93 protein-coding genes and 16 pseudogenes (2 of these 109 cut by a window edge) are annotated in these 115,343 nt (G+C 63.0%); 72 read left to right on the top strand and 37 right to left on the bottom strand.

Annotated features, from left to right (window positions below):
- The 4 genes in view from K307_RS36565 to K307_RS36550 are tightly spaced (at most 57 nt apart) and all read right to left on the bottom strand, a layout consistent with a single transcriptional unit that may run on beyond the window.
- On the bottom strand, positions 1-156 hold the beginning of the coding sequence (locus tag K307_RS36565; RefSeq protein ID WP_051975334.1) for a cbb3-type cytochrome c oxidase subunit I. 1,275 nt of this gene lie to the left of the window's left edge; 156 of the gene's 1,431 nt are visible here — the first part of the coding sequence; the start codon lies at positions 154-156; the stop codon falls past the left edge of the window.
- Positions 157-196: 40 nt separating this feature from the next.
- Entirely contained in the window at positions 197-655 is a 459-nt protein-coding gene (locus K307_RS36560; RefSeq protein ID WP_042885970.1) for a hypothetical protein, read from the bottom strand.
- 48 nt (positions 656-703) lie between these two features.
- Entirely contained in the window at positions 704-1,831 is a 1,128-nt protein-coding gene (locus tag K307_RS36555) for a metallophosphoesterase family protein (protein WP_042885968.1), read from the bottom strand.
- Between the two features lie 57 nt (positions 1,832-1,888).
- Entirely contained in the window at positions 1,889-2,566 is a 678-nt protein-coding gene (locus K307_RS36550; RefSeq protein ID WP_230626298.1) for a carboxypeptidase regulatory-like domain-containing protein, read from the bottom strand.
- A 372-nt stretch (positions 2,567-2,938) separates the two neighbouring features.
- Between K307_RS36550 and panE the strand changes: the two genes are divergently transcribed.
- Positions 2,939-3,868, top strand: a complete 930-nt coding sequence (panE, locus tag K307_RS36545) for a 2-dehydropantoate 2-reductase (protein ID WP_042887876.1) — start codon at positions 2,939-2,941, stop codon at positions 3,866-3,868.
- A 15-nt stretch (positions 3,869-3,883) separates the two neighbouring features.
- Here panE and K307_RS36540 read toward each other — a convergent pair whose 3' ends face one another.
- Positions 3,884-4,711 carry a ferritin-like domain-containing protein gene (locus K307_RS36540; protein ID WP_042885967.1) on the bottom strand — a complete coding sequence of 276 codons (828 nt, stop codon included), beginning with the start codon at positions 4,709-4,711 and terminating at the stop codon, positions 3,884-3,886.
- Positions 4,712-5,179: 468 nt separating this feature from the next.
- Between K307_RS36540 and smc the strand changes: the two genes are divergently transcribed.
- Genes smc through def form a run of 4 tightly spaced genes read left to right on the top strand, consistent with a single transcriptional unit; the run spans position 5,180 to position 12,729 of the window.
- Complete coding sequence (gene smc, locus K307_RS36535; RefSeq protein ID WP_042885966.1) at positions 5,180-8,695, top strand: chromosome segregation protein SMC; 3,516 nt, start codon at positions 5,180-5,182, stop codon at positions 8,693-8,695.
- A complete protein-coding gene (locus tag K307_RS36530) occupies positions 8,692-10,038 on the top strand; it encodes a cell division protein ZipA C-terminal FtsZ-binding domain-containing protein (RefSeq protein ID WP_042885964.1) in 1,347 nt (448 codons plus the stop codon). The genes smc and K307_RS36530 overlap by 4 nt, the downstream gene beginning before the upstream one ends.
- A 12-nt stretch (positions 10,039-10,050) precedes the next feature.
- A complete protein-coding gene (gene ligA, locus K307_RS36525; RefSeq protein ID WP_042885963.1) occupies positions 10,051-12,180 on the top strand; it encodes an NAD-dependent DNA ligase LigA in 2,130 nt (709 codons plus the stop codon).
- A 15-nt stretch (positions 12,181-12,195) separates the two neighbouring features.
- Positions 12,196-12,729, top strand: a complete 534-nt coding sequence (gene def / locus K307_RS36520) for a peptide deformylase (protein WP_042885962.1) — start codon at positions 12,196-12,198, stop codon at positions 12,727-12,729.
- Between the two features lie 80 nt (positions 12,730-12,809).
- Here the strand turns inward: def and K307_RS36515 are convergent, their stop codons facing one another.
- The 3 genes from K307_RS36515 to map form a co-directional block, all read right to left on the bottom strand.
- Positions 12,810-14,798, bottom strand: a complete 1,989-nt coding sequence (locus K307_RS36515; protein ID WP_042885961.1) for a pseudouridine synthase — start codon at positions 14,796-14,798, stop codon at positions 12,810-12,812.
- A 23-nt stretch (positions 14,799-14,821) separates the two neighbouring features.
- Entirely contained in the window at positions 14,822-17,404 is a 2,583-nt protein-coding gene (locus K307_RS36510; RefSeq protein ID WP_042885960.1) for a [protein-PII] uridylyltransferase, read from the bottom strand.
- Positions 17,405-17,478: 74 nt separating this feature from the next.
- Positions 17,479-18,297, bottom strand: coding sequence for a type I methionyl aminopeptidase (map, locus tag K307_RS36505; RefSeq protein WP_042885959.1), 819 nt, complete (start codon positions 18,295-18,297; stop codon positions 17,479-17,481).
- A gap of 348 nt (positions 18,298-18,645) precedes the next feature.
- On the opposite strand from map, the gene rpsB reads away from it, so the two are divergent.
- The 16 genes from rpsB (at position 18,646) to K307_RS36425 (ending at position 34,878) form a co-directional block, all read left to right on the top strand.
- Complete coding sequence (gene rpsB, locus K307_RS36500; protein ID WP_042885958.1) at positions 18,646-19,389, top strand: 30S ribosomal protein S2; 744 nt, start codon at positions 18,646-18,648, stop codon at positions 19,387-19,389.
- 284 nt (positions 19,390-19,673) lie between these two features.
- Positions 19,674-20,552, top strand: a complete 879-nt coding sequence (gene tsf / locus K307_RS36495; RefSeq protein WP_042885957.1) for a translation elongation factor Ts — start codon at positions 19,674-19,676, stop codon at positions 20,550-20,552.
- Positions 20,553-20,843: 291 nt separating this feature from the next.
- A complete protein-coding gene (pyrH, locus tag K307_RS36490) occupies positions 20,844-21,554 on the top strand; it encodes a UMP kinase (RefSeq protein WP_010809599.1) in 711 nt (236 codons plus the stop codon).
- A gap of 109 nt (positions 21,555-21,663) precedes the next feature.
- Positions 21,664-22,224, top strand: coding sequence for a ribosome recycling factor (gene frr / locus K307_RS36485; RefSeq protein WP_042885956.1), 561 nt, complete (start codon positions 21,664-21,666; stop codon positions 22,222-22,224).
- Positions 22,225-22,270: 46 nt separating this feature from the next.
- Positions 22,271-23,041, top strand: coding sequence for an isoprenyl transferase (locus K307_RS36480; protein WP_042885955.1), 771 nt, complete (start codon positions 22,271-22,273; stop codon positions 23,039-23,041).
- Between the two features lie 33 nt (positions 23,042-23,074).
- The gene (locus tag K307_RS36475; RefSeq protein ID WP_042885953.1) at positions 23,075-23,896 is read left to right on the top strand and encodes a phosphatidate cytidylyltransferase; all 822 of its coding nucleotides are present in this window, start codon (positions 23,075-23,077) and stop codon (positions 23,894-23,896) included.
- A 23-nt stretch (positions 23,897-23,919) separates the two neighbouring features.
- Positions 23,920-25,101, top strand: coding sequence for a 1-deoxy-D-xylulose-5-phosphate reductoisomerase (gene ispC, locus K307_RS36470; protein WP_042885952.1), 1,182 nt, complete (start codon positions 23,920-23,922; stop codon positions 25,099-25,101).
- Between the two features lie 106 nt (positions 25,102-25,207).
- The gene (gene rseP, locus K307_RS36465) at positions 25,208-26,611 is read left to right on the top strand and encodes an RIP metalloprotease RseP (protein WP_042885950.1); all 1,404 of its coding nucleotides are present in this window, start codon (positions 25,208-25,210) and stop codon (positions 26,609-26,611) included.
- A gap of 98 nt (positions 26,612-26,709) precedes the next feature.
- Entirely contained in the window at positions 26,710-29,043 is a 2,334-nt protein-coding gene (gene bamA / locus K307_RS36460) for an outer membrane protein assembly factor BamA (protein WP_230626296.1), read from the top strand.
- Between the two features lie 21 nt (positions 29,044-29,064).
- Positions 29,065-29,592 carry an OmpH family outer membrane protein gene (locus K307_RS36455; protein ID WP_042885948.1) on the top strand — a complete coding sequence of 176 codons (528 nt, stop codon included), beginning with the start codon at positions 29,065-29,067 and terminating at the stop codon, positions 29,590-29,592.
- A gap of 55 nt (positions 29,593-29,647) precedes the next feature.
- Complete coding sequence (lpxD, locus tag K307_RS36450; RefSeq protein WP_042885947.1) at positions 29,648-30,739, top strand: UDP-3-O-(3-hydroxymyristoyl)glucosamine N-acyltransferase; 1,092 nt, start codon at positions 29,648-29,650, stop codon at positions 30,737-30,739.
- Positions 30,740-30,750: 11 nt separating this feature from the next.
- Complete coding sequence (gene fabZ, locus K307_RS36445; protein ID WP_042885945.1) at positions 30,751-31,200, top strand: 3-hydroxyacyl-ACP dehydratase FabZ; 450 nt, start codon at positions 30,751-30,753, stop codon at positions 31,198-31,200.
- A gap of 134 nt (positions 31,201-31,334) precedes the next feature.
- Complete coding sequence (gene lpxA / locus K307_RS36440) at positions 31,335-32,138, top strand: acyl-ACP--UDP-N-acetylglucosamine O-acyltransferase (RefSeq protein WP_042885944.1); 804 nt, start codon at positions 31,335-31,337, stop codon at positions 32,136-32,138.
- Positions 32,139-32,151: 13 nt separating this feature from the next.
- Positions 32,152-33,360 (top strand): lipid-A-disaccharide synthase, encoded by a 1,209-nt coding sequence (gene lpxB, locus K307_RS36435; protein WP_042885942.1) that lies wholly within the window; start codon positions 32,152-32,154, stop codon positions 33,358-33,360.
- On the top strand, positions 33,360-34,076 hold the full coding sequence (gene rnhB, locus K307_RS36430; RefSeq protein WP_042885941.1) for a ribonuclease HII: 717 nt from the start codon (positions 33,360-33,362) through the stop codon (positions 34,074-34,076). Before lpxB ends, rnhB begins: the two co-directional genes overlap by 1 nt.
- Positions 34,077-34,101: 25 nt before the next feature.
- Positions 34,102-34,878, top strand: a complete 777-nt coding sequence (locus K307_RS36425; RefSeq protein WP_042885940.1) for a TrmH family RNA methyltransferase — start codon at positions 34,102-34,104, stop codon at positions 34,876-34,878.
- Positions 34,879-34,922: 44 nt separating this feature from the next.
- On the opposite strand, the gene K307_RS36420 is transcribed toward K307_RS36425, so the two are convergent.
- Positions 34,923-35,726 (bottom strand): pyruvate, water dikinase regulatory protein, encoded by an 804-nt coding sequence (locus tag K307_RS36420; protein WP_010809585.1) that lies wholly within the window; start codon positions 35,724-35,726, stop codon positions 34,923-34,925.
- A 453-nt stretch (positions 35,727-36,179) separates the two neighbouring features.
- Here K307_RS36420 and ppsA point away from each other — a divergent pair, with 453 nt between their 5' ends.
- From ppsA to K307_RS36405, 3 genes are all read left to right on the top strand, one after another.
- Positions 36,180-38,564, top strand: coding sequence for a phosphoenolpyruvate synthase (gene ppsA / locus K307_RS36415; protein WP_042885939.1), 2,385 nt, complete (start codon positions 36,180-36,182; stop codon positions 38,562-38,564).
- 150 nt (positions 38,565-38,714) lie between these two features.
- Positions 38,715-39,137 (top strand): NfeD family protein, encoded by a 423-nt coding sequence (locus K307_RS36410; RefSeq protein WP_042885938.1) that lies wholly within the window; start codon positions 38,715-38,717, stop codon positions 39,135-39,137.
- Between the two features lie 100 nt (positions 39,138-39,237).
- Complete coding sequence (locus K307_RS36405) at positions 39,238-40,167, top strand: SPFH domain-containing protein (RefSeq protein WP_042885936.1); 930 nt, start codon at positions 39,238-39,240, stop codon at positions 40,165-40,167.
- 31 nt (positions 40,168-40,198) lie between these two features.
- On the opposite strand, the gene smpB is transcribed toward K307_RS36405, so the two are convergent.
- Entirely contained in the window at positions 40,199-40,651 is a 453-nt protein-coding gene (smpB, locus tag K307_RS36400) for an SsrA-binding protein SmpB (RefSeq protein ID WP_042885935.1), read from the bottom strand.
- Between the two features lie 177 nt (positions 40,652-40,828).
- Between smpB and K307_RS36395 the strand changes: the two genes are divergently transcribed.
- Both K307_RS36395 and K307_RS36390 read left to right on the top strand, forming a co-directional pair.
- Positions 40,829-41,266 carry a type II toxin-antitoxin system RatA family toxin gene (locus K307_RS36395; RefSeq protein ID WP_042887875.1) on the top strand — a complete coding sequence of 146 codons (438 nt, stop codon included), beginning with the start codon at positions 40,829-40,831 and terminating at the stop codon, positions 41,264-41,266.
- Positions 41,253-41,600, top strand: a complete 348-nt coding sequence (locus K307_RS36390) for an RnfH family protein (protein WP_080745358.1) — start codon at positions 41,253-41,255, stop codon at positions 41,598-41,600. The genes K307_RS36395 and K307_RS36390 overlap by 14 nt, the downstream gene beginning before the upstream one ends.
- A 64-nt stretch (positions 41,601-41,664) precedes the next feature.
- Here K307_RS36390 and K307_RS36385 read toward each other — a convergent pair whose 3' ends face one another.
- Both K307_RS36385 and K307_RS36380 read right to left on the bottom strand, forming a co-directional pair.
- Entirely contained in the window at positions 41,665-42,192 is a 528-nt protein-coding gene (locus K307_RS36385) for a DUF4124 domain-containing protein (protein WP_042885930.1), read from the bottom strand.
- A 225-nt stretch (positions 42,193-42,417) separates the two neighbouring features.
- Complete coding sequence (locus K307_RS36380) at positions 42,418-43,377, bottom strand: DMT family transporter (RefSeq protein ID WP_042885928.1); 960 nt, start codon at positions 43,375-43,377, stop codon at positions 42,418-42,420.
- 114 nt (positions 43,378-43,491) lie between these two features.
- On the opposite strand from K307_RS36380, the gene guaB reads away from it, so the two are divergent.
- The 3 genes from guaB to guaA all read left to right on the top strand — a co-directional run bounded on the left by guaB (position 43,492) and on the right by guaA (position 47,311).
- Positions 43,492-44,955 carry an IMP dehydrogenase gene (gene guaB, locus K307_RS36375; RefSeq protein ID WP_042885927.1) on the top strand — a complete coding sequence of 488 codons (1,464 nt, stop codon included), beginning with the start codon at positions 43,492-43,494 and terminating at the stop codon, positions 44,953-44,955.
- A gap of 150 nt (positions 44,956-45,105) precedes the next feature.
- On the top strand, positions 45,106-45,717 hold the full coding sequence (locus K307_RS36370; protein ID WP_042885926.1) for a hypothetical protein: 612 nt from the start codon (positions 45,106-45,108) through the stop codon (positions 45,715-45,717).
- Positions 45,692-47,311, top strand: a complete 1,620-nt coding sequence (gene guaA / locus K307_RS36365) for a glutamine-hydrolyzing GMP synthase (protein WP_042885925.1) — start codon at positions 45,692-45,694, stop codon at positions 47,309-47,311. The genes K307_RS36370 and guaA overlap by 26 nt, the downstream gene beginning before the upstream one ends.
- 155 nt (positions 47,312-47,466) lie before the next feature.
- Here the strand turns inward: guaA and K307_RS36360 are convergent, their stop codons facing one another.
- Positions 47,467-48,501, bottom strand: a complete 1,035-nt coding sequence (locus tag K307_RS36360; RefSeq protein WP_042876773.1) for an IS630 family transposase — start codon at positions 48,499-48,501, stop codon at positions 47,467-47,469.
- Between the two features lie 214 nt (positions 48,502-48,715).
- On the opposite strand from K307_RS36360, the gene K307_RS36355 reads away from it, so the two are divergent.
- The 3 genes and pseudogenes from K307_RS36355 to K307_RS50085 form a co-directional block, all read left to right on the top strand.
- On the top strand, positions 48,716-49,972 hold the full coding sequence (locus K307_RS36355; RefSeq protein ID WP_042885923.1) for a tyrosine-type recombinase/integrase: 1,257 nt from the start codon (positions 48,716-48,718) through the stop codon (positions 49,970-49,972).
- Between the two features lie 155 nt (positions 49,973-50,127).
- Positions 50,128-50,939, top strand: a pseudogene (locus tag K307_RS36350) (type IV toxin-antitoxin system AbiEi family antitoxin domain-containing protein).
- Positions 50,821-51,609: pseudogene (locus K307_RS50085) on the top strand (LysR substrate-binding domain-containing protein); the annotation flags it as partial. The pseudogenes K307_RS36350 and K307_RS50085, both read left to right, overlap by 119 nt.
- Before the next feature lie 93 nt (positions 51,610-51,702).
- On the opposite strand, the pseudogene K307_RS50080 reads toward K307_RS50085, so the two are convergent.
- Positions 51,703-51,942, bottom strand: a pseudogene (locus K307_RS50080) (porin); the annotation flags it as partial.
- Positions 51,943-53,200: 1,258 nt separating this feature from the next.
- Here K307_RS50080 and K307_RS36340 point away from each other — a divergent pair.
- Positions 53,201-55,528, top strand: a complete 2,328-nt coding sequence (locus K307_RS36340) for a DNA/RNA non-specific endonuclease (RefSeq protein WP_042885921.1) — start codon at positions 53,201-53,203, stop codon at positions 55,526-55,528.
- 119 nt (positions 55,529-55,647) lie between these two features.
- Here K307_RS36340 and K307_RS48250 read toward each other — a convergent pair whose 3' ends face one another.
- The 4 genes from K307_RS48250 to K307_RS36325 are packed head-to-tail and all read right to left on the bottom strand — an operon-like array spanning position 55,648 to position 59,897.
- Positions 55,648-55,977 (bottom strand): hypothetical protein, encoded by a 330-nt coding sequence (locus K307_RS48250; protein WP_155301331.1) that lies wholly within the window; start codon positions 55,975-55,977, stop codon positions 55,648-55,650.
- Positions 55,978-55,996: 19 nt separating this feature from the next.
- Positions 55,997-57,235: an MFS transporter gene (locus K307_RS36335; RefSeq protein WP_042885920.1), complete on the bottom strand. Its 1,239-nt coding sequence runs from the start codon at positions 57,233-57,235 to the stop codon at positions 55,997-55,999.
- On the bottom strand, positions 57,232-58,833 hold the full coding sequence (locus tag K307_RS36330; protein WP_042885919.1) for a carbamoyltransferase C-terminal domain-containing protein: 1,602 nt from the start codon (positions 58,831-58,833) through the stop codon (positions 57,232-57,234). Before K307_RS36330 ends, K307_RS36335 begins: the two co-directional genes overlap by 4 nt.
- On the bottom strand, positions 58,833-59,897 hold the full coding sequence (locus tag K307_RS36325) for a SagB family peptide dehydrogenase (RefSeq protein WP_042885916.1): 1,065 nt from the start codon (positions 59,895-59,897) through the stop codon (positions 58,833-58,835). Before K307_RS36325 ends, K307_RS36330 begins: the two co-directional genes overlap by 1 nt.
- Positions 59,898-61,764: 1,867 nt before the next feature.
- Here K307_RS36325 and K307_RS36320 point away from each other — a divergent pair.
- A complete protein-coding gene (locus K307_RS36320) occupies positions 61,765-62,076 on the top strand; it encodes a DUF736 domain-containing protein (RefSeq protein WP_042885915.1) in 312 nt (103 codons plus the stop codon).
- Between the two features lie 650 nt (positions 62,077-62,726).
- Here K307_RS36320 and K307_RS36315 read toward each other — a convergent pair.
- Positions 62,727-62,969 carry a helix-turn-helix domain-containing protein gene (locus K307_RS36315; protein ID WP_042885914.1) on the bottom strand — a complete coding sequence of 81 codons (243 nt, stop codon included), beginning with the start codon at positions 62,967-62,969 and terminating at the stop codon, positions 62,727-62,729.
- A gap of 257 nt (positions 62,970-63,226) precedes the next feature.
- Between K307_RS36315 and K307_RS36310 the strand changes: the two are divergent.
- From K307_RS36310 to K307_RS36290, 5 genes and pseudogenes are all read left to right on the top strand, one after another.
- A pseudogene (locus K307_RS36310) lies at positions 63,227-63,572 on the top strand (DUF2958 domain-containing protein).
- Between the two features lie 162 nt (positions 63,573-63,734).
- Entirely contained in the window at positions 63,735-65,126 is a 1,392-nt protein-coding gene (gene gabP / locus K307_RS36305) for a GABA permease (RefSeq protein WP_042885913.1), read from the top strand.
- Positions 65,127-65,537: 411 nt separating this feature from the next.
- Positions 65,538-65,966 carry a helix-turn-helix domain-containing protein gene (locus K307_RS36300; protein WP_230626292.1) on the top strand — a complete coding sequence of 143 codons (429 nt, stop codon included), beginning with the start codon at positions 65,538-65,540 and terminating at the stop codon, positions 65,964-65,966.
- Positions 65,967-66,526: 560 nt separating this feature from the next.
- A complete protein-coding gene (locus K307_RS36295) occupies positions 66,527-67,282 on the top strand; it encodes a DUF7011 domain-containing protein (protein ID WP_042885912.1) in 756 nt (251 codons plus the stop codon).
- A 57-nt stretch (positions 67,283-67,339) separates the two neighbouring features.
- Positions 67,340-68,142 (top strand): annotated as a pseudogene (locus tag K307_RS36290) (DUF3363 domain-containing protein); the annotation flags it as partial.
- Between the two features lie 35 nt (positions 68,143-68,177).
- Here the strand turns inward: K307_RS36290 and K307_RS36285 are convergent.
- The gene (locus K307_RS36285) at positions 68,178-68,966 is read right to left on the bottom strand and encodes a nucleotidyltransferase domain-containing protein (protein ID WP_042885911.1); all 789 of its coding nucleotides are present in this window, start codon (positions 68,964-68,966) and stop codon (positions 68,178-68,180) included.
- 84 nt (positions 68,967-69,050) lie between these two features.
- Here K307_RS36285 and K307_RS48240 point away from each other — a divergent pair.
- Positions 69,051-69,215: pseudogene (locus K307_RS48240) on the top strand (DUF3363 domain-containing protein); the annotation flags it as partial.
- A gap of 100 nt (positions 69,216-69,315) precedes the next feature.
- Here K307_RS48240 and K307_RS36280 read toward each other — a convergent pair.
- The 4 genes from K307_RS36280 to K307_RS48675 all read right to left on the bottom strand — a co-directional run bounded on the left by K307_RS36280 (position 69,316) and on the right by K307_RS48675 (position 72,658).
- Entirely contained in the window at positions 69,316-70,158 is an 843-nt protein-coding gene (locus K307_RS36280; protein WP_051975332.1) for a hypothetical protein, read from the bottom strand.
- Between the two features lie 145 nt (positions 70,159-70,303).
- Positions 70,304-70,669: an NUDIX hydrolase gene (locus K307_RS36275; RefSeq protein WP_042885910.1), complete on the bottom strand. Its 366-nt coding sequence runs from the start codon at positions 70,667-70,669 to the stop codon at positions 70,304-70,306.
- 6 nt (positions 70,670-70,675) lie between these two features.
- Complete coding sequence (locus K307_RS46965; RefSeq protein ID WP_080745356.1) at positions 70,676-71,515, bottom strand: phytanoyl-CoA dioxygenase family protein; 840 nt, start codon at positions 71,513-71,515, stop codon at positions 70,676-70,678.
- Positions 71,516-72,067: 552 nt separating this feature from the next.
- The gene (locus K307_RS48675) at positions 72,068-72,658 is read right to left on the bottom strand and encodes a hypothetical protein (RefSeq protein ID WP_196251638.1); all 591 of its coding nucleotides are present in this window, start codon (positions 72,656-72,658) and stop codon (positions 72,068-72,070) included.
- Between the two features lie 652 nt (positions 72,659-73,310).
- On the opposite strand from K307_RS48675, the gene K307_RS36260 reads away from it, so the two are divergent.
- The 8 genes and pseudogenes from K307_RS36260 to K307_RS36240 all read left to right on the top strand — a co-directional run bounded on the left by K307_RS36260 (position 73,311) and on the right by K307_RS36240 (position 80,023).
- Positions 73,311-74,255 carry a LysR family transcriptional regulator gene (locus tag K307_RS36260; protein WP_042885906.1) on the top strand — a complete coding sequence of 315 codons (945 nt, stop codon included), beginning with the start codon at positions 73,311-73,313 and terminating at the stop codon, positions 74,253-74,255.
- On the top strand, positions 74,252-74,500 hold the full coding sequence (locus K307_RS50075; RefSeq protein ID WP_080745355.1) for an entry exclusion lipoprotein TrbK: 249 nt from the start codon (positions 74,252-74,254) through the stop codon (positions 74,498-74,500). The genes K307_RS36260 and K307_RS50075 overlap by 4 nt, the downstream gene beginning before the upstream one ends.
- A gap of 237 nt (positions 74,501-74,737) precedes the next feature.
- Positions 74,738-76,713 (top strand): annotated as a pseudogene (locus K307_RS36255) (conjugal transfer protein TraG).
- Positions 76,710-76,913, top strand: a pseudogene (locus tag K307_RS46945) (CopG family transcriptional regulator); the annotation flags it as partial. The pseudogenes K307_RS36255 and K307_RS46945, both read left to right, overlap by 4 nt.
- Positions 76,909-77,073 (top strand): annotated as a pseudogene (locus tag K307_RS46940) (TrbI/VirB10 family protein); the annotation flags it as partial. The pseudogenes K307_RS46945 and K307_RS46940, both read left to right, overlap by 5 nt.
- Positions 77,070-77,336 carry a DUF2274 domain-containing protein gene (locus K307_RS36250; protein WP_051975331.1) on the top strand — a complete coding sequence of 89 codons (267 nt, stop codon included), beginning with the start codon at positions 77,070-77,072 and terminating at the stop codon, positions 77,334-77,336. The pseudogene K307_RS46940 and the gene K307_RS36250, both read left to right, overlap by 4 nt.
- Before the next feature lie 127 nt (positions 77,337-77,463).
- Positions 77,464-78,738, top strand: coding sequence for a thioredoxin family protein (locus K307_RS44910; protein WP_063771729.1), 1,275 nt, complete (start codon positions 77,464-77,466; stop codon positions 78,736-78,738).
- 655 nt (positions 78,739-79,393) lie between these two features.
- On the top strand, positions 79,394-80,023 hold the full coding sequence (locus tag K307_RS36240; RefSeq protein WP_063771728.1) for an acyl-homoserine-lactone synthase: 630 nt from the start codon (positions 79,394-79,396) through the stop codon (positions 80,021-80,023).
- A gap of 262 nt (positions 80,024-80,285) precedes the next feature.
- Here the strand turns inward: K307_RS36240 and K307_RS46935 are convergent.
- Positions 80,286-80,606, bottom strand: a pseudogene (locus tag K307_RS46935) (IS6 family transposase); the annotation flags it as partial.
- A gap of 168 nt (positions 80,607-80,774) precedes the next feature.
- Between K307_RS46935 and K307_RS36235 the strand changes: the two are divergent.
- The 5 genes and pseudogenes from K307_RS36235 to K307_RS46930 form a co-directional block, all read left to right on the top strand.
- A pseudogene (locus K307_RS36235) lies at positions 80,775-81,701 on the top strand (transposase); the annotation flags it as partial.
- Positions 81,702-81,892: 191 nt separating this feature from the next.
- Positions 81,893-82,546: a YdcF family protein gene (locus K307_RS36230; protein ID WP_051975329.1), complete on the top strand. Its 654-nt coding sequence runs from the start codon at positions 81,893-81,895 to the stop codon at positions 82,544-82,546.
- Positions 82,543-83,619: an NAD/NADP octopine/nopaline dehydrogenase family protein gene (locus K307_RS36225; protein WP_042885904.1), complete on the top strand. Its 1,077-nt coding sequence runs from the start codon at positions 82,543-82,545 to the stop codon at positions 83,617-83,619. The genes K307_RS36230 and K307_RS36225 overlap by 4 nt, the downstream gene beginning before the upstream one ends.
- 20 nt (positions 83,620-83,639) lie before the next feature.
- Positions 83,640-84,404, top strand: a complete 765-nt coding sequence (locus tag K307_RS36220) for a Cof-type HAD-IIB family hydrolase (protein ID WP_042885902.1) — start codon at positions 83,640-83,642, stop codon at positions 84,402-84,404.
- Positions 84,405-84,423: 19 nt separating this feature from the next.
- Positions 84,424-85,857 (top strand): MFS transporter, encoded by a 1,434-nt coding sequence (locus K307_RS46930; RefSeq protein ID WP_196251637.1) that lies wholly within the window; start codon positions 84,424-84,426, stop codon positions 85,855-85,857.
- Between the two features lie 103 nt (positions 85,858-85,960).
- On the opposite strand, the pseudogene K307_RS46925 reads toward K307_RS46930, so the two are convergent.
- A pseudogene (locus K307_RS46925) lies at positions 85,961-86,764 on the bottom strand (IS5 family transposase).
- A 755-nt stretch (positions 86,765-87,519) separates the two neighbouring features.
- On the opposite strand from K307_RS46925, the gene K307_RS48235 reads away from it, so the two are divergent.
- The 8 genes from K307_RS48235 to K307_RS50065 all read left to right on the top strand — a co-directional run bounded on the left by K307_RS48235 (position 87,520) and on the right by K307_RS50065 (position 91,512).
- Complete coding sequence (locus K307_RS48235) at positions 87,520-87,888, top strand: hypothetical protein (RefSeq protein WP_155301330.1); 369 nt, start codon at positions 87,520-87,522, stop codon at positions 87,886-87,888.
- Between the two features lie 165 nt (positions 87,889-88,053).
- The gene (locus K307_RS36205; RefSeq protein WP_080745351.1) at positions 88,054-88,611 is read left to right on the top strand and encodes an acyl-homoserine-lactone synthase; all 558 of its coding nucleotides are present in this window, start codon (positions 88,054-88,056) and stop codon (positions 88,609-88,611) included.
- Positions 88,612-88,953: 342 nt separating this feature from the next.
- On the top strand, positions 88,954-89,175 hold the full coding sequence (locus K307_RS36200; RefSeq protein WP_042885897.1) for a hypothetical protein: 222 nt from the start codon (positions 88,954-88,956) through the stop codon (positions 89,173-89,175).
- A 323-nt stretch (positions 89,176-89,498) separates the two neighbouring features.
- Complete coding sequence (locus tag K307_RS36195) at positions 89,499-90,125, top strand: DUF7011 domain-containing protein (RefSeq protein WP_419187195.1); 627 nt, start codon at positions 89,499-89,501, stop codon at positions 90,123-90,125.
- A complete protein-coding gene (locus K307_RS51265) occupies positions 90,052-90,243 on the top strand; it encodes a DNA -binding domain-containing protein (protein WP_419187194.1) in 192 nt (63 codons plus the stop codon). The genes K307_RS36195 and K307_RS51265 overlap by 74 nt, the downstream gene beginning before the upstream one ends.
- Before the next feature lie 192 nt (positions 90,244-90,435).
- Entirely contained in the window at positions 90,436-90,795 is a 360-nt protein-coding gene (locus K307_RS50070) for a hypothetical protein (RefSeq protein WP_268989270.1), read from the top strand.
- Positions 90,747-90,950 carry a chorismate-binding protein gene (locus tag K307_RS50490; RefSeq protein WP_268989267.1) on the top strand — a complete coding sequence of 68 codons (204 nt, stop codon included), beginning with the start codon at positions 90,747-90,749 and terminating at the stop codon, positions 90,948-90,950. Before K307_RS50070 ends, K307_RS50490 begins: the two co-directional genes overlap by 49 nt.
- A 43-nt stretch (positions 90,951-90,993) precedes the next feature.
- Positions 90,994-91,512, top strand: a complete 519-nt coding sequence (locus tag K307_RS50065) for a chorismate-binding protein (protein WP_051975326.1) — start codon at positions 90,994-90,996, stop codon at positions 91,510-91,512.
- Between the two features lie 201 nt (positions 91,513-91,713).
- On the opposite strand, the gene K307_RS50060 is transcribed toward K307_RS50065, so the two are convergent.
- Positions 91,714-92,181: a hypothetical protein gene (locus tag K307_RS50060; protein WP_230626290.1), complete on the bottom strand. Its 468-nt coding sequence runs from the start codon at positions 92,179-92,181 to the stop codon at positions 91,714-91,716.
- Positions 92,159-92,878, bottom strand: a complete 720-nt coding sequence (locus K307_RS36180; RefSeq protein WP_051975325.1) for a YdcF family protein — start codon at positions 92,876-92,878, stop codon at positions 92,159-92,161. Before K307_RS36180 ends, K307_RS50060 begins: the two co-directional genes overlap by 23 nt.
- A 411-nt stretch (positions 92,879-93,289) precedes the next feature.
- Between K307_RS36180 and K307_RS36175 the strand changes: the two genes are divergently transcribed.
- From K307_RS36175 to K307_RS36165, 3 genes and pseudogenes are all read left to right on the top strand, one after another.
- On the top strand, positions 93,290-94,003 hold the full coding sequence (locus K307_RS36175) for an autoinducer binding domain-containing protein (RefSeq protein ID WP_042885894.1): 714 nt from the start codon (positions 93,290-93,292) through the stop codon (positions 94,001-94,003).
- Positions 94,004-94,514: 511 nt separating this feature from the next.
- A pseudogene (gene mgtA / locus K307_RS48670) lies at positions 94,515-95,795 on the top strand (magnesium-translocating P-type ATPase); the annotation flags it as partial.
- A 26-nt stretch (positions 95,796-95,821) separates the two neighbouring features.
- The gene (locus tag K307_RS36165; RefSeq protein ID WP_042885893.1) at positions 95,822-96,523 is read left to right on the top strand and encodes a hypothetical protein; all 702 of its coding nucleotides are present in this window, start codon (positions 95,822-95,824) and stop codon (positions 96,521-96,523) included.
- A gap of 499 nt (positions 96,524-97,022) precedes the next feature.
- Here the strand turns inward: K307_RS36165 and K307_RS48215 are convergent.
- Positions 97,023-97,570 (bottom strand): annotated as a pseudogene (locus K307_RS48215) (IS5 family transposase); the annotation flags it as partial.
- A gap of 354 nt (positions 97,571-97,924) precedes the next feature.
- On the opposite strand from K307_RS48215, the gene K307_RS36155 reads away from it, so the two are divergent.
- From K307_RS36155 to K307_RS36145, 3 genes are read left to right on the top strand one after another with little or no spacing between them, the layout of a single operon-like run.
- On the top strand, positions 97,925-99,109 hold the full coding sequence (locus K307_RS36155) for an efflux RND transporter periplasmic adaptor subunit (RefSeq protein WP_419187209.1): 1,185 nt from the start codon (positions 97,925-97,927) through the stop codon (positions 99,107-99,109).
- Positions 99,106-101,103 carry a MacB family efflux pump subunit gene (locus K307_RS36150; RefSeq protein ID WP_042885890.1) on the top strand — a complete coding sequence of 666 codons (1,998 nt, stop codon included), beginning with the start codon at positions 99,106-99,108 and terminating at the stop codon, positions 101,101-101,103. Before K307_RS36155 ends, K307_RS36150 begins: the two co-directional genes overlap by 4 nt.
- A 51-nt stretch (positions 101,104-101,154) precedes the next feature.
- The gene (locus tag K307_RS36145; RefSeq protein ID WP_329955947.1) at positions 101,155-102,636 is read left to right on the top strand and encodes an efflux transporter outer membrane subunit; all 1,482 of its coding nucleotides are present in this window, start codon (positions 101,155-101,157) and stop codon (positions 102,634-102,636) included.
- Between the two features lie 839 nt (positions 102,637-103,475).
- Here K307_RS36145 and K307_RS36140 read toward each other — a convergent pair.
- The 4 genes and pseudogenes from K307_RS36140 to K307_RS36125 all read right to left on the bottom strand — a co-directional run bounded on the left by K307_RS36140 (position 103,476) and on the right by K307_RS36125 (position 107,840).
- Positions 103,476-104,888: an alginate export family protein gene (locus K307_RS36140; RefSeq protein ID WP_042885889.1), complete on the bottom strand. Its 1,413-nt coding sequence runs from the start codon at positions 104,886-104,888 to the stop codon at positions 103,476-103,478.
- A gap of 113 nt (positions 104,889-105,001) precedes the next feature.
- Positions 105,002-105,679 (bottom strand): hydrolase, encoded by a 678-nt coding sequence (locus tag K307_RS36135; RefSeq protein WP_042885888.1) that lies wholly within the window; start codon positions 105,677-105,679, stop codon positions 105,002-105,004.
- 71 nt (positions 105,680-105,750) lie between these two features.
- Positions 105,751-106,613: pseudogene (locus K307_RS36130) on the bottom strand (pirin family protein).
- Positions 106,614-107,102: 489 nt separating this feature from the next.
- Positions 107,103-107,840 (bottom strand): type IV toxin-antitoxin system AbiEi family antitoxin domain-containing protein, encoded by a 738-nt coding sequence (locus K307_RS36125; RefSeq protein ID WP_042885887.1) that lies wholly within the window; start codon positions 107,838-107,840, stop codon positions 107,103-107,105.
- Positions 107,841-107,919: 79 nt separating this feature from the next.
- Between K307_RS36125 and K307_RS36120 the strand changes: the two genes are divergently transcribed.
- Positions 107,920-108,540: a DUF2239 family protein gene (locus tag K307_RS36120; protein ID WP_042885886.1), complete on the top strand. Its 621-nt coding sequence runs from the start codon at positions 107,920-107,922 to the stop codon at positions 108,538-108,540.
- A gap of 16 nt (positions 108,541-108,556) precedes the next feature.
- On the opposite strand, the gene K307_RS36115 is transcribed toward K307_RS36120, so the two are convergent.
- A complete protein-coding gene (locus K307_RS36115) occupies positions 108,557-108,958 on the bottom strand; it encodes a hypothetical protein (RefSeq protein WP_042885885.1) in 402 nt (133 codons plus the stop codon).
- A gap of 101 nt (positions 108,959-109,059) precedes the next feature.
- Positions 109,060-110,161: pseudogene (locus K307_RS36110) on the bottom strand (N-acyl-D-amino-acid deacylase family protein); the annotation flags it as partial.
- 108 nt (positions 110,162-110,269) lie between these two features.
- On the opposite strand from K307_RS36110, the gene K307_RS36105 reads away from it, so the two are divergent.
- Both K307_RS36105 and K307_RS36100 read left to right on the top strand, forming a co-directional pair.
- A complete protein-coding gene (locus tag K307_RS36105) occupies positions 110,270-111,016 on the top strand; it encodes a LysR substrate-binding domain-containing protein (RefSeq protein WP_051975321.1) in 747 nt (248 codons plus the stop codon).
- Positions 111,017-111,118: 102 nt separating this feature from the next.
- Complete coding sequence (locus K307_RS36100) at positions 111,119-111,622, top strand: DUF1993 domain-containing protein (RefSeq protein ID WP_042885883.1); 504 nt, start codon at positions 111,119-111,121, stop codon at positions 111,620-111,622.
- An 81-nt stretch (positions 111,623-111,703) separates the two neighbouring features.
- Here the strand turns inward: K307_RS36100 and dkgB are convergent, their stop codons facing one another.
- Positions 111,704-112,504 (bottom strand): 2,5-didehydrogluconate reductase DkgB, encoded by an 801-nt coding sequence (dkgB, locus tag K307_RS36095; protein ID WP_042885881.1) that lies wholly within the window; start codon positions 112,502-112,504, stop codon positions 111,704-111,706.
- Positions 112,505-112,560: 56 nt separating this feature from the next.
- Positions 112,561-113,766, bottom strand: a complete 1,206-nt coding sequence (locus tag K307_RS36090) for an MFS transporter (RefSeq protein ID WP_042885879.1) — start codon at positions 113,764-113,766, stop codon at positions 112,561-112,563.
- Between the two features lie 105 nt (positions 113,767-113,871).
- Between K307_RS36090 and K307_RS36085 the strand changes: the two genes are divergently transcribed.
- Together K307_RS36085 and queE are read left to right on the top strand one after the other, a co-directional pair.
- A complete protein-coding gene (locus K307_RS36085) occupies positions 113,872-114,798 on the top strand; it encodes a LysR family transcriptional regulator (protein WP_042885877.1) in 927 nt (308 codons plus the stop codon).
- Positions 114,799-115,100: 302 nt separating this feature from the next.
- Positions 115,101-115,343: the beginning of a 7-carboxy-7-deazaguanine synthase gene (gene queE / locus K307_RS36080; protein ID WP_042885875.1), read on the top strand. Its footprint extends 393 nt past the window's final position; only the first 243 of its 636 coding nucleotides appear in the window; its start codon is at positions 115,101-115,103; the stop codon falls past the right edge of the window.

The following is a 115,343-nucleotide window of genomic DNA, read 5'->3' as shown; positions in this document are numbered from 1 at the left end:
GTTGAACAGGCTGGAGATGGTCACGCCGATGCTGGGCGTGAACATCAGCCAGAACAATCCCCAGTAGAGCCACTTGAGAATAAGCCCGCGGTCGATCAGCGAATCCAGGTCGGGAAATGCTTCGGATGGGTCCGATGTCGCGCGGGCGGCAGTCATATGATCTTCTCTCCCTTGGTTTTCACAGCCGGCCAATCGCTCAGTGCCTGCCAGGATCGAGCTTGCTGTTGCGGTTCGAGTAGTAGATGTAGGCCTCGAGCGCTTTCATCGCCGGCCCGTTGGGGTCGATCTTCTCGCCTTCATTGGGCTTCTCGATGCACCAGTTGATCATGTCGCGCAGCGTGGCGAACTCGTTCATCTGCTCCTGGAACTTGGGAAACTCGTGCGGGTGGGTGTCGGACGCATACGGGTGGCACATGGCGCAGGCCACGCCGGTGTTCGAGAGCTTGACATTCAGCTGCTTCTGCGCGCCGGGATCGCCGTGGAACAGCTGGTCGCCGACCTTCACCTGTTCCATGAACACCTCTTCAAACGCTTTCAGCTGGTCCGCCGTGTGGGGTTCCTTGTGTGCCATCGGCTGGTCGCTGTCGTAGCCGAGCAGCAGCAACACGGCTACCCCCGCCGTCAGGGCCCGGGCATGCCATTTGTCTTTCTTCATCATTCGCTCCTCACGCATTGCTGCGCCGGATCAGGGGTGCTGGCCGGTCTAGATCCGGTCGGCGATGCGCGGGCTGAGGACCTGGTTGCGGTTGTCCTCAGTGCCGGAATCCGCCGGCTGATCGGCGAAGACCGTCTTGCGCCACATCTTGTATTCGTTCTCCACCCGTCCCTGCGGGGTCATGGTCAGCGTGCTCCAGCCCACGCCGTCGAAGTGATCGCCCGGATCGGCGCGAATCATCGGCTTGGTCAGCAGCGGCACGCCTTCCGGCGCGTAGGGCCATGGCCACGACGTGGCCAGCATGCCGATCGAGCGCACCTTGCCGATCTCGTTGTAGAGCACCTGGTGCGTATGGCCGTGGACGTTGGTGACGTTGGCGTAGGGCTTGAGGATTTCATGCGCTTCGCGCCAGTCGCGGATCCAGAAATTCCACGGCGGGTAGTACTCGTACAGCGGCGTATGCGTGAACAGGATGACCGGGTTGCTCTTGGGCCAGTTCGACAGCGTGCTGTTGAGCCAGCGCAATTGCTTTTCGCCGATCGCCGACCAGGCACCACCCAGCGTGCCGTCGAGCGTGGCCATATGTCCCATGCGCTCTTTCGGCGTCATCTTGCGTGCCGTCCAGAAGTCCGGTGCGGCGGCGACCGTGTTCAGGCCGATCACGCGCACGCCTTTGTGGTCGAAGGTCCAGGGCGTGTTGCCGAAGGTCTTGTTCCAGGTCGAGCCCATGTCGAGGTACCAGTCATGCTCGCCCGGGATGAAGACCTTGCGGACCTTCACTTCCTTCAGCAGTTCGGCGCCGAGTTGAAGCTCGACGGGGTCGCCCAGTTGCGCCAGGTCGCCGCCGAAAATCATGAAGTCGGCAGGCGGATTCATCGCCTGCACTTCCTTGAAGGCGCGAACCGTCTTTTCCACGAAGCGGGAGTTGAGCTCCCTGGGATAGAGGTGCGTGTCGGAGACCCAGGCAAAGCGGAAGTTCTGGCCAGTCTGCCCGTAGGCCACGTCGAGGGTATTGAGGAGCGGGAAGAACCCGCATGCGGCGGCGCCCGCAACGCCTTTGAGCAGCGCCTGGTGCAGGAAAGTGCGGCGCGTCCATACTGCTGCGCCTTCCGGGCGATCGCCCGGACCGGTCAGGGTCCGGTGCAACTCGCGTCGTTCGAGTTCGAATGAGTTCATCTGGCGGTCCTCCGCCCCCGGGGGGATGATGAAAATGCAGCGGCAAAACTGAACGTTCTATTTCTTTTTAAGTTCGATCGAGAGTTTCGCGGTCTGGCCGCCGGTTACCGTGACTGGCGTCTCGGTGTCGCCGGTGTAGTGCTGCGTGGCGACCAGGGTGTAATTGCCGGGTGGAATGTCGTCGATGCGGAAGCTGCCGTCTTCGCCGGTGAGCGCGTAGTACGGGCTGTCGGCGACATAGATGTGGGCCAGCATCCAGCCGTGCGCGTCGCACTCGACCCGGACCAGCCCGGGCCGCGGCAGTTCGCGCGTGATCCTGACCCCTTTCTCCGGCAGCGCAAGATTGAATGCCGTGCGCTGTCCGTAGAAGCCGTGGGTATTGTGCAGCACCGGATCAGAACTGGTGACTTCAAGCTTGCCGGGCCGGATCACCTGCACGGCAGGCTTGAAAATGCAGTGCTCCTGGTCGAGCACCGGTACCTTGTCGGGTGCACCCCAGGCTTTGCCCTTGGGCACTTCCTTCAGGTACACGACGGCATCCTGGACCCCCTTGCCGGCACCCACGCGGACCTGTGGTTCGTCGCGCGGGCTGCCGCAGACTTCGCGGTCCTTGGTGGGGATGATCTTGCGGATTGGGACGGTGCCCTGGAAGGTGACCTTGCCTTCGATCGTGCCGCCGCCGCTGACCGGGGCGACTTCGTAGGCAAAGGTGGGAACGCTGAGCAGGCCGAGCACTGCCAGTTGCATGCAGCAAGCTTTGCGAAGAAAGAAACACATGATGTTTCCCGCCCCGAGCGCGCCGTGCGGAGCGCTCTCTCTTGTAGTCCCCCCGGACATTGAAGGCGCAGCAGGGCACTATTAGTTGTCGCTGAAGCATAGTACGCAGGCTGCGCAATGCAAAGCGCAACGGACATTTTGTGCGGGAGCACGTGATGCCGCGGACGCAGCCGGCTGATGATGCGTACTACCGTGCATGCGTTGAGCATCCGGCGCGAACTGGCGGCGAGGTTCGATGCCGGGCAAGGATTCTTGCTAGAGTCCGTCCATATCGCGCCATCGGTGCGCGCACGATGCATCGGCGGCGCCATGCCATTACAGGGAGAAATCATGCGAATTCTGATCGTCGGCGCAGGGGCGGTGGGCGGTTATTTCGGCGGGCGGCTTGCCGCAGCCGGGCGCGACGTGACCTTTCTGGTCAGGCCGCATCGGGCGCAGGCGCTGCAGAGCAAGGGACTGGTCATCAGGAGTCCCCGCGGCGACCTCACCCTGAAGGAGGTCAGGACTGTCCTTACCAATGCGATTGCGCAACCCTTCGACCTGGTCCTGCTGAGCTGCAAGGCCTACAGCCTGGACGATGCCATTGCATCGCTGGCGCCCGCCGTCGGCCCGTCGACAGCGATCGTCCCGCTACTGAACGGCATGCGCCACATCGATGTGCTGAGGCAACGGTTTGGTAACGACAAGGTGATGGGCGGCCTGTGCATGATCGCTGCCACGCTGAATCCCGAAGGCGAGATCGTCCATCTCAACGACACGCACGGCCTGACCTTTGGTGAGCTGGAGGGCGGCTTGTCGCCGCGTATGCAGGCGATTGCGGTGGCGCTTGGCAATGCCGGCTTCGATGCGTCGACCAGCATCCAGATCATGCCGCGCATGTGGGAGAAGTGGATCTTCCTGGCCACGCTGGCAGCCAGCACCTGCCTGATGCGCGCGGCCATCGGCGACATCCTTGGCACGCCGGACGGCAGGCGCGTCATTGAGGGCATGTTGGCCGACTGCCGTGCCGTGGCGCAGTACAACGGCTTCCCGACGTCGCCGGATTTCGACGCGCGCGCCGGCCAGATGCTGCTGACGCCGTCGCCGCTGACCGCCTCGATGCTGCGCGACGTCGAAAACCGCTCCCGCACCGAAGCCGACCACATCCTCGGCGACCTGATCGCGCGCGGGGCGCCGCGGCAGGGCGGCCCGCTGTCTCTGCTGCAGGTCGCGTACAGCCACCTGAAAGCCTATGAGGCCCGGCAGGCGCGCGGCGGCTGACCGCGGAACGTCCGCTCAGTGCAGCATCACCCGCGACACCACCGCCACCAGCGGCTTGCGCACCGCCCGCTCCACGCCGCGGTGCAGGTGTAGCGGACGCAGCAGCATCTTCACGGTCATCTCGATCGGCAGGTTCTTGCGGATCACGGCGCTGACGCGGGAGTTCAGCGCCTTCACTTCCCGGTCGGCCACGTCTTCGACGCCGCGTTCCATGCGCAGCACGTTGCGCAGTGCGATGGCGGCATCCTCGTTCTTGATCTCCAGCAGCCGGCGCGCCAGGGCGCCGAACACACGCAGCTTGCCCAGCCGCTCGGCTTCCACGAAGCGGTTGAAAAACTGATAAAAGTGCTTGTAGTGCCGAACTTCGTCGTTGGAGATGCGCCGCGTCAGGTCGCGCAGCACCGGCTCGTCGCTGGCCTGCTCCAGCGCGCGGTAGTAGGCGGCGGTACCGGTTTCCACCACGCAGCGGGCCGCCATCTCCAGCGCCTCGGTCGGCTCGAACTGGTCGATCGAGCAGGTCTTGCTGTACTCGGCGAAGAAGCGTGCGTAGCCGCGCTCCCAGTCGAATTCCGGCCAGACATGCTCGACATAGCGGCGCAGGGCCAGCCCGTGCTGAAGTTCCTCGGCTTCCCAGTGCTCGGAAAGCCAGCTGGCGGCGTCGGGAACGCGGGCGTAGTAAATGGCGAGATTGCCGGCATACGTGTCGGAGCCACTTTCGATAAACGAGGCCGACACCAGCAGATAGAACAGGTCGCGGTCGCCGCGCACACGTTCCACTTCGATTGCGTGGTAGTTGATGTCATTGACAGACCACGGCCGGGCGGCCGTCGACGGTTCACTCATGCTTGGTCCTCCTGGATTGCCCGGGGGTTGCCGGGTGGGGCAGGGCTTTCGGGGGCACTTTCATGGGTGCGCGGTTCGCGGGGGCGTATCCGGAATCACGCGAACAGTTCAGAGACTGGTAGTAACCCTAATAAGTTTCCTAACGGCCGCGCCCGCGCTGCGGCTGACACGGGCACGTGCGGCTGCCAAAGTGCTTGCGGAAACGCTTGTAAGGGACGGAAAAGCAAAGGAAATCCACCGGGGCATATGACGCCGGAGCGACCGCCAAACGGGCCGGCGAAGGCATTTGCGATGGTATGATTAGCCCCAATTCTCGGGCCCGAGGGGTAATTTGAGGTGCTGGCGTCACGCCGCGCCGGCACCCGCGCAGCCCGGCTTTCTGAACAGTGCAATAGCCCCGATACCAGGCCGATACCGGTTGCGATACCTATACCGTTACCGAGTGCGGCCGATACCACACGAGAAACCGTGCGACTATCCTCGATCAAGCTGGCGGGCTTCAAGTCATTTGTCGATCCCACCAATTTCCAGGTGCCGGGCCAACTGGTCGGCATCGTCGGTCCCAACGGCTGCGGCAAATCCAACATCATCGATGCGGTGCGCTGGGTGCTGGGCGAGTCACGCGCCTCGGAACTGCGCGGCGAGTCCATGCAGGACGTCATCTTCAATGGCTCGACCGCGCGCAAGCAGGCCGGCCGGGCCAGCGTGGAACTGGTCTTCGACAACGCCGAGGGCCGCGCCGCCGGCCAGTGGAGCCAGTACGCCGAAGTGGCGGTCAAGCGCGTGCTGACCCGCGACGGCACCTCGTCCTACTACATCAACAACCAGCCGGTGCGCCGGCGCGACATCCAGGACATCTTCCTGGGCACGGGCCTGGGCCCACGCGCCTACGCCATCATCGGGCAGGGCATGATCTCGCGCATCATCGAGGCCAAGCCCGATGACATGCGCATCTTCCTGGAAGAAGCCGCGGGCGTGTCCAAGTACAAGGAACGCCGCCGCGAAACCGAGAACCGGCTGTCCGACACGCGCGAGAACCTGACCCGCGTGGAGGACATCCTGCGCGAACTCGGCTCCAACCTTGAAAAGCTGGAAGGCCAGGCCGAAGTCGCGCAGCGCTTCAAGACGCTGCAGGCCGACGGCGAAGAGAAGCAGCACCTGCTGTGGCTGCTGCGCAAGCGCGAGGCACAGGCCGAGCAGGAACGCCACCAGCGCGCCATCGAGCAGGCCCAGATCGACCTGGAAGCGCAGACCGCACAACTGCGCCACGTCGAGGCCGAACTCGAAACCATGCGCGCCGCGCATTACGCGGCCTCCGACGGCATGCACGCGGCGCAGGGTGCGCTGTACGAGGCCAATGCCGAGGTCAGCAAGCTCGAGGCCGAGATCCGCTACGTGGTGGAATCGCGCAACCGCGTGCAGGCCCAGATCGCCGCGCTGACCGCGCAGCGCGAGCAGTGGCAGGGCAAGGCTGAGCAGGCCACCGACGAACTGGCGCAGGCCGAGGAAAACCTGGCCGTGGCCGAGGGCCGCACGGTCGAGGCCCAGGAGGCCGTGGCCCACAAGAACGACGAGCTGCCGACGCTGGAAGCACAGTGGCGCGATGCGCAGCAACTCCTCAACGAGCAGCGCGCCGGCATCATGCAGGCCGAGCAGGCGCTCAAGCTGGAGGCCGCGCAGCAGCGCAGCGCCGACCAGATGCTGCAGCAGCTCGAGCAGCGCCGCGAACGCCTGTCGGCCGAAGAAAAAGGCCTGGACCGCCCGGACGAAACCCGCCTGGAGCAGGCCCGCGCCGAACTGGCCGAGCAGGAAGCGCTGGTTGAGGAAGCGCAGGCAGTGCTGGCCGACGCCGAAGAAAGCGTGCCGCGCCTGGACGAAGAGCGCCGCGCCGGGCAGGCGCGCGTGCACAGCGAAGCCGCCGCGATCGCCTCGCTGGAGGCCCGCCTGCAGGCGCTGCGTCAGCTGCAGGAAAACGTGCAGACCGACGGCAAGGTGCAGCCGTGGCTGGCCAAGCACGGCCTGGCCGAGCTGCCGCGCCTGTGGAAGAAGGTCCATATCGAGCCAGGCTGGGAAAACGCGCTCGAATCGGTGCTGCGCGAGAAGCTGAACGCGCTGGAAGTGTCGAACCTGGACTGGGTCAAGGCCTTCCTGTCCGACGCGCCGCCGGCCAAGCTGGCGTTCTACTCGCCGCCGCCCGCGGCCCGTCCGCTGGAAACGCCGGCAGGCCTGCGCCCGCTGATGTCGCTGGTGCAGATCACCGAGCCGGGCATCCGTGCGGTGATGCAGGACTGGCTGGCCGATATCTACGTCGCCACCGACATGGCGCAGGCACTGGCCGCGCGCAACACGCTGCCCGACGGCGCGTCGTTCGTCGTGGCCGATGGCCACCTGGTCGGCCGCAACGCCATCCAGATCTACGCCGCCGACTCCGAGCAGTCCGGCATGCTGGCGCGCGAGCAGGAGATCGAGAACCTGCAGAAGCAGGCGCGCGCGCAGGTGCTGCTGTCGGACGAGGCCAAGACCCAGGCCGTTCGCGCCGAGGCCGCCTACACCCAGGCCAGCCAGTCGCTGAGCGAGGCGCGCACGCGCGCCGAGCAGGCCACGCGCCGCGTGCATGCGCTGCAGATGGACGTGCTCAAGCTGTCGCAGGCGATGGAGCGCTACTCCGCCCGCAGCGGCCAGATCCGCGAGGAGCTGGACGAAATCCACGCGCAGATCGAAGAACAGCGCGCCATCCGCGCCGAATCCGAAGCCAGCTTCGAGCAGCATGACGCCGCGCTGGCCGAGATGCAGGCCACGCATGAAGACCAGCAGATGGCCTTCGAGGCGCTGGACAGCAAGCTGTCCGGCGCGCGCCATCAGCTGCGCGACCTCGAGCGCGCCGCGCAGGAAGCGCTCTTTGCCGAGCGCAACCTGTCGAGCCGCATCGACGAGCTGCGCCGCAACATCCAGGTCGCGGCAGACCAGGCCGAACGCATCGCCGAGTCGCTGGAAAACGCTCGCGCCGAGCTGGAGACCATCAACGAGCAGACCGCGCACACCGGGCTGCAGGAAGCGCTGGAGCGGCGCGCCGAGAAGGAAGAAAAGCTCACCATCGCGCGCACCGAACTGGACGCGCTGTCGGCACAGCTGCGCCAGCACGACGAACAGCGCCTGGCCGCCGAGCGCAGCCTGCAGCCCCTGCGCGACCGCATCACTGAACTGCAGCTCAAGGAACAGGCCGCGCGCCTGAACCAGGAGCAGTTCAGCGAGCAACTGACCACGGCCGAGGTGGACGAGGCCGCGCTGGCCGACAAGCTGACCGGCGACCTGAAGCCGTCGTACCTGCAGGGCGAGGTCACGCGCATCAATAACGCCATCAACGCGCTCGGCCCGGTCAACATGGCCGCGCTCGACGAGCTGGCGGCGGCGCGCGAGCGCAAGACCTTCCTCGATGCGCAGTCGGCCGACCTGAACGACGCCATCAGTACGCTGGACGACGCGATCGCCAAGATCGACCAGGAAACCCGTGCGCTGCTGCAGGGCACCTTCGACCAGGTCAACCATCATTTCGGCGAGCTGTTCCCGTCGCTGTTCGGTGGCGGCCAGGCGCGCCTGATCATGACCGGCGAAGAAATCCTCGACGCCGGCGTGCAGGTGATGGCGCAGCCCCCGGGCAAGAAGAACTCGACCATCCACCTGCTGTCGGGCGGCGAGAAGGCGCTGACCGCGATCGCGCTGGTGTTTGCCATGTTCCAGCTCAACCCGGCGCCGTTCTGCCTGCTGGACGAGGTGGATGCGCCGCTGGACGACGCCAACACCGAGCGCTACGCCAATATGGTGGCGCGCATGTCGGACAAGACTCAATTCGTTTTCATCTCACATAACAAGATCGCCATGGAAATGGCTCATCAACTCATTGGCGTGACCATGCAGGAGCAGGGCGTTTCGCGTATCGTGGCCGTGGATATGGACGCGGCGGTTTCGATGGCGGAGGCAGCATGAACCTGAACATGGACCTGCAGACCGCGCTGATCGTCGCGGGCCTGGTTTTCCTGGCGCTGCTGTTCGGCTACAACCAGTGGCAGATCCGCAAGGCACGCCGCCCGCGCGAACTGAGCCCGGAAGACGACCTGCCGCCGATGCGCGAGCCGGTGGTCGGCCATGGCACCACGCCGGAGACCGCGGCGCGCCTGCATGAAGCCAGCGCTGAACAGGCCGAGCGGCGCGAGCCGACGCTGACCTCGTCGGCCCGGGCAAGCGATGCCAACAACGCGGCCACGGCCGCCGTCGCGGCTGCGGCGGCTGCCGGCACGGCCGATGCCGACGAGGCTGTTGCCGAGGAAGTGGCAGTCGCCGCCAGCATGCCGCAGCGCGATGCCGCCGCGGACGAAGCGGAACTCGAGGTGAAGCAGGAAGCGAAGCAGGGAGTGAAGCAGGAAGGGGCCCCGGCCCCGGTGCCTGCACCGGCTCCCGCGCCCGCACCGGTGGCCGCCGTGCCCGACGGCCAGCCCACGCCGGCCTTGATCGATCCGCTGATCGACTGCATCGTGCCGCTGCACCTGGAGCGCAAGGCTTCGGGCGACCGCATCCTGCCGCTGACCGGCCGGCTGCGCCGCGCCGGCACCAAGCAGGTCCATATCGAGGGCCTGCGCGCCGAAGCCAATGCGTGGGAGCCGGTAACCGCCGGCCACCAGTACGAAGACCTGCAGGTCGGCGCGCAGCTTGCCAACCGCGGCGGCCCGCTCAATGCGCTGGAGTTCTCGGAATTCATCACCGCGGTCGAATCGCTGGCCGAGTCGCTCGACGCCTCCGCCGACCTTCCCGACATGACCGAGACCGTGGCCAACGCGCGCGAGCTCGACGCCTTTGCCGCCGGCTGCGACGTGCAGCTCGGCGTCAACGTGATCTCCGACGGCGCGCCGTGGTCGGCCGCCTATGTGCAGAACGTGGCCACGCAGGACGGACTGGTGCTGTCGCGCGACGGCACGCGCTTTATCCGCTACCAGGCCAATGCCGAAGGCGTGCAGCGCCCGCTGTTTACGCTGCAGTTCGGCGATACCAACTTCCTGCGCGACGACCTGACCGTCAAGGCTGGCCGCCAGATTACGCTGCTGCTCGACGTGCCGCTGGCCGACCAGGGCGCCAAGCCGTTCAAAACGGTATGCGAGTACGGCTACACGCTGGCCCAGCGCATGGGCGCCCAGTTGGTGGATGACAACATGCGGCCGCTGACGGAGACCTCGTTCGTTGCCATCTTCAACCAGCTTGAAACGCTGTACAACAAGCTGGAAGCGCGCGGCATGTCGGCCGGATCGCCGGTGGCGCTGCGCCTGTTCAGCGTCTAGCCGGAGCCTGCCATGACCGCAAAACACCGCGGCGCGCAGGCGGAAGCCTCCGCGCCCGCCGGCGGCTTGTCGCCCGCAGCCGCTGCCAAACGCGTGGCCTGGCTGCGCGATGAGATCGATCGCCACAGCCACCAGTACTATGTGCTGGACGCGCCGACCATTCCCGATGCGGAATACGATGCGCTGTTCAGCGAGCTGCAGGCGCTGGAGCTTGAGCATCCCGAACTGCAGACGCCCGATTCGCCGACGCAGCGCGTTGGTGGTGAGCCGCTGGCCGCCTTCAACGCGGTGCGCCACCGCGTGCCGATGCTGTCGCTGAACAACGGCTTCGACGACGCGGATGTGCTGAATTTCGACCGCCGCTGCGCGCAAGGCCTGGGCCGCACCGCGCCCGCGGCCGGCGAGCAGGACCTGTTCAGCGCCGCCGACGCAGTCGAGTACCACTGCGAACTGAAGTTCGATGGCCTGGCCATGTCGCTGCGCTATGAAGACGGCCGCCTGGTGCAGGCCGCCACGCGCGGCGACGGCGAGACTGGCGAGGACGTCACCGTCAACGTGCGCACCATCAAGGCGATCCCGCTGAAGCTGCGCGGCCAGGCGCCCGCGGTGCTGGAAGTGCGCGGCGAGGTCTTCATGTACCGCCGCGACTTCGACAAGCTCAACGAACGCCAGGCCGAAGCCGGCGAGAAGACCTTCGTCAACCCGCGCAATGCCGCCGCCGGCAGCCTGCGCCAGCTCGATCCGCGCATTACCGCGAAGCGGCCGCTGTCGTTCTTCGCCTACGGGCTGGGCGAGCTGCACGGCGTCGACCGTCCCCCTACGCATGGCGCCATGCTCGACGGCTTTGCCGCGCTGGGCCTGCCGGTGTGCAAGGAGCGCGCGGTGGTGAAGGGCGCGCAGGGGCTGCTGGAGTTCTACCGCGATATCGGCAAGCGCCGCGACGACCTGCCGTACGACATCGACGGCGTGGTCTACAAGGTCAATGCGCTGGCCGAGCAGGACCGCCTGGGCTTTGTCTCGCGCGCACCGCGCTTTGCGCTGGCGCACAAGTTCCCGGCGCAGGAGATGACCACCATCGTCGAGGATATCGAGGTGCAGGTCGGGCGTACCGGTGCGATCACGCCGGTGGCGCGGCTCAAGCCGGTATTTGTCGGTGGCGTCACGGTGACCAACGCCACGCTGCACAACGAGGACGAGATCCGCCGCAAGGACGTGCATATCGGCGACACCGTGATCGTGCGCCGCGCCGGCGACGTGATCCCGGAAGTGGTCGCCGTGGTGACCGAGCGCCGGCCCGACGATGCGCGCGCCTTCGTGATGCCGACCGCGTGCCCGGTGTGCGGCTCGCATATCGAAAAGCTGGAAGACGAGGCCATTGCCCGCTGCACCGGCGGGCTGATCTGCGCGGCGCAGCGCAAGCAGTCGCTGCTGCATTTCGCGCAGCGGCGCGCGATGGATATTGAAGGCCTCGGCGACAAGCTGGTCGAGCAGCTGGTCGACCAGGGCATCGTGCGCACGCCCGCCGACCTGTACAAGCTGGGCGTGGCCAAGCTGGCGGCGCTGGAGCGCATGGCCGACAAGTCCGCGGCCAACCTGGTGACGGCGATCGACAAGTCGCGCGAGACCACCATGAACCGCTTCATCTTCGCACTCGGCATCCGCCATGTGGGCGAGGCCACGGCCAAGGATCTCGCGAAGCATTTCGGCAAGCTCGACGCGCTGATGGCCGCCGATGAGGCGGCACTGCTGGAAGTGAACGACGTGGGCCCGGTGGTGGCGCAGTCGATCGCGCACTTCCTGGCCGAACCGCACAACGTCGAGGTCATCGAACAGCTGCGCGCCGCAGGCGTACACTGGCCGGAAAGCGAGCCGGTGGCGAAAGCCCCCGCGCCGCTGTCGGGCAAGACCTTCGTGCTGACCGGCACGCTGCCCAATCTGTCGCGCGAGGACGCCAAGGAAATGCTGGAGGCCGCGGGCGCCAAGGTGGCGGGTTCGGTTTCAAAGAAGACCGACTACGTGGTCGCCGGCGCCGAGGCCGGCAGCAAGTTGGACAAGGCCGAGGCGCTGGGCGTGCCGGTGCTGGACGAGGCCGGCATGCTGGCCTTGCTGGCGCAGGCGGGTGCCGCGCCCGCACAGGATTAACCGGGGAAAACAGCCATGATCCGCGAGATTCTCAAGATGGGCGATCCGCGCCTGCTGCAGGTGGCACGGCCGGTGGAGCGCTTCAATACGCCTGAGCTGCGCACGCTGATCGACGACATGTTCGACACCATGGACCACGCCAACGGCGCGGGCCTGGCGGCACCGCAGATCGGCGTGGGGCTGCAGGTCGTGATCTTCGGCTTCGACCGCAATCCGCGCTATCCGGATGCGCCGACGGTGCCCAAGACGGTGCTGATCAATCCGGTGCTGGAGATGCAGTCGGAGGAGATGGAAGACGGGTGGGAAGGGTGCCTGTCGGTGCCGGGGCTGCGGGGCGTGGTGCCGCGGCACTTGCGGCTGAAGTACAGTGGTTATGACCTGATGGGCAACCACCTGGAGCGCGTGGCGGAAGGCTTCCATGCGCGGGTGGTGCAGCATGAGTGCGACCACCTGCAGGGGATTCTTTATCCGATGCGGATCAAGGATTTCACGAAGTTTGGGTTTACCGAAATCTTGTTCCCGGAGCTGCCGCCGAATAGCGACGATTGACCACCAGCGTTTCTCAAACCGGCAGAAAGCAAAAAAGGGCGGCCACAATGGCCGCCCTTTTCATCAGGACTTCTTCAGGCTCAGAACTTCTCAAACTGCCCCAGGAACCTCCACTTGCCCGGCGGCAGATCCCCCAGCACCACGCGCCCCATCCGCACGCGCTTCAGGCCAACCACTTCCAGCCCGACCTGTTCGCACATCCGCCGGATCTGGCGCTTGCGGCCCTCGCGCAGCACAAAGCGCAACTGTTCCTCGTTCTGCCAGCTCACCTTCGCCGGCTTCAGCGGCACGCCATCCAGCGAAAGGCCATGGCGCAGCAGCTCGAGATCGTCCGCAGGGAATTCCCCACTGATATTGCGCTCGACCACACCCTGCGGCGAATGCCACACCACCCGCACCAGGTATTCCTTCTCGACGGTCGAATCCTCGCCGATCAGCGCGCGCGCCACGCGGCCGTCCTGCGTCAGCACCAGCAGCCCGGTCGAATCGATATCGAGACGGCCAGCCGGCGCCAGGCTCTTGCGCTGCCACGGGGCAAAGCGCTTGCGCGTGGGATCGCCTTCCCACTGGTTCTCGGCGGTAAACAACACCGCGGCCGGCTCGTAGCCATCCTCGGCCTGGCCGGAGACATAGCCCACCGGCTTGTTCAGCAGCACCGTGACGCGCTCGCCCTGTTCGGAGCGGGCTTCCTGCATGATCTCGATCTCGGCGTCCGGGCGGATGCGCGAGCCCAGCTCGGTCACCGGCTTGCCATCGACAAGCACCCAGCCACGCGGGATCCATTCATCGGCTTCGCGGCGCGAGCACAGGCCGAGTTCCGACATGCGCTTGGACAGGCGCACCAGGCCGTCGTCATGGCCGGCATCGTCGCGGCTGGCCGCGGGCTTTTCCGCGCGCTGGGCCGGGGCCTGCGGGCGAGGCGTGCCGGCCGTGCGGATGCGGTCCGCGGCATCGCTGAAGCGCCGTGCCGGGGCCGTGCCTTCGCGGCGGCGCTCGCCGGTGGGGGCGGGGCGGCGCGGACGGTTGTCGTCGTCGCCGTAGTGGCGCGGGCGCGCATCGTCGCCTTCGAAGCGGCGCGGACGTGCCTCGCCCTTGTCGTCGCCATAGCGGCGCGGGCGGTTGTCTTCATCGCCAACGCGACGCGGGCGCGAATCGGCACCTTCAAAGCGGCGCGGGGCACGCGCGTCGCCACCTTCAAAACGGCGCGGACGATTGTCGTCGTCGCCAGGGCGGCGCGGACGAGCATCACCACCTTCGAAGCGGCGCGGAGGACGTGCCTCGCCCCGGTCGTCGCCATAGCGGCGCGGGCGGTTGTCGTCATCGCCGACACGACGCGGGCGCGAATCGGCACTTTCAAAACGGCGCGGACGATTGTCATCGTCGCCAGGACGGCGCGGACGAGCATCACCACCTTCGAAGCGGCGCGGAGGGCGTGCCTCGCCCCGGTCGTCGCCAGCGCGGCGCGGACGGTTTTCGTCGTCACCAAAGCGGCGCGGCGGGCGCGATTCGCCGCCCTCGAAGCGGCGCGGGCGCGCTTCGCCACGATCGTCGCCGTAGCGGCGCGGACGGTTCTCGTCGTCACCAAAGCGGCGCGGCGGGCGCGATTCGCCGCCCTCGAAGCGGCGCGGGCGGGCTTCGCCACGATCGTCGCCAGCGCGTCGCGGACGGTTCTCGTCGTCGCCAAAGCGGCGCGGCGGACGCGATGCGTCACCTTCGAAGCGGCGCGGGCGCGCTTCGCCACGATCGTCGCCATAGCGGCGCCCACGGTTCTCGTCATCGCCAGGGCGGCGCGGCCGCGCCTGGCGTTCGCCGTCAGCAGGGCGCGGCGCGCGCGGCTTGCGCGGCTCGCCGGCACCGGCCTGCGCCTCGCCCTGTGCCGGGCGCCCGCCGGCCTTGCCGCCGGTACGCTGCTGGGCGCGCTTGATGCCCTCGGCCACGGACTGTACGCGCTTGCGGTTCAGGTCGGACACGCGCACGGGGCGGGTGCCGCTCTTGCGCGCGGCCGTGCCGGTGTCGCCTGCGGCCTTGATGCCTAGCGTCTTGCGCTTCGGCGAATTGCTGTCGGTCATATCGTTGATGCTGCCCGCCCGCCTCAGATGGCGAGGGCGGCGAGCAAGTCCTGTTCAAGCTGAATCTGCAATCGGTTGTCGGCAGCAAGACGGCTGCCGTCGACCAGGAACACGTCTTCGACGCGTTCGCCCAGGGTGTTGATGCGTGCCGTATGCACGGACACGCGATGCCGTGCCAGTACGCGGGCGATGGCGTACAGCAGGCCGGTGCGGTCGTTGGCGGACAGCGACAGCAGGTAATACTGGCCGCGCTCGTCCGGGCGCAGGTCCACGCGCGGCTTGATCGGGAAGCTGCGCGACTGGCGCGACAGCCGTCCCTGCGTGGGTTCGGGCAGCGGTCCCGGCTGGCGCAGCCGTTCGCACACTTCGTGCTCGACCAGCGCGATGATGTCGCGGTAGTTGCCTCCGTCGCCGGCCATGCCGGGATCGGTGACCTGGAAGGTGTCGAGCGCGTAGCCGTGGCGCGTGGTGTGGATCTTGGCGTCCTGGATCGAGAACGCCTTGCGCTCGAAATAGCCGCAGATGCGCGCGAACAGGTCGGGCTGGTCCTTGACGTACACCGCCACCTGCAGGCCTTCGCCGGCCGGGGAGATGCGCGCCTTCACCACCGGCGCGGGGCTGTCGACCTTGTCGTACAGATGGCGCGTCAGCCAGGCGATATCGCGCGAATCATGGCGCAGGAAGAAGGCCACGTCGAGTTGCGCCCACAGCTTCTTGCCGAGCTCCGGGTCGAACGCCTTCAGGCGCAGCTCCGAGATGGTCTCTTCCTTGCGCTGCGACCACAGCGAATGCGAGTCGACCTTGGCGCCGCCCAGTACGCGCAGCGTGATGCGGTACAGGTCTTCCAGCAGCTTGCCCTTCCACGCATTCCACACCTTGGGGCTGGTGCCGCGGATATCCGCCACGGTCAGCAGGTAGAGCGCGGTCAGGTAGCGTTCGCTGCCGACCACGCGCGCAAAAGCGTGCACCACGTCCGGATCGGTCAGGTCCTGCTTCTGTGCCACGTGGCTCATGGTCAGGTGATGCTCGACCAGCCAGCAGACCAGGTCGGCGTCTTCGCGGGCGATGCCGTGCTGTTTGCAGAAGCGCCGTGCATCGAGCGTGCCGAGCTTGGAGTGGTCGCCACCGCGGCCCTTGGCGATGTCGTGGAACAGCGCCGCCACCGACAGCACCCACGGCTTGTCGAAGCTCGCCATCAGCTGGCTGCAGAACGGGAACTCGTGGGTGTGCTCGACGATGGCGAAGCGGCGCATGTTGCGCACCACCATCAGGATGTGCTGGTCCACGGTGTAGACGTGGAACAGGTCGTGCTGCATCTGGCCGACGATGCGCCGGAAGTTGATCAGGTAGCGGCCCAGCACGCTGGTCTGGTTCATCAGCCGCAGCGCATGGGTGATGCCTTGCGGCTCCTGCACGATGGCCAGGAAAAGGCGGCGGTTCTCCGGATCCCTGCGCCAGCTCGCGGTCATTACGGTGCGGGCGTTGTACAGCCCGCGCAGCGTGCGGGGCGACAGGCCCTTCACGCCGGGCGTGCGCTCGTACAGCAGGAAGGTTTCCAGGATCGCGTGCGGGTCGCGCTCGTAGACGTCGTCGCTGGTGATCTCCAGCATGCCCTGGCGCTCGACAAAGCGTTCGTTGAGCACGCGCGTGACCTGCGACTCGCTCGGGAACAGCATCGCCTCGATATTGAGCAGCAGTACGCTGTTGAGCTGCGTGACCGCCTTGGCCGCCCAGTAAAAGCGGCGCATCAGCTGTTCGCTGGCGCGCTTGTTGGCGTTCTGGCGGTAGCCGAAGGATTCCGCCAGCGCGGTCTGCAGGTCGAACACCAGCACGTCCTGGCGCCGGCCCGCCACCAGGTGCAGGCGCGCGCGGATGGTCTTGAGCAGGCGCTCGTTGCGCGCGAGTTCCTGCGCTTCACGGCGCGTCAGCAGGTCCCTTTCGAACAGCTCCTTCCAGCTGTCGCCCAGGCCCGCGGCCTTGGTCATCCACAGGATCACCTGCAGGTCGCGCAGGCCGCCGGGGCTTTCCTTGCAGTTGGGCTCGAGCGAGTAGGGCGTGTCCTGGTACTTGGCGTGGCGCTGGCGCATTTCCAGCAGCTTGGCCTGGAAGAACGCGGCGGGATCCAGGTCGGCCTGGTAGCGCGTGCGCAGCGACTCGAACAGCTTGCGGTTGCCTGTCACCAGCCGCGCCTCCAGCAGCGAGGTCTGGATGGTGACGTCCTGGCGCGATTCGCGGATGCAGTCGTCCACCGTGCGCACCGAAGAGCCGATTTCCAGCCCGAGGTCCCAGCACAGGCCGATGAAACGCTCCAGCCGGCAGGCGGTGTCCTGGTCGGGCTCGCCCGGCAGCAACAGCAGCACGTCGACGTCCGAATACGGGAACAGCTCGCCGCGGCCGTAGCCGCCCACCGCCACCAGCGCTGTGCCGGCGGGCATCTCCAGCCCGCGCCACGCCTCCACCAGCGCGGCGTCGACGGCGCGGCGCAGCCGCGTGATCAGCGCGCCGACGTTGGCGGTGATGTTGAAGTCGGCAAACAGTGCCTGCTTGTCGACTTTGAGCTGGTCGCGTACGCGCGTGGCCAGCAGCAGTTCCGGCGTGGTGTCCATGGGGATGGCGGAATGGTTCGTGGGCACGGCTGGAAAAAGAAGGGCGCCGTCAGGCGCCCTGGCTCGATGCGACCTCAGGCCGCGACGGATTCGGTGATGAAGGCAGGCGGCGCCGGCGTGCCGGCGGATACCGTCAGCACCTCGTAGCCAGTTTCCGTCACCAGCACGGTGTGCTCCCACTGCGCCGACAGGCTGCGGTCGCGGGTCTTGACCGTCCACTGGTCCGGCATGGTGCGGATATCGCGCTTGCCGGCGTTGATCATCGGCTCGACCGTGAAGATCATGCCTGCCTTGATCTCGGTGCCGGTGCCCGGGCGGCCGTAGTGCAGGATCTGCGGGTCTTCATGGAAGTTCTTGCCGATGCCATGGCCGCAGTACTCGCGCACCACGCTGTAGCCGGCGGCTTCGGCGTGGACCTGGATGGCGTGGCCGATATCGCCCAGGCGTGCGCCATTGCGCACCTGGGCGATGCCCTTCCACATGCACTCGTAGGTCACCTGCGCCAGGCGCTTGGCCAGAATCGAGCCCTCGCCGACGATGAACATGCGGCTGGTGTCGCCGTAATAGCCTTCCTTGGTGATGACGGTGATGTCCAGGTTGATGGCGTCGCCGCTCTTGAGCACGCGCTCGCCCGGGATGCCGTGGCAGATCACATCGTTGACCGAGGTACAGATCGCGCCGGGGAAGGGCGGGTAGCCCGGGGGCGCGTAGTTCAGCGGCGCCGGCACGGTGCCTTGCACGTCACGCATATAGGCGTGGCACAGGCGGTCCAGTTCGCCGGTGGTGACGCCCGGCTGGACGAAGGGCGTGATGTAGTCGAGGACTTCGGAGGCAAGGCGGCAAGCCACGCGCATCTGGGCGATGTCTTCGGCGGTGTTCAGGTGAATGCTCATGCTGCGTCGCCAAAAAAGTGATGGCGAGGCCACTGGCCGCGCCGGAATCGGGAGATCAATGTAGGATTATCGCACCATCGGGGCCAGATCGCAGCTTGTGCGCTGGCGGGTTTCCGGCGGGTTTTGCGTAGGGCCCCCCCAAGCGGTGGGTTCGAGGCGGCTTGAGCGTGGTGCGCTTTTGTTGCTACAATAGTGGGCTGATCTGATTGCGGCGCAGCATTGCATCCGCCAGGTCGGTATTTTGCAGCAACCTGCTGCGCTGTTTTGAAATCGCTGGCCCGCCTATCCGGGGTGTTCCTCTTCAGGAATGTCGGGGCGAGCTTCAGACCTAACCCTTTGGAGAATCACATGTCCGTTACCATGCGCGAAATGCTGGAAGCCGGTTGCCACTTCGGCCACCAGACCCGCTTCTGGAATCCGAAGATGGCCCCCTTCATCTTCGGCCATCGCAACAAGATCCACATCATCAACCTCGAAAAGACGCTGCCGATGTTCCAGGACGCAATGAAGTACGTGCGTCAACTGGCAGCCAATCGCGGCACCATTCTTTTCGTGGGCACCAAGCGCCAGTCGCGCGAAATCCTGGCTGAAGAAGCCGGCCGCGCCGGCATGCCCTACGTCGACGCCCGCTGGCTCGGCGGCATGCTGACCAACTTCAAGACGGTCAAGACCTCGATCAAGCGCCTGAAGGACATGGAAGCCGCCAAGGAAGCCGGCGCGCTGGACACCATGAGCAAGAAGGAAGCGCTGATGTTCGAGCGCGAGATGCTCAAGCTGGAAAAGTCGATCGGCGGCATCAAGGACATGGGCGGCGTGCCTGACGCGATCTTCGTGGTCGACGTCGGCTACCACAAGATTGCCGTGACCGAAGCCAACAAGCTGGGCGTGCCCGTGATCGGCGTGGTCGATACCAACCACTCGCCGGAAGGCATCGACTACGTGATTCCGGGCAACGACGACTCGAGCAAGGCCGTGGCCCTGTACGTGCGCGGCGTGGCTGACGCGATCCTGGAAGGCCGTGCCAACGCGGTGCAGGAAGTGGTCGAGGCCGCCCGCGGCGACGACGAGTTCGTCGAAGTGCAGGAAGGCTGATTGCCCGCCGCCCTGTTGCCGGAAAGGAACCGCTAGCGCGCATCGTCATCAGACAGACAAGCAAGGCTTGCCGCCCGTAACGACGGGCTGCGCGCGGGCCGAAAAGCCGGGGTACTCCGGCAGCAGGGCAAGAAGAAGGGGGCACATCTGGCGCCCCCTTTTTTTAAATTTGAATTGTTGTCATCCGCCGCAGGCAGTATCTGCCGCGGGTGTGCTGTAGACCCACCGACCGGGTGCCGCAGGCGACTGCCGGCAGCCGGCGCGAACCATTCAAGGAGTGACAAATGGCGGCAATTACCGCAAGCATGGTTGCAGAACTGCGCGCGAAGACCGACGCGCCGATGATGGAATGCAAGAAGGCCCTGACCGAGGCCGACGGCGACCTGAACAAGGCCGAAGAGCTGCTGCGCGTCAAGCTGGGCAACAAGGCCAGCAAGGCCGCCTCGCGCGTGACCGCCGAAGGCGTGGTCGCCTCGTTCATCGACGGCACCACCGGCGTGCTGGTCGAGCTGAACTGCGAGACCGATTTCGTCTCCAAGAACGACGACTTCCTGGCGTTCTCGGCCAAGGTTGCCGAACTGGTCGCCAAGCAGAACCCGGCCGACGTGGCTGCCCTGTCGGCACTGGAAATCGACGGCGTGAGCGTTGAAGCCACCCGCACGGCCCTGATCGGCAAGATCGGCGAAAACCTGACGATCCGCCGCTTTGTCCGTTACGCCAACGGCGGCAAGCTGGTTTCGTACCTGCACGGCACCCGTATCGGCGTGATGGTCGAGTTCGACGGCGACGAAGCCGCCGCCAAGGACGTGGCCATGCACGTGGCCGCCATGAAGCCGGTGTCGCTGTCGGCTGACCAGGTCCCCGCCGACCTGATCGCCAAGGAGCGCAGCATCGCCGAGCAGAAGGCTGCCGAGTCGGGCAAGCCGGCCGAAATCGTCGCCAAGATGGTCGAGGGTTCGGTGCAGAAGTACCTGAAGGAAGTGTCGCTGTTCAACCAGCCGTTCGTGAAGAACGACAAGCAGACCGTCGAGCAGATGCTCAAGGCTGCCAACACGACCGTGAAGGGCTTCACCCTCTATGTCGTGGGCGAAGGCATCGAGAAGAAGCAGGACGACTTCGCTGCCGAAGTGGCCGCCCAGGTGGCCGCTGCCCAGAAGGGCTGATGTCCGGGGCGCCGTGGACTGCCCTGTTCGGGCGGTCCATGCGCCTATAATGCCGCAGGGGCGCCGCAAGGTGCCCCTCTGCATAAGTAGTGTGCAGTGCAGGGTCGCCCGCGGGCTGCGCTGCGGTGCAGCAGTCAGTTTTCGTGGTTGCCTTCCTGGTTTGCCTCGGGACGGGCCACCCCGAAAACCGGCTTTCTTCCGCTGGCGGCGCGCCGATCCGCGCCGCCGGTGCCAAACACATACGTCTCAAGAACGTCTCAACCGAGCGACTTGCTCCTGTCCGAGGTGAACATGCCAGCCTACAAGCGCGTCCTTCTGAAACTGTCCGGTGAAGCCCTGATGGGCGACGATGCCTTCGGCATCAACCGGTCCACCATCGAAGCGATGGTGAACGACATTGCCGAGATCGTTAAGCTCGGCGTGCAGGTCGCGGTGGTGATCGGCGGCGGCAACATTTTCCGCGGCGTCGCAGGCGGTGCCGCCGGCATGGATCGCGCCACGGCCGACTACATGGGCATGCTGGCCACCATGATGAACGCGCTGGCGCTGCAGGACGCGATGCGCCACGCCAATATCGAAGGCCGCGTGCAGTCCGCGCTGCGCATGGACCAGGTGGTCGAGCCCTATATCCGCCCGCGCGCGATCCGCCAGCTCGAAGAGGGCAAGGTGGTGATCTTCGCCGCCGGCACCGGCAACCCGTTCTTCACCACCGACACTGCCGCCGCGCTGCGCGGCTCGGAAATCGGTGCCGAGGTCGTGCTCAAGGCGACCAAGGTAGACGGCGTCTACACCGCCGACCCCAAGAAGGACCCGAGCGCCACGCGCTACACCACCATCAGCTTCGACGAGGCCATCTCGCGCAATCTGCAAGTGATGGACGCCACCGCCTTCGCGCTGTGCCGCGACCAGAAGCTGCCGATCAGGGTGTTCTCGATCGTCAAGCCGGGCGCGCTCAAGCGCATCATCCTGGGCGAGGACGAAGGTACGCTGGTGCACGTCTGAACCCCGCCAGGTCGCGCCACAATGGTGGTAGCGGCCGGGTAAAGAGTAGAATGAATCATTTTCCGATCCCGGCCGCGGGATCATGGTTGTTTGATTTCCGGAGGTAAAAATGAGCGTCGCCGACACAAAGAAGAGCGCCGAGCAGAAAATGCAGAAGTCGATCGAAGCCTTCAAGGCCGATCTGGCCAAGATCCGCACCGGCCGTGCCCATACCGGCCTGCTTGACCACGTTCAGGTTGACTACTACGGCTCGATGGTGCCGATCAGCCAGGTCGCGAGCGTCGGCCTGGCCGACGCTCGCACTATCACGGTGCAGCCCTGGGAAAAGAAGATGGTGGGCGCGGTCGAGAAGGCCATCCGCGACTGCGACCTGGGCCTGAACCCGGCTACCATGGGCGATGTGATCCGCGTGCCGATGCCCGCACTGACCGAAGAGCGCCGCAAGGAGCTGACCAAGGTCGTCAAGAGCGAGGCCGAAGGCGCCAAGGTGGCCGTGCGCAACCTGCGCCGCGATGCCAACGAGCAGTTCAAGAAGCTGGTCAAGGACAAGACCATCTCCGAGGACGACGAGCGCCGCGGCCAGGAAGAAGTGCAGAAGCTGACCGACAAGTACGTGGCCGAGATCGACAAGATGGTCGCCGAGAAAGAGAAGGAGATCATGACGGTCTGACGCCCGTCCCGGCACTTGCCGGGGCAGTCAGAGACCGTCTGCCATCATGCACCACATCAGTTCAACGCTCGACGTACCCGATACCTCTTATGTGCCCCGCCACGTTGCCATCATCATGGACGGCAACGGTCGCTGGGCGACCCAGCGGCACCTGCCGCGCGTTGCCGGGCACACCCGGGGGCTTGACGCGGTGCGCGCGGTGGTTGAAGCCAGTGCCGCCCGGGGCGTGCAGTACCTGACGCTGTTCGCGTTCAGCTCCGAGAACTGGCGCCGCCCCGCGGACGAAGTCTCGTTCCTGATGCGGCTGTTCATGACGGCGCTGCGGCGCGAAGTGGTCAAGATGCACGCCAACAACATCCGCTTGCGGGTGGTGGGCGACCTGGGCCGCTTCAGCCCCCGCATCCAGCAGCTGATCAAGGACGCCGAGGCGCGCACCGCCGGCAATACCGGCCTGACCGTGACCATCGCCGCCAACTATGGCGGGCGCTGGGACCTGCTGCAGGCCATGCGCAAGATGCTGGCGCGCTCGCCCATGCTCGATCCGGAAGCAATCGAGGAATCCATGCTGGCGCCGCACCTGGCCATGGCCTATGCGCCGGAGCCGGACCTGTTTATCCGCACCGGCGGCGAACAGCGCATCAGCAACTTCCTGTTGTGGCAACTCGCGTATTCCGAGCTGTATTTCACTGACGTGTACTGGCCGGATTTCGACGCCGCGGAACTGGACAAGGCCTTTGCCTCGTACCGCCAGCGCGAACGCCGTTTTGGCCGCACCAGCGCGCAGCTGGTCGCCCCGGGACTATCGGGCACGGCCTGAGCCAACTCCAACCTTTCACCGGGACTGCAGCGCATGCTCCTCACCCGCGTCATCACCGCACTGTGCCTGTTGCTGCTGATCCTCCCGATCCTGTTCCTGGCGCCGCCCGCAGGGCTAGCGGGGCTGGTGGGCCTGATCGTGCTGCTGGCCGGCTGGGAATTCGGCCGCCTGATCGGGCTGCGCGGGCCGTGGCCGTATGTCTATGCGCTGGCCTGCCTGATCACGGCCATCACCTGGCATGACCTGCCGTTGCGCCACGCCACCACCTGGCTGCTGGAAGCCGCCGTGGTTTGCTGGGGCGTGGCCGTGGTGCTGCTGGCGCGTGGCGTGCGCACCGCAACCCCGGCCTTCACCGCGCTGGGCGCTGTGCTCGGGCTGGTGATGCTGCCCGGGTTCGCCCATGCCACCATGATCCTGCGCGGCGCCGGCATCGGCGTGCTGCTGACCGCGGCCGTGCTGGTGTGGGCGGCGGATATCGGCGCGTATTTCACCGGCAAGGCCATCGGCCGGCGCAAGCTCGCGCCGGGCATCAGCCCGGGCAAGTCCTGGGAGGGCGCCATCGGCGGCTGGCTGCTGGCGCTGGTGATCGGGCTGGCGCTGGCGGCCACGTATGCCTTTGCGCCGACCTGGTTCTCGCTGATGGGCGAGCGTGGCGGCCTCGGCTACGTGGCGGTGCTGACCACGCTGCTGGTTGCCGCCAGCGTGGTCGGCGACCTGTTCGAGTCGCTGCTCAAGCGCCAGGTCGGCAAGAAGGACAGCAGCCGGCTGCTGCCGGGCCATGGCGGTGTGCTGGACCGGATCGATGCCTTGCTGCCGGTGTTTCCGCTGGCGGCACTGATGCTGATTTTTCTTTGAAGCCTTCTCTGAAGCGGTCTGATATGCAGCGCATTACCATCCTGGGCGCCACCGGTTCCATCGGCGAAAGCACGCTGGACGTGATCAGGCGCCACCCCGACCGCTACACGGTGCATGCGCTGACCGCCCACCGTCAGGTGCGCAAGCTGGCCGACCAGTGCATCGCCTTCCGCCCGGCCCGCGCCGTGGTCGGGACCGCCGAGGCGGCTACCGAACTGCAGGCGCTGCTGCGCGAGGCCGGCGTCGGCACCGAAGTCAGCTACGGTGAGGCCGAGCTGGAATCGGTGGCGGCCGACGCGCAGACCGATGCCGTGATGGCCGCGATCGTCGGCGCCGCCGGCCTGCGCCCGGCGCTTGCCGCCGCGCGTGCCGCCAAGCGCGTGCTGCTGGCCAACAAGGAAGCGCTGGTGATGTCCGGCCGCATCTTCATGGATGCGGTGCGCGAGCACGGCGCCACGCTGCTGCCGATCGACAGCGAGCACAACGCCATCTTCCAGTGCCTGCCGGCCGACGACCCGCGCTATGGCCGCGGCGTGGCCAGGGTGCTGCTGACCGCGTCGGGCGGGCCGTTCCGCACGCGCGACCCGGCTACCTTGCACGATATCTCGCCCGACCAGGCCTGCGCCCACCCCAACTGGGTCATGGGCCGCAAGATCTCGGTCGACTCCGCCACCATGATGAACAAGGGCCTCGAAGTCATCGAGGCGCACTGGCTGTTCGGCGCGCCCGCCGAGCGCATCGAGGTGCTGATCCACCCGCAGAGCATCGTGCATTCGATGGTGGCCTATACCGACGGCTCGGTGCTGGCGCAGCTCGGTAACCCGGACATGCGCACGCCGATCGCCTACGGCCTGGCCTATCCCGAGCGCATTGACGCGGGCGTGTCGCCGCTGGATCTGACCCTGACGGGAGGGCTTAATTTCGAAAAGCCGGACCTGCTGCGCTTCCCGTGCCTCGGCCTGGCCTTCGACGCGCTGCGTGCCGGCGGGGTGGCGCCGGCGGTGCTCAATGCCGCCAATGAAGTGGCAGTCGAGGCATTCCTTGGCGGCAAAGTGCGCTTCACGGACATTGCGGGCATCGTCAGGAAGGTGCTGGAAGCTGCACCTCAAGGCGCTGCGGATACGCTCGAAGCGGTGCTCGACGCCGACCGGCTCGCCCGCGAAGCGGCGCGCTCGGCCGTGGCGCCGCTGGCTGCCAATCGCTGATCTGGCGGGCCGGCCTGCCGCATCTGCGACAATAGCGGGTGCGGCGGCCCGGGTCCCCTCGGACCCGGCGCGCCCGCCTAGCCCTCGTTACTGACGTCCCGACGCCATGCAAACCGTACTCGCTTTCATCGTCGCCCTGTGCGTGCTGATCTATGTGCACGAAATGGGGCACTACCTCGCCGCCCGCGCCTGCGGCGTGAAGGTGCTGCGCTTTTCCATCGGCTTCGGGCGGCCGCTGCTACGCTGGATCTCGAAAAGCCGCGACCGCACCGAATGGACCGTGGCAGCGATCCCGCTGGGCGGCTACGTCAGGATGCTGGACGAGCGCGAGGTCGATCCTGCGCGCGACTCACCCATCGATCCGATCGACCTGCCGCGTGCCTTCAACCGCCAGCCGGTGGGCAAGCGCTTCATCATCGTGGCGGCCGGGCCGCTGGCCAATTTCCTGCTGGCGATCGTGCTGTACTTTGCGCTGTTCGCCGGCGGCATGCGCGAGCCCGCGCCCATCGTGGCCGCGCCCGCGGCCGGTACCATGGCGGCGCAGGCCGGCGTGCGCGAGGGCGACCGGGTGCTGTCGCTGACCGCCAACGGCCATACCGAACCGGTGCGTTCCTGGAATGACCTGCGCATGGCCGTGTTTGCCGAGGGCTTCGGCGATGCGCGCGCCGTGCTGCGCGTGCGCAGCCCCGACGGCGCCGAGCGCGACGTCACGCTGGCGCGCCTGCCCAATACCGGCGGCAATCCCGAGCAGGACCCGCTGGCCACGCTGGGCCTGAACCTGAAGGGCGGGCCAGTGACGGTCACCGAGGTGCTGCCCGATTCCGCCGCCGAGCGCGCCGGCCTGAAAAAGGGCGACCGCGTGGTGGCTTGGCAGGGCACCCCGCTGACGCAGGCCAGCGCGCTGATCAAGGCGGTGCGCAGCCAGCCGGGCCAGACCGTGACGCTGGGCATCGAGCGCGACGGCAAGCGCCTGGACGTGCCGGTGACGCTCGACAGCGCCCCGGCGCGCGACGGCGAGAAGACGGCCAGTGGCACCGCGCCCGGGCCCTCGGGCAAGCTCGGCGCGGCGCTCAGCCAGGCGGTGGAAATGGAAACCGTGCGCTACCGGCCGGACCAGGCGCTGGCGCGCGCGGTGGGTCAGGTCTGGGACACCAGCGCGCTGTCGTTGAAGCTGCTCGGCAAGATGCTGGTGGGGCAGGCATCGCTGCAGAACCTGAGCGGTCCGCTGACCGTGGCGGATTACGCGGGACGCGCCGCAAACCTCGGCCTGCAGGCGTTTATCAGCTTCCTGGCGCTGGTCAGCGTGAGCCTCGGGGTACTGAATTTGTTACCTATTCCGGTTCTGGATGGGGGGCATTTGCTGTATTATTGCGTGGAATTTTTGACTGGCCGGCCCGTCCCAGACCACTGGCAGGCAATGCTGCAGAAGGTTGGCATCGCCTGCATCTTGCTCCTGACTTCGCTCGCTTTGTTCAATGACGTCAGCCGAATGTTTCTGGCGAACGGCTAGAAACGTGTCGGTAAGGGGGGGCGGTCGTGTCGTCGACACCGTCGCCGGGGACGCCATTGCCACGCGCAGTCCAACGAGGCATCGGAGCGCAATCCTGGATGGAATCAAAGAGGGGGTCAACATTGATCAGACATAAGCGCATTTCGCTGGGCTTGCTGGCGAGTGCCATTATTGCAGCCTGGAGCCCGGCGGGCTGGGCTGCCGATCCGTTCGTCGTCAGGGACATCCGCGTTGAGGGCCTGCAACGCGTCGAACCGGGTACCGTGTTTGGCTACCTTCCGGTGCGCGTCGGTGAAACCTTCACCGACGACAAGGGCGCCGATGCCATCCGTGCCCTCTACAATACCGGCTTCTTCAAGGACGTGCAGATCCGCGCCGAAGACGGCGTGCTGGTGGTGCAGGTCGAGGAGCGCCCGGCCATCTCGCAGCTCGAGTTCGTCGGCATCAAGGAATTCGACAAGGACACGCTGCGCCGTTCGTTGCGCGCGGTCGGCGTGGCCGAAGCCCGTTACTACGACAAGGCACTGATCGACAAGGCCGAGCAAGAGCTCAAGCGCCAGTACGTCGCGCGCGGCTACTATGCCGCCGACGTGCAGACCACGATCACGCCGGTGGACCGCAACCGCGTCTCGGTGGTGTTCAACGTCGAAGAGGGTCCGGTCGCCAAGATCCGCCAGATCAATATCGTCGGCAACAAGGCCTTCAAGGAAGGCACGCTGCGCGACGAGATGCAGCTGTCCACGCCGAACTGGCTGTCGTGGTACACCAAGAACGACCTGTACTCGAAGCAGAAGCTGACCGCCGACCTGGAAGCGCTGCGCTCGTTCTACCTGAACCGCGGCTACCTGGAGTTCGCGATCGAATCGACCCAGGTGTCGATCACGCCGGACAAGAAGGACATCTACCTGACGCTGAACATCAAGGAAGGCGAGCAGTACAAGGTGTCCGACATCCGCCTGGCGGGCGAACTGCTCGGCAAGCAGGAAGAAATGGAAAAGCTGCTGCAGCTGAAGAAGGGCGACATCTTCTCGTCCGAAAAGCTGACCGCCAGCACCAAGGCCATCACCGACCTGCTCGGCACCTATGGCTACGCCTTCACCACCATCAATCCGCAGCCGAACATCGACCAGCAGAAGCGTGAAGTCGCGCTGACGCTGATGGTCGATCCGGGACGGCGCGTCTACGTGCGCCGCGTCAACGTGGTGGGCAACAGCAAGACCCGCGACGAAGTGGTGCGCCGCGAGATGCGCCAGATGGAAAGCTCGTGGTTCGACAGCGAGAAGCTGCAGCAGTCGCAGGCGCGTATCAACCGGACCGGCTACTTCACCGACACCAACATCACCACCGAGGACGTGCCGGGCGCGCCCGACCAGGTCGATGTGAACGTCAACGTGACGGAAAAACCGACCGGCCAGATCAGCCTGGGCGTGGGCTTCTCGTCCACTGACAAGCTGGTGCTGCAGGCCGGCCTGCGCCAGGACAACGTGTTCGGCTCCGGTACCAGCCTGGGCCTGGACGTGAACACCGCCAAGTCGTTCCGTACCATCGCGCTGACGCAGTACGACCCGTACTTCACGGTGGACGGCATCAGCCGCTCGACCGATATCTACTACCGTACCTCGCGCCCGCTGTACTACACCGGCGACCAGGACTACAAGATCGTGTCCGCCGGCGGCGGCTTCAAGTTCGGCGTGCCATTCTCGGAAGTCGATACGGTGTTCTTCGGCATCGGCTACGAACGGACCCAGGTCTATACCTCGGTCAATACGCCGAGCCAGTACACCGCCTGGCTCGGCAAGATCGGCAAGAGCTCCGGCGACGGGATCAACAACTTCCCGTTCACCATCGGCTGGGCACGTGACCGCCGTGACAGCGCGCTGGTCCCGACCAAGGGCCCGTACACCCAGGCCAACCTGGAAGTCGGCATTCCGGGCGGCGATACGCAGTACTACCGCGCCAGCGTGCAGCAGCAGTACTTCTACCCGATCTCGAAGGCCTTCACGCTGGCATTGAACGGTGAAGTTGCCTACGGTCACGGCTACGGCAACACGCCGTTCCCGGTGTTCAAGTACTTCTACGCCGGCGGTATCGGCTCGGTGCGCGGCTACCAGACGAGCACGCTGGGCCCGAAGGACCAGAACGGCAACCCGGTGGGTGGTGCGTCCAAGATGATCGGCAATATCGAATTCATCTTCCCGCTGCCGGGTTCGGGCGTGGACCGCACGCTGCGCCTGTTCACGTTCTTTGACTTCGGTAACGTCTACCAGGAAGGTGCGCCGCTGCGCTTCAGCGATCTCAAGTACTCGACCGGCTTCGGCATGTCGTGGCTGTCGCCGATCGGCCCGCTGAAGATCAGCATGGGCTTCCCGCTCAAGCGCGAGGATACCGACAAGGTCCAGCGCTTCCAGTTCCAGATCGGCACGGCATTCTGATTCTGATAAGGGATCTGTTTCATGAATACAAAATCCAAACTGGTCAAATCCTTGGGCGCCGCCGCGCTCGCCACGGCGGCTATCTGCGCCGCGGCGCCGGCCATGGCCCAGGAGGCGCGCATTGCCGCCGTCAATTCCGAACGCATCCTGCGCGACTCGCAGCCGGCCAAGCAGGCCCAGGTCAAGCTGGAGCAGGAGTTCTCCAAGCGCGACCGCGAACTGCAGGACATGGCCCAGAAGATCAAGGGCATGGCCGACAAGCTCGACAAGGACACGGCCGTGCTTGCCGACGCCGACCGCCAGCGCCGCCAGCGCGAAGTGGCCGACCTGGACCGCGAGTTCCAGCGCAAGCAGCGCGAGTTCCGCGAGGACCTGAACCAGCGCCGCAATGAAGAGCTGGCGCAGGTGCTGGAGCGCGCCAACCGCGTGATCCGCCAACTGGCCGAGCAGCGCAAGTACGACCTGATCGTGCAGGAAGCGGTCTATGTGAACCCGCGCATCGACATTACCGACGACGTGATGAAGGCGCTGAACGCCGGCGCCAGGTAAGCCGCGCCGGTTTTCACGTCCTTTCGTCTTTTCGTTTTTTTCAGGAAGTACCGCCATGCAGACACCCACACTGGGTCAGCTCGCCACCGAGACCGGCGCGCAGGTTGTGGGTGATCCCGACCTGGCGATCGTGGGCCTCGCTCCGCTGGACCAGGCCGGACCGGCCGAGCTCTCGTTCCTGTCCAATCCGCTCTACCTGCAGCAGGCGCTCGACTCCACGGCCGGCGCCGTGATCGTGTCGGCGTCCGACCTCGAGCGCATCCGCACCGAGGGCCGGGCCGACGGCCGCAACTGGCTGGTGGCGCGCAATCCCTACGTCTGCTTTGCCCGGGTGGCGCAGCGCTTTGACCGCGCCGCCAATACCGACACGCGCGTGGGCATCGACCCGCGCGCGACGGTGTCGCCGGATGCGGTGGTGCCGGCGTCGTGCTACATCGGCCCCAACGTGGTGATCGAGCGCGGCGCACGCCTGGGCGAGCGCGTGCGCATCCTGGCCAACGGCTATGTCGGCGCGCATGCCGAGATCGGCGACGATTCGCTGCTCTACGCCAACGTTTCGGTCTACCACCAGTGCGTGGTCGGCGCGCGCGCGATCCTGCACAGCGGCGTGGTGATCGGCGCGGACGGCTTCGGCTTTGCGCCGGATATCAGCGCGACCGGGGTCGAATACGTGAAGATCCCGCAGACCGGACGCGCGGTGCTGGGCGATGACGTGGAGGTCGGCGCCAATACCGCGATCGACCGCGGCGCCATGGCCGACACCGTGATCGAAGAAGGCTGCAAGATCGACAACCAGGTCCAGATCGCACACAACGTGCGCGTCGGGGCCCATACGGTCATTGCCGGGTGCGCCGCGGTATCGGGCAGCACGCGCATCGGCCGTTTCTGCGTGATCGGAGGCGCGGCCAATTTTGCCGGCCACCTGAGCATTGCCGACCGCACCACAGTGTCCGGCGGCACCTCGATCACCAAATCCATTACCAAGCCCGGGGGCCATTTCACCAGCGTCTTCCCGTTCCTGCCGCACGGCGAGTGGGAACGCAACGCAGCCATCGTGCGCGGCCTGAGCAAGCTGCGCGAACGGGTGGTGGCGCTGGAACGTCGCCTGCGCGGCCAGTCCGCCGGGTCCCCAACCTCACAAGACTAAGAGAAATCATCATGACCGCAGCCGACATCGACATTCGCCAGATCCTTAAGCTGCTGCCGCATCGCTATCCGTTCCTGATGGTGGACCGCGTGCTCGAGTTCGAGCCGGGCAAGCGCATCAAGACGTTGAAGAACGTCACCATCAACGAGCCTTATTTCATGGGCCATTTCCCCGAGCAACCGGTGATGCCGGGGGTGATGATCCTCGAGGCGCTGGCACAGTCCGCTGGCCTGCTGACTTTCGGCGCGGAGATGGAGCGCAAGGAAGGCTCGCTGTACTACTTCGTCGGCATCGACGGCGCCCGCTTCAAGCAGGTGGTATACCCGGGCGACCAGTTGCACATGAACGTGACGGTCGAGCGCTATATCCGCGGCATCTGGAAATTCAAGGCGTTCGCCACCGTGGACGACAAGGTGGCCTGCGAGGCGGAGCTGATGTGCACCGTGAAGCAGGCCGAGTGAGGCCGCCAGCTGCCCCCGGCAGCGCCGCAGGCCGCGCGCCGCGTCCGCTCTGACGGGCGCGGGCGGCCAAGGACGGGAACCTTTGCCCCCCGGCATGGGCCCATCCTTCACCAGACACACCACAGGACAGACGTATGACGCAAATCCATCCCACCGCACTGGTCGACCCGAAGGCAGAACTGGCTTCCGACGTGACCGTCGGGCCGTTCTCCATCGTCGGCGCCAATGTGCGGATCGGCAGCGGCACCCGGATCGGCTCGCATACGACGGTCGAGGGCTACACCACGATCGGCGAGGGCAACCAGATCGGTCCCTATGCTTCGGTCGGCGGCGTGCCGCAGGACATGAAGTACCGCAATGAGCCGACCCGGCTCGAGATCGGCGACCGCAACACCATCCGCGAATTCACCACGATCCACACCGGCACGGTGCAGGACCGCGGCCTGACCAGCATTGGCAGCGACAACTGGATCATGGCCTACGTGCATATCGCGCATGACTGCATCGTCGGCAACCACACCGTGTTTTCCAGCAACGCGCAGATCGCCGGCCACGTTGAAGTGGGCGACTGGGCGATCCTGGGCGGCATGAGCGGCGTGCACCAGTTCGTGCGCATCGGCGCCCATGCGATGCTGGGTGGCGCTTCCGCGCTGGTGCAGGACGTGCCGCCGTTCGTGATCGCCGCCAGCGACAAGAGCGGCAACAAGGCCACGCCGCACGGCGTCAACGTCGAGGGGCTGCGCCGCCGCGGCTTCGATGCGGGCCAGATCGCCGCGCTGCGCCAGGCCTACAAGCTGCTCTACAAGTCCGACCTCAGCTTCGACGAGGCACGCAACGAGATCTCCGCCTTGCTGGGCCAGGCCGATGCCGGCACCGCGACGCCGCTGCGAGCGTTTGTCGAATTCCTTGCCGCCACCCAGCGCGGCATCGTGCGCTGAGAACGGACCGGACATGGTCGACGCCGCGATTCGGGGCGACGTGCCCACGGGCAACGGGAGCGCAACAGGCAAACGCGGCACCATCGCCATGGTGGCCGGCGAGGCCTCGGGCGACCTGCTGGCATCGCTGATGATGGGCGGACTCAAGGCCCGCCTTGGCGACACGGTCGAGTATTCCGGCATCGGCGGCAAGCGCATGATGGCGCAGGGCTTTACCTCGCGCTGGCCGATGGAAACGCTGTCGGTCAACGGCTATGTCGAGGTACTGGGCTCGCTGCGCGAGATCCTGGCCACGCGCCGCGCCGTGCGCGACTGGCTGCTGGCCAATCCGCCGCTGTGCTTTATCGGGGTCGATGCCCCGGACTTCAATTTCGGCCTGGAAGTGCCGCTGCGGCGCGCCGGCATCCCGGTCGTGCATTTTGTCAGCCCGTCGATCTGGGCCTGGCGTGGCGGGCGCATCCGCACCATCGCGCGCGCGGTGGACCACATCCTGTGCCTGTTCCCGTTCGAGCCCGAGATCTACGCCAAGGCCGGCATCCCGGCCACCTACGTGGGCCATCCGCTGGCTGACGTGATCCCCATGGTGCCCGATGTCGCCGGCGCGCGCGCCGAGCTCGGCCTGCCGGCCGGGCACCGCGTGGTAGCCGTGCTGCCGGGCAGCCGCCAGTCCGAGGTGCGCAACCTCGGCGCCACCTTCTTTGCCGCCATGGCTCGCATGCAGCGCATGGACCCGAACCTGGCGTTCGTGCTGCCGGCGGCCAGCGCGCCGCTGCGCGCCATCGTCGAGGAACTGCACGCGCAGTATCCCGAACTGCGCCTGACCATCGTCGACGGCAAGTCGCACCAGGCCATGGAAGCCGCCGACGTGGTGCTGCTGGCCAGCGGCACCGCCACGCTGGAAGCGGCGCTGTACAAGAAACCGATGGTGATCTCCTACAAGGTGCCCTGGCTGACCGCGCAGATCATGAAGCGCCAGGGTTACCTGCCGTACGTGGGATTGCCTAATATCCTTTCAGGGCGCTTCGTCGTGCCGGAACTGCTGCAGGACGATGCCACGCCCGAGGCGCTGGCCCGCGAAACGCTGCTGCAACTCAACGACGAGGGCAACACCGCCTTCCTGTATGAGCATTTCACCCGCATGCACGAGACGCTCAAGTGCAATACCGCGCAACTGGCCGCCGATGTGGTGGTGGACCTGATGCACAGCCGGGGGACCGTCTGATGGCGCGCCGCGATGCTGAATCGCCGCAGATGGGGCTGGATCTTGCCCCGGCCGCTGCCGCCGTGCAGCGCCTGTGCGGCGTCGATGAAGCGGGCAGGGGACCGCTGGCCGGGCCGGTCTATGCCGCCGCCGTGGTGCTGGATCCGAAGCGTCCGATCCGCGGCCTGGCCGACTCCAAGATCCTGACCGCCGCCAAGCGCGAACAACTCTACGACAAGATCTGCGAACGCGCGCTCGGCTGGCATATCGCCTTCGCCACGGTCGAGGAGATCGACACGCTCAACATCCTGCACGCCAGCATGCTGGCAATGCAGCGCGCCGTGCAGGGGCTGGCCGCCAGCGGCATCGTGCCGGACCTGGTGCAGGTCGACGGCAACCGCTGCCCGCAGGTGCCGTTCCCGGTGGAAGCCATCGTCAAGGGCGATGCGCTGGTCAGGGCGATCTCGGCCGCGTCGATCCTCGCCAAGGTGGCGCGCGACCGCGATCTGATGTTGCTGCACGAGCGCTATCCGCAATACGGCTTCGATTCGCACGTCGGCTATGGCACGCCGCAGCACCTGGCCGCGCTGGCTGAGTTCGGCGCCACGCCGCACCACCGCCGTTCGTTTGCGCCCGTGCGCGAGGCGCTGGAGCAGCGGCCCATGTTCACCGGCATGACCGCAGTGGCCGAAGTGACTGAGGTCACCGCCTCGGTTTCGGTCACGGTCGCGCAGTGAAGCGCACCTACCTGATCCCCGCATCGTGAAGCACGTCACCTCGCGCGACAACGCGCTGTTCAAGCATTTGAAGGCCCTGGCCACTTCCACGCACCAGCGCCGCAAGGCCGGGCAGTCGCTGCTCGACGGCGTGCACCTGGCGCAGGCCTATGTGGCCGCGCGCGGCCAACCGGTCACCTGTGTGGTGTCGGAGCGCCATTACGACCATGCCGAGGTGGCGCCGCTGCTGGCGCTGGTCGACGCCGAGCGCGTGGTGGTGCTGGCCGATGCGCTGTTCACGCAGATCAGCGGCGTGGTCAACGGCATCGACCTGATGCTGGTGATCGAGACGCCGTCCGGTCACCTGCCGGCGCGGATCGAGGAAGACTGCGTGATCCTGGATGGCGTGCAGGATGCCGGCAATGTCGGCTCGATCCTGCGCAGCGCTGCCGCGGCAGGCATCCGCCATGCGTTCCTGGCCACCGGGTGTGCCTTTGCATGGTCGGTCAAAACGCTGCGCGCTGGCATGGGGGCGAATTTCCACCTCAACATCGTCGAGCACTGCACAGTGGATGCGCTTGCGCCGCGGCTGGCGGTGCCGGTGATGGCTACGTCGTCGCACGCCGATGCGGCGGTGTTCGATACTGATCTGCGCGGACCGGTGGCGTGGGTGGTCGGCAATGAAGGGGCGGGGGTCAGCGAGGCTTGGATGCAGCACGTCACGCGCAAGGTCGGCATCCCGCAACCCGGTGGGCTGGAATCGCTTAACGTGGCGGCTGCGACGGCGATCTGCCTGTTCGAGGCGGTGCGCCAACGGCGCTGAGCCAGACCTCAAGAAATAAAAAAGCGGCCTTTGCGGCCGCTTTTTTAATAATTGTCGCGATCTACCTTGATCTCTTGCAGGATCGTAGTCGCGATCTCCTCAATCGACTTATGTGTCGAAGACAACCATTTGATGCCTTCGCGCCGCATCATCGCTTCGGCTTCATTGACTTCATAGCGGCAATTTTCCAGCGCTGCATACTTGCTACCCGGGCGGCGCTCATTGCGGATTTCGGTCAGGCGCTGCGGATCGATCGAAAGGCCGAAGATCTTGGGCTTGAAAGCGTATAGCGCCGACGGCAGCCGGCCACGCTCGAAATCATCGGGGATCAGCGGGTAATTGGCTGCCTTCAGCCCGTATTGCATCGCCAGGTAAAGGCTCGTCGGAGTCTTGCCGCTGCGCGAAACGCCCACCAGGATCACATCCGCTTCTTCCAGGTTCTTGTGTGACTGGCCGTCATCATGCGCCAGCGAGAAGTTGATGGCCTCGATTCGGTTCTTGTAGGCCTCGGTGTCCGCATTCTGGTGGAAGCGGCCAATCGCGTGGGTGGACTTCAGGCCCAGTTCTTTCTCGAGCGGCTCGATAAAGGTCTGGAACATGTCCAGGATCATCGCCTTGGCGCGGCGCAGTGCCTTGTTCGCCTCCTGGTTGACCAGCGTGGTGAAGACGATGGGTGGCACGCCTTCGTTGTGGAACGCCTCATTGATCTTGCCGACGGCGATATGTGCCTTTTCCGGGGTATCGACAAAAGGCATGCGCACCTTGCGGAAGCGCATTTCGAACTGGGCAAGGATCGAGTGGCTGAAGGTTTCCGCGGTGATGCCGGTGCCATCCGAGACGATGAACACGGTACGCACCGCCGGGCGATCGGCGCCCTGGGCAGCGCCGGCTGGCGCGCTTGCGAGTGCTGTCGCCGTCATGGCGGCGGAATGGGATTCAGGCTGCATTCCAGGCTGGGACCCGGAAACCGCTGCACCGGGCGCTTCTGGCTGGGACATGGAGGTGAGCAATAAATAGATTCAATCTTCCGCAAAAAAGTGCGGCGCAGCACGGTAGAATAGCGGCGATCTTTTCGCTAAGCAATTCCGCCGGGCACTCGTAGCTGCAACGATCGGGGCCGGAATTGTCGACAATGTGCGCTGCGAGATGAGCGCTGTCGAGAGCCGCAGCGCACTAGACCCGCAGCGCAATATCCCAGCTGCCAGCTCGGGGTTGCTTAGCCAAGCGATCGGTCCGGGAACAGAACATCAAGAACATACCGGGCTTGCGCGTCAGGTTTTCTACTTTGTTTTGAGGCTCTCATGACTAACCAGGCAGATAACGGCGCCTATGTGCTGCCGTTCGAGCAGTTGCGCATGGCTGACGTGGAAATCGTCGGCGGCAAGAATTCGTCGCTGGGCGAGATGATCTCCCAGCTGGCGGAAGCCGGCGTCCGGGTTCCGGGCGGCTTTGCCACCACCGCGCTCGCCTTCCGCGACTTCATCGCCCACAACAACCTGACCGAGCGCATCTCGCAGCGCCTCAAGACGCTGGACGTCGACGACGTCAAGGCGCTCGCCGAGGCCGGTGCCGAGATCCGCAACTGGGTCGCTGCCGCGCCGTTCCAGCCGCGCCTGGAACAGGAAATCCGCGAGCACTATGCCCGCGTGTCCGAGCGCGAAGGCGCTGAAGCGTCGTTCGCCGTGCGTTCGTCGGCCACCGCCGAAGACCTGCCCGACGCCTCGTTCGCCGGCCAGCAGGAGTCCTACCTGAACGTCAGCGGCATCGACGACGTGCTCGACAAGATCAAGCACGTGTTCGCCTCGCTGTACAACGACCGTGCCATTTCCTACCGCGTGCACAAGGGCTTTGCCCATGACGTGGTGGCGCTGTCCGCGGGTATCCAGCGCATGGTCCGTTCGGACCTGGCCGCCTCGGGCGTGATGTTCACCATCGACACCGAATCCGGCTTCCCCGACGTGGTCTTCATCACCTCCAGCTACGGCCTGGGCGAAACGGTGGTGCAGGGCGCGGTCAACCCGGACGAGTTCTACGTCTTCAAGCCGACGCTGCAGGCCGGCAAGTACCCGATCATCCGCCGCTCGATCGGCTCCAAGCTGATCAAGATGGAATTCACCAAGCCGGGCGAAGCCGGCCGCGTGAAGACCGTGGACGTGCCGGGCGAACTGCGCAACCGCTACTCGATCACCGACGAGGACGTGACCGAGCTGTCCAGGTACGCGATGATCATCGAGAAGCACTATGGCCGCCCGATGGACATCGAGTGGGGCAAGGACGGCAAGGACGGCAAGATCTACATCCTGCAGGCCCGCCCGGAAACGGTGAAGAGCCAGTCCGCCGGCAAGGCCGAACTGCGCTTCAAGCTCAAGGGCACCGCACCCGTGCTGACCAGCGGCCGCGCCATCGGCCAGAAGATCGGCACCGGCCCGGTCCGTGTCATCAACGACCCGTCCGAGATGGAGCGCGTGCAGCCCGGCGACGTGCTGGTGGCCGACATGACCGACCCGAACTGGGAGCCGGTGATGAAGCGTGCCTCGGCCATCGTCACCAACCGTGGCGGCCGTACCTGCCACGCGGCCATCATCGCGCGTGAACTGGGCGTGCCGGCCGTGGTCGGCTGCGGCGACGCCACCGACGTGCTGAAGGACGGCACGCTGGTGACCGTGTCGTGCGCCGAGGGCGACGAAGGCCGCATCTACGACGGCCTGCTGGAAACCGAAGTGACCGAAGTCCAGCGTGGTGACATGCCGGAAATCGACGTCAAGCTGATGATGAACGTGGGCAACCCGCAGCTGGCGTTCGACTTCGCGCAGATCCCGAATCACGGCGTCGGCCTGGCCCGCCTGGAATTCATCATCAACAACAACATCGGCGTCCACCCGAAGGCAATCCTCGACTATCCGCAGGTCGATGCCGACCTGAAGAAGGCCGTGGAGAGCGTGGCCCGTGGCCATGCCAGCCCGCGCGCGTTCTACGTCGACAAGCTGGCCGAGGGCATTGCGACGATCGGCGCGGCGTTCTATCCGAAATCCGTGATCGTGCGCCTGTCGGACTTCAAGTCCAACGAGTACAAGAAGCTGATCGGCGGTTCGCGCTACGAGCCGGACGAAGAAAACCCGATGCTGGGCTTCCGCGGCGCTTCGCGTTATATCGCCGACGACTTTGCCGAAGCGTTCGAAATGGAATGCAAGGCCATGAAGCGCGTGCGCGATGAAATGGGTCTGACCAACGTCGAGATCATGGTGCCGTTCGTGCGTACGCTGGGCCAGGCCGAGAAGGTCATCGAGCTGCTGGCCAAGCACGGCCTGAAGCGCGGCGAGAACGGCCTGCGCATCATCATGATGTGCGAAGTGCCGTCCAACGCGATCCTGGCCGAAGAGTTCCTGCAGTACTTCGACGGCTTCTCGATCGGCTCGAACGACCTGACCCAGCTGACGCTGGGCCTGGACCGCGATTCCGGCATGGAACTGCTGGCCAAGGACTTCGACGAACGCGACCCGGCAGTGCGGTTCATGCTGTCGCGCGCCATCGAGGCGTGCATCCGCCTGGACAAATACGTCGGCATCTGCGGCCAGGGCCCTTCGGATCATCCGGATTTTGCCGCGTGGCTGGCCAAGGAAGGTATCAAGTCGATCTCGCTGAACCCGGACTCGGTGGTCGAGACCTGGCGCCAACTGGCTTCCTGAGGCATTTGACGTCACAATAGCGCTCAATGACAATATGCCGGCGCCTTCGGGCAGCCGGCCGGCACCGGCCCTGCGTCAGGTGTTGTTACTGCCCCGCAGACGCTGAAAGCGCTGCGGGGTTTTTACTTTTCGGGATCTACGGGAGCTGGGATGGCTTACTACATCTGGTTCGTGGCTGCGGTCGTGCTGGTGATCGTCGAGCTGAACACCGGCACGTTCTACCTGCTGATGGTGGCAGTGGGCCTCGCCGCCGGCGGGGTGGGGGCCTTGCTCGACTTGTCGCCAGCCGCGCAGACGCTGCTGGCGGCCCTGGTCGCGGCGGTGCTGATCGCCGGGCTGCGCCGTACCCGCTTCGGCAAGCTGCGGCGCGGCACTGCCGCCGCCGATCCCGACGTGAATCTCGATATCGGCCAGGAGCTCGACGTGCCCGCCTGGGATGCCAACGGGCGCGCCCGTGTCCCATACCGCGGCGCCGACTGGACCGTGGAACTGGCGCCCGATTGCGCCGCCGCCCCAGGCCGCTACCGCATTGTCGCGGTGCGCGGCAGCACGCTGGTCGTGTCTCCGCGCTGAAGCCGTATCCGTTTCGTCGCATGGTGCGCTGCCGCGCGGCCATCCACCTGCTGCCATCCGGCGGCCCCGTACCGATGTTTCCTGTCTGGAGGGTTGTTACATGCTCGCTTTTCAGCTTGGCCTGTTGCCGCTGATCGTCCTCATCGCCGTGATCGTGCTGATTGCCAAGGGCATCAAGATCGTGCCGCAGCAGCATGCCTGGGTGCTGGAGCGCCTGGGCCGATACCACGCGACGCTGACGCCGGGGCTGTCGATCGTGGTGCCGTTTGTCGACCGTGTCGCCTACAAGCACGTGCTCAAGGAAATCCCGCTGGACGTGCCCAGCCAGGTCTGCATCACCAAGGACAACACGCAGCTGCAGGTCGACGGCGTGCTGTACTTCCAGGTCACCGACCCGATGAAGGCGTCCTATGGCTCGAGCAACTTCGTGGTGGCGATCACGCAGTTGTCGCAGACCACGCTGCGCTCGGTGATCGGCAAGCTGGAGCTCGACAAGACCTTCGAGGAGCGCGAGTTCATCAACCACAGCGTGGTCAACGCGCTGGATGAAGCCGCCGCCAACTGGGGCGTCAAGGTGCTGCGCTACGAGATCAAGGACCTGACCCCGCCCAAGGAGATCCTGCATGCGATGCAGGCGCAGATCACTGCCGAGCGCGAAAAGCGTGCCCTGATCGCGGCGTCTGAAGGCAAGCGCCAGGAACAGATCAACCTGGCCACGGGCGCGCGTGAGGCGGCGATCCAGAAATCAGAGGGCGAGAAGCAGGCCGCGATCAACAAGGCGCAGGGCGAGGCGACTGCCATCCTCGCGGTGGCGGAGGCGAATGCCCAGGCGATTCAGAAGGTCGGCAATGCAATCCGCACCGAAGGCGGCATGGACGCGGTCAACCTGAAGGTCGCCGAGGAATATATCGCCGCGTTCGGCAACCTGGCCAAGCAGGGCAATACGCTGATCGTGCCGGGCAATATGGGCGAGATGAGCAGCATGATTGCGTCGGCCCTGCAGATCGTGAAGGGCCAGAAAGCGGCCTGAGGACGCCTCCTGGCAAGCGCGGCGCCGGGGTCTACTCCTTGGCGCCGCCCTTTAGGATGCGGGCCTTCTCGCGCTGCCAGTCGCGCTGCTTCTCGGTTTCGCGCTTGTCGAACTGCTTCTTGCCCTTGGCCAGGCCGATCTCGCACTTCACGCGGCCACGCGTGTAGTGCAGGTTCAGCGGCACCAGCGTATAGCCGCGCTGCTCGACCTTGCCGATCAGTTTCTTGATTTCGTCGGCCTTGAGCAGCAGCTTGCGGGTGCGCACCGGGTCGGGATTGACGTGGGTGGAGGCGCTCTGCAGCGGGCTGATATGGGCGCCGATCAGGAACATCTCGGCGTCGCGGACCACCACGTAGCCTTCCTTGATCTGCACGCGCCCGGCGCGGATTGCCTTGACTTCCCAGCCTTCCAGCACGATCCCGGCCTCATATCGCTCTTCGATGAAGTAGTCGAAAAAGGCCCTTTTGTTGTCTGCAATGGTCATGCGTGCGGGTGGGGGAACAATGAGTGGAAGCCGGTCGGATCGCTGCAGTGCCGCATGGCGAGGTGCCGTCATGTGCCAGCGTCGGCTAAAATCAGCATTTTAGCAAACCAGCCCCGGTACCGGCTCATGCCGCTGCGCGTTGCGCACGGCATGGCCGGCAGCCAGATTTCCCATTACATGGCAGACGTCCATAAATCCGTGCTGCTCGGCTACTCCGCCGCGCAGATGTACGACCTGGTCACGCGCGTGGAGGACTATCCCAAGTTCCTGCCATGGTGCGGTGGCGTGGAGGTGTTCGAGCAGACCGAGACCACGCTCGACGCCAAGATCCATATCCACTTCAAAGGGATCCAGCAGTACTTCCACACCCGCAATTCGCAGGAGCGGCCGACGCGCATCGACATGAGCTTTGCCGACGGCCCGTTCAAGACCTTCAACGGCGCGTGGCGCTTCACGCCCCTGCGCGAGGATGCCTGCAAGATCGAGTTCCACCTGCACTACGAATTTTCCAGCCTGCTGCTGGAAAAGCTGATCGGTCCGGTGTTCAGCATGATCGCCAACACCTTTGTCGATGCCTTCGTCAAACGTGCCGAGGTCGTCTATGGCACCAGCTGATACGGGCGCGGCGACCGTGCATATCGCCGTCTGCTATGCGCGGCCGGACAGCGTGTTCCTGAAGGAGATCGACGTGCCCGCCGGGACCACCATCGCGGCGGCCATCGTTGGCTCCGGGCTGCAGCAGGCCTGCCCTGAGGTGGACCCTTCAACCATGCGCGTAGGTATCTTCGGCAAGCTCAAAACGCCCGAAACCGTGGTGCGCGAAGGCGATCGCGTCGAGGTGTACCGGCCGCTGACGGCCGACCCCAAGCAGGCTCGGCGCAAGCGCGTGCAGAAGCAGCGTGAGGGCGGGGCGCGCGAAGGCCAGAAATGGCTGCGCGGGAATGGCTGAGCTGCGGATCAGCAGGTGACGGCGGAAGACGGGGCGCTCAAGCGCCCCGTCTTGCTTTCCACGCTCAGTTGCAGTTCTTCTCGAGGCTGGCGGTGGTCTTCAGCGTCTCGGCCTGGCGCTGATCGCTGTTCAGGTGTTGCAGCGATCCGTCCGGGCCAGCCACGGCGGCGCGCATGCCATTCTGCAGGCCGCTGGCGTAGTTGCGCAGCTGGGCGCAACGGGCCTCGCGCTCGGCGCTCTCGCTTTCCTTGCGGGCTTCGTCGGCGGCGGCTTTCAGGCGCGCCTCGCGGCGCTTCTGGAAGGCTTCTTCAGCCGTAGGGGTGGGGGCCGCCGCGGGTTTTGCCGAGGCCTTGGCAGGCGCCGGCGCTGCCGGAGGCGCCTTGGCGCTGTCCGAGGCGGCGGCTTCCACCGGCTGGTACTCGCCGGCAACGCGGCCCGGGGCGCGCAGGATCCTGGCGGCGGCCGCCGACGGCGGCACGTCGCTGTAGACCATGCGGCCGTTGGCATCGCGCCATTGCCAGTAGGCGAGGGCGGGGACGGGAACGGCGGTAACGGCGGCGGCAAGCAGGCACAACGCGGACGATCGTTTCATGGCGAGGCGTCTGAAAGTGGCTCGGAAGTAACTGGTGCTGCTGTAATGGTGCGGCTGAGGGACTGCGGGGCCGCCGGCTGCGCGCGAGGCAATGCCGCGGCAGGACAGCCGCGGCGATGACTTGGCGCCCGTCATGGACGTAGCGCCGGTTCGACCCTGGGTACTGCTGTTTTCTTGATGCTGTTTTTCGTGGCGCGTGTGACCCCCGCGCCATCGATCGCTAGTCTACGCAGACTTGTCGTTGGCGTGCAAGCGCACCGACCAGGCCACGCCGACCATCAGCAACACAATGGCGGCGATTTCCAGCGGCCGCGGCCAGCGATGGTCGAAGACAAAGCCATACGCCAGCGCGAACAACGTCTCGAACACGATCATCTGGCCCGACAGCGTCAAGGGCAGGCGTCGGCTGGCGATATTCCACAGGTTGTTGCCGATCAGCGACGCGCCCAGCGCCACCGCCGCGTTGACCATCCAGAACCACTGCCAGTTGCGGCCGCTGTCGCCGGCGGTCAGGGTATCGCCAGCGAATACCCAGCCGATCACGGCCAGTACCACCGACACCGCGCCGGTCGACAACCCGTACAGCGCCGACCATTCATTGCCGCTGTAATGCGGATTGCGCTGCAGGTAGCGAGCGTTGTCCACCGCGTAGAGCGTCCAGCAGACCAGCGCTCCGGCCGCGCAGCAGACCCCGGCCAGCTTCTGCCAGACTGAGCGCACCGCCGTGCTGGCGACGGCAGCGTGGGCGCTCTGGCCGCCGCCGAACAGGTCGATATTGATGCAGGCGATGCCGGCGGCCACCACCAGCAGCGGCCACACCAGCCGGGACAACGGTACGGCGCCTTGGTCGCGCCGGCCCATGATGGTGACGGAGATGGGCAGGATGCCGATGATCAGCGAGGTCGGCCCGACCCCTGCTAGCTGCACGCCGAAGGCCAGCAGCACGTAATAGAGCAGGTTGCCGGTGAAGGCCTGGCGCAGCAGCGCCACGCAGTCGGCGCGGGTCAGCTTGCGGGCGATGCGCTTTATCAGCGGCAGGGTGGCCACGAAGGCGACCAGCCCGTACGCCAGGTAGCGGCCGATGGCGAGTTCCCACGGCGAAAACACGGGCAGCAGCTTGGGAGCGATAAACACCATCCCCCAGAACGCGCCTGCCAGCAGCCCGCACAATACGCCGATTCCCATACTTCGCTTCGCCCGAGAAAAAAAGACGACGAGCATAGCAGACGGCACCCATAGCGGTGCATCAGCAAAGCGCGCATTCCTGTATAATTCGCTTTTGCGCCTAGAGGATTTGCTATGCGTCTTGTCCAGAAAGCACTCACATTCGATGACGTGCTGCTCGTCCCGGCCTATTCGGCCGTCCTCCCCCGGGATGTTTCCCTCCGTACCCGCCTGTCCCGTTCGATCGAACTGAACATTCCGCTGGTGTCCGCTGCCATGGACACGGTGACGGAGGCTCGCCTGGCGATTTCCATGGCGCAGGCCGGTGGTATCGGTATCGTCCACAAGAACCTGAAGCCGGCCGACCAGGCCCGCGAAGTGTCGCGCGTGAAGCGCTACGAGTCGGGTGTGCTGCGTGATCCGATCATCATCTCGCCGGACGTCAAGATCCGCGATGTGATTGCCCTGTCTCAGCAGCACGGCATTTCGGGCTTCCCGGTCCTGGAAGGCAAGACCGTGGTCGGCATCATCACCAACCGCGACCTGCGCTTCGAGGAAGAGCTCGATGCCCCGGTGCGTGCCAAGATGACCCCGCGCGAAAAGCTGGTGACCGTGTCCGAAGGCGCGACGCTGGAAGAAGCCAAGCGCCTGATGAACCGCCACCGCCTCGAGCGCGTGCTGGTGGTCAACCAGGCCTTCGAGCTGCGCGGCCTGATCACGGTGAAGGACATCCAGAAGGCGGTCGACAACCCCCTCGCCAGCAAGGACGACCACGGCCAGCTGCGCGTAGGCGCCGCAGTCGGCGTGGGTCCGGACAATGACGAGCGTGTCGAACTGCTGGTCAAGGCCGGCGTCGATGTAATTGTGGTGGACACGGCACACGGCCACAGCCAGGGCGTGCTGGACCGCGTGCGCTGGGTCAAGCAGAACTTCCCGCAGGTGCAGGTGATCGGCGGCAATATCGCCACTGGCGACGCCGCGCGCGCGCTGGTCGAGCATGGCGCCGACGGCGTCAAGGTCGGCATCGGCCCGGGCTCGATCTGCACCACCCGTATCGTGGCAGGCGTGGGCGTGCCCCAGATCACGGCCGTCTCCAACGTGGCGGAGGCGCTCAAGGGCACCGGCGTGCCGCTGATCGCTGACGGCGGCGTGCGCTACTCCGGCGACGTGGCCAAGGCCCTGGCGGCCGGCGCCCACACCGTGATGATGGGCGGCATGTTCTCCGGCACCGAAGAAGCGCCGGGCGAGGTGTTCCTGTTCCAGGGCCGCTCGTTCAAAAGCTACCGCGGCATGGGTTCGGTGGGCGCGATGAAGGACGGCGCGGCTGACCGCTACTTCCAGGAAGATAATACGGCCAACGTCGACAAGCTGGTGCCGGAAGGCATCGAAGGCCGCGTTCCCTACAAGGGCTCGGTGATGGCGATCATCCACCAGCTCACCGGTGGCGTGCGTTCCTCGATGGGCTACTGCGGCAGCAAGTCGATCGCCGACTGGCATGAGAATGCACAGTTCGTCCAGATCACGGCAGCCGGCATGCGTGAGTCGCACGTGCACGACGTGCAGATCACCAAGGAAGCGCCGAACTACCATATCGACTGACGCGCAACCGCATGATCGTCGGGGCGAGGGAGCGCCGCTGCTGGCGCTCCCTTCGCCTGACCGGAATCCATCCGGCCCTGGCCGCGCGCCATGCCGGCGTTGCCTTGACGCCAGCCGCACCATCGGCCGGGCCCAAGACGAGGAGCGCCAATGAAGGTATTGCTGCGAGCGGTGCTGTTTTTCGATGCCCTGGTGGATTTGCTGCTGGGCATTTTGTTATTGATGTCCCCGTTTACCACGCTGTATGCGGCGCTGCAGTTGCCGCAGCCGCAGCCTGCGCTGTTCGGGCAGTTGCTGGGCGTGGCGCTGGTCGGCTTGTCGGTGCTGCTGTGGCAGGCCGCATTCAACGGCCAGTTGACGGTGCCGGTGGCGCGTACGGCCGGCTATGTGAACCTGGCCAGCGCATTGCTGATCATCGGCTGGATGGTGTTCCTGGAGCTGCCGCTGGAAGGCGCCGGCAAGATCTGGCTGCCGACCATCGCCGTGGTGCTGGCGTTCTTTGCCGTGGTACAGATTCCCGCGTCAAAGCGCGTGCGCGAGCGCGAACGGCAACGGAAGATGGAGCGCGCGCTACAGGAACAGGAATCCAGGAAGGAACCCGGCGTCGTCCCCGCGGCGCGCCACACGAATACCCCAGAATACCGGCGCGAGCCGGTCATCACACCGCCGCCGGGCTATGGCCCCGGCACGGAAGTCGTGACCGAGCCCGCAACGGAAGACAAGCCATCGGCCCATCATGCACGACAAAATCCTCATTCTTGATTTCGGTTCGCAGGTCACGCAGCTGATCGCCCGCCGCGTCCGCGAGGCGCACGTCTACTGCGAAATCCATCCGAACGACGTCTCCGACGCGTTCGTGCGCGAGTTCGCCCCCAAGGCCATCATCCTGTCGGGCAGCCACGCCAGCACCTATGAAGACCAACAGCTGCGCGCGCCGCAGGCGGTGTGGGACCTGGGTGTGCCGGTGCTGGGCATCTGCTACGGCATGCAGACCATGGCCGTGCAACTGGGCGGCAAGGTGGAATGGAGCGACCAGCGCGAATTCGGCTATGCCGAGATGCGCGCCCACGGCCATACCGAGCTGCTCAAGGACATCGAGGATTTCCGCACGCCGGAAGGCCACGGCATGCTCAAGGTCTGGATGAGCCACGGCGACAAGGTCACCGGCCTGCCGCCGGGCTTCAAGCTGATGGCCTCCACGCCGAGCTGCCCGATCGCCGGCATGGCCGACGAGGCGCGCCACTACTACGCCGTGCAGTTTCACCCCGAGGTCACGCACACCGTCAAGGGCCGCCAGATGCTGGAGCGCTTCGTGCTCGGCATCGCCGGCTGCAAGCCTGACTGGGTCATGCGCGACCACATCGAGGAAGCCGTCGCCAAGATCCGCGAGCAAGTGGGCGACGAGGAAGTGATCCTGGGCCTGTCGGGCGGCGTCGATTCGTCCGTGGCCGCCGCGCTGATCCACCGCGCCATCGGCGACCAGCTCACCTGCGTCTTCGTCGACCACGGTCTGCTGCGCCAGGACGAAGGCAAGATGGTGATGGAGATGTTCGCCGGCCGCCTGCACGCCAAGGTCGTGCATATCGACGCCTCTGAACAGTTCCTCGGCCACCTGGCCGGCGTGACCGACCCCGAGCAGAAGCGCAAGATCATCGGCCGCGAATTCGTCGAAGTGTTCCAGGCCGAGGCCAAGAAGCTGACCAACGCCAAGTGGCTGGCGCAGGGCACGATCTACCCGGACGTGGTGGAATCGGGCGGCACCAAGACCAAGAAGGCCACCACCATCAAGAGCCACCACAACGTCGGTGGCCTGCCGGAAACGCTGGGCCTGAAGCTGCTCGAGCCGCTGCGCGACCTGTTCAAGGACGAAGTGCGCGAGCTTGGCGTGGAACTCGGCCTGCCGCCCGAAATGGTCTACCGCCACCCGTTCCCGGGCCCGGGCCTGGGCGTGCGCATCCTGGGCGAAGTCAAGCGTGAATACGCCGACCTGCTGCGCCGCGCCGACGCCATCTTCATCGAAGAACTGCGCAAGACCATCGCCAGCGAACATGACGCCGCCGCGGGGCTGTGCGAGCCGAACCAGGTCGGCAAGAGCTGGTATGACCTGACCAGCCAGGCGTTTGCGGTGTTCCTGCCGGTGAAATCAGTCGGCGTGATGGGTGATGGCCGTACCTACGACTATGTCGTCGCGCTGCGCGCGGTGCAGACTACCGACTTCATGACGGCGCACTGGGCGCACCTGCCTTATGCGCTGCTAGGGCGTTGCTCGAACCGGATCATCAACGAAGTGCGTGGGCTGAACCGGGTGGTGTATGACGTGTCGGGGAAGCCGCCGGCGACGATTGAGTGGGAGTGAAATCCGGTTCTTCGGGGCCTATCGGCCACTATCGAAAGGCTGCTGTAACGTATTGATTTACAAAGAAATACGTCGCGGTAGCTATCGGTGACTATCGCCGGCCAGCGGAACAGGGTGGCGGTAGAAGTGGCGGTAGAACTCTGAGGCCGGATTACTCAGCAGTCCGAAATATAGGCGACAGATGGGGCGTCGAAGAATGAGCGCACAAGCCGGCGGTTCTTCTTCACCTCGTGCAGGTGCTGCTCAACGCGGATTTCCAGTTTCTCGCCCGCTCGCAACGGATTGCGCGCCACACCAGTTCGCTTGAGATGACTCCACACGAACTCGTCGGGATTCAGGTCGGGCGCGTATCCCGGCAGCACATGCATCGTGAGCTTTCCCTTGGTCGATTCGATGTACTCGCGCACATTGGCCTTCTTGTGTGCTGGCAGTCCATCAACGATCAGATGCACTGGGCGGTTGCGGCCCTTCATCATCTTCTTGAGCAATTCGATGAATAGCTCCGCGGTCAAGGCCCCTTTGTAGATCGCAAACCAGAAGGCACCTTTGGCGTTCACCGCGGACGCGGCGGAAATCGATTGGCGCTGCCCGGGGCGCTCAATCACCGGTGTCTCGCCTTTGACCGCCCAGGTCTTGCCATGCACCGCGTCGGCTCGAAATCCTGATTCGTCCCAGAAGTAGATGTCCGCACCGCTTTGCTTGGCCGCAGCCGCAATGCCCGGAAATGATTCACGCTGCCAGCGTTCGACGGCCTGCGGATCTCGTTGGTACGCCCGCTGCAATGGCTTTTGCGGGCTCAAGCCCAGTCCCGCCAGCAGCCTGCCCACCGCTGTGACACCCATCTTCACATCAAATTTCTCATCGATGAGCGTGGCCACAATCTGTCGTGTCCACAGCCCGAAGTCCAGACCGTATTGCCGAGGATCCCGCCCGTTGATCCACCGAAAGACCTGCGCCTGTTGCGCTCGCGTGAGCTTGCGTGGCCGGCCTGTCGCTGGACGCGATGCCAGCGCCCGCGCGCCTTTGCCCGGGCCCGAGGCCGCCTTGAGCCAACGGTAGATTGACGTTCGGTTCATGCCCAGCGACTTCACCACCACCGATGGTTTCTCGCCTTCGCGAACCCGGCGCAAGGCAAGTCGGCGGAATTCCTCTTGCGTCGCGCGATCCAGTGTACGGCCATCTCGTTTCATGTTGAATGAGACTAAACGGTCGTCACGAGGTTCCAATTTTTGTCGCTTTATTTACGGACTGGTGAGTAAGACCCTCCCGTTTACTATCCAGACCAAATCGGTCTTTGACGGTAAAAATCTCCTCCGTAAGCTGAGTTTCTGCGGCTTTTCGGGCATCAGCAGGTCTCCTGACCCCTGACGGTAAAAGCCGTCACGAACAGGAGGAAAAACCTCGATGCTTACCGACACCGCACTGCGCAACCTCAAGCCTAAGTCCAAGACTTATAAGGCTTTTGAGCGCGATGGCATGTACGTGACGGTATCGCCGACCGGTACCGTCACCTTCCGCTACGATTACCGTCTCAACGGCCGTCGGGAGACGCTGACCATCGGCCGCTATAGGCCGGCCGGTATCTCGCTGGCCCTGCCCCGCGAAAAGCTGTTTGATGCCAAGAAGGCTGTCGCCCAAGGCAAGTCTCCGGCGCATGAGAAGCAGCGCGAGAAGCGGCGACTGACCGCTGCCAAGAACTTCGGCGACATGACTGCCCGGTGGCTCGCCGATGCCAGGATGGCCGATAGCACGCGGGCGATGCGAAAGAGCATCGTCGATCGGGATATCCTGCCTGCATTCAGGAACCGGCTGCTCAACGAGATCGCCGCCGATGACCTTCGCGCCTTGTGCAACACGGTGAAGAACCGCGGCGCGCCCGCCACGGCGGTGCACGTTCGCGACATCGTGAAACAGGTCTATGTCTTCGCCATTCTGCATGGTGAGAAGGTGGACAACCCGGCCGACGACGTGGGCGCTGCCTCGATTGCGAGCTTCGTGCCGAAGGATCGAGCCTTGTCGCCGCTGGAAATCCGGTTGGCATTCCACCAACTGGAGTCCGTTGCCACATATCCGACGATCCGCCGAGCCTTGCGTCTGATCTTGCTGACGCTGGTGCGCAAGAGCGAACTGATCGAGGCGACCTGGAATGAGGTGGACTTCGAGAGTGCGACTTGGACGATTCCGAAGCAGCGGATGAAGGGGCGCAATGCGCACGTAGTCTATCTGTCGCGCCAGGCGCTGGACATCTTCGTGGCGCTGCACACCTGCGCAGCCGGCTCCAAGTTCGTCTTGCCGTCGCGCTACGACGCCGACCGCTGCATGTCGAAGGCGACTTTGAACCGGGTCACGCAGATTGTGGCCGAGCGCGCGAAGGCCGCAGGCCTGCCGCTGGAGCCGTTCACCGTCCACGACCTGCGCCGTACCGGTTCGACGCTGCTCAACGAAGTGGGCTTCAACCGCGACTGGATCGAAAAGTGGCTGGCGCACGAGGAGGGACGTTCCTCGCGCTCGGTCTACAACAAGGCCGAGTACGCAGACCAGCGGCGCCACATGCTGCAGGAGTGGGCCGACATGGTCGACGCCTGGATCGATGGACGGACCCACGTGCCGACGCTGATGCCCGAGAACGTTTCGGTTCCGGCGCTGAGCGCGGCGCTGTGAGGGTGGTTCCTATGGCTCTGATATCCGGGCTTGCCGCTGATCATCTACCGGTGGTTCATAATCGTGGCAAAAAGAACACTCTGAGTGATCTATTTTTCAGTTCTTTAAACCACGGAAGGTTGGCGGAGGTTTATAGAAGGTGCATTTTGAGCACTATGAGTGATCAAAATGCTGGAAAGCTAAACCGCCTTCTGACCCAACTTGGCGACACCACCCTGGTTTCCAGCCGGTGGCTGCGGGCGCAGGGCTATTCCAACAGCCTCGTCGCACGCTACGTGGCCAGTGGCTGGTTAGTGTCGCCGGCGCGTGGCATCTATATGAGGAAGGGCGGGCGCCTGCAATGGGAGGGCGTGGTCAGGTCGGCGAGGTGCTGTCGCTGCACGTTGGCGGGCGCTTTGCGCTCGCCTTGGAGGGGCACGAGCACTACCTGCGCCTGGGCGAAGCCGGCACGATCACGCTCTATGGGCCAGACCGGCTTCCAGGATGGGTGAGCAAGCTGCCGTTGAACGAGCGCTTCGAATTTCAAGGCAAGGGGCCATTCGACCTGCCTGCGTTGCGCTTCACGCCCGAAATGACGGAGAAGGCGTTGCTCGATCAGGGACTGGCATGGCAAGCGGCCAAATCCGGGACGGACGCGCTGGTTTGTTCCACGCCGGAACGGGCCATGCTCGAGCTGTGCGATGGCGTGACGGATGCAGCGTCGGTCTACGAGGCCGATGCCTTGCTGCAGGCGATGACCACGCTGCGGCCGCAACGGGTCGGCATGCTGCTGCGCCATTGCCGCAGTATCAAGGCCAAGCGTCCGTTCCTGGCCCTGGCCGAACGCCATCGGCATGCGTGGCTGTCGCATGTGCCGCTCCAAGGTGTCGATCTGGGCCGGGGCAAGCGCGCGCTGGTGCCCGGGGGACGCCTGCATCCGACCTATCAGATCACCTTGCCTGGAGACTTGGATGAGCACCTGGGATAAGCGCTACACCGACCGGGTGCAATTGCTGGTCGAAATCCTACCGGTGCTGGCGCAGGAGCCGCGCTTCGCGCTCGGCCGGTTCTCGCTCACGCGCGCCGGGGAGCTGCTGCTTCCCAAGGCAGAGGCCCTTCTCGCGGCCGGCGTGGACCTAAGTTCCACAGCCAGGCGGCTGCAGGGCGAACTGAGCGGGCGGATCGAATTTGGCGTGCCCAGCGAGCAAGCCGATTTCCTCCGGCTGGGGGAGATGGCTTTCGGCGTGCAGGAGTCCTTGCCGCTTGTGGAGCTGCGCACGCGGCCCTGCTCTTCGCTGCAACTCACGGATCTTGTCCGGGCCGGAGCGCTTGCGGCAGGCTACTTTATCGGCGTGAATCCGCCGCGCGATCTTCAATGGCACGTATTGCGTTCTGTGACCTATCGTGTCGCGGTGCCGTTGCGAATGTCCGCCGCGATGCAGCGAGGCGGATGGCTCGCGCTAGCGGAATTGCCGTGGATCGACGGTCTGCCGATGTCGCATATCCATCAGTTGCTGCGCGCGCTCTTCGACAAGCAGGGCCTGTCTCCACGGGTGGTTCTCCAGATCGAGGAGACCGGCGGAATCGACGCCTATGTGCGTGCGGGAAACGGCTGCGCATTGCTGCGCGAGGAGATTGCCGTGCGCGGAGTGGAGCGCAACGAGTGGATGGTCTGGGGTCCTGCTCAGACTCCCGACTCCCACGAAAGCGAGGCGGCTGAACAGTCGACCGTCAATGCTGCCAGTGTCGGATTCGAAGCCGCTTTCCAATGTAAAGAAGGCTTTGAGGCCACCGCCCATGTCTTCTGTGCCCCGAATGCCCCAGCGGGACGAATTCATGCCACCGGACTGCATGCGCCAGGCATTCTTCAGTCCCGAGGCGGCGCTCTTCCCGTCGGCCGCATTGTGGTTGCTGAACTCGATGTTGGTGTCAACGATGCCGTACAGCGTGACCGACGATTGTGCTGCGACGGGCGTTCCGATGGCAGCCATCGCGCAAGATGTGGACAGGGACAACATCGTCCGTTTGCGCACTGTCTTCCTCGACATGTCTTCCTCCTTGTGGTTGTGTCAGCGTTGTCAATCAATCGTCCGTTGGCATTCGGTTACCCTGCGGCGGAGGACGAATGGCACCAGTCAAATGCGAGCCGTCACCGCAAGTACCTTGGCTGAGATCGAGCGCCGCAGCCCTTCCGCCACCTGGTTTGTCGACTTGGATTGTTGCTCCGTTTGCTGGGAAAACTGCAGAGCTTGCGGACATATGCTCGTTGCGCAGGCGCAAGTCCGTCCAATCAGACTTTGTGATGCAGGCCATAAAGCAACACTGGCCGCAGGAACTCAGGTATCCGTTGCGGGGCAGCGCGAGCTGGCGACTTGGGTCGTTTTCGCTTGCAAGTGCGAGCGTTCGTCAAGATCAAGGGCCGAACTCCAGTGAACCACACGATCCATAGCGATCAGGTTCCTTGTTTCCGGGGCTGGCCACGTGCTCAGTCAGACCTCGATTTTTGCCCTGTGCGCCGTCGTCCTATTTGGGCTGGAAGGCTTTAAGCTCAGGGGAGCGCGATGAAGAACACGCACGGCGATTTGCCAGCAGGGACATCGGCTTGGATGCATTCGTGAAGGTGTCCGCTGGCCAAGCCGACGAGATCGCCGAGTCGTTTTCCGGCGGAAGTGGGAGCGCGACGATCAAATCTGCATGATGGCCATTTGCACTTGCTCATATTCAATATGAAGGCCACCTTGCTAGGTGGTCGCGCAGGAAGCAAAGGTCGGGCATGGCAGATTCGCCCCGAGCTGCGCGCCATGGTCGAGGCGGCAAAGCAGCGAGCACTGCGGCCGGTCGGGAGCCAACCCTTGCCCATCGCACGGCCGCGCGGCGAGATTGCCCATGTCCTCCACGTCAGCAGTTATCCGGAAAATCGTCTCGCGGACATGGAGCTAGACGAAGGCGAGGGGCGAGAAGCCGCAACGGCGCATATTTTTGCACGTCCTGCGAAGCCTACGGACACTCGAGCGCGCGGCTGGGAAATGCTCGATGTTAGAAGCGAGAGGGCAGCCAGGGCGGCCGGACTCCTGGCTGCCCACTCTCCTCGCAATCCCATGGGAGGTTGACCAGTCAAAGCCCGCCCTCTAACGCGTCATCAGCCTCTGTCGCACAACCTTCAATATTCGCGGCTATAAATTGAGTTCCGGGACGTCTCGGTCTCACCTGCGCCCGGTACCAACGAACAACAACTTGCGGAGGGGAAACATGGATCGGGATACCGAAGCAAGGCTGCGGATCATTGTTAGGGCCAGAATCGCAAAGCAGTCGCAGGAAATCGAGAATTCTATAGTCCAAATCGAAGCCGGAAATCCTCTCGGGGCGGAGCCCTCCGACACGCGAAGGGCGGCGCGAATAGCAAGGAAGACCCGACTGTCGCCGCGCGATGCTAAAGCAATGGCGACGATGATTGCCACCACCGCAAAGCTCATCGACGGGGTGGGGGATGCTATTGATGGTGCGGAAGCGTTGCAAGGGCCGACCATCGACATAGTCGGGGTCGAGTTTTTGACACGGGGGCGCACTGCTGCCAGCGCAGTGGGTCGCGTTGCATATCGAAGTGGACGGGCGCAAGGCAGCGGATTCCTCGTGGCGCCTGGCCTCTTCCTTACCAACCATCACGTTATCAGCAGTCCGGAGCAAAGTGAGGCGCTGATGGTGCAGTTCGACTATGAGGCTGCCGATGACGGCACAGAGCGTCCGGTTACTTCCTTTACGTTTGACCCCGCCACCTGCTTCGTAAGCGATCCCATCGAAGGCTTGGACTTCACCCTCATCGCCGTCGGTGCGCGCTTATCGGGTGCGAAGTCGCTCGCAGAGTTCGGCCATCTGCCGCTTTCCGATGCGAAGGACAAGCACATGCTAGGGGAGCTTGCAAACATCATTCAGCATCCGAATGGCGACCTCAAGCAAATTGTCGTACGCGAGAACAACCTGGTTTCCCGTGACGAGACAGAGGAAGTCCTTCATTACCTTGCCGATACCGAGCAAGGGTCGTCGGGGTCCCCGGTCATGAACAACAGCTGGGAACCCATCGCACTGCATCATTGGGGGGAACCGTTCACGGAAATCAAGGGAAGCGATGGGAAGCCACTTCGCAAGGAAGTGAATGAAGGTATCCGCATCAGCGCGATTGTTAGAAATTTGCGCAACAGAGCACCGGTATTGGCCGATTCAAGCGGTCAAGCCATAGCGGATGCGCTGGCGTTATGGGATGCGAGCCCTACCGAAACTGCGCCCGCTTTGCCTGAGAGCCGGGCAGCGATCAATGCACCAGGTAGTCCAACGTCGACTCGTTCTGGAGGCTCAGTGACCCATGCGGATGGCACTATCACTTGGACTTTCCCCATCGAAATCAGCGTCAGAGCTCCGCTGCTGGAGCCGCCGCGGACAATTCCCGCGCCTCCCAAAGCCGACACTTCAAGCCCGAAGACGCTTGTGCGAGGGCCGGAGAAGCGTACCGTCGAGGTGCCGAATTTCAGCGACCGTGGCGGCTTCGAGCCCGGATTCATCCCGGGATTTGTCGTCCCTCTGCCTGACTACACTAACGTTGGCTATCGACTTGCCGAAAACCGCATGCCGCATGAGGGCGTCGATGATCCCCATGAGCTGCAGTACCACCACTTCTCCATCGTCATGAATGCGGAGCGCCGGCTCGCAGCATTCGCTGCCTGCAATATCGATGGGCGCCGCCTGGTCGCTGTGAACCGTGACAATAAGACCGTCAATCTTGATCCTACTCTCCACGACTTGGGAGCGGAAGCGACGGACGCTTTCAGTCCCGACCCACGCGTACCTGAAAGCGAGCAAATGACGAGGGAGTTTTACGAGGATCAGGTCGTCCCAGGCTTTCCGAAGCCGCCTCCGCTTCCAAAGGATGCTTCGCCGGCGGAAAAGAAGGCCCACACTCGCGCTATGCTGGCTCGCACTGCTCGCATGTTTCAGAAAGGGCATATCACGCTTCGGGGTGACCCGGCTTGGGGTACGGAGGAAGCAGCTGTCGCGGCGGAAAGCGACACGTTCTTCTACACAAACGCCGCGCCACAGCTTGGCTTCTTCAACCAAGGCAGCCCGGTAAATGCGCCTGGAACAAAGGGAGACCTACGTTGGCGGACCGTCGAGACGTACGTCCTGCGCAATGCGTTCACGACGCGGAAACGTGTCTGTGTTTTCGCCGGCCCCATATTTGACGACGACAGAGACCCAGAGTATCGATTTGGGGTGCGGGTTCCGATGAAATTCTGGAAGGTAGTTGTCTGGGCGGAAGGCAAGACGCTGAAGTCAATTGCGCTTTGTGCGGATCAGCGCCCTGTGTTTGAGAAGCTCACCAAGGGGATGCCTGAGGCGGCGGCAGCGGAGGCGTTTGAAGACCTCGATGAGCTCGCGCGAGCGTCAGAGTTCTTGTCAACTGTCCAAGAAATTGAGGGACTGACGAACCTAGACTTCGGGGACGCTGTTAGGAACGCTGACGTTCGGGCGGGGGCAGAGGCGATGTCGCTAGCTTCCCCCTCCGTCATTGCAGGGCAAATCCGTTGAGCGTGGTCCCGCCAGGGTAGGCGGGGACGCATCGCTGATGTCGACACCAAGGCTTTGCGGCAAGTCGCGAAACCTTGGACGAACATTTCTGAAATCGAACGACGACTTGCGCCACTGACTTAGCGCACCCCCTGTGGCGGTGTGCGATCGTCACGGGGAAAATCGTCGTAGAAATCTACGAGCGCAAACAGTCCGGAGAACGCATGCTGGCATGCTTCGCATATGTACTCTTGATGAATAGTCGTGGCGCCGACCGCGCAGGCGCCCAAAGTAATGCGCGTTGACTCGCAGGCCGGGCACAGCGTGACGCCCATCGCGTTGGAGCCAGCACGGCGCTGGGTGATGTGTTTGATTTCACGATAGTCAGTCCATATTGTGGAATAAAACCCTAAAGAACCGCGCGAAGTGGAGTCCCCATTCTTGCGGAATTCGTGCCGCGGCTGCGGCATGACCCGGCTGCATGCGGCTTCATGGACGTTTTCGTTCGACCGGCGGCCTCAGGAGTGGCGGCTGCATCCCGGCTCGCGGTGTCCGTCCAAGAACACCTCCGATCACGATGGCGATCGTGCCGCTTAGGACGAAGACGAGGGAAATTCCCAGCAGTTTGGCCAGCGCCGCGCCTGCAAGCGGCCCCAGTACCAGGGCCGCGAGCTGTACGCTTCTGGCAGTGGCGCTGACAGTGCCGATGGACTCGAGCTGGCATTGTTGCTGCATGGCGACTCCGAAGCCCATGGCCGTGAGACCGTAGAAGCAGCCGTTTGCCACCCAGAATGCCAGCAGCAGCCAGAGCGGCATGCTGATAGCCGCCCATGTCAGCAATCCCGGGATCGCCACAGTCAACCCAAAACCCGCCAGGCCGATGGTTGCTGTGCAATGCCGGCCTCCCCCGTGTACTCGCTTGAAGATCAGGGCGCCAAGAATGGCGCCGGCCGCGGTACTACTGACGATCATGCCGAAGGTGGCTGCGGGCATGCCTTTCTCTCTCAGGAAAAGCGCCAGCAAGGGGTCATACAAGCCAAGAATTGCCGTCTGGGAGACGGCAGCGACAAAAGCCCGCCTGAATACCGCGTTGTCGCGCGCAAGCAAGTACAGTGCATGGAGGTGGCGGCGTGCCTGCTTGCCGCCTTCTTCGCGCTTCGATATCTCGACATGCTTTCGCAGTGGGTACACGCACAGGATGCCGGCCAGCCCCAATGTCGCAGACAGGCCGAATCCGGCCATCGGATGATGCAGGCTTGCCATGATAGCTCCTGCCAGCGGAGCACATATCTTGGTCAACTGATCGATGGTGGTCATGATGCTGGCGTTGGAAACAAATTGTTCTTTCGACAGCATCGTCCGGACAATGACCTGCTCGGCGGGCATGGCGCCAAGGTTGGCCAGGCCTTTGAGGAAGACCAGCAGAACAAAGACGTGAATGTCAGAGGCGAAGAGCAGCAGAAGGGAAGTGAGAGCGCGCGCCAGGTAACTGACGACAAGCATGACGACGGGATTGACTCGATCCGCGAGCGCGCCAAAGAACGGTCCGAGAACTAGTCCTGGCAGGCCGTACAAGGCGGAAGCCACGCCGATGGTGGCCGCATCGGCGTGCCAGTAGTACCCAAGCAGCGAGAATACCAGTGTGAAGTCCACCCAGAGGATGGTTGAACTCAGCACGCGGGCGGCAGCAAGTGTGCGGTATCCCGGCACCGATCGCAGGTTGGTCATATGGTCATAGTGTTTGTGGCCCTGCGCCAATCCCGACTGAACAGCACGCCGTCGATCGCGAAGCCATCCAGCCCCGAGTTCTCTGCGTAGCGTACAAGATCGGATGTCCGATTGATGAAGCCAGTACCGTTGAAGTTCAGCGACGTGTTGCATAGCACCCCGAAATGCGTCAGCGCCTTGAACTCGTAAAGCAGTCGATACAGCAGCGGATTCTGTACGGCATTTACGGACTGGACCCGGGATGACCCGTCGACGTGGGTAACGGCCCGCAGCCGATCGCGGGATTTCACCTTGCAGAAATAGAGCATGTACGGACTCGGGCGCTCCAAATCAAAGTGGGTCGAGATCTCTCCCTCCAGAGAGACGGGGGCGATTGGCCGGAAGGATTCTCGTCGCTTGATCGTATTCAGCCGGTCGAGCATCGTCTTGTCGAACGGCGCAGCGAGAATGGAGCGGTTTCCCAACGCTCGGGGCCCCATCTCGGCACGGCCGGCAACCCATCCCAGTACGTTGCCACGCCGCAGTGCATCCGCGATGGCTTCCGTTCCGCCAGGCATCCTCGTGAACGGCCCCAGCTGCCGCGCCATCGCGTATCCCACGTCATCCACAAACGCCTGGCCGCAATAGACGTTCCAGTCAAGCTTTGCGTTCCCCGTAAGATGCCATTGCGCATCGGCTGCCGAGCCGAGTGCGGAACCGACGTCATTGGCACATGGAGGGATGAAAACATCGGAGAACAGCCCGGAATCCAGCCAGCGGCGATTCCATTCGCAGTTCAGTCCGCACCCGCCCCCAATCAGCAAGGGACGCTTCTCCCGCACCAGTGGCGCCACGGCCTGGAGGAACGTGTGAAAAATCCTGTCGGATATCAGGCTTGCCACCCGCCCTGCCTGCCCCGAGTCCAGCCCGCAATTGTAGACATCGAGATGCCGGAAATCGGACTTGTGCAGGTGAGGTACGGCCAGTGGCCTGGCGAATATCTCGTCCAACAAGACGGCTTCGCTGCGCGACGGGGTTGTTGGCGGCGAGAATGCCGCGAGCGCCATCAGCTTGCCTGCATCGCTCAGGCGAATCTGCCCGCGTGCGAGTGAGAATGTTGGATCGACCAGACCGTAGGCAAACGCGTAGCGGATACCCGGACCGACCATGATGTGAGCAAGGCGTTCTATGCCGAGCGACGTGTCGATCGAGTAGAACGCACCGATATGTCCTTCCCAGATCAGTGCGTAGCACGGTTCGCCTTGCGGAAAAGGAGACAGCGCGTATGCACCCATCAAATGGGAACGCTCGTGCGACGAGCTGACCCATCTGACCGGCCGCCCGAAGCACGTGCGTTCCGACACAAGCGGAGGCTCAAGACCCAGATATCCTGCCCCGATGGCGCGCCCCGTGGGATCGGCGCCGGTGGACCAGCCGCTGGTCACCAGCACGTCCGGCATCTCTGGCGTGTGTCGCATGGCATCGAGGAAGTCCGTGGCACCGATCGGGGCGTATCGCATGCCGGAGTCTTTTTCGGCTTCGAAGGAGAACTCGAGACGACCGTCCGCAACATACGCCAGACTGCCATCGTGACCAGGCTTCATGGCGAGCAGGCGCATTACGACTCCTTATCCGCGCGTTCCCGCAGCACGCTGAGCGCTTCCCGGGCGACGTCGCCATTTCCTTTCCCAGCCCCAAGGAAGAACATGACGGATTCTCTGTCGGTTTCGACGCCGAGCCGTTCGTTGATTTCGTGATCCATGAAGTAACCCGTCGGCCACGATTGAATGCCGCGGGCAGCGCAGACAAGCTGGAACGTCTGCGTCAGGCAGCCAATATCGAGCAGTGCGACACGATAGGCGCGGGAATGGGGATACTTCCACCACATCTTGTCGAACCGGCATGTCACGAAAACGCCATACGACAGGTCATTGGCAAAGGTCTGTGCACAAAGCAGCGACCCGAGCTCGTCCGGCGCGAAGCCTTGCTGGACGACGGACAGCTCGTGTCGATGGGAGCGATAATGATAGATGCCTGGCGTAAGATCGGAGACCCGCATGGCGACAAGGTAGGCTTCGCTCGGGTGAAGGCAGCCTCCGGATGGGGAGGTACGCCGGTATCCGATCGGCATCAATCCTTGCGCTTCGAGGTCCTCCCGCGTCTCGCCATGCACCGTGCCGAACGTTGCCCAGAGGGCGGTTGAGACTTCGCCAAGCGGAAGCGCTTCGGCATCGAATGAGCGGCAAGTCTGGCGCTCATGCAGCGCCTGTCGCAAGGTGGTATCGCCCAGCGCCGAAAGATCCGGGAGCGGAAGGGCAACCACCTTGCCAGGGCGTTCCACCTTGAGCTCGGGAATCTTGTGCACGATGGATGCGCAGTACTCGATGTAGCCACGGTAGGCATCGCCTTCCGGCATGGCTTCTCCCGGGCGCAGGCCTATCTGCGTTCCGATGTGGAAAATCCTGGAAAGACAATCCCATCCCCAAGCCGGAGGGTCGGTGTGGTCCAGGCAGCCGGAAGCTGCAATGGTCTTGTCAACGGCGCTGCTGCCGACTATCGATCCGTTCGACAGCTGAATGATTCGCTCAAGGTGAGGGATATCGATCTCATATTGATCGTGCGTGGCGTAGTTCCACAGGATCAGTCTGCCATCGATGACGCGGAGAAAGATGGACGGTGTCAAGCAAGCCTCCCGGAATAAACAGGTATGCGCCCCGGCTCGGGCTTGACGCCCTGCCGGGGCGGAGTGCCGTCAGATCACGCGTCGGGCCAAGGGAGCGGAGAAGATGTTGTTGTAGGCGTCATTCGATTGATAGGAGAGCATCGGCTCGAAAGCAATCTTCTTCATGAGAACTCCAAGGTTGGTTGGCAGCAAAAGCGCTGCAAGACAACGATAGATAAGGTCGCCTGGGTTTTGCAATGTACATTTAATAATTCAATTGACTTAATTCAATTGGTTGGGTTTGTGTATTTGTGATTTTGTGATTTGAGATTTTATTATGCATTCCATTTCGCTATTTTGCTTGTCATGGCGAAGAAATGCAGTGCATAACTCGGGAAAGCATATGTCGTCAGGAGCTTTGTGTGACAAAACTTATGTATTGTAAGTTTCTTTGCTGTATCGCATTATGGCCATGACTCGATTCCTGATTGCATCATGACGAGCTATTTGAATGCGTTTCAATTGAATATGAAAACGTTTCATGAAACCTTCGCGGCGGGTCAGGTATCGTTAAGCACCTGCTCCTGGGTAGAAAGAAGTCAGAGTGGAGGACATTAATGAAAATAAAATACGGATCCGTTTTGGATCGGTCAATTCTCCCATCTCAAATGTGTCTCGCAGCGGCGGGGACGCTCGCGGCACGGTTTGAAACGGGAAGCGCATTAAGGATACCGACCTTCACGCCACAATGACATCTCCACCAACATCCAAATCCGTGGTCGAGTTACCTAGGATTGAGTTGATAACTGTTACTGAGCTCGATCGCCTGGTGCGCTGTCTTCGGTGCCCGTATGACACAGATATTCATTATGATCACAGCGGCTCCTGGGTGATCAATTTTGCGATTGAAGGCAGGCAATATACGCTCGCGACCGTGCGCGGGGCGATACGGCGCTGGCGCCGACTTGACCCCGTGTTAGCCTTCTTGCAGGCTCATTGCTGCAGTAGTCGCAAAGTCAGATTACACGCGGGATCCTGGACGCTTTCGCGGGATAACCTGCGCGACGAAACACCGCACGTCCTCAGCACGCAAGGCCAACCCCAGAGCAATGCCGGCGAGAAGGGCGACGGTGCAGCTGATGACGAACACAAAGGGGATATCAAAGAGTTTGGCTAATAAGGAGCCAATAAGGGGCCAAGGACCATCAATGCAGGCTGCATGCTTCGGGCTGTTGCACAGGCAGTGCCTATCGTTTCATGCTGGCACTGCTGTTGGAGTGGGACGGCCCCCGGTATAGCGATCAGTACCCGGTGAAGCGGGCAAGGTCTCGGCCCCGCCGCAGCGGGGAGGGCGCGTGGACTACGCCCTGGCCTGCTGCTACAGGTTGTGCGAAAGCGTACCGTCCTCGACGCTAGCAATTTGTCGCCCACCGCGTCACGAAGGACGATTCGCGGATGCGCCGCCCGGCTCCTATGGACCTTTCTCGCCATGCCTCAAAGACGTCGCCGCAAGCTGCGGTAGGGGCATTCGCGCTTGTCGTTGATGGGGTGATCCTAACCCGCGGTGGGGCGCAATCCGGTGCAGCGGTCATGCGGGGATGCCGAGTCGGCCACGCCTCCTTTCGGCGAGATCGGCCCATGCGTCCTTTAGCTGTTGTGCATCCTGGCAGGGGCGCGGCTGCGCCTCGGTCTTCATGGCACCGCAACCCTCCGGCGCAAACAATTTCCCCGCCGCTGCGCGGCTTCCTCGCGCAGCAAATTGTTCGCGCCTCCAGGTCCTCCACTGCGTCTCGGCCGCAAGCGGTGCAACCAGCCCGGCCCCCACTCATCGGATCACAACAAGGACGCGATGGGCGCGACCTTGGTTAACCCGAAAGGAGAATGCATCATGGCCAACATTGGCAACTTCACCGCTCAGAGCGACGGCTTCACCGGCACGGTTCGCACCCTGACGCTCAACGTCAAGGTCAGGTTCATCCCCAACGACAAGGCGAGCGAGAACGCCCCCGACTTCCGCGTCCAGGCGGCCGGCGGCTACGACATTGGCGCGGCGTGGAGGAAAATCAGCCAGTCCGAGCGGCCCTACCTGTCCGTGACCCTCGATGATCCTTCGTTTCCGGCGACGATCTACGCCCGGCTGATCGAGGAAGACGATGGCACGCACAACCTGATCTGGTCGCGCAGCAAGCCGGCGGCCTGACGGTCGCCCCGAACGCCCCGCCATTGCGGCGGGGCGCACTTGCTAGCCGCAGCATCGCGCGCACGCCTACGGCGCGTCGCGCTCTTTCAAGATCGCCTCCAGCGTCTGGCGCACCTGCGCCAGACGCTGCTCGGCCTTTCGGTTGATTGAGTTGCTTACGGCTTCCGTGGGAATCCGCATTTGCAGACTCCCACAGATCAGGGGGACCACATCCGTGCCTTGCCTGGCTACCGCAATTCCGCTTCCATGCTTCTGTGGTTGCACGAATCCGACAGTCTTTGGATCCGTGCTTGTGTACGAATGCGCAGATCCGGCATCGCGTTTTCGCGCTTTGGCGGACACGCGTGTCATGCGTCCTCGGATTTCAGGGTCCTTACAATGGCCACGAGCATGGGAGGAGCCGCTAGTCAAATGCCGCTGCGCCGCATTCTGCCTATATCAGTCTGATTCAAGACGACGGCGGTCGAGATCGACGAATTTCGGCGTAGCATGGAAGGCCGTCAGCCAACTCCAGAGACCCCACAATATCGTGACCCTCCACGGCCTTCATTGCCGGCGACGATCTACGTCCGGCTGACCAAGGAAGAGGGGTATGCAGCGGACTGGGCTGGTCGCGCAGTCGAAGATATGGCCGCCCAATGAAGGGGCTCTCATAACCGCGCTTCGGCCATCAGTCTAGCCATCGTCACGCCAAGTGCTTCGGAGATGCGCTCAAGCCTAAGAATTGCGACGTTGTTGTCGCCGCGTTCCACCCGTCCCAGATAACTCACGTCGATTTCCGCGGACAGGGCCAATTGTTCCTGTGACATGCCTCGTTCTTTCCGGATGCGTCGAATCGCATCGCCGAGGGCGACAAGGGTTGGATTCTGGCGTTGACTGCTGAGATTTGGCACTCCCGCATCATTCAGATATGATGCGGTTTGTACTAGGGTACATGTACCCTATTGACGCTGTACGGGGGCGATGGCTACCGGGTCTTAGAGCGACGTAGCTTCACGCCGTCCCGGAAAGGTGCTCAACGCTTGTGCACGCTGCTTGCTGTAAACGCTGCCCGCACCGGACCGTGTTGGGATGTGACGACCCGCGATAGGGGCGTGCGCCCAGTATTGCCTTGCTCCGCGTGGAGCGAACTTTCCCGGAGGCTGCACTCATGAATCCAACCCTCATCACCGCAGAGCAACGCGCGCAATTGCTCGCAAACGGCCACGCGTATGCAAACGGAAAGGTCTGGGCCCACTGCGTGGTACGGCTGTTTACCCCAGATGCGCATGCCACCTGGCTACTGGCCGCGCTCGACCCGGCCGATGGTGACACCGCCTACGGCCTGTGCGACGTGGGTATCGGCACGCCCGAACTCGGCCATGTGAAGCTGTCCGACCTGGCATCCATCGTTGGGCCGCTCAAAAGGCCGATTCTTCGCGACCTGTACTTCCGGCCAACGCGGTCGTTAGGAGTACGCCCGGCTGGCACAGTCCAGTGGGTCGATCGTCGATTGATCGAGGCGGCAATCTGTACCCCATTGTTCGCGTCAATGCGATGCGGCATACCGTATTTGAGGTCAAGCCACCGCTGCATGCTGGAACGCGAGCGCGGTGAATTTCCATTCATTGGGGACCAAGAGCGGCTCGTGTAGGTCGCGCTTCACAGAGGAGAGAGACATGAACCCGTCAGGGAAAGGGCTGAGCCATGGACTCAAGCCGCGTCACGTCACGATGGTTTCGATTGCAGGCGTCATCGGCGCCGGACTGTTTGTAGGCTCCGGGCGAGCTATCGCCGAAGCCGGCCCGGCCGCGCTGCTGGCCTATGCCGTTGCCGGGCTGCTGGTGGTGCTGGTCATGCGCATGCTGGGCGAGATGGCTGTGGCACAGCCGGATACCGGATCGTTTTCGACCTACGCGGACGGCGCCATCGGACATTGGGCCGGTTTCACGATTGGCTGGCTGTACTGGTGGTTCTGGGTCCTGGTGATCCCGATTGAAGCGACAGCGGCGGCGGCAATTCTGAACGGCTGGTTGCCTGCCGTACCCCAGTGGATGTTTGCGCTGGCGATCACGCTCGCGCTGACCGGCACCAATCTGTTCTCGGTCAGGAACTACGGCGAGTTTGAATTTTGGTTCGCGCTCATCAAGGTGGTCGCCATCGTGGCGTTCATTGCCGTAGGCGGTCTGGCGGTGCTGGGTTTGCTTCCGGGGGCTCAGGTATCGGGCGTGGCGCGGCTGGTTGACTATGGCGGGTTCATGCCGAATGGCGCAAATGCTGTCATCGCTGTCGTCCTGACAACGATGTTCGCATTCATGGGGGCGGAGATCGTCACCATTGCGGCGGCCGAAGCGGAACACCCGGCCCGGCAAATCGTGCGCGCGACGCGATCGGTGGTGTGGCGCATTTCGCTGTTCTACCTGGGCTCGATCTTCATTGTTGTTGCACTGGTGCCGTGGAATGACCCGCTGCTCGTCACCCATGGGGCGTACCAGCGCGCGCTGGAGATCCTCGGCGTGCCGCACGCCAAGGCTATTGTCGACGTCATTGTTCTGATAGCGGTAATGAGCTGCCTGAACTCGGCGCTCTACACTGCCTCCCGCATGCTGTTCTCGCTGTCGACGCGGGGCGATGCCCCGAGCGGCCTAAGCCGGACTGCCGTGTGTGGCACACCGCGCGCTGCGGTACTGGTTTCCACCGCATTCGGCTTCGTGTGCGTGCTGGCGAACTACCTGATGCCAGAACGCGTCTTCGCGTTCCTGCTGGCTACCTCAGGCGCCGTGGCGCTGCTGGTGTACCTCGTGATCGCGATATCGCAGTTGCGCATGCGCGCAGTACTAGAACGACGCGCGGCAGAGCTGCCGCTGCGTATGTGGTGCTACCCGTGGTTGACGTGGTCGGTTGTCGTGGTGATTCTCGGTGTCCTCGCGGCCATGGTCTGGCATCCCGCCCATCGCATGGAAATTCTCGCGACAGCGACGCTGCTTGCCGGCGTGCTGGCTGGCGCTTGGCAAAATACGCGTAACCGGCGCGCAGACGGGCGTGCATTGGCAATGGATGACAGCCCGTGAACCGGCACTTTCGGCCCACGCGGTCGTGAGTACACCAGCCTGGCACTGGTCAATGGCTCGAAAGTCGACTGAGGGAACCGGCTCGCCCGCAGTGGCGGGACCGCAAGACCCACACGAAGCCGGGCACTGACCGACGGCGTATCAATGCCATTGCAAGGAGACCTGAACGTGACCACACTCCGAGAGCTGAATGAGAATCACCTGGACGCACCGGGCGGCGTCTTGCCGGTTCTGGCACGCACACTGAGCGCTTGCGACTACAACACCATGTCGCCTGCTCACTACGTGGCAGTACTGGCAGCTGTCGGATTCTCGCTTGCGCTCTGGCCCGTAGCTAAGTACGGCGCATGCCATGCACGATGGCGTGGCAAGCAGGCTGGCCATGTCGGTCGATAACGAAGGAGCAACGAAATGAACGCGACGGAAAACACGCCACCAGTACGCCTGCTGACCTCCGCCGAGCTGGCTGTCTGCATCAAGGTGTTCCGCGATGCCCGGCAATGGACTCAAGAGCAGTTGGCTGTGATCGCCGGGCTCAACGTGCGAACCGTTCAGCGCGTCGAGCAAGGCTGGCCCGCCGGCCCCGACACCTGCCGGGCGCTCGCCAGCGCGTTCGATTTCCTGGATATCGACGCGCTCAGCAAGCCATTCGCAATTCCACCTGAAGACGAACTCAAGGCTGGGCAGGAACAGTTCGACCACGAGCACGTCACCTTCGCGGCGATTCCGCTGACCACGGGTAAGCAGTTGGCCGAGCTGGCGCAGACCAGCACGATGGACATGTCGCAGCTGACTTCGAGATGGGCCGCGAAGCGGATTAGCGCTTCGAAGTGCTGCTGAAGGGGGGGCGGACCCGGACAGGCCGATGCCAGCTAACGTCCTGTATGTGATCGGGTTTCCGCTCGGCAAGGAACCCAAGCTATTCGCGACGCCAACGTCTTCCGACATCCGCCTGTAGGCGGAAGGGTCACGATCCACAATTGTCAGCGCGCCCCCACCGACGAAGGCATGGCTCAAGATGAAGAAAGCGGACGCGCACTGCGCACCTCGCTGGTTCCCTCCACGACTGATCTTGACTCGTAGCCCCAATCCATGGTCATCAATACGGCGGACCTTGCAGACGCAAGCCATTCTCGGTGCATTGTGGCTATTTCAGTCTGATTCAAGACGACTGCGGTCTAGATCGACATTCTTGCGCACGGCGGGGCGGTTTTGACCCAAAGAGACATGATTCACCGCGCGGCCAGCGGCAGGATGACCGGTGCCGCGCGTGATTTCCGCGCTGAGTGGCGGTCGCATCCGGACGATCTGCGCAAGGCTTCGGGGTCAATGATGTTGTGATGCATTTGTCCTCGCGCTTGATGTCCATCGCGACGTTCTTGCTTCACAGAAGGTTCGTCATGGCAGATCACAGCGCTGATTCATGGCTTCCAACCGCAGCGTATCTTTACGTTCTGCACCTGGACGGGCCAGAGTTGGCTTGGGAGTATCTGCGCCGTCATCCCGACTACCGGTGCGACTGGCTGTGCCGTCGGCGCCGGCCGGAGGCGGCGCATCGCTGGGGCCTTCGCCTGTTGGAAGACCCGTCTCTGGATGCGCGCGACGCGCATCCGGCCTGGTACCCTGACCATGACGCGGTGCTCCAACTCTACCCGGATGCCGACCCATCGCCCAATGCCAGCGCCTTCCAGTTTTGGCGCATTCCCGGCCAAAAGCATCTGATTCATGACGGCAAACGTCTGATACTGATGGCTCGCCGGCCCGGCAGCTGCGTACGGCTGGCGCTGGCGCCCGGGCTGGAGGATGGCATGGCCGTTGTCTATGCCGTCCGGCCCGGCGCCGCGCTTAGCGCGCGCTACGGCACGGTCGTGGCCGAGTGGGACAAGTTGGCGGAGGTTACCGAAGCTTCCCCGACTGTCGCTGCCCGGTCCCGGCCGGCACCCGCCGCACTGCTGGAACTGCACACCCTGCAAGCGCTCGATGCGACTCAGGCAAGCGCGTCCCTGCGCGAGATCGGGGAAGGGCTGTTCGGTTTAGATGCTGTGGCAACGGGCTGGCATGCCGACGGCGGCCTGCGCTCGCGCGTTCGGCGCCTGGTACGCCGCGGCCGATCGCTGATGCACGGCGGCTATCGCCGCCTGGCGCAGCTCGAGTGACCTCGGTAGGGTCGTTTTGCCTTCGCTGCAAAACGACCCTCTGCGCTGCGCTTTCCCGTGGTGGACGAGCTGTACAACAATGGCTATCTGGTTATCGATGGAATCGACGGCAAGGCGCACTATGTCGCGCTGCCGCCGCGCTCGGAGCTGGAGCAGTACCCGACCGGCGCGGTGGTGGAGGTGAAGGGCTCGGCCGATGTGCGCGCAGCCGACCGCAACATCGCCGCGCTGGCCGTCGATGGCGTGTACCGCACTGATCATCACTTGGCCGTCGCCCAGGGCCAGGCCGTGCCAGATCGGGAACCGAAAGAAGTCGTCTCGGCGCATGTCCGTAGGTTGGAAGCCTTACGCCGAGCCGGCATTGTCGAGCGCTTGGCCGAAGGCGTCTGGCGCGTGCCCGGCGACTTGGCAGAACGAGGCCCCAGTACGACGCGCAGCGTTTGGGCGGCAGTGTGGCCGTCGAGCTGAAATCGCACCTGCCCATTGAAAGGCAGGTCCGCGTGATCGGCGCGACGTGGCTGGATCAGCAGTTGATCAGAGGGGGCGAGGGGCTGGGCGACCTGGGCTTTGGCACGGAGGTCAAGGGCGCGTTGCGCCAGCGCGCCGATTTTCTGGCCGAACAGGGGCTGGCTGAGCGGTGCGGCGAGCGCGTGGTGCTCGCCCGCGACCTGCTGGTAACACTGCGCAGCCGCGAGCTAGCGGAGGCCGCAAAGGACATAGCGGCAGAGACCGGATTGGAACATCGGCCGGTGGCCCAGGGACAGCGTGTGGCCGGCATCTACAGGCGTAACGTCATGCTTGCTAGCGGGCGATACGCAATGCTGGATGACGGCATGGGATTCAGCCTGGTGCCATGGAAGCAGCGGTGAACATCCGCTTCTGTTGGTTGGTCCGCTTAGTAGCGTGAATGGGAAGCCAGGAATTCCTGGATCTGTGCCAGGCTCGGTTCGATCATCTGCAACTCGTCCGGCAGGAATGATGACCCGGCAAGCTCCGAGGTGGCGCAAAATAGCTCGAGCCCTGCCTTGACTCGGACGGAAAGACGGGCCTCCGTCAGTCCGATGGCCGTCCTCAGGAGCGTGGACCACCTGGAGGCCGAGCCCACTGCAGCCGTGATGTCATCGACGACGGTGTTGTCGCTGACCTCCAGGACCCTAAGGTACGGCTGCGCGACCCGCAACATGCCCCAGGAGCAACCGTGGGCGGCCTGGAGCATTCTTCCGGAATCCCCGGATTCGAGCCCGGCGACGCCCTTGTGCACCTCTTCCAGCCAACCGATCAATTCTAAGGCAGCCTCACGATGCGCGCTGACGATCATCTCGGCTGTCCACTCGAAGTTCCGGGCTTTGTCCCGCAGGTCTCTCAGGAACCCGTCTTGGTCGACCAAGGGGACGGAATGAGTCAGGCCAGTGAGATACCGGCAGACGCTCCGTGGGTCGACAAGGATCGCGGCCAGCGTCCCGCGGGACTGGATCTTCAAGATGACCAACCTGCCGCGGTGGCGGAAGATTCGCTGTCCGTCGGACTGAATGTCCGCAGAGCTGACGATAAGGTCCACGTCGCTCTGCGGCGCCGCGTTACCCCTGGCAAAGCTACCTGTCAGCATCACGCCGACGGTAGCCTCACCATACTTGCGGATGCCGATCGCCTGGACGAGATCGCGTAAGTCGAATGACTCACTCATTTCGTGCTACCTGACATAGTCGACGGCAGATCGCAACCACGGCGTGCTCCTTATGAATGAAGATTCCCAGCTCTAGCAGCGCCCTGGCGTGTGGTGGGCATCTACAGGCGCAGCGCCATGCTTGCTAGCGGGTGCTACGCGATGCTGGATGACGGCATGCGATTCAGCCTGGTGCCATAGAAGCCAGTGCTCGAGCAGCGGCTGGGGCAGCGGCTTACTGCGACGATAAGCGGCGGCGGGGTGTCTTAGGAGATCGGTCGACAGCGTACCCTTGTACTGCCGCAGTGACTCGACGCTGCAGCGGACTGCCTCGTTGCTCTACCTCGCTATCGAACAGCAGGCGAGTTGTCTACGCAAGGTAAATGTGAATCCCGCTCGCATCATCCCGTCTTTTGAGGTCGGGCCCGCCCGTAAGGGCGAATGCCTCAAATTCCCTGAGAACTTGCAACAATGCCAGTAGCCCGTGTTGTACGACTAATTGCATCGCCTCCGTGCTGGTCATCAATCGATAAGTGTCCCAGACACGGGATAGACCATCGCTACCCAGAACAACATGCGCTGGCGTAGGGATGACTCGCTGTTCCTCGACAGCTTTCATCGCACTCGCAGGGTTCAGCGTAAGTGCATTACTGGCCTCGTTCTTCTGTTGCTGGCAGCGGCGTTGCCAAAGACTGACAAGTTTTCGCCCCTCGAATCCAGAGAACGGCTTCCAAAGATCATACGTTGGTGACGATTGATTGGACATTGCGACGTGGTCTGTCTTAGGCAGTGGACCCAGCAAGATTTCCACGAAGCAATCGGCATAGCGAAAGATCGACATGTGCACCTGTCCTGCCGTTCTGTTGATCTCCACAATCATCGCGGCTGCTACCGGCCAAACCCATAGCGGCTGGGCGTTGCCACCGGTATGGCGATACTCATCCTGGAGGATCTGTAAGATGGTTTGCAATCGCGCCTTACTAAAGGGAGCGTTTCGGAATTGCTCCTGTAGCTGCTGGGCGAGGCGTCGCACGAACCATCCTGCGTCAGTGACGCTTTCATAGGTCGTAAACGGGGATGCTGTGAGGGGGGATGCGCCATCAATTGCCCACGCAAGTATTGAGTGCTCGCGGAGAAGGTATCCAACTACGTCCTCCGTTGGAATGTGCTCGTAGATGCCCTGGGATATTTGTTGGATCGTTGCTTGCATCATGGACCTTCTCTCAGCGGGGAGGCGGCTGTAGTTTGTAGCGAAGAACTGAGCTCGTGGCAAGCTGATTCGCCCGTATGCGAAGGGCATGCCGGATGAATTTTTGCGACAGCTTCACAGCGCTTGGATCTTAAGCGGGAATGCCCACTCAACGCTTTTGACAGAACTTCCAATAAAAATCCGGGAGCATTTCCGGCTTCTTTGCAGCTACGTCTATCCACTCATAAGCCGTATGCTCTTCGCTCAAAACGAGATCTCGACTGGTGAACTCGCATCGAAAGAACACAAGCAACACACGCTTTCCGGGAATGATCTCGCAGGATTGGCTTCCAACGTAGGCCGTCTTGGTAATAGCCAGGCCGCACTCTTCCTTTACCTCGCGAACCAGCGCTGACTCTAATCCCTCGCCGGCCTCCGGCCTGCCGCCCGGCAGTTCCAATTCGTCCCTTGGATTCTTGACGAAGAGAACCCCTCGCGGTCCTTGCATGATGGCCTTTACACTGACGGGTTCCATATCTGCTTAGCTCCTTATGGGCGCGTGCCCCCTTGAGTAGGCGGGTTCTACTACCAGCTGTCGCTGCCGTGGTGTGAGGTAGTCTGCGGAGAATGCCTGGACGCCGGGGGCTGAATAGTTTGGCGTGGCTGGCAACGCCGTAATTTCGTGATGCGCTGTCGGCTTCCTAAAATAGGAATGGTTGTTCATGAAACGTGCAAAGACCGATCGCCGTTGCCCGGAATTTGCCACCTTGCAGGTCCCGTGTACAAGCGCTTCTGAGAAGACCAAAGCATCTCCCGCCTGTAGGAAGATGTGCCGCAACAACGGATTCTCGGCGATGCTGCGGTAGCAGTCCGGAACTGGAAAGTTGGCGCGATGTGAACCTGGAACGCAGCAAAAATGGTTTTCGCTCGCGCCGATATCGGAAATGGCATACTGGACCGCGATAAGACCGCTGTGAATACGATGATTTCGTACCCAGTAATAGATCCCTTCATCAAACATATCGGCCCCATGATGCAGTTTTCCACCACTGCTGACGAATCGTTCGTCAGCACAAAACATATGGTCAAGTCTAAATTTTGATCTATAGACGATATCCAAGAAGCGATAGACAGAATCTAGGTCGATCAGATCGCGCCACTCCTTGCCCCAGTCAAAATTCACATCATGGAGAAAATGAGAGGTGAGATATTTTGACCAATATGCCTGCAAGCGCTGAAGATGAATTATGTCGATGGCGGCAGGAATTATGTCGATGGCGGCAGGAATAATGACATACCCGTTCAGGTCGAACTGATAAATATAATCAAGATCAGAGCGTGCGATGCCGGCATGGCCGGCACCAATGATTCCAATATTCATCGTGGCTTCTCCGGCTGCGTGTGTCCGAGGCGAGTTTTCACGCTTCATCCTTTTCACATATGGATTTATGGGATTTTGAGAATACATCTGATATTGCGGCTATCCCCGTGAGGTTTCGAATTAACCATTGCGTTGGCGAGTAACTTCCCGAAACCTACGGATAGGGCGCTACGCAGCGCCTACCGGAAGGACGGCCGACTACGTAGACTAGATGCATGCGGTCGTCGATAAGCGCTTCGGCCCAAAACTCCGACGGTGGAATGCAGTAGACATTGACATGCCCATATGCCGCGCCACTTACCAGTGCCTCCACAGCAATCCGAAAGTCTTCATGCACGTCGCGTGGCGGAGCAGGGAAGTCCACTGTGCCAGCGAAGGTTCGCAACTGCCAGACGACCGAGTAGCCAACTTGTGCCGCCCATTGGTGGACAGCAATGTAAGTAGAGCGACTGTGAATTTCCGTAACGCTGAAGGCTAGTGCTGTTGGGGGTGGCATGAGGCACGCGGAAAATAATGCAGCGGCCACGATGGCGCCGGATGACTTGTGTGATTTCATACCCTGCTGCCCATTCGGAGGGTATCCGTGTTCGCCCGCGCTGGCGAGTACGGAACCGAGCAGCGTCGCCCCGTAGGGTGCCCGACCACGTAAACCAGGCGCATGTGGTCGTCGATAATTGCTTCGGCCTGGAACTCCAACGGTGGTAAGCAGTAGACGTTGGCACGCCCATACGCCGCGCCACTTATCAGCGCCTTGACCGCCATCCAGAAATCTTCATGCACGTCGAGTGGGGGAGCGGGGAAGTCCACCGTGCCAGCGTGGGTTAGCGGCTGCCAGCTGACCGAGTAACCAACTTGTGCCGCCCACTCGTGGACCGCAAGGTAAGTAGAACGACCGTGAGCTTCCGTTACGCTGAAAGCTAGTGCTGCTTGGGGTGACATGAAGCAGATTGCTAATGAAGCGGCGGTCGCGATGGCGCTGGATGACTTGCTGGATTTCATACTCTGCTGTCTATTAGGAGGAAGAAAACATAAGTCTTGCAAACTGGTGCGCTCTCTCTCTCGGGAGACCTCATCGATCCTGACTTCAAGTCCTTTTGAATTGACGGAATAATTGCCGCAGAAGTTCCGTCGATATTTAGCCATCTTCTGTCTGAATGATTCCAATATCGATCTAGATTTTTAATTTGATGAAAAATCGACGGATCGAAACGTCATGAGTAACCAAAAAGCGGTATTCATGACGAAGGGTGCCATTCCTTCCTTCGCAATCGTTTCTCGTAAAAACGCCGAATTGTCGGCAAGTTTCCAGTATCTGTGCCTCTTCTTTGTCGAATTTCGGTCTTGAGTGGGTTGACATGCGTTCGCAATGAATGATCAGTGAAGACAGAATCACGTGGATCGCAGGATTCTGTTTCTTTGGGCTGCAATGAAAAAAAGGGGGGCAAATTTGACCCACCGGAGGGGTGCTTGAGAGCGGGCCTGTCCTGTCAAGGACAAGGCTTCCACGCAGTCGCACCCCTCACGTTTGCAGTGTTGTAAGGCGGATCGAGCGAGGCTCAAGTCATGGCGCTTCCGTGCGGCGTGACGAGGCAGATTGATGCGGTTGGTCGACGTCGGTTCATCCTTTGTGAAGGCGCCGTCGCGGTTGAATGCGTATCTGGCTGCGGTCTTCGCTCGTTCATGAGGAGATGTTGCATGCATGAGAGTCGGACCTATCGGCCACTGGTGAACCGCTTCTATCCGGATGCATCGCCCCGTGGGAGCGCGCATGCGTAGCAGGCCAGTGAGAGCCAGGATGGAGTTGCGTCATTTGCAGTGCTTCTTGGTCGTCGCCGAAGAGCTCCATTTCACAAGGGCTGCCGCGCGATTGCACATGGAGCAGTCGCCGTTATCACGCGCCATCAGGGAGCTGGAAGAAGACCTTGGCGTGCAGCTCTTCCAGCGGACCACGAGGAGTACACGGCTAACCCGTGCTGGCCGGATGTTTCAGAGGCATGTGCCGCGCATCTTCGCCGCGTTGGAGCAGGCGTGCGACAGCGTGCGAGGAGTCGCTAATGGGTTTCCCGACCAGTTGCGCATCTCCTTGTCAGACTGTTGCGCTCGGCCACGCTTGCCGGCTTTGCTTGCGCTGTGTCGACAGGAGGATCCAGAGGTGGCGCTCCGACTATTCGAAGTGCCGTTGTCGCAGCAGGTCAGGGGACTGCACGAGGATGTGTACGACGTGGGATTCTCCCTGACCAACGAAGTTGGCGATGGCATCGTCGCCCATCCACTCTGGAGCGAACCTATGGTGGTCGCGGTCCCGGCACGTCATCCACTACTCGCCTATCGGCATATTCCGCTGGACGAACTGCTGCGCTATCCGTTGGTCCTCTTTGATCCGCAAGCGTGCGAGGGGCAGGCGCGGCTGGTTGATCGCTTGCTGCGCCGGCTGGATCAGGAGCCGCTGGTCGCGGACCGGGTTACGTCATTCGACTTGATGCTGACCTTGGTGTCGGCCGGCCTTGCATTGGGTCTTGGCAGCGCATCACTTGTCTCCGCCAGCCGGGCATCGGGCGTGGTAGCGCGCCCGTTGGCAGGGCGGGTGCCCATGGTCACGACCTACCTGCTGCGCCTGGATGCCGAGCCATCACAGACGCTGGCTCGCTTCATCGAGCGGGTCACCCCTGTCGAGTCGCCGGCTTGTGGCAGCCCCGCCGATTGCACTCAACCTAACATCTCACAGGACGTTGAGACATGAACAGAACCGCACTGACCTTTGTTACCCTGCTTTTGGTGGCATGCGGCCCTTCCGGATCGCCTGACACCGTCGAATCGTTGGCTGCCAATCCCGAGCGGCTCAGGGAGCTGCGCCAGCGATGCAAGACGGACCGCATAAGGCTCGGAGACGTACTCTGCAATCGGGTGGCGGAGGCGACGAACCGACGCTTCTTTGGCGACGGCAATACACCTTACACTCCGTCGAAGGAGCGGCCCAGGTTCTGATCGTTGGGGCTTCGCCACGAGTTTGCCGCGTCTTTGCTCTGTACGCCATAACGCGCTGCAGCTTGCCGCATTGTCGTGGTGTTCGCCCTGGCGCGGACTCTTTTTATTTCCTTCACCTTTGTTCCGATAACGGTCTTTGACCGGCCCGTGATGTAACGCCGAATCTCATGCCTGAGGCACGCCGTTGTGCCGACTATTTTTTGCGAGGTGTCTGTGCAGGAGAGGGCGGAGGCTAAGATGCAAGGTCAAGGCGTGCTGCTTGGCCAGATTGCCGTCGTGTTCGGCATCGTGATTGCCGGCGTGTGGACCGCCACACAATGGACGGCCGCCGCCTTGGGGTATCAGGTACGCCTTGGCGCGCCCTGGTTTGATCTCTTGGGCATGCCGTTCTACCACCCATGGCGTCTGTTCGAGTGGTGGTTCGTCTACGATGCCTACGCGCAGCGCGTCTTCGATACCGGCGGTGCCATCGCGAGCGGCAGCGGACTGCTTGCCGTGGTGGGCGCCATCGGCATGTCGGTGTGGCGCTCGCGGCAATCGAAGCGGGTCACGACCTACGGCTCGGCACGCTGGGCGAAGGCTGTCGATATCTGCAAAGCCGGGCTAACGCGACCCGTCGGTGTGTTTCTTGGTCTGCATGACGGCCAGTACCTGCGCCACGAAGGGCCGGAACACGTTTTGACCTTCGCGCCAACGCGCTCCGGCAAGGGCGTGGGCCTGGTGGTGCCGACACTGTTGAGCTGGCCCGCGTCGGCCGTGATCCATGACATCAGGGGCGAAAACTGGCATCTCACTGCAGGTTGGCGAGCGCGCTTCTCCCATTGACTCCTGTTCAATCCGACCGTTTCCCAGTCGGCCGCTTATAACCCGCTACTCGAAGTCCGGCGTGGCGGGCATGAAGTGCGCGACGTGCAGAACATCGCCGACATCTTGGTCGATCCCGAGGGTGCGCTGGAGCGCCGCAACCACTGGGAGAAAACCAGTCATGCGCTGCTGGTGGGCGCCATCCTACATGTGCTCTATGCCGGCGAGGAGAAGACGCTACGCGGGGTCGCAAACTTCCTCTCCGATCCGGCGTGCCCCTTCGAACTGACGCTGCATCGAATGATGACGACGCGGCATCTGGGCGACGCGCCTCACCCCGTTGTTGTTTCGGCGGCGCGCGAGGTGCCGAACAAGAGCGAGAACGAGCGGTCGGGCGTGTTGTCCACGGCCATGTCGTCCTTGGCCTGTATCGAGACCCCACAGTGGCCGCGGTCACGTCACGATACGACTGGCGCATTGCTGACCTGATTTCCTCAGAGCATCCGGTGTCGCTGTATCTGGTAGTACCACCGTCAGACATCAGTCGCACTAAGCCGCTGGTGCGCCTCATCCTCAACCAGATCGGCCGACGGCTCACCGAGTCGCTCGATGGGAGCGACGGCATGCTTGACGAGTTCCCGGCGCCGGGCCGGCTCGATTTCTTCGAGGCGGCGCTGGCTTTCATGGCCGGCTACGGCATTCGCAGTTTCCTGATCGCGCAGTCGCTCAACCAGATCGACAAGGCCTACGGTCAGAACCACTCCATTCTCGACAATTGCCACGTCCGGGTGACGTTCACCACCAACGACGAGCGTACCGCCAAGCGCATCTCCGAGACGCTGGGCACCGCGACCGAACTGCGCGCACAGCGCAACTACGCCGGCCACCGGCTCGCGCCGTGGCTCGGCCACTTGATGGTGTCGCGGCAGGAGACGGCCCGGTCGCTGCTGACGCCGGGTGAGGTGATGCAGCTTCCGTCTGACGAAGCCGTGGTGATGGTGGGAGGCTGCCCGCCGATCAAGGGGAAGAAGTTGCGCTACTACGCGGACACCAATTTTAAGCGGCGCGTGCTACCGCCGCCCATGCTTGTGGCGAGGCGATATGCCGACGCACCACCGGCACGGCCCGACGACTGGAGCAGTTTGGCGAGCCCCGCCGTACCTGCCGCCCCGGCCGTCGTCGATGAGGCAAACAGGCAAGCCGCCACGACCGACGACCACGGCCCCCGTCGGCAGCCAGAGTTACCCGAGGTCGGGGCGTACAGCCTCGATCAACATACGCCAGCGAACGACCTCGCGCTGCTCGACGACGACGATCTGCCGTTGCCACTTCCCCGTGAGCTTGATTCGGCCATGCAGCGCACGGCCCGGATGGCGGCCATCGACCCGAACGACGGAATCGCGCTATGAGTCAATACCGCCTCAATCTGTTCATTGCGCCCGAGCACGCCAAGCGCCTGGACGAGCTAGCTACCAAGAAAGGCGTGTCGAAGTCATCCATCGTCGCCGCGGCGCTGGCGTCCTGGCTGTCGCCGGACGCCGGCGATCAGCGCGAGGCGGCCATCGCTAAGCGGCTGGATCGATTGTCCCGTCAGTTCGAGAAGCCGGAACACCGCGAACCAGGTCGGCCAGGAAATGACCCGGCGCAACCTCAGCATCCAGCCGACCCTGACGGCGCGGCCCGGCCTGCCGGTGCGCATCATTGTCAACCGGGATCTGGTGCTGCGGCCGTACCAGCCGCTGTTCATCAATCGAGGAACTTCACGATGAGCACGCCACCTAAACTGCGGCTGGGCCCGCTACCCAAGACCGAAAGCATCAAGCTGACCTTTGCCTGCCCGGCCAGCCTCAAGGCAGACCTCGATCGGTACGCAGCGCTACATGCACAGACCTATGGCGGGGCGGTGGATGCAGCAGCGCTAATCCCATACATGCTGGAGGCTTTCATGGCGCGTGACAGGGCTTTTCGGCGGGGTAGCGGTGACCACCAGACTTTTGCTCGCGCTGGCATGTCGACAGGCCAGCAAGGGTAAGGGCGGGATCTAGCGAGCCAATGCTCTATGCCTGGCAGACACAGGAGAGGGCGCTGACCTTGAGAGGTCTGGCGGCGCTGGGTATCCCCATCGATTTGACACGCTCCCAACTGAAGTGAGGGAAAGTATGACGATTAGCGAGACGACGCAGGCCACGTTCGACCACGACGTGCAGGGCGATATTCCCGTTCTGGTAGATTTCTGGGCGCCGTGGTGCGGGCCGTGTCTGGCACTGGCGCCATATCTGGAGACACTTTCGGCCGATTATGCGGGACGATTGAAGGTGCTCAAGCTGAATATCGACGAGGCGCCGGACGGCTGGGAGCATTTTGGCGTGCGTGCCATCCCGACGCTGGCGTTTTTCTCTGGCGGCAAGGAATACAACCGCCTGATCGGTCCATCGACGATGCGGCTGCGACTCATGGTGGAGAAATGGTTTGGCGAACTGGGGCTGACATCGCCTTCACTGGAGCGTGCATCTGTCGAGACCGGGGATGCGCCGTCCCAAACGGTTCGTCAAGAAGAGAAATGGAACAGTTTTGGCGGCGATGCGACTGTCAAGGCAGCCGGACTCGCGCGCCTGCGCGAATGTACCGAGGAAGAGGAATACCAACCGTCGACACGTCTGGCTGGCGACGAGGAGCAATTTGAAGCGATCGTAGGCGTGCCAGTGGCCTTAGGCGACCTACTTGGCATGCTGTATTGGATTGAATCCAACACCGATGAGCAGTCTGCGCGGGCGCAGACGCTTGAGATCGTCGACGCTATGCCGGTTGGGGCCGATCTGGGGGGAGTCGCAGCCAAGGTGCTATACGACCTGCTATACATATCCCCATGGGAGATCACGCAGTACTTTGCCAACGGTGTTGCGAGCAATCTCAGTATGCAGATCAAAAGGCTGCATCAGCGAGAGCACGCCGGCGAACGCGTTGCATTGGCAGACTGGGAAGCCCTGCAGCGCGAGGCAGTGCTATTGATTGGGTCTGGCCTGGATTCACGCAAGAGCGTGGAACTCGAGCGGCTGGCTGTATCGTTGATCGATGCAGGCATGGCAAGGGACGTGCTGCCGTTAGTGATCGAATATGCAACGCGCGACTATCGGCAGTATCCGGATTGGGGCGAGGCGGAAGCGACTAGCGTCGCAGCCATGCTTCAGGAAGATTATGAGAGTGTTCAAGAGACACTGGGTGATCCGCCGAAGGAAGAGGGCCCTGCCCGCGATGAGTGGTTGGCGCAACTGTCCGAACGCCTGCAGACCCGTGAGCGCGAACGTCGCGCGGAACAGCCAGACTTGTGGGCGCGCTATGATGCCTGGTGCGACTTTGAACAGGCAACTATGACCTCGATCTGCGCACATGTCGCGGCCGTTCTGCTATCGCTACTGTGCGGGGGCGCGAAGTAGCCGGCCCATCGCGCGATCGCTACATGGATCTCATCGACCCCGGCGTCCGCAACCTGGCGCTGGCGGCAAATCGCCTTGGGAGGCGTACACAGTTATATCCCTAGGTAAACCAGAATAAGACGACCGCTGACAATGGTCCGACCACGTCCCTGCTATGGTGTTCTGGCCTCCTCGGCCGCTTTCCTCCCCGTGAATGACCCCGCCACCATGGCAGGGTCAAATTATTTTCGCCCGCTTTTTGGATGGCCGCTCGCGCAGCCGGGGCGCGCACGGCCGTCGGCGGAAGCTGCAGCGTGTTCGTACTTCAACCGCTGCGCACGCCCTTGTGGGTCGGCGCACGGCGGACGCCCAGCCGCGTAGAGCTGAGTTGGAACAACTGGTACCCGGCTGTCTGTTTGAACCCATGCGCGACCAACTTGGCCGCATCGATGACCTGGGCAAGAAAATCCACGACCAACGCTTAACTTGGCGGCTGCGCCAATCTCGCTGAGATCTTCGCGCATCGGCTCGCGATCTAACCGATCGTGCCCATCAGACCCCTCAGTTTTGACGGTTGCTCCAAGATCGGAAGAGGGGGTCTAATCAGGGCACAGCAGAGAGTTGGGGGAATAGCGTGCGTATTATCTCAGGGGACTCGACCCACTTGCAGCCAGCCATGATGACGCGCCTTGCGCGTTATCGGCACGAAGTCTTTGTGCAGCGCCTGGGCTGGACACTCCCTTGTCCCGACGGCCTCGAACTCGACCAATTCGATCGTGAAGATACAGTATACCTGGTGGCGCTAAACAAGTGCACTGGCGCGATTCGTGGCTCGGCGCGCTTGATGCCGACCACGCGGCCCTACTTGCTTCGAGAGATATTTCCGGTACTGCTCCACGACGCGCCTGCGCCGACGTCTGCGGACATCTGGGAATTGTCACGCTTTGCGGTGGTGGACCTCGAGGCGCCAGCGTCGGCACGCAGCGGGCAGTTTTCCTCGCGTGCTGCCACCGCACTGCTGCGCGCGACACTGATTTGCGCGGCGGAACTCGGCGCACGCGGGCTGGTGTCGGTATCCCCGATCGGCGTAGCGCGTCTCCTCAAGCGTGCGGGCTTCGTTGTCCAGAGCGGGCCGCCTGTCACGATGGGCGGGAAGCGTCTGTTTGTTTGCCGTATCGATGCGTTGCAATCCCCCGGGGGAAGGGACACCTTGTGTCAAGGGTCACTGTGCCTGACGGGCGCCATCTCGGCCAACGGTCGTCAGATTCGGCTCAACCCGCATCAGGTGGCAGAGCTCGCGCGATGAACGAGATCCTGCTCCTGGCGCTCGTCAGCCTCATGATGAATTCCTCTGCGGAATGCCCAAGTGCCGTCGACAGACCGGGGGCAAAGCCGCCGTCCGAGCATGCGGCGCCTCGGCGGCCGGTCCGCGAGACACGTCAATGTGGTGTGCCGCACCGCGACCGACCCAGCGACCCAGGAGACGGGACGACCCGCTAGCGGGGACCGACACGATAGCGTTGCCATGGGCGCGGGCATGGTGCCCACCACCAGTCCACATCCGTTCTCAGGAAGTCGATGGTATTGCCCGCCTTATCGACCGCCCGATACAGATATTTCCACTGATCGCGTACCAAGATGTAGTCTCATCCATGCGCCAGCTCTTGCCCGCCGGGCGCTTGCGATGACGAAATACCTTGTGTAGTGCCGGCAGCAGCTTGAGCGCCCAGCGGTGCACGGTCGAGTGATCGACTGAGATGCCACGCTCGGCCATCATCTGCTCCAGATGGCGCAGGCTCAGCGGATAGGCGACGTCCCAACGCACGCAGCAGCATCATGTCCAGCGGGTAGTGCAGACGCTTCAATACCTTTGCAACTTCGTTGTTCATGACCGTTACCCACACGTGCTGAATTCGACACCGGTACCTTCTACCGAAGGCTTACTGCGACAAAACCCGAACGCGTACTGCGCGATCCGCTGGCAGTGCTGGCGACCCGGATGCCATGGAGCAGCATTGAGGCAGCCCTGGCGCCGGTGCTTGCGCGCAAGGCGAACGAGGGCCAAGGTGGTGCAACTGGCCAAACGCTCCGGCATTCAGCTCAAGCAGACCTTTGCCAGGGAAGGCAAGTCGTTGCGATTTCGTGCGGGTGGTTATGCGCATGCCAAGCAGTTCAAACGGCTGAGAACCGTGCTCAAGCGTCAGCGCACCGTGCTCGGCCGCGTACTACGTGATATCGAACGCAAGATGACGACGCTCGCGGAGGTTCAGCAAGAGCGTCTGCGTCCCTGGCTCGAACGCGCTCGCCGCATTGCGCAGCAACGCGCCAAGGACAAGAACAAGCTCTATGCTCTGCACGCACCCGAGGTGGAATGTATCGCCAAGGGCAAGGCCCGTCAGCCCTACGAGTTCGGCGTGAAGGTGAGCTTGGCGATCACCGCCAATCACGGACTCATCGTCGGTGCGCGCAGCTTCCCTGGCAATCCATACGACGGCCATACGCGCACGCCCAACTGGAGCAGACCACCCTCCTGCTGCAGGACCTGCCCGAAGCGCCCAGACCCCGCACTGCCATCGTTGACCTCGGTTACCGCGGGGTCGATGCCGAAGTGGCGCCAGTGAAGATGATTCATCGCGGCAGGATCAAAACCATGAATCGTCGCCAGCGCAGAATGCTCAAACGTCGCCAAGCGGTCGAGCCTGTCATCGGTCATGTCAAAGCGGATCACGGCATGCGCCGGAACTGGCGAAATCGGTGACGCCGTCCACCCGATCCTCTGTGCTGCAGGCTTCAATCTCCGCTGGCTGCTGCGGGCCATTGCCCGCCTGGGCATCCGCGGACCTTTTTTGCGTCTTGACTCTACTCACAGGCATGGCTCTGTTCGCCAGAGATGCAGCCAATCGACTCTGCCCGCCCGCCGCAGTCGCTTGATGGGGCGCCACTGGAATTATCCACCCTTCATTCAGGCTGAGCTCACAGACTGAATTCTTCAGGTCAGACTATCTAAATTGGCGGGTTATATTTTACCGATATGGCGCGTAGTATCCAAGGAAAAATCTCCAGACTTCCATCATATGGTAGTTACCTGCGCATAGGATCAAAATAAATGGCCTATACGTTATAAAGAAATAGGCGATGAGATTGACATCAATCCAAAGAAATTATTGAGAGTGTGATGACCATCGACAAGAGCAGCATGGGTTCCTTAAGTGAATCCAGCAATCGCATCAAGTTAATTGATTATATATCTCCAGACACAGAAACGTTCGGGTGTGAGTTTGCTCTCATGTTCGGTAGCCGGCATGCTCAAGCTGAACTGGTTGACGCCGCATTGGAGCTCTTTCACTCCGGATACTACGAGACCTTGATCATAGCGGGAGGGAAAACCAGAAATCGCGCAACCAGCGAAGCGAGTGAGATCGCAGAGCGGCTGATTTCCGCAGGCCTGAGCAGCACAAGAATAATACTGGAAGAAGATTCATCCAACACCGCCGAAAACGTGCGATACGCGCGCAACATAATGACGAGCCGTAGTGTTCGGGAACTGCTTCTAATCGGAAAGATATACGCCAAGCGCCGGTACGTCATGACCATAAAAAAGAATTGGCCGGAGATCGAGCGAGTTTCGTGCTTCGCAGTTAACTATTTTGGTGTCAGTCGGGCTCAATGGTGGAAATCTCCGACGCTAAGGATGCGAATCCTGCAGGAGGCCAGGAAGATCGAAAGATATCTGGAAATGGGCTACCTCTCTGAAGTAGACGTAATTGAGCGCGAATTCAGACTGTGGTCGCTGTCACAACCACTAATGTCTAACAAGGAAATGCGATGAAAATTGGAATCATTGGCGCTGGCCATGCCGGCCTCGCACTGGGGGCCCTGCTGCTTCGGTCCGGAAAGCATGAAGTACGTATCTATTCGGCCCCACGCCATAGTGCGAAGCTGTCTGCGATAATGAACGGAGGCGGCCATATGCGATTCGTAGATCAGCCAAATAGTGAAACAATGATTCTCCGCCTCACGAAAGATCAAATTGTGAGCTCGATATTGGAAATTATCGAATTCTCCGAAGCGATCTACAATACGACGCCGGTCACCGCACACGACCAGATTTTTCATGAACTACTCGCGGACCCCAATTCGCGATTGCGCTACCTGACTTATATCAACTTGGGCGGTGGCTTCAGTTTTTTCGCTCATCAGGTTTCACAACGTGCCAAGGGGAGCGCGGTCAACATCGGTACATTGCATACCCTTCCATACGCAAGTCGGGTCGACGGGAGCCAGGTAACAATACTCAACTACCGGAAGACGACCGAGATCTCGTTCAGTTCCGGCCGTGATAAGGAACAAATAGCGATCCTCTCTTCGATTATTAGCGGGTCTCTGGAACTGGACGCTGACGCCCTGCACATGTCTTTAGACCGCTCCAGCTATGTGATGCACCCAATCATCACTATCTTTAACATCAAAAAAATCGTTTCTGGGGAGCACTTCCATTTTTATAGTGATGGTTTCTGCCAGCCGATCCAGGATCTCCATTTACAGGCTCATCACGAGCGTCAGGCCCTCGCTCGGGCCCTTGGCTATACGGACTACCCGTCACCTGAAACGCGTCTTCAGAGTTTCATGAAGGCATACGGTAGCGATTTCAGCACGATCAAAGGACCATCCTCCCCACAGCATCGATATTTGATGGAGGACATTCCATACGGTTTGGTACCAATTGTCGACCTTGGCCGAGCGTTGGGAATTGAAATGCCTGTGTGCCGCTCCATCGTCGACCTAGGGAGCGCAATTGCCAAGACCAATTTGTGGGCCTCTCCATATCGGCTCCACGAAAACTGCCCATTGCGCGATGAGTTCCTGCGCGAAAGGGACATCGTTTCGGGAATGCGGGTATGATGGGTCGGAAATGTGTACTTATGGATTTGGACGGATCCACTCTTATTGATAGTATTACGGTGGCAAGATCACTTGTCGATCTGATTCAGCACAATCCTGATGTGCATTGGGTGATGGTCACCGGCCGTTCATATGCCAGCGCCATTGCGACGGAGTATGGGAAGCTCCTCTGCGGGAACAGCCTGCATGTTTTCGATGGGGGCGCAATGATAGCAACTCTCGAAGGATTGGTGCTCCATCGCAGCGTCATGTCGAAATCAGACATCGAGAGGTTAAATGTTCATTTACAAGCGGATTTTGGAAGCTATGTCTTCGGAAGCAGCGGCACGGGTTCCGGATTCGTGTGCAGCACAGATACTTCCATCGAGTTTCCACAGGTATCAAGGTTTACCGAAAGCCTGTCGACCTTCATGCATTGGGCGCTTTCGGAAAGCGTCCAGAAAATTTCAGTATCGGGAATTGACCCTGCGGGGATCCCTGAACAACTCAATCACTGCAAAAGCGGGCCGGTGTTGGATTTTCTGCCTCCCGGCATAAGTAAGGCTTCGGGTGTTCAGAATGTTCTGTCGATGCTTGCCATCAGACCTCAAGAAGCGGCATTCGTCTTCAACGATCAGAATGATCTCGCAGTCATAGAAGATCCGTCCCTACGAGGTATATATCTAATCAAGGTCGGCGAGGAGTTGCCTCAGATCCCGGCCCATGCACGAGTGAACACTCCGAATGACGTTTCAACATTACTGAGCGACTGGCTATCGATCAACCGACCAGAGCGTGCGCGGTAATATCAGAGGAGAAGAGGGAGTGTGCACTCAGAAGTCGATTGCGACTATTATAGCTCCAATCCTCCTTGGAGTCCTGATCACTACGTTAGATATACAGCTAGTGAGCTTTGGCCTTCCCAGCATTCAAAAAGGATTGAATGTCTCACTTGATGAAGGTCGCTTTGTACTGATTGCATATACGACGCTGCATGGCTGCATGCTATTGGCAGGTGGCGCGCTTGGAGACAGGTTTGGCCGGCGCACCTGTTATAAAGCAGGTTTTTCCCTTTTTCTGACCAGCTCACTCATGTGTGCAATGGCATCTAAGCTTGAGTGGCTTATGTTGTTTCGCGCAATCCAGGGAGTCGGGGCTGCACTGCTGGTTCCGCAGATTTTCTCCTCGATAAATGATGTAGTTGCCGCCGAGCATCGTCATCGGGTCCTTTGCTACGTCGCTGCCACTCAGGGCCTCGGCATGCTGCTTGGTCCATTGGTTGCTGCTTGGTTTATTGAATATGAATCGACCGTAGATCCGTGGCGCCTCCTATTTCTCGTTAATATTCCGATTGGAATAGCCTGCCTGGTTACCTCAAGCTCACTTCCATCCAAGAAGACAAATCAACGTACAAACGGACATCGATATGACTGGGTTAGCGGCCTGCTGCTGGCGTACCCGATGGCATTCACCCTGATACTCGTGTCCGGCATAACGGCTCTCCGCTGGTCGATCTACACCCTCGCTCCAATGGCTCCGGGGCTTGTAGCAATAGCCATTCACCTATGGCGACGTCATAACCAGAAGAAATCTGTCGAGGATTCCCGAACACGAGCCATCCGAAGAATGCCAAATGGGTTCTATATTGGCTCCGCGAGCATCGCTCTCTTCTATCTTTCCTACGGCTGCCTTCCAGTTCTGCTGACGACATTCCTGCAAGTGGGAATGCGGACGCCACCACTGACCGCAAGCTACTATTTTTTGCCTCTTTCGGTTGCGTTTGCGCTATCTTCTATAATCAAATCCATATCCAAGAGGCATGATTGGATGTTGGTTTATGGATTTACACTTTATCTTCTCGGATTGTTGACTTCCATAGCGGTATCAAATTCAGCAAGTCATCATGAAGTATTCTTTATCTCTCTCTTGCTGGTCGGTGCAGGCCAGGGGATAGTCGTCCCCGTCATAATCAGCAATACGCTTTCACGATTGCCGCCATCGCTTTCGGGATACGGCTCTGGTTTAATGGCGACATGCCAGTTAATCGGCACGACATTGAGCATCGGAATTATTGGGGCGTTCTTTGCTTATTCCACAAAAATCATCGATTCAACTCCCCATATGCAAGCCTACGGAGATGCATTCAGGAATGCACTCACTTTGTGCCTTATTCCCGCAGCATTCAGCGCTGCACTACACTACTCTTCCCATATATTAAAAAGCTCGGATGACCAATTATTCGACGAGGATCGCGCATAATTAGTCGCGCCTGAACAATTCGGATTGTGGGCCTAGCTACCAAGGGAGGCCCCCCGGCTCTGCCCAATCCACCCAAGATAAGCCTCAGCAAGCCTTAGAGCCGCTAACAAAACTCCTCAACGAATCGGGAGCAGATAACAGCGCAGGCGAGCGTGAGCAGAGCAAGATGGATATCGAGGCGACGCTCGAAGCGAATGCGCAGCTTGCCGAACGCGGCAAGCCAGGCATGCGTGCGCTCCACAACCCAGCGATGTTTGCCGAGGTGGTGTTTCTTCTCGATGCCACGGTGGGCGATTCGTGGGCCGATGCCTCGCTTGCGCAAATGCCGACGACACCGTGCGAAGTCATACCCCTGGTTGGCGTGGAGCTTGTCCGGGCGGCTTGGCGGTCGGCCGGACAAGGCCAAGCACGGACGGAATCGCATCGACCAAGTCCTCGAAAACAACCGAGTCGTGCCGATTGGCGCCGGTCACGACCAGCGCCAAGGGAACGCCGCGCCGGTCTACAACGAGATGTCGTTTGCTGCCGAGTTTGCCGCGGTCTGTGGGGTTCGGGCCGGTCTGCTGACCCCCCGGGGGCTGGCCACTGCCGCGCCATCGATGCTCGCCCGACTCCAATCGATCTGGTCATGCTCACGCAAGCGGGTCAGCAAGGCCAGGTGCAGGCGCTCCCAGACGCCGCTGGCCTGCCAGTCACGCAGGCGACGCCAGCAGGTCATGCTGCTGCCGAAGCCCAGTTCCTGCGGCAAGTCTTCCCTCGGAATCCCAGTCTGCACTACAAACAAGATGCCGTTTAGCGCTGCTCGGTCGTCCAGTCTGGGTCGGCCGCCTTTTGGCGAGGGTTCTACCTTCGGCAGCAGCGGCTGCAATGCCTTCCACAATTCGTTGTTGATCCTCTTCCGTGCCATGACACATGGCAACGCTCAACAGCCATGTGACGATGACACGGTTTTGTTAGCCACTCTTATAGGCGGCATGTGGATGAGGCTTATGGCGAGGCGGTCGAGGCTTGCTGCAATCGGGTCGCACACGATGGGTACTTGTGGCGATCAATGCCAGGGTGTCGGGTGATGTTACGGCCCAGCTTGGCTGTTGGGAAGGGGCTATAGCTTGCGGGAGGAAGCCCGCAACGGTGAACGCTAATGTGTATTGCGACTTGAGCCGAAAGCAAGTCGGCGTAGGTGCTGCAGCGGCTGTGGCCGGAGGGTCGGCGCTGTGCATGACAGCGTCGAGCGGCGGGTGCGCGGACTTGATGACCTTGCGCGCCGCCCGGTCGCGCCGCAACCGGTTGGTCTCGTCCCATGTGGTGGCAAAGTACGGACGGGAGGTCATCGACCGGGTCCGGATGGCCCTCGCGCTGGTTACTTCTACGCAATCTGGCAAGCGTCGCGCGGGAAGCCGCCCAAATTCGGCTCGAGGAGATCCTTGCGGCCATGGACTGATCATGGCGCTCCGCCGTGCATAGCGTCATCCTGGCGGGCGACTGCTGCGTTTATTCGACGGCGCACGCTTTTGGTCATTTACTCGGCCGTTCACTTGGCCGGGGCCGCGAGGGAAAAACCGCGCGGCGCGCGTCGTGCCGTCCATCGCCAGCGCAGAAGAATAAGACGACCGCTGACAATGGTCCGACCACGCCCCTGCTATGGTTCACCTAGGTATATAAGTGGATACGCCTCCCAAGGCGATTGTTCTGGCCGCTTCGGCCGCTTTCCTCCCCGTGAATGACCCCGCCACCATGGCAGGTTCAATTGTTTTCGCCCGGTTTTTGGATGGCCGCTCGCGCAGCCGGGGCGCGCACGGCCGTCTGCGGAAGCTGCAGCGTGTCATGCATTGCGGTTTCGTACTTCAACCGCTGCGCACACCCTTGTGGGTCGGCGCACGGCGGGACGCCCAGCCGCGTAGAGCTGAGTTGGAACAACTGGTACCCGGCTGTCTGTTTGAACCCATGCGCGACCAACTTGGCCGCATCGATGACCTGGGCAAGAAAATCCACGACCAACGCTTAACTTGGCGGCTGCGCCAATCTCGCTGAGATCTTCGCGCATCGGCTCGCGATCTAACCGATCGTGCCCATCAGACCCCTCAGTTTTGACGGTTGCTCCAAGATCGGAAGAGGGGGTCTAATCAGGGCACAGCAGAGAGTTGGGGGAATAGCGTGCGTATTATCTCAGGGGACTCGACCCACTTGCAGCCAGCCATGATGACGCGCCTTGCGCGTTATCGGCACGAAGTCTTTGTGCAGCGCCTGGGCTGGACACTCCCTTGTCCCGACGGCCTCGAACTCGACCAATTCGATCGTGAAGATACAGTATACCTGGTGGCGCTAAACAAGTGCACTGGCGCGATTCGTGGCTCGGCGCGCTTGATGCCGACCACGCGGCCCTACTTGCTTCGAGAGATATTTCCGGTACTGCTCCACGACGCGCCTGCGCCGACGTCTGCGGACATCTGGGAATTGTCACGCTTTGCGGTGGTGGACCTCGAGGCGCCAGCGTCGGCACGCAACGGGCAGTTTTCCTCGCGTGCTGCCACCGCACTACTGCGCGCGACACTGATTTGCGCGGCGGAACTCGGCGCACGCGAGCTGGTGTCGGTATCCCCGATCGGCGTAGCGCGTCTCCTCAAGCGTGCGGGCTTCGTTGTCCAGAGCGGGCCGCCTGTCACGATGGGCGGGAAGCGTCTGTTTGTTTGCCGTATCAATGCGTTGCAATCCCCGGGGGAAGGGACACCTTGTGTCAAGGGTCACTGTGCCTGACGGGCGCCATCTCGGCCAATGGTCGATTCGGCTCAACCCGCATCAGGTGGCAGAGCTCGCGCGATGAACGAGATCCTGTTCCTGGCGCTCGTCAGCCTCATGATGAATTCCTCTGCGGAATGCCCAAGTGCCATCGACAGACCGGGGGCAAAGCAGGCGTCCGAGCATGCGGCGCCTCGGCAGCCGGTCCGCGAGACACGTCAATGTGGTGAGCCGCGCCGCGACCGACCCAGGGGACGGGACGACCCTAGCGGGGACCGATACGATAGCGTTGCCATGGGGCGCGGGCATGGTGCCCACCACTAGTCCACATCCGTTCTCACCATTTCGAGGAGGTTCCGTATGCAAAACATCATGCTGCTGACGCTCGCTACATTGGCCGTGAACTGTGGGTCCTCGGGCCCCGTCGAACTTGAATCCCGTTTCGATCCACATCTGGCCAAACCGCAGGTGCTCCGCCCCGTGTTCAAGCCCTGCATGCAAGATGATGGCAAAAACGGCGCGGCTCTCTGCTACCCTGTGCTCACAATCAAGCATCGCACCGTCGACAAGGACAAGCGCTAGCGCTTGTCTGCTTGGGAAGCCGTCACACGTGCTTGCAAGCATCGGTCTGGCGTCGGACCCGTGGGTCAACGTACTGATCGCACGTGACGGACGTGTCCGCGCATCGCGTCGCAGGCGCGCTCCACCATATGACACGATGAAAGATACCGTCACGCCGCCCGGGCCTGATGGCGGTGACGAGCGGTTGTGTAGCTCTTCAAAGTCAGGCGCAGCCATGCGCCGTCGTGCAGCGGTCCTGATGCTGCGCTGGCAGACCGTCGATCCAATTTGCGTTGGGCGTCGCGCCGGTCTGCGCCGCACATCCTATTTAGAGCAATGGTGCCATGACAACAAGACCGTCCTCACCGCAGTTTCGCGCGGCTGCGTACCTCTACGTGTTGCACCTCGATCAGCCGGCGCTGGCCTGGGAGTATTTGCGACGCCATCCGGACTATCGTGACGACCGGTCGTATCGCCATCAAGGCATGGGGTCGCTGCACCGATGGGGTCTGCGCAAGTTCGAAGATCCGCGCCTGGATGCGCGGGACGCTCATCCTGTCTGGTTTCCCGACCACGACAGCGTGCTGCACTTGTATCCCGATGCGGACCCTGCGCCGGACGTGCGTGTATTCGACTTCTGGAAACTTTCCGGCGAGAAACATCTTCTTCATGACGGTCGCCGCTTGATGTTGCCAGGTGCGATCGCCGAGTTGCACTGTGCGTCTGATGCTGGCGCGGGCGTTGGAAGATGGTATGGCGTACGCCCTCGCCGTCAGGTGCCGAAACCGGGCGGCATCCGGTGCCTGTCGGACGGTGGTCGCGACGGCATCGTGCATGTGTGCCGGTGTGGTCGCGGGAAGTCACGAGGCAGCGCGCCGACCGCGACCGAACCGGACCATGCTCGTCCACATGCAAACGCTGCAGGCCTTGGACGGCGCCCTGACCGGCGCGTCTTGTCGGGAGATCGCTGAAGTCATGATGGGCCCCGTTGCCGTCGCAAGGCAATGGCATGCCGACTGCGCGCTGCGCTCGCGCGTGCGCCGCATGGTCAAGCGCGGTGAAAGACGGATGGGCGGCGGCTACCGCTAGTTCGCACAGTTGGACCTGGCCGATGATGATCCGGCAAAGCGTATGCGCGGCTCGTCCGTCAAAAGGGACGTTGACGGGAAGCGAGCATGAGCACGTGTCGATTCGAGAATGCGATTGCCGGCGAGGCACTCGCACTGTATGGGCTGCGCCGCCGCATCGTGCGCGCGCACGGCCGTCGATCTGCCCGGGGCCATGGATGCCATCGAGGCTGCCCGCCGGCAAGGGTACTGGACCGCACTGCTATTGTCCTTCTCGCTCGGGGAACGGCTGGAGCCCGCTGGTTGCGCCAATCCCAGATCGCGAGCACTGCCTACGGTGCGCCACGGCTCAGCGCGCTCGTCGTCGATCGTACTGATGTGGAACACGCCTGGCGACCTGTGGACAATGGCCGGACGGCAGATGATCCGTCCCCGGATGCATCTGGGGCTGTACAAACAGTGGATCGACCGTATCAAGGGGCGGATCGAGGTGGGCAACGTCTGCCAGGTCAATTTCACTTTCCGATGGATGTTGCGATCGTGGGATGCCCCGCTGTGCTCTATCTGGATCTGATCCATCGCCATCCCGCCGCCCAAGCCGCCTACATCTGCGATGAAGGCCGGCAGATTCTCTCGTTCTCGCCGGGACTCTTCCTGGGCCGGGAAGGCGCTCGGCTTACCAGCTGTCCCATGAAGGGGACGGCGCTGCGCGGATCCCGTGCAAGATGACAAATGCCGGGCGGACGCTGCATGCGAGCGCGCAGAGAATGCGATGATCGTGGGTCTCATGCGCTACGACATGGGGAAGATTGCCCGCGTGGGTTCGGTCACGGTCAGCGATCTGTTCGAGCTCGAGTGCTATCTGTCAATCTGGACGATGAACTCGACAGTGCGCGCTGACGTGGGCCAGGCTTCGCTCCTTGAACTCCTGCGCGCATTGTTTCCATGTGGCTCTGTCACCGGCGCCACGAGAATCGCGTTTATGCGGAATATCGTGCGCTGGAGAGCTGGAATCGCGGCCTGTATTGCGGGCGCATCGGCTGCATGGCGCCCAGCGGCGATTTTTCCTCGAACGGTTGCCATCCGCACGCTCGTCATCAAGGGCAGCGGACACGGGGTGTATGGCGTCGGGGCGGCATTGGCGCCGACTCCGATGCGGAGCTCGAGCGGCTCGAATGCCAATGGAAGTCCCGGATTCTGCGGGCCGGCGATGCGACCGTGTGGGCCAGAGACTGGCGGGCCGCTGCGGCTTGAAATGCCAGCACCGATCCACCGTGCTGGCGCCGGCTGAGGGTGCCGTCGCAATCCGGCGGTTTCCCTTCAGGCGTCACATCGTGTTGGCGCGCAGTGCGCGGCAGCTTGCCCCATCGTATTGCGCAACCTCGAGTTTACTGCGCTAGTCTTTTTCCTGTGTCACTCATTCCCCTGCGCCATCTCTGGGAAAAAAAAGGAACCGCCGTTCGGCGCAAACGGTCTTCCTCTCGCCGACACCCTATGGGTAGGTGAAGATGCATCTATTCCCGGTCGGACGGCCGATGACATAGACAATGCGCTTCTCGTCGTCGAACATCGCATGCGGTTCATATTCCGATGGACGCACGCAATACACATTGCGACGGCCGTAGGCGGCGCCGCTCACGAGCGCCTTGACGGCAGCGTGAAATTCGTCGCCCACCTTCTGGGGCGGTGCCGGAAAATTCACGACACCGTTGAACGTGCGCGGCTCCCAGATGAGCTCGTAGTTCAGCGTTGTGGCCCATTGACGGATGGCTTCGATGGTGGAGGAACAGTGTGCCGCTGTCACGCTGAAGGCGAGGGCGGAGGAGGGTATCGCAAGCAGTGCGGCCGATGCGCAAGCCGCCAGCATCGGAAGACGGGGCGAAGGGATTATCATGGTTTCAAAAGGAACGCATAGGACGACGCGGCGTAGGGTGGTTTCACTGGTCGGCAGTCGCGTCATCAGCCGTCAATCGACAAGTTAAAAGACAGAACACGCGTTGGTCGCCGTTGGTCACGATGGGGGGCGCCCGCAACACGTGCCGTCGCAGCCGGAATCGGCGTTCGATGACCTCCACCTCGGCGAGGTAGCCAAGCCTGCGGTACGCCAGGATCTTCCTGGTCTCGTGCAGGACTAGATATCGCAGCGGGATTGCCGTCCACCATGGATGGTGCGGCACGCCGAAGTAGTTCACCGCGAAGCAGGAGACAAGTTCGATCTCGGGCCACTGCCTCTTGACGGTCATCACATACCGCCGCGTGGCGTAGAGCTTGCCGATCAGAAGGGCATCGCGCACGCCGTATGCCGCAAGAAGGCGGCGCGTGTATCGCACGTTCTCGCCGGTGTTCTGGGCCTGCTTTCCCAGAATAATCTTGTTGGCGTCCGTCCCGGCGTGCGCCAATTCACGCGCAATCTCACGCGCTTCACTGAGAGCATGGCCTTGTGTATGACCGCCGGAAATGACAAGCATTTCAAAATAGCCCGCGGCTGATAGCGATAACGCGGCATCCACGAATTGGGACTGCGCATGGCCACTTCCGAATAGCAGCGCATAACGATGCGGCGTGATCTCGGCGTCGGGACAAATGTAGTTAAAGATGCGGTTTCTATGGCCGAATCGCTTCCCATGGACCCGCGGATTTGTATCGTGAACAGGCATCGGAAAATGTCAAGGCACGGCGATTTTCAATGTCTATGCCAAGCCATTTTTCTCGGCATGACAGGCGGCGAACGGCGCCAAAAAAGGTGCCTCCGAAGAACATACACTCGTGCACAGTACGCAGTCCATACGAAATAGGAAACCTCTCAATTTTGATAGGCACCTTCCGCGCTGACGTGCGCTTGTATTGCGGACCCGTACGATTGAATTGGTGGTGTCAATGAAATTCATATGGATATGAATTGAATTCACCAACTTGTATGGAGGCAATCGATCGCCCATAATGAACCGTCGTTCACGAGACGATCTGATGTTCGAAGTATTGCAGTATGGGGGTTGCTGGTATGAGAAAGATAAGAAACATGTTGGACCTCGCATGAGGGGGATGTGCGGGCAAAGTGGGGTGAGACCATGAGACATTGGCTCGCTGATTTGCTCATATCCATCGACGGCGTACGGTGCGAGCACGCGATATTCGACGCAATCCGGAAAGTGGCGGCGAGGCTCGAGTTCGAGTACTGCGCCTATGGGCTGCGCACACCCTGGCCGGTGTCGAGACCGTCGACGCTGATGCTGAATAACTACCCCGTCGTCTGGCAGGAGCGATACGTGCGCCAGAGATATCTTGAGATCGATCCCACCGTACGGCGCGGTGCGCAATCGGATGCGCCCTTCGTGTGGACACCCGCAATATTTGCGGCCACGCCCAAATTCTGGGAGGAGGCGCGGAGTGCTGGCTTGCGTGTGGGCTGGGCCCAATCGTGCCTGGGTGGCGCGTCACATGGTGGGATGCTCACGGTGTCGCGATCCGCGACGGCGCTTCTCGATTTCGAGCGCAGGCACAAGGAAGCGGACTTGCGCGTGCTGACGGCCGTCGCCCATCTGCGGCTGTCGCAAGCCATGTTGCCGAGCCACTTCGCGCAGCGCGCGGGGACACTGACGAGCCGGGAAACCGAGGTGCTCAAGTGGACGGCTGATGGAAAGACGACGCTCGAGATTGCCTACCTCCTGTCCCTGTCCGAATGCACCGTGCGCTTTCACGTTCGCAACATCATCACGAAGCTCAACGTGGCCAACAAAACCGCTGCTGCCGTCTATGCAGCCATGAACGGGATGCTCCGATAGGGGCGTATTGCGTGGGCGCAGTGGCGCCTCCGATCGGCCCGGCCCGGTATGACCTGTCAGTTCTGATGGTTGTCGCGCACCGCATAAGCAGCATCCAATGCAAGGGATTTGTCTGGCAGGCCGTGCCTGCAGGCACATCGCTTTGCAATGCCGTCACGTCATGCACCCGCGATGCATTGTCGCCTCGTGGGTGGTGTCGACTGTGCGTGCACTGGCGAGCCGCCCGATGGAGGGCAGGCAGGGGACGTCATGGCGGATATGGAGATGCGTATGGAGGAGGGTAAGTTGTTCAATGGTCCGCAGTCGACCAGCGCGATCGCGCTGGACCCCGAAGTGAGCGCGCTGCGACAGGCGCTGGGACCGCGTGCAAGACGACGCTCGCCAACACCTTGCTCTCCGAGATGGCAGGCACGGCAGAGGGCGTGCTTGTGCTGGAGGATCAGGCCGAGCTTCAATGCACGACACGCCACCATGTGCCGTTGCGCACGAGTCCAGGGGGCAAAGCATGGGCGAGCTCGTCTGCGCGGCCGTGAGAATGCGTCCCAACGGCGATAGCGTTTTTCCGCTTGACGCTGCCGTGCTCGCCCGCATTGCCGGCCTGATCAGGGAACTGAACCAGGAAGGCTTACGGATATTGGCTGTTGCAACGCGCACGTTTCATGCGCTGAAAACAACATATAACGTAGCCGACGAGAGCGAACTGACACTGGAAGGTTATATCGCCTTTCTCGATCCCCCCAAGGAAACCACCGCACCCGCGCTGCAGGCGCTTGCCAGGAACGGGGTCGTTGTGAAGGTCCTGACGGGCGACAACACGCTGGTCACTCGAAAAGTGTGCCGTGAGGTCGGGCTTGTGATCGATGGCGCTATTGAGGGGCATAGTATTGATGCCATGGATGAAGCCGCATTGTCACAGGCCGTGATGGATCACTCTGTGTTCACCAAACTGACGCCACTGCATAAGGAGCGCATTGTGCGTTCATTGCGCAGTCACGGGCTTGTGGTAGGTTTCCTCGGTGATGGTATCAACGATGCGCCGGCATTGCGGGCTGCAGATATCGGGATTTCCGTCGATTCAACCCGTGGATATTGCCAAGGAAGCCGCCGACTTGATCCTGCTCGAGAAGAGCCTGATGGTGCTGGAGGATGGCGTGGTCGAGGGCCGCAAGACCTTCGGCAACATGCTCAAGTACCTGCGGATGACGGCCAGTTCGAACTTTGGCAATGTGTTTTCGTTGCTGGTGGCCAGTGCCTTCCTGCCGTTCCTTCCGATGCGGCCAATCCACCTGCTGGTGCAGAACCTGCTGTATGACATCTCGCAGATCGCCATTCCCTTTGACAGGGCGGACCGCGAGCTGCTGGAGAAACCGCAGAAGTGGAACCCTGACGGACTGAACTGTTTCATGATCTTCTTCGGACCAATCAGCTCGGTGTTCGATATCGCAACCTATTGCCTGATGTGGTTCGTCTTCGACGCCAACACCGTGGCCCAGCAGACGCTGTTCCAGTCCGGCTGGTTCATCGAAGGCCTGCTGTCGCAGACGTTGATTGTGCATATGCTGCGTACCCGCAAGATTCCCTTCCTGCAGAGGCCGCCTGGTCGTTGCTGTCGATGACCGTGGCGATTATCGTGACTGGCATCGCGCTGCCGATGGGCCCGCTGGCACACTACTTCAAGTTGCAGGCGCTGCCACTGGGTTACTTCCCCTGGTTGCTGACAATCCTGCTCGCCTACATGACCATGACGCAACTGATGAAAGGCATCGTTGTAAAACGCTATGGGTGGCAATAAGGTGCGGCGATCCCAGGGAAGCTAAAATGAAATACGGACACGCAACGCTGGCAGCCATCGTGCTGGCAGCCAGCCAGCCGGCGATGGCAGCTCGCCCGCTCATCACGGACGATGCGCGGATCGTCGACCCCAAATCCTGCCAGCTGGAGTCATGGATGCAACTCCAGTCCGGCGGCAATGAGTTCTGGGCATTGCCCGGGTGCAATCCGACCGGCAATCTCGAACTCACGCTGGGCGGCTCCCTGCAGTGGGTGGATGGCGGTCTGGATGCCACCAATGTGCAATTCCAGGGAAAAACCTTGCTGAAGCCGCTGGAAACCAACGGCTACGGCATCGCGCTGGCGGCAGGGGTCGTGCATCACCCGAACGCCGAGGAGCGAAAGCTGTTCGGCAACCTGTACGTCAATGTGCCGGTGTCCTTCTCGTTCGCCGATGACCGCTTTGTCATGCATCTGAATATCGGAGCCAATCGCGACACGGGATCTGGCCAGAGCAGGCTGACCTGGGGCGTCGGCACCGAGACCCAACTCCACCCTCGTGTGTACGTGGTCGCGGAAACCTTTGGGCAAAACAAAGGCAACCCGTCCTTTCAGGCAGGATTGCGCTTCTGGGTGGTGAAGGATCGTGTGCAGGTCGACACGACCTACGGCAACGTGTTCGGTGGTGGCACGGGAGAACGGTTCTTTACGATTGGCCTGCGCCTGCTGTCCCCGGCATTCCTGCCGTAGCGCTCATCGCTATGGTTTATCCCCCGGAAACGGACGGTCTAAGCTCGGACACAGTCAATGGCTGTACGCCGAGCCTTGCCCATTTCCGGCCAGAACCGGCCGGTCAGTCATCCCCTGAGATCTGAACAGGAGAAAACGTGCGGGAGACGCTCCATCATTTTGATAGGTTTCGGCCCAGCCGTGCCGCCTCTATCCCGGCGATGTTAAGGAGGGTGCAGCGCCGAGTTGATCGTGTGAGCGTGGCCAAGTGAATTCGATGAGCGATTCCACCCGAATTCGACGCGAAATTCGGTGCGAGCAAGGGACGTTATCGCCCGTGTTTCAGGCCGTTGGCCAGAATCCCGGCGCATTCACTGCTTGGCACCTGGCTGAAGTCGATGCCGCATCATCCACAGATTGCTCAAGGCAAACAGCGTATGCAGTTGCTGCGTGTTCTTCATCAAGCCCCGGTTACCCATGTGAGTGAACTCGTTTGTTACCCATGTGGTTGTTCCGTACAGAGGCGGCGAAACAGACGCTCAACTTCGTTTCTGCGCTTGTACATCTCGCGATCATATTCCCGTGGTTCAAGGCGATTGCTTTTTGGCGGAGCGACGGGAATAAAACCCAGGTCGAGCGCGAGTTGTCGCGTCTCGTCGCCTTCATACGCCTTGTCCATTAGCAGGTGCAGTGGCCGATTGGGTCGCCCAAGGCTTTGGAGCATTGCACGCCCCTCGATGCATCACCGGACTGGCCGGGTGACAGCGCGAACGTTATGGCCGTTCGAGCATCCGCGGCAACCATATGAATCCTTGTGGTCCATCCGCCTCGGGATTTTCCAGTTGCTTGGGGTCCGTTTTCCTTTTTAATGCACCGATACCGTCAGGATGAACTTTTACCGCCGTGCTATCCAGCGAGACCGCTTCGATCCTGATGCGAACGATCTGCGCACGCTGCAATTCGGTGAACACGCGATCCAGCACGCCGCTCTTGGACCATCGGTTCATCCGCATGTAGACCGTGTGCCACTGGCCGAAGCGTTTTCGGCAAACCGCGCCACTTGCAGCCGTAGTTCCAGCGAGTAGCAGTCCATCGGCATGAAAAGTCGCAAACTTGAAGGTGCTTCCGGATTGCAGATCCGAACTGACTGGAGATTGTGGGCGGCGGGGGCAGGCTCAGACCGAGGAATTGCTTACGAATTCGTCGGCGCCCGGCGCCATACCCCGCCGCGCACCTCTCAGTTTTGATGGTTGTCGATGCGCTGGATAAGGCGATCTAATTCAAGCCTACCACAGCGATTGAGGGAAGCGTGCGTATCTCAAGGGACTGCGGCCGGCGATAACGACGGGCGTGGCATTGGTTTGGCGCCTTGATCTCAATTGTCCATCGAAACGCACTTGCCGATCGAGCGTCCCCATGAAGATTCTGTCGTTTCGCCGTCGCCATCTGGTCGTTGGCGTCGCTGTATGTGCCTTGATACTGGCCATCGCGCTATACCAGGCCTTATCGACAAAGTCATTGCCATATACCGCTGCGCTAGTGGAACGCAGGGACCTCGAGCTGGCGGTTCTGGCCGTCGGTTCTCTCCAGCCATCCCAGCAGGTCAAGGTGGGGGCTCAGGTCGGCGGGCAGATCAAGGCCTTGAAAGTCAAGCTTGGCGACAGGGTAATCAAAGGGCAGTTGCTTGCCGAGATCGATTCGGTGCCGTCACGCAACGAGCTGCGCCAGAAGATCGCCAATGAAAAGGATGTGGTCGCGCAGAAGACTGAGACTGTCGCGGCGCTGGCAAAAGCCGAACTGGCATTGCGTCGTCAGCGCAGATTGCTGGCCATTGACGCCTCCTCGAGGCAGGACTTCGAGGCGGCGAGAGCGCTGGTCGACGAGCAGCGGGCAAGGCTCGCCGCGTTCGATGCGCGGATCGAAGGCGCTCACGCTCAGGTCGAGATTGCGCGCGCAAAGCTGGGCTATACGCAGATTGTCGCGCCAAGAAATGGCGAGGTGGTTGCCATCGTCACGCAGGAGGGCCAGACCGTTATCGCCAGCCAGCAGGCGCCGGAGATTCTCAGAGTGGCCGATATGGACGCGATGACCGTGCGAGCGCAGGTGTCCGAGGCCGATGTGGTCCGCTTGCGCCCGGGACAAACCGCGTACTTTACGATCCTGTCCGACCCGGACGAACGCTACTACGGAAAACTCCGTGCCATCGAGCCGGTGCCCCAGGGCTTCCTGGACCCGCCTGGCTCTACCTCGGGTACAACCGGCGGACAATCATCCAAGCCAGGCGCTGCGGTTTTCTACAACGCGCTATTCGAAGTACCGAATGCCGACCGGCGCCTGCGCATCTCCATGACTGCACAGGTGAGCGTGCTGATCGCGACAGTGAGGCAGGCGCTCAGCATCCCAGTCGCCGCGCTGGGCGACCGGATCGCCGACGGTCGCCATCTGGTTCGCGTGATCGGTCGCGACGACCGCGTCGTCGAGCGCGCGGTCCACATTGGTCTGAACAACAACGTGAACGTCGAAGTGCGCGAGGGTCTCGCGCAAGGCGAACGCGTTGTGACGGGCATGGCCGATCCCGAGACCTCCACGACAACGAGCCAAGGATGAATGCCCCGCTGCTGCAGTTGACGAACGTGACGCGCCGGTTCCCTTCCGGGGACCGCGATGTGATCGTGCTCAGGAGCATCAACCTGTCGATCGACGCAGGCGAATTTGTGGCCATTGTGGGCGCATCGGGCTCCGGGAAGTCGACGCTGATGAATATTCTCGGGTGCCTGGACCATCCGAGTAAGGGCAGCTACCGCGTCAATGGGCGGGAAACAAGTGACCTCGGTCACGACGAGCTTGCCTATCTGCGGCAACGTCGCTTCGGATTCATCTTCCAGCGCTACCAGCTCCTGACGTATCTCGATGCTTGGGCCAACGTCCAGATGCCGGCGGTTTACACCGGCACCGGGCAGGGCCCGAGGCAGGCGCGTGCGCTAGAACTCCTTGGCCAGCTAGGACTCGGAGAGCGCGCCCAGCACCGGCCAGGTCAATTGTCGGGCGGCCAGCAACAGCGTGTCAGCATTGCTCGCGCGTTGATGAATGGGGGGGACGTCATCCTTGCGGATGAGCCAACGGGTGCCCTCGACGCCGCTAGTGGCCAGCAAGTGATGGAGATCCTTCGGGATTTGAATGCGCGCGGCCACACCGTGATCGTCATCACGCACGATCCCAGCGTCGCCGCGCATGCACGCCGTGTCATCGAACTGCGTGACGGAGAGTTGGTCGCGGACTCCCGACAGAGCGCCGTCTCTCGTGGTGGGACGTCTGCTGAAAACGCAAGCGCGATGGCGTCGCACCGCCAGGCCGAACCAGCCGCATGCGCTGAACCGTCGCTGGGCGATTTCGACCAGCCCCGTCTTGGCAGCTTTATCGAGGCGTTACGCATGGCGTGGCAATCGATGGCGTCCCGCCGGTTGAGGACGATACTCACGACGCTTGGCATCACTATCGGTATCGCATCCGTCGTATCGATCGCATGGATCGGAGAAGCCGCCAGGCGGGACACCCTCCAATCATTTGGCAGCATCGGGACGAATGTCATTCGGGTCTATTCTGGTCGGGACTGGGGGGATCCTCAGGCGTCGGAAATCCGGACGCTTGTGCCGGCTGACGCTGCAGCGCTTGCCAAGGAGGTATTCGTCGACGACGCGACGCCGGAAACCTATCAGAGCGTCACCGTGCGTTACCGAGGCGTCGATGCCACGGCGAACGCGAGCGGGGTCGGGGCGAACTACGCGCGGATGTACGGGGTAAGGCTTCTCGAGGGCGCATGGTTCGGACAAGCCGCCGTGCAGCGCCGCGCACAGGTCGCGGTCATCGACGAAATGTCGCTCCGCAAGCTATTCACTGCCACCGGGACCGCGCTGGGAAAGATCATATTGGTCGACAACGTCCCCTGCGTCGTGATCGGCGTGGTCGCCACGAACGTGGGCATGCAGCTTGACCGGCGGCAATTGAACGTGTGGTTACCCTATACCACCGGCAGTGACCGGCTCTTCGGCCGGCAGCATGTGGAACTGATCGCCGTACGCGGTCACGAACGCTTTCCTGGGAAGCTGGTCGAGGACGGTGTCGAGAGACTCCTCCTGCAGCGCCACCGTACGAAGGATTTCATGACGATCAACATGGACGAAGTAGCCAAGACGAGGCTGAAGGCCAAAGCCGTGCTCACGCGCATGTTGCTGACGGTCTCCGTGATCTCGCTGATTGTCGGCGGGATTGGTGTGATGAACAACATGCTCGTTTCCATCGCGGAGCGCACACAGGAAATTGGCATCCGGATGGCCGTCGGTGCAAGACAGCGGGACATCCTGATGCAGTTTCTCTGCGAGGCGGTGATGGTGTGCCTGCTGGGTGCCATGCTTGGCATCGGACTGGCGCTGCTGGTGGGCCTCATCCTGCCATTGCTCGGCCAGCAGACCAGGATGGCATTCACCATCGAGCCTGTAGTGGTGGCAACGCTATGCTCGACGCTGGTCGGCATCGTGTTTGGCTATCTCCCTGCCCGGAATGCCGCCCGCCTGAACCCGGTTGACGCGCTAGCCCGCGAGTGAGATGACGCCATGATAGGACACGCACCAAGGCGGCTACGCGGATCGAGCTGGATGGGCGCCGCGTGCATTGCTGCATCGTTGGCAGGCTGCTTGCCCGCCGGCCAATTTCTCCCGCCCGCCGTGGAAGTCCCGTCGCAATGGCATCAGTACGAAGGCGGTGGCGGGGCACAGACACGCACCCCTGCGCCGCGGGCTGGCACACCGTCCGAAACTGTGCCGTACGACTGGTGGCGAGCTTTCGGAGATGCCACTCTGGATCGATTGGTGGAGGACGTGCTGGCCGTCAACAGCAAGCTGGCCGCCGCGGCGATCCGCATTCATCAGGCCCAGTTGCGGGCTGGTATCGCGGCCGGCAATGTGTATCCAACGGCTTCCGGCGGAATAGGGCTCGACGCAAGCCGCGAAGCCGGGGCTCCCAGGGTTAGGGGTAATTATTCCGTCTCGATGCATTACGAGCTGGATCTATGGGGCAAGCTGGCTGCCGAACGCGACGCCGCGCGCTGGGCCGCGAGGGTCACGGAGGCACAGCATGAAGCGATCAGAATCACGCTCATCGGCGATACAGCGAGGCACTACTGGCAGATCGGCTACCTGAATCAGGAGCTCGTTCGCAACGAGGCGGATATGGCCAATGCACAGAGGACGCTCGCTGTGGTGCGTGGTCGGCATGAGGCCGGCGCCGCGCATGGTCTGGATGTCGTACGCGCCGAGCAAGGTATGGCGACGCTGGAAGCGCTGAAGCTGGACCTGCTGGCGCAGCGCACGCGGCATCGCAATGACCTCGCGATCCTGCTGGACCGCCAGCCGCAGGCCTGGCTGCACGAACCTCGGCATTTGCCTGACGGGCCCTTGCCGGGCGTACCCGATTCTCTGCCCGCGGACCTGTTAGGCCGCCGCCCCGACCTGCGCGAGGCCGAATTCGGGTTGCGCCAGTTGCTGGCACAAGTCGACAAGGCCCGGGCGGAGCTGTATCCCACTTTCTCGCTCACGGGTAGGGCCGGGCGCTCCAGCGCCGGCCTCGTGGGTTTCCTGTCGAACCCGATTCCGGGGATCGGACTTGACATTGCGCTGCCATTGCTCGACTGGGGGAAGCAGAAACAGGAGGTAAAGGTGTCGCGCGACGAATATGAAGCGAACGTCGCCAAATTCAGGGAAAAGTGGTACACCGCCTTGGGCGAGGTGGACTCTGCGCTGTCCGCGCGCTGGCAACTCGGGCAACAGCGGGACCTGCATGCCCTCTCCCTGGTGCGGGCGCAGCGCGCGGAAGCGCTGGCTCGTGCTCGCTTCGTGGCGGGGCTGTCCGACGTGGAGCCCTGGCTGACGGAGCAAAGACAACTTCGTCAGCAGCAGAGCGCTTGCGCGAAGAACCGCCTGAACCGATTGAACAATCTGGTGAGCCTGTACAAGGCGTTGGGCGGGGGTGTCTCTAGGGGTTTCCGGAACAGTCCGCCGAGGCGCGGACTCCTTGGGGAAAATTCTAGGGACAAGCCAGCCGCATGGGCTGCCGAATCGGGCTGCCTGCGCGGGCCTTAGCGGTGGATCAGCCATCCGCCGCGCTGCGCGGATCTTGCCGTACATTGCGGCGGCTCGGCGCACGATCCCGATAGTCGGAGTGAAATCGGGTTCTTTGGGGACTATCAGCCACTATCGAAAAGCTGCCGTGACGTATTGAGAAATACGTCACGGCAGCTATCGGTGGCTATCGCCGGCCAGCGGAACAGGTTGGCGGTAGATGTGGCGGTAGAACCCTGAGGCCGGATTAACGCCCTCCCGTTTACTATCCAGACCAAATCGGTCTTTGACGGTAAAAATCTCCTCGGTAAGCTGAGTTTTTGCGGATTTTCGGGCATCAGCAGGTCTTCTGGCCCCTGCCGGTATAAGCCGTCACGAACAGGGGGAAAAACCTCGATGCGCATGCAGCAGCATCTTTCCGGTCATGCAAGCGGCCAGCTCCGCCAGGAAGCTGCGCACCACTGATACGGGACGCCGGGATGAACTTCAGATTCCACTTCACCGTCTGCGCGCTGATATTGAGTGCGAGAGCAATTCGCTTGTTAGACAGGGACTGCTCCAGCAGCGCGAGCGCCTAGCACCCGAGGCATTTACGCACGCCGGGACCGGCGGCGCTCCAAGAAGACCGCGCATGTAGGCAGCGAGCGCTGCGCGCACCTTGCGCTGCTGTCCGCGCTGAACGCCCCCGATATCGGGGTGGGTTGGTGCTTGTCGCGGCCACGCATCATGTCCGGCGAGTACCGCTAGCTTCAGCGCCGTTCCCCGGCCTCTTCCCAGTACCCGCGGGCAACCATCATGCGCCGTCGAACTGGTAAGACGCTGACGCGTGGGTGCATTGCCGCTCCCTGATGTGCCTAGCCTCAGAACATATAAGCTGCCGCCACATACGTGAAATTGGTATTGCGTCCGCCAACCGCACTCAGCACCTTGGCCACATCCACATCCACATGCACTAGGCCGGCATTGATCACGATATGCCGATCCATTTGCCAGAACACATCGAAGGCAAGCTGGCTGCCCGTGTAGCGCCCTTGCTTCCCCGCCGTACCGGCGATGGGAAACGCCACAGCCGTATAGACCGCGTCATTGGCGGTCTGACGCCAGATGAAGTCCCACGACAGCGTGAAGCGCAGACTCGCCGTCGGCTTCAAGGTGAGTGAAGGCTGAAGGTCAATCACATTCGATGCGCCGAGCAGGCCTGCCTGGTTGAAATACGCGAGCTTGGGAAACAACCCGCCATAGGTGCCAAGCTTGCCATCGCGCGGATCACGGTCGCCGCTGCCGACGGTGGCCTTGAGCCCGGCGCGGGCGTCCCAATCGGCCATCTTGAATGCATAGCCGGTATCGGTAGAGAAACCCCAGGCAAGCAGATTCTGCTGGCCGAAGCTGCCGAACTGCGCCAGCGCTTCCCAGTCCCAGTCCCACCGGCCGTGGCTGCCGAACACACGCCCACCGACCGAATGCCTTCGCTCCACGCCCGTTCCGACGCTGTACAGGGCCCGGCTGTTCTCGAAGCCGAGGTAGTAGAGATCCACACCCGAATTCTCGATGAACGTCTTCGGAAAGGTTGAATAGAGACCCCAGAAGCCTTGCGCGTGGTTAGGCTGGTCATCGAAATTGCCGGCCTTCAGCAGTACCGGGCGTGTGGCAAACGCATCCAGCCTCAAGTCGCCCAGCTTGCCGCCAAGGCGGGCACCGTCGAAAGCGCGCCTGACGTTGGGCGCATCGCGCACGGAAATCAGGCGTTGGGAGCCAAATGCCATTTCCTGACGCCCAACGCGCAGGACCGGCAGCTCGGAAGCGGGAACCGGTCTGTCCGCGGTAGGCAAGCGTATGTCGACAAAAGCCTGCTGCACATCCTGCCGGTCTTCATATGGCGGCGTGGCGATGTCCTTGCCGAATGCGAAGTGGTTGCCGAGCTGAACGAACCCACGGACATAGTCGCCAGCGTGCAGGTCGGCATGGAGCAGGATGCGATGCAGCAGGTAGCCGTCCGCGGCCGGGCCCGGCACGCCGAAGTTGGGCGCGGAATAGTTTTCGAAGCGTTCCCGGATTTCGCCGCCCAGGCTCAGGTAGGCGCCTGGCGGGCCTATGGGGATGAACTTGATCGGGTCCCAGGGGTCGCTCCGCCTGGCCGGATCCTGCAGGTAGCGGTAGTCCTCGTTGTAGCGGAGGAAGCTGTAGGCCGGGGCCGGCCCTTGCGCGCTGCCGTGGCATGGCATGCCCGCCAATGCCAGGGCAAGCGCCAGGGTAGGGATGACGGTGCATGTCATGTCGCTGACGAATCATGTAGTGACGCTGCGCGTTGCAGCGCCGCCAATCCAGGGCCCGCCTCGGCCGCTGCGCCCCATCCGGCATGGCAGCGAGGGCCATGCCGCGCCGGGGATCAACGTGCCGAGTCCAGGACCTCGCCGTTCTTTTGCACGTCCTGTGCCTTCATGTAGCTTTCGATCAGCAGCTGATAGGCCGGGAAGATCTTGGTGTAGACCTCAGCCCATTGCTGTGCATCGTCACGGTGCCAGGTTTGCTGCAGTTCGGACGCCACCGCGGCCGTGTCCATGGGGACCACGCCTGCCTGGACCACGCGCGCCAGCGTGATTTCCTGGGCCATCTTCGAGTACGTGCCCGAGGCGTCCACCACGGCGAACACCCTATAGCCTTCCGCTACCGCGCTGAACGCCGGGAACGCCATGCAGACGCTGGTGATGGTGCCCGCGATGATCAGCGTCTTGCGCCCGGTCGCCTCGACCGCGGCAACAAAGTCGGGATTGTCCCAGGCATTGATTTCACCTTTGCGGGCGACGTACTTGGCGTGCGGGGCATTCTCGTGGATCTCGGGAATCAGCGGACCGTTGGGACCTTGCGGCACCGAAGCGGTCGTGATGACGGGCAGCTTGGATAGCGTCGCCATCTTGGCCAGGGCGGCGGCGCGCAGGCGCAGCTCCGGCATGGGCATGTCGCCGACGGTCTGGAACAGGCCGCTCTGGTGGTCGATCAGCAGCATGGCGGTATCGGCCGGGTCGATGGCGGGGCGCTTGCCATTGAAGTTTGCGGGTTGGCTCATGGTGTTGCTCCTTGTCAGAAGGGCGTACTGGGGAAAGAGGCCCGCCGCGCCCGGCGCTGCCGGAGGGAAGATCAGGCTGCTGCAGGGACAAGGCGGCCGCTGTTGTAGTCGCTCACGGCCTGCCGGATTTCTTGCTCAGTGTTCATCACGAACGGGCCGTGGCCAACCACGGGCTCCTCGATGGGTTCACCCGCGAGCAGCAGCACGGTAGCGTCGGTGGAGGCTTCCAGCGTCACGCTGTGGCCGGTGCGGTCGAGCACAACCATTTGCGCCTCGCCGGCCACGGTGTCATCGTTGATGCGCAGGCGGCCGCGCAGCACCACCAGCGCTGCGTTCCAGCCGTCGGGCAGCGGCAGCGCCGTCATGCGCCCTTGCGCCAGGCGCAGGTCCCACACATCGGGGTGAAAGTTCGCGCCGGGCCGGCATGTTCGCCGTACTGCCCGGCGATCACCCGCACCGTGCCTCCGCCGTCGGGCAGCGCCACGGACGGGATGTCGCGCGCGAGGATGGCCTGGTAGCCTGGCGCCGTCATCTTCTGCCAGGCGGGCAGGTTGACCCAGAGTTGCGCCATCTCCAAGGCCCCGCCGTCGCGGGTGAACGCCTCGGAGTGGAATTCTTCATGCAGGATGCCGGCACCTGCCGTCATCCACTGCACGTCGCCGGGGCCAATCACACCGCCCTGGCCGGTCGAGTCGCGATGCGCTACCTCGCCCTTATAGACGATGGTGACCGTTTCAAAGCCACGGTGCGGATGCATTCCAATGCCGCGCGGCTGTTTGGCGGGGGCAAAATCGGCTGGCCCGGCGTAGTCCAGCAGCAGGAATGGGCTGAGCTGGCGGGCGTGGCTCCGGTAGGAGAATATCGAGCGCACCGGGAAGCCATCGCCCACCCAGTGCGGACGCGGGGCACTGTAGATACCGAGCACTTTTTTCACCTTGAATCTCCTTGTTGCCGGTTGCCGACTGTGTGGTGGCGGTGGAAGGAGAATAGGTCCGGGGAACCTGACCGAGTAGGCAGGGAGATTTGACCTCAGAGTTCTATTTGGTGAACGATGGATAAGGCGAAAGTGACGCGAGAGGCATTGGCCAAGTGGCTGCCGCCGGTGCCAAGGGTGGCGGCGGATGCCGCGACGCGGTTGACATACGAGCCTCTGCAGGTCAGATCAGTTTCTACCTGTCGGCGGTTGATGCCCTGATGAAAGCCGAGGCCGACCTCGCCCCGCAAATCGCTCCATCTCCGCGCCAGCAAATGCTCTGCGCGGTTGACGGTAAATGCGACGGTAAGGTCCCAGGTCGATCACAGCCAATCCCTTTAACCACGCGGGTTTAGGTGGTCTGTTGATGAGGGCGGAGCGTGTCATCAACGAGAACAAACGGTGCGACTTGCGTGAGCAATCGTGCGGTGTCGAGGTAAATCTGGTTCATCAAGGCTTAAGCACCAGCAATCCATCCGCGGAACGAGACACCCAGGCGCGGGCGCTTCCGGTGGGCAATTCGGTGGGGTCAAGCTTCTCGGCCCAGGGCGATGCCAGTCCTCGGCCGATCTCCAGGCACAGGCGAACAGTCTTGACGCTTGTGCATCGCTGTAACAACTCTCGCAGCACGCCGGCGCGGAGGCCATAAGAACTCTCTCCAAGTTCCCGCGCTTCCTGCAGCGATTGGCGCACGCCCACTTCACTGAGGATTTCAAGGAAGGCGCGTTCCGGTGCCGAAACCCGAGGGGCATTCAGGCGCTTCTCATATGGATCGGCGTGAAGCGGGGCTGTTGGGTGTTCCTCAAACAGACGCTTGCGATGGTATTCGGCGGGAAACCGATCCATGAACCACTCCGGCAGGCGACCAGCGGTCCAGCCGTACAGGGTCAGTACGGGCCTTTGCGCTATGTACTGCCTGACGCCATACCAGTCGAACGCGGACATGCCGCCGACATGCAGGCCGTCGATCTGGCGTTGCAGTACAAGCAGGCAAGGATGTAGCTCTAATTTATCCGCGGGGCGGGCGTAGAGGCCGCGCGCAAGCCTCGTGAGCCACCCCGCGCGCGCATAGTGGACGGCAAGGTCGGCAGAGATGCCACCCGCAGCCAGCTCGGCGGACGTCAACGGCGTTCCAGAGGGCCAGCTGGTGTACAGGGACTTTAGTTTAGTTCGGTTTATCGTAGTCACACTACGATTTTTAGCAGCAAAGCAAACTGTCGGCCAACCCTTGTGTTTTATCCGGGTAATATTCCTATGGGTGCTACCAATGACAGACGCAATCACTCCTTCGTACACCACCTTCGACGGTCACCGACGCATTGCCGCCGGAACGCTGCAGGCCAATGCACTTGCGTGCAAGCGCGCGCTGGAGGGTGGTGCGCCAGGCCCAGTGCTGGTTTTTGATGACAGTACCGGCCGCTCGGTCGATCTCGATACGAGTGGCACTGACGAAGCTGTACTGGCGCGCACGGCCGAACGTGCTGGGCAACTACATGCGCTATCGACGCCTCCGGAAGACGACACCGATACCGCGGAGACCCCCGAACGCCGCGGCCGCGGCCGCCCGAAACTGGGCGTGGTGTCACGCGAGGTGACGCTGCTGCCGCGCCATTGGGAGTGGCTGGCGGCGCAGCCCGGCGGCGCGTCGGTGGCGTTGCGCAAGCTGGTCGAGCAGGCGCGCCGTGATAACGCGGACAAGGACCGCAGCCGCCGTGCGAGCGAGCGTGCCTACCACTTCATCTCGGCGATGGGGGGCGACTTCCCCGGCTTCGAAGAGGCGACGCGGGCCCTGTTCGCGGGCGATCTGGCAGGTTTCGCGGAGCGGACGGCGGTATGGCCGGAGGATGTGCGCGACCACGCGCTGCGGCTGGCCGATGAAAACGCCTGACCCGCCGCGTTGAAGATCAGATCCCGCCCAGCAGATCATGCGCATCCACGATCGCATAGGCGATCTCGGGGTGCTGCTCCATGCTGCGGCGGATCGCGGCCGGAATCGATTGCCGGATCTTGCGACACAGCCCGGGCTGTTCCTGCACCTGGATATTGATGCCGCGCACCGTGCGCACGCCGCGCGCGCTGGGAGTGATCGTCAGCACGATGCCCAACTGAGCTTGCATCAGGCCCTCCATCCGGCGCAGCTCGTCCAGGCTGGTCAGATTTTCGAGCCGCTCGACCAGCCGCTTTTCCTCGGGACGGGTGAGCCGCAGTACGCGCAGGTCGGCGTTCGGATCACTCAGCAACACTTCGCGCCCGCAGATACAGGCGCCAGGCGGGCATTCCGTGCGAAGGGGGAACGGCGCGTTCATGTGGGGTGCGGCCGGGAGGCCGCCTGATGTCCGGGGCGATGGCCAGATATCTTAAATCAGGTCACCGGCTTGCGGCGCGCCCAGCGCAACGCTCGTCGCCGCTAGTCCTCCGCAAGCAGCACGCGGCCTGGCCGCGCCTTGCCGGTCTGCGTGCCATCCCACACCTGCTCGCCGTTGACCCAGACGCCTTCGATGCCGCAGCTCACCTGCACAGGGTGCGAAACGGTGGCGAGGTCGGCGATGGTGTCCGGATCGAATAACACCGGGTCGGCATGGAAGCCTTCGCGCAGCAGCGCGCGCTCGCTTAGGCGGTATTGTTGCGCGGGCAACCCGGTCATCTTGTGGATCGCCGCGGGCAGTGTCAGCAGCTTCTCCTCGCGCACCAGCGCGCCAGCACGCGCGGGAAGGTGCCCCACTGGCGCGGATGCGGATGGCGGTCGAAAGGCAGGCCGTCGGAGCCGACCATCGCCAGCGGGTGCGTGTAGATGCGGCGGATATCGCCCTCGTCCATCAGGAAATAGATCGCGCCCGCGGGTGACAGCCGGGCGATGGTGGCGTCGTCGTCCAGGCCAAGTTCGGCCATGACCTCGGCAAAATCGCGCCCGGTGGCATCCGGGTATCCCTCCGACCACGTGACCAGCGTGCGGCTGGCCAGCCGTACGCGATCCAGCCGCAGCATGGTCGAGGTGGATACGGATGGCAGTCGAGCCACACCGGCTGCATGGCCGCGGCCTGGTCGATCAGCGCCAGCGTTTCGCGCGTGCGGCCGTGGTTGCGCTGGCCCGCGACCTTATGGTGCGAGAACACCACGCGCGCATCCAGCGCGCGCCCGATCGCCAGCGCCTCGTGCATGGCCGGTACGATGTGGTCGGCTTCGTCGCGCAGATGCGTGGCGTAAATGGCGCAGCAGCCCTGCAGCGGCTGGCCGATGTCGATGATCTCTTGCGTGGGCGCAGCGGCCGCGGGCGGATAGAACGTACCGGTGGACAGGCCGAACGCGCCCTCGTCCATGGCTTCGCCGACCATCGCGCGTATGCGCGCACGCTCGCCGTCGCTGGCGGGGCGGCTGACGTCAGGCATCACCGCCACGCGCAGCGTGGTATGGCCGACCAGGGACACCACATTGACCGCGGCCGGCGCATCGCGCAAGGCCTGCAACCAGGCTCCGAACGACGTGAAGCGGAACAGCATCTGCGAGCCCAGCGGGGCCGGACGGATGCTGCATGTCTCGCAGCCCGCGGTCAGCCGGGTGCTGGCGCTGACCGAAAGCCGGCTCGGCTATCCCTTGTTCGAGCGCGCGCGGCAAGCGTGTTGCCCACGCCCGAGGCGCGACGGCTCTATGCCGAGGTCGAGCAGGTCTATGGCGGCGTGCAGCGCGTCAACGACCTGGCCGCGGCGCTGCGCTGCGAGGGCGCCGGCACCCTGCGCGTGGTGGCCAGTGCCGCGTTCGCGCAACAGCTGGTGCCGCGCGCGCTGGCGCAGCTGCGTGCGGGCGGCGTGCTCACGCGTATCGATTACCGCAGTGTCACCTTCGACGAACTGGTCGGCCTGTTCCTGAGTGGGCGAGCCGATGTCGGCGTGTCGATGGTGCCGGCCGGTCATCCGACGCTGTCGTCCATGCTGCTCGGCCGCCAGCCGATGTTGTGCATCGTGCCGCCGGACCATCCGCTGGCGGGACGCGACGTGGTGACGCCGGACGACTTCGCCGGTGCCGCGTGGATCGGCTATCCGCCCGACACGCCGCTGGGCCGTGCACTGGCGGGCTTCTTCCGAGGCGTGGCAACGCGTGGTGCGCCCGCCATCGAGGTCCATTCGCCGGTCACGGCATGCGCCTTCGTGCAGCAGGGCCTGGGGCTGGCGCTGGTGGACGCGCGGAGCATTACGCCCGCCATGCGCGCGGCGCTGGCGGTGCGGCCAGTGTCGCCGGCGGTCGGGCTGGAGATCTGGTCGACGCACTCCAGCCTGGCGCCGCTGCCGCTGGCGGGACGCCGCTTCCCGACTTCGGTAGGCAAGGTGCTGCGCGATACCGAGCCGCATGCCGCGGCCGCGCCAGGGTAGTCCGGCAGCAAATTCCGATCCGGTCTATGCTCGCGGCAGCGGTACGGCCCGACGGCCCCCGACAACAAAAATTTCCAACCAAGACCTGCACAGGAGACCCCCATGGCAATCTCGATGTACGACGTTTCGATCCCCGTGTTTATCCGCGCGCTCGGCAACCTGGCTGCGATCCTGGACAAGGGCGCGGCCCACGCCCAGGCGCAGGGCATGGACCCGGCCGACCTGATCCAGACCCGGCTGATCGCCGACATGGATGCGCTGCCGGCACAGGTGCAGCGCGCCAGCGATGCCGCCAAGGGCTGCGCCGCGCGCCTGGCGGGCATCGAGGTGCCGTCGTTCGCCGATACGGAAACCACCTTTGCCGAGCTGCAGGACCGCATCGCCCGCACCATCGTCTTCCTGGAGCAGATCACGCCTGAGCAGCTGGAAGGCAGCGAGCAGCGCGCGATCGAGCTGAAGCTGCGCCAGGGGCCGATGACGTTCGACGGCAAGTCCTACCTGCTGGGCTTTGCGCTGCCCAATTTCTATTTCCACGTGACCACCGCCTACGACATCCTGCGCCACAAGGGCGTGCAGATCGGAAAGCGCGACTACCTGGGGCTCTAGTAAGAAAAAAGCCGGGCGCAAGGCCCGGCTCGTTGCATCGTGGGGCGCGGCGTTCAGTCCCCTGCGTTCGGTCCCCTGCGTTTAGTCCCACTCCGGCGCAAAGTCCGGGTTGGCCAGCCGCTCGCCGCGGTCCAGCCCGGCAATGGCTGCCATCTCTTCTTCAGACAGCCGCAGCGACGCCGCCGCCAGGTTGCCTTCCAGGTTGGCGCGCTTCGTCGACGACGGGATCACCGCATAGCCCTGCCGCAGCAGCCAGGCCAGCGCCACCTGCGCGGGCGATGCGTCGTGGGTCTGCGCAATCCGCTGCAGCACCGGGTCCTGCATCACCTTGCCATAGGCCAGCGGCATGTAGGCGGTGATGCGGATGCCCTGCGAACGCGTGAAGTCGGCCAGCTTGCGGTTCTGCAGGAACGGGTGCATCTCGACCTGCTGCGTGGCAATCTGGTCGGCGCCGACCGCGTCGATGGCCTGCTGCAAATGCGCGATGGTGAAGTTCGACACGCCGATCGCGCGCGTCAGGCCCGCGGCACGCGCTTCGGCCAGCGCCTCCATGTATTCCTGAACCGGGATCGCATCGCCGGGCGAAGGCCAGTGGATCAGCGTCAGGTCGACCTGGTCCAGACGCAGCTTTTCCAGGCTGGTCTCCAGGCCGGCGCGCAGCTTGTGGCGGCCGAGCGTTTCGGTCCAGATCTTGGTGGTGACAAAGAGCTCCTTGCGCGGCACGCCGCTGGCGGCGATGGCCTGGCCGACGTCGGCCTCGTTGTCGTAGATCTGGGCGGTGTCGATATGGCGGTAGCCCAGTTCCAGGCCGGTGCGCACGGAATCGATGACCTGCTGGCCCTTGAGTCGGAAAGTGCCGAGGCCGATGGCGGGAATCTGCATGATGTTCTCCTTAGCTTGCAGGGGGGAGTTGGGGAAGATTCAGTACAAGGTGCGGATCAGTGCGTCATCGCCGCAGGCATGCCGCCGCTACGGGCATCGAAGCCCGCGGCGCGGTCCAGGCGCCCGCTCAGTTCGGTCAGGGCCAGCGCCACCAGCACCACCAGTGAGCCGATCCACGGCGTCTGCATCAGGCCAAGGTGGGTCACGATCAGCCCGCCGGCCCAGGCGGCGCCGGCAATGCCCAGGTTGAAGGCCGCGATATTCAGGCCGGAGGCCACGTCCACGGCGTCAGGGGTGAAGCGCTCGGCCTGCTTGACGACATAGACCTGGAGACCCGGCACGTTGCCGAAGGCCACGGCGCCCCAGGCCAGCACGGTTGCCACCACCAGCCAGCGATGCGGCGCGGTGAAGGTCAGCGCGAACAGCACCACCGCCAGCAGCAGGAAGACCAGCTTCAGCGCCGGGATCGGGCCGTGGCGGTCGGCCAGGCGGCCGCCCCAGATATTGCCCGCGGCCACCGAGACACCATATACCAGCATCACGAGGCCGACCGCGCCGGCGTCAAAGCCGGACACGTCCTGCAGGATCGGGGCGAGGAAAGTGAATGGGATGAACGAGCCGCCGTAGCCGATCGCGGTCTTGGCGTAGACCAGCAACAGGCGCGGCTCGGCCAGCACGCGGGCCTGCTGCAGCAGCGACGCCGGCGGCGTATGGGCAATGGCGCGCGGCACGAACAGCAGGCTGCCGACAAAGGCGACCATGCCCAGCGCCGACACGGCCAGGAAGGTCTCGCGCCAGCCGAAGTGCTGGCCGATAAACGTGCCCAGCGGCACGCCGGTCACCAGCGCCACGGTCAGGCCGGTGAACATGATGGCGATGGCGCTCGCCGCCTTCTCGCGCGGCACCAGGCCGGTGGCGATGGTCGAGCCGATCGAGAAGAACACGCCGTGCGCCAGGCCGGTCAGCACGCGCGCCAGCACCAGCGATTCATAGCCGGGCGCCTTCCACGCCAGCAGGTTGCCGAGCGTGAACAGCGCCATCAGCGACAGCAACAGCAGCTTGCGCGGCAGGCGGCCGGTCAGGGCAGTCAGCACGGGTGCGCCGACGGCCACGCCGAGCGCGTAAAGGCTGACCAGCAGCCCCGCCGAGGGCAGCGAAACGTTCAGGTCGGCGGCTATGGTTGGGATCAGGCCAACGATCACGAACTCGGTCGTGCCGATGGCAAAGGCGCTGATGGTCAGCGCGAACAAGGCAATGGGCATGGAGTGCCTCCGCTTTGAAGGATGAGGGAATGAGCGGAGTGTGCCGCGGATGTTTTTGCAGAAAAACCGGGTGATCTGCAGAAGATATTTGACTAGAATTCAACAATGAAGCTCACGCTCGAAGAACTCGCCGCCTTCGTTGCCGTGGTCGATACCGGCTCGATCACGGCCGCCGCCGAGCAGCTGGGCCAGACCGTGTCCGGCATCAGCCGGGCCCTGAGCCGGCTCGAAGACAAGCTGGAAACCACGCTGTTGCGCCGGACCACGCGCAGGCTGGAACTGACGGAGGAGGGAGCCGAGATGCTGGCGCACGCGCGCGGCATCCTGTCCGCCGCAGACCTGGCCGAGGAACAGATGGCGCTGCGCCGCCAGCGCCCGGCCGGCAAGCTGCGCGTCAACGCGGCCTCGCCCTTCATGCTGCACGCGGTGGTGCCGCTGGTTGGCGAGTTCCGGCGGCTTTATCCCGACATCGCGCTGGAACTGAACACCAACGACCAGATCATCGACCTGATCGAGCACCGCACCGACGTTGCCATCCGCATCGGCGCGCTGCGCGATTCCACGCTGCACGCGCGCGCGCTCGGCACCTCGCGCCTGCGGGTGCTGGCCAGCCCGGCCTACCTGAAGGAGCGCGGCCGGCCGCGCAGTGTGGACGACCTGGCCACACATTCGCTGCTCGGCTTCACTCAGCCGGAAGGGCTGAACCGCTGGCCGCTGCGCACGCAGGAGGGGACGGAATTGCCGGTCCGGCCGCACCTGGCCGCCTCAAGCGGCGAGACCCTGCGCCACCTGGCGTTGGCCGGCCAGGGGCTGGTGTGCCTGGCGGATTTCATGACCGAGGCCGACCGGCGCGCTGGCGACCTGGTGCAGGTGCTGGTGGACCAGACCGTGGAGGTGCGGCAATCGATCCACGCGGTGTATTACCTCAACACGCAGTTGTCGGCGCGGATCGGCTGTTTCCTGGATTTCCTGGCCGCCAACCTGGCTGGGGAGGCGGGCCGCGCGCCGCTGGCGGCTAAGCGAAAACCCTGACCCCTCTGGTATACTTGCATTACGTCCGGGCCGGCCGGACGCAGCCTGCGACAGGCCACAGAGGCGGTTCCTCCGGCAGTGCCCGGAGCCTGCACGGGAAACCCGGTGCACCCCGCCCGCGCTGCCAGCGATGCGGCGCCGCCCCGGGCGGCACCGATCCAGGAGCCCAAGCTCGGATTCTTGATACCTGGCACTCGGCCTTGCCCAACACTTACTGAAACCCCGGCCAGCCCGAACGCTGCCGATTGCTCGTTTACGGTCCAGAATTACGGTCCAGAACGGTCCGAGAGAGACCCCCACGCATGACTTACGCCGTCAAGGAAATCTTCTATACGCTGCAGGGCGAAGGCGCCAACGCCGGCCGCGCCGCGGTGTTCTGCCGCTTTGCCGGCTGCAACCTCTGGAGCGGCCGCGAAGAAGACCGCGCCAGCGCGGTGTGCCAGTTCTGCGATACGGATTTCGTCGGCACCGATGGCACCCGCGGCGGCAAGTACCGCAGTGCGGAGGAACTGGCCGCGGTGGTTGCCTCGGAATGGCCGCAGGGC

It is taken from the genome of Cupriavidus necator A5-1 (assembly GCF_000744095.1).
GTDB classification, from domain to species: Bacteria; Pseudomonadota; Gammaproteobacteria; order Burkholderiales; family Burkholderiaceae; genus Cupriavidus; species Cupriavidus necator_A.
This window is presented reverse-complemented; position numbering and strand designations above follow the sequence as displayed.

Excerpts from the sequence above, each read along its gene's own strand:
- K307_RS50075 (WP_080745355.1), top strand. The coding sequence starts at position 74,252 with ATGAACAGAACCGCACTGACCTTTGTTACCCTGCTTTTGGTGGCATGC.
- K307_RS36220 (WP_042885902.1), top strand. The coding sequence starts at position 83,640 with ATGGATTTGGACGGATCCACTCTTATTGATAGTATTACGGTGGCAAGA.
- K307_RS36480 (WP_042885955.1), top strand. The coding sequence starts at position 22,271 with ATGCACCACATCAGTTCAACGCTCGACGTACCCGATACCTCTTATGTG.
- K307_RS36405 (WP_042885936.1), top strand. The coding sequence starts at position 39,238 with ATGCTCGCTTTTCAGCTTGGCCTGTTGCCGCTGATCGTCCTCATCGCC.
- K307_RS36260 (WP_042885906.1), top strand. The coding sequence starts at position 73,311 with ATGGAGTTGCGTCATTTGCAGTGCTTCTTGGTCGTCGCCGAAGAGCTC.
- K307_RS48250 (WP_155301331.1), bottom strand. The coding sequence starts at position 55,977 with ATGCCGCAGCCGCGGCACGAATTCCGCAAGAATGGGGACTCCACTTCG.
- K307_RS51265 (WP_419187194.1), top strand. The coding sequence starts at position 90,052 with ATGCTCGTCCACATGCAAACGCTGCAGGCCTTGGACGGCGCCCTGACC.
- K307_RS36515 (WP_042885961.1), bottom strand. The coding sequence starts at position 14,798 with ATGACCGACAGCAATTCGCCGAAGCGCAAGACGCTAGGCATCAAGGCC.
- pyrH (WP_010809599.1), top strand. The coding sequence starts at position 20,844 with ATGCCAGCCTACAAGCGCGTCCTTCTGAAACTGTCCGGTGAAGCCCTG.
- dkgB (WP_042885881.1), bottom strand. The coding sequence starts at position 112,504 with ATGCAGATTCCCGCCATCGGCCTCGGCACTTTCCGACTCAAGGGCCAG.
- lpxB (WP_042885942.1), top strand. The coding sequence starts at position 32,152 with ATGGTCGACGCCGCGATTCGGGGCGACGTGCCCACGGGCAACGGGAGC.
- K307_RS36555 (WP_042885968.1), bottom strand. The coding sequence starts at position 1,831 with ATGAACTCATTCGAACTCGAACGACGCGAGTTGCACCGGACCCTGACC.
- panE (WP_042887876.1), top strand. The coding sequence starts at position 2,939 with ATGCGAATTCTGATCGTCGGCGCAGGGGCGGTGGGCGGTTATTTCGGC.
- K307_RS36370 (WP_042885926.1), top strand. The coding sequence starts at position 45,106 with ATGAAGGTATTGCTGCGAGCGGTGCTGTTTTTCGATGCCCTGGTGGAT.
- K307_RS46965 (WP_080745356.1), bottom strand. The coding sequence starts at position 71,515 with ATGAATATTGGAATCATTGGTGCCGGCCATGCCGGCATCGCACGCTCT.
- K307_RS36090 (WP_042885879.1), bottom strand. The coding sequence starts at position 113,766 with ATGCCCATTGCCTTGTTCGCGCTGACCATCAGCGCCTTTGCCATCGGC.
- smpB (WP_042885935.1), bottom strand. The coding sequence starts at position 40,651 with ATGACCATTGCAGACAACAAAAGGGCCTTTTTCGACTACTTCATCGAA.
- K307_RS36275 (WP_042885910.1), bottom strand. The coding sequence starts at position 70,669 with ATGGAACCCGTCAGTGTAAAGGCCATCATGCAAGGACCGCGAGGGGTT.
- K307_RS36385 (WP_042885930.1), bottom strand. The coding sequence starts at position 42,192 with ATGAAACGATCGTCCGCGTTGTGCCTGCTTGCCGCCGCCGTTACCGCC.
- K307_RS36395 (WP_042887875.1), top strand. The coding sequence starts at position 40,829 with ATGGCAGACGTCCATAAATCCGTGCTGCTCGGCTACTCCGCCGCGCAG.
- K307_RS36390 (WP_080745358.1), top strand. The coding sequence starts at position 41,253 with ATGGCACCAGCTGATACGGGCGCGGCGACCGTGCATATCGCCGTCTGC.
- K307_RS36085 (WP_042885877.1), top strand. The coding sequence starts at position 113,872 with ATGAAGCTCACGCTCGAAGAACTCGCCGCCTTCGTTGCCGTGGTCGAT.
- gabP (WP_042885913.1), top strand. The coding sequence starts at position 63,735 with ATGAACCCGTCAGGGAAAGGGCTGAGCCATGGACTCAAGCCGCGTCAC.
- K307_RS50065 (WP_051975326.1), top strand. The coding sequence starts at position 90,994 with ATGATCGTGGGTCTCATGCGCTACGACATGGGGAAGATTGCCCGCGTG.
- map (WP_042885959.1), bottom strand. The coding sequence starts at position 18,297 with ATGAGCATTCACCTGAACACCGCCGAAGACATCGCCCAGATGCGCGTG.
- def (WP_042885962.1), top strand. The coding sequence starts at position 12,196 with ATGATCCGCGAGATTCTCAAGATGGGCGATCCGCGCCTGCTGCAGGTG.
- K307_RS36230 (WP_051975329.1), top strand. The coding sequence starts at position 81,893 with ATGACCATCGACAAGAGCAGCATGGGTTCCTTAAGTGAATCCAGCAAT.
- K307_RS36330 (WP_042885919.1), bottom strand. The coding sequence starts at position 58,833 with ATGCGCCTGCTCGCCATGAAGCCTGGTCACGATGGCAGTCTGGCGTAT.
- K307_RS36145 (WP_329955947.1), top strand. The coding sequence starts at position 101,155 with ATGGGCGCCGCGTGCATTGCTGCATCGTTGGCAGGCTGCTTGCCCGCC.
- K307_RS36355 (WP_042885923.1), top strand. The coding sequence starts at position 48,716 with ATGCTTACCGACACCGCACTGCGCAACCTCAAGCCTAAGTCCAAGACT.
- ispC (WP_042885952.1), top strand. The coding sequence starts at position 23,920 with ATGCAGCGCATTACCATCCTGGGCGCCACCGGTTCCATCGGCGAAAGC.
- lpxA (WP_042885944.1), top strand. The coding sequence starts at position 31,335 with ATGACGCAAATCCATCCCACCGCACTGGTCGACCCGAAGGCAGAACTG.
- K307_RS36135 (WP_042885888.1), bottom strand. The coding sequence starts at position 105,679 with ATGAGCCAACCCGCAAACTTCAATGGCAAGCGCCCCGCCATCGACCCG.
- K307_RS50070 (WP_268989270.1), top strand. The coding sequence starts at position 90,436 with ATGGATGCCATCGAGGCTGCCCGCCGGCAAGGGTACTGGACCGCACTG.
- K307_RS36250 (WP_051975331.1), top strand. The coding sequence starts at position 77,070 with ATGAGCACGCCACCTAAACTGCGGCTGGGCCCGCTACCCAAGACCGAA.
- K307_RS36540 (WP_042885967.1), bottom strand. The coding sequence starts at position 4,711 with ATGAGTGAACCGTCGACGGCCGCCCGGCCGTGGTCTGTCAATGACATC.
- K307_RS36150 (WP_042885890.1), top strand. The coding sequence starts at position 99,106 with ATGAATGCCCCGCTGCTGCAGTTGACGAACGTGACGCGCCGGTTCCCT.
- K307_RS36165 (WP_042885893.1), top strand. The coding sequence starts at position 95,822 with ATGAAATACGGACACGCAACGCTGGCAGCCATCGTGCTGGCAGCCAGC.
- K307_RS36380 (WP_042885928.1), bottom strand. The coding sequence starts at position 43,377 with ATGGGAATCGGCGTATTGTGCGGGCTGCTGGCAGGCGCGTTCTGGGGG.
- K307_RS36240 (WP_063771728.1), top strand. The coding sequence starts at position 79,394 with ATGATGACGCGCCTTGCGCGTTATCGGCACGAAGTCTTTGTGCAGCGC.
- K307_RS36285 (WP_042885911.1), bottom strand. The coding sequence starts at position 68,966 with ATGAGTGAGTCATTCGACTTACGCGATCTCGTCCAGGCGATCGGCATC.
- K307_RS36140 (WP_042885889.1), bottom strand. The coding sequence starts at position 104,888 with ATGACATGCACCGTCATCCCTACCCTGGCGCTTGCCCTGGCATTGGCG.
- rpsB (WP_042885958.1), top strand. The coding sequence starts at position 18,646 with ATGTCCGTTACCATGCGCGAAATGCTGGAAGCCGGTTGCCACTTCGGC.
- K307_RS36225 (WP_042885904.1), top strand. The coding sequence starts at position 82,543 with ATGAAAATTGGAATCATTGGCGCTGGCCATGCCGGCCTCGCACTGGGG.
- guaB (WP_042885927.1), top strand. The coding sequence starts at position 43,492 with ATGCGTCTTGTCCAGAAAGCACTCACATTCGATGACGTGCTGCTCGTC.
- K307_RS36475 (WP_042885953.1), top strand. The coding sequence starts at position 23,075 with ATGCTCCTCACCCGCGTCATCACCGCACTGTGCCTGTTGCTGCTGATC.
- K307_RS36455 (WP_042885948.1), top strand. The coding sequence starts at position 29,065 with ATGAATACAAAATCCAAACTGGTCAAATCCTTGGGCGCCGCCGCGCTC.
- K307_RS36530 (WP_042885964.1), top strand. The coding sequence starts at position 8,692 with ATGAACCTGAACATGGACCTGCAGACCGCGCTGATCGTCGCGGGCCTG.
- K307_RS36100 (WP_042885883.1), top strand. The coding sequence starts at position 111,119 with ATGGCAATCTCGATGTACGACGTTTCGATCCCCGTGTTTATCCGCGCG.
- bamA (WP_230626296.1), top strand. The coding sequence starts at position 26,710 with ATGGAATCAAAGAGGGGGTCAACATTGATCAGACATAAGCGCATTTCG.
- K307_RS36360 (WP_042876773.1), bottom strand. The coding sequence starts at position 48,501 with ATGAAACGAGATGGCCGTACACTGGATCGCGCGACGCAAGAGGAATTC.
- ligA (WP_042885963.1), top strand. The coding sequence starts at position 10,051 with ATGACCGCAAAACACCGCGGCGCGCAGGCGGAAGCCTCCGCGCCCGCC.
- K307_RS36120 (WP_042885886.1), top strand. The coding sequence starts at position 107,920 with ATGACAGACGCAATCACTCCTTCGTACACCACCTTCGACGGTCACCGA.
- K307_RS36115 (WP_042885885.1), bottom strand. The coding sequence starts at position 108,958 with ATGAACGCGCCGTTCCCCCTTCGCACGGAATGCCCGCCTGGCGCCTGT.
- K307_RS36335 (WP_042885920.1), bottom strand. The coding sequence starts at position 57,235 with ATGACCAACCTGCGATCGGTGCCGGGATACCGCACACTTGCTGCCGCC.
- K307_RS36175 (WP_042885894.1), top strand. The coding sequence starts at position 93,290 with ATGAGACATTGGCTCGCTGATTTGCTCATATCCATCGACGGCGTACGG.
- K307_RS36280 (WP_051975332.1), bottom strand. The coding sequence starts at position 70,158 with ATGATGCAAGCAACGATCCAACAAATATCCCAGGGCATCTACGAGCAC.
- K307_RS36320 (WP_042885915.1), top strand. The coding sequence starts at position 61,765 with ATGGCCAACATTGGCAACTTCACCGCTCAGAGCGACGGCTTCACCGGC.
- tsf (WP_042885957.1), top strand. The coding sequence starts at position 19,674 with ATGGCGGCAATTACCGCAAGCATGGTTGCAGAACTGCGCGCGAAGACC.
- K307_RS36195 (WP_419187195.1), top strand. The coding sequence starts at position 89,499 with ATGACAACAAGACCGTCCTCACCGCAGTTTCGCGCGGCTGCGTACCTC.
- rnhB (WP_042885941.1), top strand. The coding sequence starts at position 33,360 with ATGGCGCGCCGCGATGCTGAATCGCCGCAGATGGGGCTGGATCTTGCC.
- K307_RS36180 (WP_051975325.1), bottom strand. The coding sequence starts at position 92,878 with ATGCCTGTTCACGATACAAATCCGCGGGTCCATGGGAAGCGATTCGGC.
- K307_RS50060 (WP_230626290.1), bottom strand. The coding sequence starts at position 92,181 with ATGACGCGACTGCCGACCAGTGAAACCACCCTACGCCGCGTCGTCCTA.
- K307_RS50490 (WP_268989267.1), top strand. The coding sequence starts at position 90,747 with ATGGATGTTGCGATCGTGGGATGCCCCGCTGTGCTCTATCTGGATCTG.
- K307_RS44910 (WP_063771729.1), top strand. The coding sequence starts at position 77,464 with ATGACGATTAGCGAGACGACGCAGGCCACGTTCGACCACGACGTGCAG.
- K307_RS36295 (WP_042885912.1), top strand. The coding sequence starts at position 66,527 with ATGGCAGATCACAGCGCTGATTCATGGCTTCCAACCGCAGCGTATCTT.
- K307_RS36200 (WP_042885897.1), top strand. The coding sequence starts at position 88,954 with ATGCAAAACATCATGCTGCTGACGCTCGCTACATTGGCCGTGAACTGT.
- K307_RS36300 (WP_230626292.1), top strand. The coding sequence starts at position 65,538 with ATGAACGCGACGGAAAACACGCCACCAGTACGCCTGCTGACCTCCGCC.
- fabZ (WP_042885945.1), top strand. The coding sequence starts at position 30,751 with ATGACCGCAGCCGACATCGACATTCGCCAGATCCTTAAGCTGCTGCCG.
- K307_RS36340 (WP_042885921.1), top strand. The coding sequence starts at position 53,201 with ATGGATCGGGATACCGAAGCAAGGCTGCGGATCATTGTTAGGGCCAGA.
- K307_RS48675 (WP_196251638.1), bottom strand. The coding sequence starts at position 72,658 with ATGGCTAAATATCGACGGAACTTCTGCGGCAATTATTCCGTCAATTCA.
- frr (WP_042885956.1), top strand. The coding sequence starts at position 21,664 with ATGAGCGTCGCCGACACAAAGAAGAGCGCCGAGCAGAAAATGCAGAAG.
- rseP (WP_042885950.1), top strand. The coding sequence starts at position 25,208 with ATGCAAACCGTACTCGCTTTCATCGTCGCCCTGTGCGTGCTGATCTAT.
- K307_RS36510 (WP_042885960.1), bottom strand. The coding sequence starts at position 17,404 with ATGGACACCACGCCGGAACTGCTGCTGGCCACGCGCGTACGCGACCAG.
- lpxD (WP_042885947.1), top strand. The coding sequence starts at position 29,648 with ATGCAGACACCCACACTGGGTCAGCTCGCCACCGAGACCGGCGCGCAG.
- K307_RS36560 (WP_042885970.1), bottom strand. The coding sequence starts at position 655 with ATGAAGAAAGACAAATGGCATGCCCGGGCCCTGACGGCGGGGGTAGCC.
- ppsA (WP_042885939.1), top strand. The coding sequence starts at position 36,180 with ATGACTAACCAGGCAGATAACGGCGCCTATGTGCTGCCGTTCGAGCAG.
- K307_RS36205 (WP_080745351.1), top strand. The coding sequence starts at position 88,054 with ATGATGACGCGCCTTGCGCGTTATCGGCACGAAGTCTTTGTGCAGCGC.
- K307_RS36410 (WP_042885938.1), top strand. The coding sequence starts at position 38,715 with ATGGCTTACTACATCTGGTTCGTGGCTGCGGTCGTGCTGGTGATCGTC.
- guaA (WP_042885925.1), top strand. The coding sequence starts at position 45,692 with ATGCACGACAAAATCCTCATTCTTGATTTCGGTTCGCAGGTCACGCAG.